Below are 115,343 nucleotides of genomic sequence, written 5' to 3' on the forward strand. Positions count from 1 at the left end.
TGTTTAACTGGCCGGGCCTGGGGCGTCTGCTGGTCGACTCCGTGGCGATGCGCGACTATCCGGTTATTCAGGCCGAAGTACTGCTGTTTTCTCTGGAGTTTATTCTGATCAATCTGTTTGTCGACATGCTCTATGCGGTGATTAACCCCGCTATTCGCTTCAAGGAGTCGCGATGAAAAACTGGCGACGTGAAGCGGCCCTGAAAACGATGCCGCTGATAGCGGAGAACCGGGTGCGTACGCCGTGGCGTGAGTTCTGGCGACGCTTCCGGCGTCAGCCGGTGGCGCTGCTGGCCGGGGTGTTTGTGCTGATACTGATTGTACTGGCGGTGATCGCCCCATGGATTGCGCCGTTCGACGCAGAGAACTACTTCGATTATGACCGGCTCAACGACGGTCCGTCGCTGATGCATTATTTTGGCGTCGATTCGCTGGGTCGCGACATCTTCAGCCGGGTGCTGGTCGGCACGCGTATTTCCCTGATTGCCGGCTTTTTCTCGGTGGTGATTGGCGCAGTGATTGGCACACTTTTCGGGCTGTTAGCCGGGTATTACGAGGGCTGGTGGGACCGTATCACCATGCGCATCTGTGATGTGCTGTTTGCCTTTCCCGGCATTCTGCTGGCGATTGCGGTGGTGGCGATTATGGGCAGCGGCATGAGCAACGTGATTGTGGCAGTCGCTATCTTCAGCATCCCGGCCTTTGCCCGTCTGGTACGCGGTAACACGCTGGTGCTGAAACATCAGACCTATATTGAGTCGGCACGCAGCATCGGCGCGTCTGACTGGACGATCCTGATGCGGCATATTCTGCCCGGCACGGTATCGCCGATTGTGGTCTATTTCACTATGCGGGTCGGCACCTCCATCATCACCGCCGCCAGTCTGTCGTTTCTCGGGCTGGGCGCGCAGCCGCCCACGCCGGAGTGGGGCGCCATGCTGAATGAGGCGCGGGCCGACATGGTGATTGCCCCGCACGTGGCGATTTTCCCCAGTCTGGCGATTTTCTTCACGGTTCTGGCATTTAATTTGCTCGGTGACGGGCTACGTGACGCACTTGATCCTAAACTAAAGAAATGAAACCTTTCGATTATGATCAGGACTTCAGCACGATCGACTTCCGCCAGCATCCCGAGCTTTATCAGGTCGGGCGAGGTGAGCAGGGTGTGCTGATGGTCGAGCCTTACAAAGGCGAAATTCTGCCGCACTGGCGTTTTCGCACCGTTCCCATTGCTGAAGAGTCGGCTGAAAAAATCATGGCGCTGTTTGAGGATTACCGGCGTCAGGACGATTTTGTCGGCATGGATATGGCGCGCAAATTTATCCAGATGGGGTACACCCGGGCGCGGCGTTACAGTAACCACAAAGGCGGCCGCAAATATGACGCGGACGGCAAGGAGCTGCCGCGCGGCGTCAATGAGGAAAAGGCCGCAGCGGCGGCTATCTTCAAAGCTTATTGGGACAAACTGCGTGAGGATGAGGATTATCTGCGCCGCAAAAAAGCGCATCAGCAGCAGTATGGTTAAGCCCTAAATCTCTTCCCCCGGCCACTTCCACCGTGGCTGCCATCATTGCCTGAACCCGCCCGGCTCGTTCTTCGGGCGTTATCCTGCTCCCCTTTGTCAGCCCTGAAAGGCCAGATGCAAATGAGAAATCTTTGGTTTCGGTCCAACTGCGACGTAAAGTAGTGAAAAAACGCGTAAAAGCCGGTCCACGACTCGGACAAAAAAAGCGGGTGAATCACACTCTGCCTTTTCCGGTAACGTCCCGTGCTGTAAAAAGAAATCGGATCCGAAAACGCTGGATGACGGATAAGCGAAACGCTGACGATGACAGCCGTTCAGCGCTGTCCGAAAAACGCGGGTTGATATTCACTTGTTTTCATTAATAATAAACCAGCAAACCTCACTGAGGGGGCTATGCCCCTCAGGTAATGAAATGGATAATGTGAGAGCTAAATAATGAAAGAGATCATCAACGGATTTCTGAATTTCCAGCAGAATGTGTTTCCTGAAAGGAAGGATCTTTTCAAAAGCCTGGCGTCAAATCAAAATCCGAAAGCGCTGTTCATCTCCTGTTCAGACAGCCGTCTGGTGCCGGAACTGGTGACGCAGCAGGAGCCAGGAGAGCTGTTCGTTATCCGCAATGCGGGCAACATCGTTCCCTCATTTGGCCCGGAGCCGGGTGGTGTCTCCGCCACGATCGAATATGCGGTGGTCGCGCTGGGCGTCTCAGACATCATCATCTGCGGTCACTCCAACTGCGGTGCCATGAACGCCATCGCGTCATGCGCCTGCATGGATACCATGCCTGCGGTTGAGCACTGGCTGCGCTATGCCGATGCGGCAAAAGCAGTGGTCGAGCAGCGTGAATATGACTCGCCAGAGAAGAAGCTGAACGAGATGGTCAAAGAGAACGTGATCGCTCAGCTGAACAACATGAAGACTCATCCGTCGGTCTCCGTTGCCCTGCGTAACGGCAAGCTGCGCCTGCACGGCTGGGTTTACGACATCGAAACCGGCACCATCATGGCGCTGACTCAGGGCGGTAAGCAGTTCATCACCCTGTCTGATAATCCTGATGCCAGTTTTGAGTAATGCCTTTCACCCGCTGCGTCATGCAGCGGGTATTTTCCGATCTTCCGCACAGATAACCCCTTAAAACGACGCTTATTTTCAGCATTTCCCCCGTGATTTATCTATGCTTGCTTAAACCTTCCTGACACAAGCGAGTTGATCATGCGTAAAACGTCCGTTGCTGCTCTGCTGGCAGTCTCCGCACTGTTGCTCAGTGGATGTACTTCTCATGTTGCAGACAAGCAGCACTATTCGGGTTTCCTGGCGGATTACAGCCAGCTGAAGCCCTCTGAATCGGCCAGCGGGGAACCGACCCTGCGCTGGATTTCTCCCGACTATAAGAGCAGCCAGTATCAGGATGTGCTCTATACACCGGTCGTGTTCTATCCGGCTGCACGGCCCACGGCTCGCGTCAGTCAGCAGACGCTGGATCAGATACGCAGTTACACCGATATTCAGTTGAAAGGGGCGATTGCCACCCGTCTGCCACTGGTTAATCAGGCTTCGCCACATACTCTTAAAGTGCGTGCCGCGATCACCGCCGTCTCGGCAGAGAACGAGGGCGTACAGTTTTACGAAGTGGTGCCGATTGCGGCAGTCGTCGCCAGTACGATGGCGGCATCAGGCCACCGAACTCAGAACAGTGAACTGTTCCTGGAAATCGAAGCCAGCGACGCCGTGACCGGCAAACCGTTGATCCGGGTTGTGCGAAAAGCCTTTGGCAAAACGGTCAGTAACAGCACGACGTCAATCACCTTTGATGACCTGAAGCCGGGTATCGATACGCTGGTTCGTGACACGGTGAGTTTCAACGCGCCATAACCTTTCGGGGCGGCACATCCTTGTCGCCCTGTTTAATCTTTTGTAAATCCTCAGGTTCACCACGCAGCGGATGACTACGCTTAAGGGCACGCTATCCCGTCAGGAGAACCTTATGTCTCGTTTTTCGACTGCTCTTGTACTCGGCGGCGCGCTGTTCTGCGCCTCGCCACTGTTTGCCGCTGACGTAAAGGTCGAGGTATTGCAGGATAAGTTACAACATCCATGGTCTGTTGCCTTCCTGCCCGACAACAAAACGCTGCTGATTACCGAGCGTAGCGGAGCGCTGCGCAGCTGGAGTCCGGAGAGTGGCCTGTCGCAGCCGATTCAGGGTGTGCCAAAGGTCTGGGCAGAGCGTCAGAGTGGTCTGCTGGACGTGGTGCTGGCACCCGATTTTGCGACCAGCCGTCGCGTCTGGCTCAGCTACACCGAGGCGAACAGCAGCGGCAAAGCAGGTGCCGTCGTGGGCGTCGGGACGCTGAGTCCGGATAACCGGCAACTCAGCGATTTCCGCGAGGTAGTCCGGCAGACGCCGATGCTCTCCAGCGGCAACAATATCGGCACCCGGCTGGCGTTTGATACGCAGGGCTACCTCTGGATCGCGTTCGGCGATAATTTTGTCAGCAGCGCCGCGCAGGATCTCGATAAGCTGCAGGGCAAACTGCTGCGGCTCAACGCCGATGGCAGCGTGCCGGACGATAATCCGTTTGTGAAAAAGCCCGGCGCGCGGCCAGAGATCTGGGCCTATGGTCTGCGTAATCCGCAGGGACTGGCGCTTAATCCCTGGACCGGCACGATATGGGAAAATGAACATGGCCCGCGCGGTGGCGATGAAGTGAATATCATGGCCCGGGGCAAGAACTACGGCTGGCCGTTGGCGACGTACGGCATTGACTACAGCGGCGATAAAGTGCCGGAATCAAAGGGCACCCATGCTGCAGGCACCGAACAGCCGCTTTATCACTGGAAGGATTCGCCGGCCATCAGCGGCATGGCGTTTTATAACAGCGCCCGTTTTCCGCAGTGGAAGAATTCGGTGTTTATCGGGGCACTGAAAGAGAAAAACCTGATCCGTCTGAGTCTCAATGGCGAAAAAGTGGTGGAAGAGCAGCGCCTGCTGGGCTATCAGAAGGCGCGAATCCGCGATGTGCGGCAGGGACCGGATGGCTGGCTCTATGTGCTGACCGATGAGGCCAATGGCAGGCTACTGAAAGTGGGATTAGCGCAGGACGCTGGCGCGTCCCGCGGCTAAGGAGCTGGCCTGGCAGACGATTTTATTTGTCAGTCTGGACCTGAGCCGTGCTCACAATCTTCACGTACTCCATGTATGCGCCGGTTGCTGCGCGCAGACCGTGTCCAGACTGCCCGAAATAATGATGCCTGCCGGGAAAGGCGCTGAGTCAGCGTGCCCAGTGGTAAACCTGCCAGCCGCGGTTTAGCGCTTCCTGGTGCAACTGTTCATCCGGGTTGATAACGTGGGCATGATCGGCCTGCTGGAGGAGCGGCAGGTCGTTCATGGAGTCGCTGTAAGCCCAGGTGCGGTCAAAGTTCTCCTCCTGCTGCAGCGCTTTCCAGTCACCCAGGCGGGTCACTTTACCCTCTTTGTAGGTCATGGTGCCGTAGGTGTTGCCGCTGTAGCGCTCATCCACGATCTCAACGCCAATCGCCAGCGCACCGCAGGCACCCAGCTTCTCGGCAATCGGCACCACCAGATGTTCGCCACTGGCGGAGATGATCATCACTCTGTCACCGCGTGTCCGGTGCCACTCAATGCGCTCGCGGGCGGCCGGATAAACGCGTGGCATGATGTCGCGATGAATGAAGCGGCGCACCCAACCTTCAACGGTCAGTGTTGCCATGCCTGCCAGCGGGGAGAGGGTTTTATTCATGTACTCTTCAATCGACAGCGTGCCGGCATAGTACTGGTTCATCAATGCCTGTTCCTGATCAATCAGTTCGCTGGGGGCGAATCCCTGTGATACCAGCCAGCGCAGCCACAGGCTGGTGCTGTCTTCACAAATCAGTGTTTCATCAAGATCAAAAAGGGCTAAGTCCATGGTCGGTCTCCTCGGCTGACTGGCTTTCAGGTTAGCCGATAATTGTGACGGGCTTAACTCTTCTGCGAAAAATCGGAATTTCACGCAGTTTTGAAAGTGACAGACGCGGGGAAAAGCGGCACGCGCGCGGCGCTTATGCCAGGGTTACTCTACTAAACTCTAAAAAACTTTACGATTCGACGGTTTTTTTCGCTGCCGGCAACGGTTAGCGTTTGAGTGAGAATTTTCTGCCCCTGGAATTTCGATTTAACAAGGACAATCCGGCCAAGCCCATGACAAACACTCGCTTCACATCTCGCCTGCGGCACCTCGTTGCCACCTCATTACTGATTATCGCCCCCATCAGTGCTTTTGCTGAGCAGGCTCCCGCTGCGCCCGGCATTGATGCTAAAGCGTGGATTCTGATCGACTACGCCAGCGGTAAAGTGTTAACCGAATCCAGTGCCGATCAGCGTCTCGATCCTGCCAGTCTGACCAAGATGATGACCAGCTACGTGGTCGGTCAGGCGATTAAAGCGGGCAAAATCAAACCGGATGACCTGGTCACCGTGGGACAGGATGCCTGGGCGACCGGCAATCCTAAGCTGCGTGGCTCTTCGCTGATGTTCCTCAAGCCGGGCGATCGGATACCGGTTCATGAGCTGAATAAAGGGATTGTGATCCAGTCCGGTAATGACGCCTGTATTGCGCTGGCGGACTATGTGGCGGGCAGTCAGGATTCGTTTATCGGCCTGATGAACAACTATGTGAAGGCGCTGGGACTGCAGAATACCCACTTTATGACGGTGCATGGTCTGGATGCAGAAGGGCAGTACAGTACCGCGCGTGATATGGCGCTGATTGCCCAGGCGCTGATCCGCGATGTGCCCGAAGAGTACGCACTGAATAAAGAGAAAGAGTTCACTTTTAATAAGATTCGCCAGATTAACCGCAACCGCCTGTTGTGGAGCACCAACCTTAAGGTGGATGGTGTCAAAACCGGTCACACCTCCGGCGCGGGCAATAACCTGGTGGCTTCCGCGACCGAAGGCGACATGCGTCTGATCTCGGTGGTGCTCGGCACCGCCAGCGACGCGATTCGTTTCCGCGAAAGTGAAAAGCTGCTGACGTGGGGCTTCCGTTTCTTTGAAACGGTAACGCCGATTAAAGCGGATGCGCCGTTTGCGCAGCAGCGGGTCTGGTTTGGTGACAAAAGTCAGGTGAATCTGGGCGTGGCGAAAGATGCCGCGCTGACCATCCCGAAAGGGCAGATGAAGAACCTGAAGGCGAGCTTTAAACTCACGACGCCACAACTCGAAGCACCGCTGAAGAAGAATCAGGTGGTCGGCACCATCGACTTCCAGTTAGACGGTAAGACGATTGAGCAGCGTCCGCTGGTGGTGCTGCAGGATGTGCCGGAAGGCGGCTTCTTCAGCCGGATGATTGATTTTGTGATGATGAAGTTCAACGGCTGGTTCGGGAAGTGGCTATCATAAGTGAGCAGGGACGCTGATGCGTCCCTGAGACAGTTGATTAGTGTGTTCCGTAAGCTGTAAGACAGAGCCTGCTCAGGGAACACGGTCAGATCGGAAAGACGCAAAAGCCGTCATCCCTGACATGCTCTGCCCGCGCCATCCATGGCGCGGGACGCTTTCCTCCTCTGCCCGTGTTCCCTTCGGGTTAAGCTTATCGATCGCTGTGAGATCCTGACTCAGGCTTATGAGCAGTCCCTTTCTTAATTCTGTGTCCAGCCCTTACGAATCGGTAAAGCAAATAGCGCCCGATAGAGCGGGTTGATCACCGCCAGCATCCGCTCGCCATAGAACTGCCACGCCAGATGCGACGCCAGACAACTCAACAGACCCACCAGGAACCCACCCAGCATATCCATTGGCCAGTGAACACCCAGGTAAACCCGCGACCAGGCGATGGCGCAACCCGCTACCATCAGCACCACACCCGACCAGAGGCGATGCCAGAAAATAAATGCCAGCGCAAAGGTGAATATTGTCGTGCCGTGATCGCTGGGATAAGAGTCATCAGCGGCATGATGCAGGAACTGATAACCGTAGCCAATAGCGAAAGGGCGGGGATGCGGCAGCAGATGACCCACACACCATGAGATCGCCAGCGCATAGATCAGCGCCATACCCGTTTTCAGTACCAGCACCCGCTGCGAAGAAACCTGATCGCGCGGTCCCCAGAGCCACATCGTGACGATTAACAGTGGCACTATGGCGATCAAATCTCTGGCAATAAAGGTCGCCAGCTGCAGCAACCAGGCGGGTGATGCCGGTGTGGCATTGATGGCAGTAAACAGTGCGTGGTTCAGCTCTTCCATATCGGGATAAATTCCTCAGCAGACAGGCCGGTCATCAGCTTCAGGCAACATCCGGTCACCCAGGCACGATAACAGCGGCAAATAAACGTTCAGCGACAGCGCGCCCGACCAATCAATCAGCACAATTTGCTAACTTAACAGAGCGCTATCCTGCTTTTTGCCGGGCAGTTCGTCTACGGAAAGGCTCTTAATCTCATAATGAGTTGCACAACTGTTTAAGTTTTATGACGGTTTGTGAGGTGATTTCAGAGTGGAAGCGCGGGATCGGGCGAAAAAAAGGCATAAAAAAACCCGCCGGGAAAAAGACCAGCGGGCTCCACAATTTGGGGATTTCAAAGAAAAGCAGTGGCACTTATTATGACTATCGCTTAACAATAAAGTTCTGGACGTCAGCAAAAAAATTTTATAGGGGCAGTATTGGCCAGATAATCACAATCAGCGTCCCCGCCAGCGTCAGTAACACGTTGGCGATCGCATAGGTCCCGGCATAGCCCAGCGCCGGAATATTACTGCGTGCCGTATCGCTGATGATCTCCATGGCCGGTGCGCAGGTTCGCGCGCCCATGATGGCTCCAAACAGCAGGGCGCGGTTCATCCGCAACACATAGGCACCAAACAGATAGCAGATGATCACCGGAATCAGGCTCACCAGCAGACCGCACAGCAGCATCAGCGCACCATCACTGCTCAGGCCGTGATTAATCCCGCTGCCGGCACTTAATCCTACGCCCGCCATAAACACCATCAGGCCAAATTCTTTCACCATGGTAAGCGCGCCCTGCGGAATATAACCAAAGGTCGGATGGTTGGCGCGCAGGAAACCGAGCATGATACCGGCGAACAGCAGACCCGCTGCGTTGCCAATACCAAAACTGAAATTGCTGAACTGAAACGTAATCAGACCAATCATCAGACCCACGATAAAGAACGCGCAGAAGGCCAGGAGATCGGTCATCTGACTGTGAATCGCGATAAAGCCGATGCGATCGGCCACGCTTTTCACCCGTCGCGCCTCGCCGCTGACCTGCAGCACATCACCTTTGTTGAGCATGATGCTGTCGTCGATCGGCATCTCAATCTGACTGCGTATCACCCGGTTCAGGAAGCAACCGTGATCGGTAAGGTTTAACTTGCTGAGGCGTTTGTTCACTGCGTTGTGGTTCTTCACCACGATCTCTTCGGTGACGATACGCATATCCAGCAGATCGCGGTCAAACACCTCTTTGCCGTTACGGAAACTGGGGTCGAGCCGGGCATGTGCATCGGGATAGCCCACGAGCGAAATATCATCACCGAGCTGCAGTACCGCATCCCCATCGGGACTGGCGAGAATACCGTTGCGGCGAATACGCTCAATGTAACAACCTGTCTGACGATAGATACCCAGCTCGCGCAGGTTTTTGCCGCCGCTCCACGCCACCAGTTCCGGGCCCACGCGATAGGCGCGGATCACCGGCAGGAAGACTTTACGCTGGCTGTCGGCATCCAGACCGCGTTCCCGCGCAATCTGTTGCGCACAGGTCGGCAGATCCTGATGTTGCAGACGGGGCAGGTAGCGTGCCCCGAAAATCAGACTGACCAGGCCGATCAGATAGGTCACGGCATAACCGAGGCTCAGCTGATCCTGCATCAATCCAAGCTGCTTTGGATCGCTGATGCTTTGCCGCAGGGTATCACCTGCGCCGACCAGCACCGGCGTTGAGGTCATCGACCCGGCCAGCATGCCGGCGGTGAGCCCAATATCCCAGCCAAAGAGTTTACCCAGCCCCAGTGCCAGCAACAGCGCGCTGACGACCATGACGATGGCGAGCATGAAATAGTTTTTGCCGTCGCGAAAGAAAATAGAAAAAAAGTTGGGACCCGCTTCAACACCAACACAAAAAATAAACAGCATAAAGCCCAGACTCAACGCATCGGTATTGATCGCGAAGTGCTGCTGCCCTAATAAGAGCGAAACCACTAATACGCCAATCGAATTTCCCAGCTGAACCGAGCCAAGACGCAACTTGCCCAGACAGAGGCCGAGCGCCAAAACGACAAATAATAACAAAATGTCATTTCCGCTTAACAATCCTGCGACGTTAATATTCACTGTTTAACTTCTTGTTTACGTGTAACCTATTGAAGAGTGGCCTGTTTTTCGCTATCGTGATCAGGCCGTTGAGGTTCTGTTGTATCAACACTGCAAATGGAACCGTTATCGCGGCGCTATTCTAATCACAAATATCTTATACAGCTATTAGCTGTTTTCATTCGTTGCCATAACGAACTGTTTCTTTTTATTTCCACCAGAACGCATCAGGGATATCAGCAGGTTATTGTCGGGGTTACTTTTAATCAGTGGGGTGGTATGCCGCAGCGTTCTTATCTCTGGACTACCCGCCTGTGCGGCGTGGTGTTGTACAGTCTGGTGTTTGTTTTTACCTGTCATTTCTGGCAGGTCGGTCCCGGCCCGCTTCGTGGTCAGCCCGAATTACTGCTCTTTATGTTACCTGGCATTGTGATGGCGTTGATGCAGGTGGAAAGCCCGTTAAAAAGCACGCTGCTGATGGGGCTCTGGGGAACGTTGCTGGCAGCACTGCTGCTCAATAACAGCCTGTTTATTCACAGCAGTGGACTGTTTGCCATCGCGTGGAGTCTCAGCGCGCTGTTCTGGGCTGGCTGCGGGGCGTTGCTGGTGCGGTTAATGCAGATTGTGATGGCGTCACTCAACTAACACGGTGCCCGATGGCTGACGTCAGCCAGAAAGCAAAAAGGCGAGATAGGAAAATCCTGTCTCGCCTTTTTCATTCCGGTTATCTGCGCTTACGCGACAAATCCCAGATTCTCTTTGGTCCAGGCCGCAAACTCGGTGTAACCACCGATATGTATTTCGTCCACGAAAATCTGCGGTACGGTGCTGACCGGTTTACCGGCGCTGGCTTCCAGGTCGGCTTTAGTAATGCCTTCTGCATTAATATCAACATACTGATAGCTAAAGTCATCGCGCTCCGCGGTCAGTTTGTCGGCCAGTTCATGGGCACGGACACAGTAGGGACAGCCCGGACGACCAAAAATAACAGCAATCATTGAGAACTCCTTGCAGCGACGATTATGTGATGTGTATCACATAATCAAACAGAGAATGGCAACCATCATGCCCGCTCGTATCGCTTAAGGAAAGCAGGATTTGCCTGTTAGTCTGATGCCCGCACGCTATTGCCGCCGTTCAGGAAGCGTCTGAAACAAGGGCTTTTTCACGACGGCAGCCCGTGTAACCCGCGCAATTTTTGGGTTGTTGACCATAATTGACGCTCAGTAAGCCGCAAAGGCAGGAGGATATGATGCAGAGTGTGGCCAGATTACCCCGGTTTATCGTGGTGCTGGAAGCGGCTGGCGGCCTGTTAATTCTGGGTGCGCTGCTGCTGATTAACCACTGGCTGCCGCTGCCAGATCAGGCGGATGCCAGAACGCTGGCTACCGTGCTGTTCATCGCTGGCGTGGTGCTGATGCTGCCTGCTGCCTGGCTATTGATGTGGCGCACCGCGAAAGCTATCGCGCCACAGCTGTTCAATCAGATTGATAAAAAAAGATAATGTTGCTGGAGACTTTATGACACCGACCATTGATTTACTGTGCAGCCACCGTTCAATCCGCGCCTTTACTGACCAGCCGGTCAGCGAAGCCCAGCGTGAAGCGATTATTAATGCGGCGCAATCGGCGTCCACATCCAGCTTTTTACAGTGCTCTTCTATTATCCGTATCACCGACAAAGCGCTGCGTGACAAGCTGGTGACGCTGACCGGCGGACAGACGTGGGTCGCAGATGCACCTGAGTTCTGGGTTTTCTGCGCGGACTTTAATCGCCACCTGCAGATTTGCCCGGATGCGCAGCTGGGCCGTGCTGAGCAGTTGCTGCTGGGCTGCGTCGACACCGCCCTGATGGGACAGAACGCGATGGTCGCGGCGGAATCGCTGGATCTGGGTGGCGTCTTTATCGGCGGGATCCGTAACAGCATTGCGGAAGTGACCGAACTGCTGGGCCTGCCGAAATTTGTGCTGCCGCTGTTTGGTTTCTGCCTGGGGCATCCGGAATCAAAGCCGGACGTCAAACCGCGTATGCCGCATGCGATGCTGGTGCATGAGAACCGCTATCAGCCACTGGATCCGGCAGTGCTGGCGGAATATGACAGCCGCACAGAACTCTACTATCAGCAGCGCGACAGCAACCAGCGCAGCGAAACCTGGAGCGAGCTGATCCAGCGGCTGATCATTAAAGAGACGCGTCCGTTTATGCTCGATTATCTGCATCAGCAGGGCTGGGCCACGCGTTAATTCACAAAGGGAGAGCTGCGATGAAGATAGCCATTCTGTCGCGCGATGAGACGCTCTACTCCAGCCGGCGATTGCGTGACGAGGCCGCCGCTCGCGGCCACGTGGTACAAATCATCGATCCGCTCTCCTGCTATATGAATATCAATCCCGCCTCACCGGCGGTTCACTACTGTGGTGAACCGCTGGGCCATTTCGATGCCGTTATCCCGCGCATCGGCAACGCCATTACCTTTTACGGCACGGCAGTGCTGCGACAGTTTGAGATGTGCGGCAGCTATCCCCTGAATGAGTCCGCCGCCATTACCCGCACCCGGGATAAATTGCGCTCGCTGCAGCTGCTGGCACGTGAAGGTATCGATATGCCGGTCACCGGCTTTGCCTCGTCGCCCGATGACACTGACGATTTGATCGCCATGGTCGGCGGCGCGCCGCTGGTGGTTAAGCTGGTGGAAGGGACGCAGGGCATTGGCGTGGTGCTGGCGGAAACGCGTCAGGCGGCAGAGAGCGTCATCGATGCCTTCCGCGGCCTGAATGCCCATATCCTGGTGCAGGAGTTCATTAAAGAAGCGCAGGGACGAGATATTCGCTGTCTGGTGATCGGCAATCAGGTAGTGGCAGCAATAGAGCGGGTAGCGAAAGAGGGCGATTTCCGCTCTAATCTGCATCGCGGCGGTAAAGCGTATCCGGTAGCGATCACGCCACAGGAGCGGCAGATCGCCGTAAAAGCAGCGGCCACGCTCGGGCTGGAAATCGCCGGTGTCGATATTCTGCGTGCCCATCGCGGTCCGCTGGTGATGGAAGTGAACGCCTCGCCCGGGCTGGAAGGCATTGAAACCAGCAGCGGCCTTAACATTGCCGCGCTGATGATTCAGCGGATTGAGCAGCAGGCCATCCCCGGGCTCCGTCCTAAAACCGCTGGCTGACACGCGCTTTTCAGCAGTTTTCATGGCATCGCCGCGCATTTTTCCGTAAGCTAAGTCGCCTGTTTATCACCCCACTGGGATTTTACGATGGATTCTCTTGTCGTTCCGGATATCGACCTGCTGCGTCGCTGGCTGGATCAGCAAAATATCACCTGGTTCGAATGCGATGCCTGTCAGGCACTTCATCTGCCGCACATGCAAAACTTCGATGGGGTGTTTGACGCCAAAATCGATCTGGTCGACAACGTCATTCTGTTTTCGGCGCTGGCTGAAGTGAAGCCGACGGCGCTGATTCCGCTGGTCGGCGATCTGTCGCAAATTAATGCCAGTTCACTGACGGTGAAAGCCTTTATCGACATTCAGGATGATAATCTGCCGAAGCTCATTGTCTGTCAGTCAATGACCACTACCGCCGGATTAACCTTTGGTCAGTTCTCACACTTTATGAAACAGAGTGAAGAGCAAATCTCCATGGTGATTCTGGAGGCCTTTGCCAATAATCTGCTGATTGTGGGTGAAGAAGAAGAGCATGTTCCGGTGACCAGCGTTCATTCTGTGCTTCACTAAGCCCGATAGGGTCGCCCACTAAGCCGTCCCTGAGACGGCTTTTTTATGCCCGCGATTTGCCGCCGCCTTTTTTTATTCTGCATTTTGCCCTTTACCGCCAGATATTTGTCGTGGTTTATGCCATGAAAGCCGAACCTCATAGCTCAGACATGCATAAAATATCGCTTTCAGGCGTTTTTTACGCTGGGGTCTGGTGAAGCCTGAGCGGGGGGGCTATGCTTGCGGGGCTATAACAGACGTGTAACTGCGTCCCAGCTATAGGATTTTGCTATTAAACTCCCGCTGAATAATGATTCATTGTGTCACTGACGTCTTGTACAGAACGCAATGCAGGGATCTCAGGTTTGCAGCGTTGAAATGACCCGCTCAGGAGGATGGAAAAATATGTTCAACTCACGTCAGAAATGGCTGTCAGCTGTGGTAGCTGCTGCGCTGATGGCCGCGTCGGCCAGCAGTATGGCGGAAGATAAAACGCTGCACGTCTACAACTGGTCCGATTATATTTCGCCAGATACTGTGCCGAACTTTGAAAAGCAGTCCGGCATTAAAGTGGTCTACGATGTGTTTGACTCCAACGAAGTGCTGGAAGGCAAACTGATGGCGGGCAGCACCGGCTACGATGTCGTAGTGCCATCTTCCAGCTTCCTGGCGCGTCAGCTGCAGTCCGGCGTATTCCAGCCACTGGATAAGAGCAAACTGCCGAACTATAAAAACCTCGATCCGGCGCTGATGGAAAAAGTGGCGCAGCACGATCCGGGTAATAAATATGCCATTCCTTATCTGTGGGGCACCACCGGTATCGGTTACAACATCGACAAGGTTAAAGCCGCACTGGGCGCCGATGCGCCGGTCAACAGCTGGGATCTGGTACTGAAGCCGGAAAATCTGGAGAAGCTAAAAAGCTGTGGCGTCTCCTTCCTGGATGCACCGGAAGAGATCTTCGCCACCGTGCTCAACTATCTGGGCAAAGATCCGAATACCTCGGATGCTAAAGAGTATTCCGGCGCAGCGACCGACCTGCTGCTGAAACTGCGTCCGAATATCCGCTACTTCCATTCGTCGCAGTACATCAACGATCTGGCTAACGGCAACATCTGCGTCGCTATCGGCTGGTCGGGCGATATTCTGCAGGCGAAAAACCGTGCCGATGCGGCGAAAAACGGCGTGCATCTGGGCTACAGCGTGCCGAAAGAGGGAGCTCTGGCCTTCTTCGATATGATGGCGATCCCGAAAGATGCCAAAAACCTCGACGGTGCCTACGCCTGGCTGAACTACATCATGGATCCGAAAGTGATCGCTGATGTCTCCAACAAAATGAACTACGCCAACGGCAACAAAGCGTCGCTGCCGCTGATCAATGCCGACGTCCGCAACAACCCGGGTATCTTCCCGACGCCAGAAGCGATGTCGAAATTGTTCGTGCTGAAAGTCCAGGATCCGAAACTGGATCGTGTGCGTACGCGCGCATGGACTAAAGTAAAAAGTGGTAAGTAGTTCGTCCCTAACGGATTGACCTGTCACGCATCAGCAACAGAGGCGCAACCCCGGCCTCTGTTGTGCCATTTTTAGCGGCGGATTTTGCCGCCATGTTCCGCCTGGCTCCGGAGAGAACCCTTTGTGAACGATGCCATTCCCCGCCCTCAACATAAAACCGCAAAGGCTTTAACGCCGCTGCTGGAAATTCGCAATCTGACCAAATCCTTTGACGGCCAGCACGCCGTGGATGATGTCAGTCTGACCATTTATAAAGGTGAAATCTTCGCTCTGCTGGGCGCATCGGGCTGTGGCAAATCCACGCTGCTGCGCATGCTGGCCGGTTTTGAACCCCCAACCAGCGGCCAGATTGTGCTGGATGGACAGGATCTGTCGCACGTTGCTCCCTATCAGCGTCCGATCAACATGATGTTCCAGTCTTACGCGCTGTTTCCGCACATGACGGTGGAGCAGAACATCGCCTTTGGTCTGAAGCAGGATCGGCTGCCGAAAGGGGAGATCACCAGTCGCGTCGCCGAAATGCTGGCGCTGGTGCATATGCAGGAGTTTGCGAAACGCAAACCGCATCAGCTTTCCGGTGGTCAGCGTCAGCGTGTGGCGCTGGCCCGCAGCCTGGCGAAACGGCCCAAACTGCTGCTCCTTGATGAGCCGATGGGCGCGCTGGACAAAAAACTGCGCGACAGGATGCAGCTGGAAGTGGTCGATATTCTGGAGCGTGTGGGCGCGACCTGCGTGATGGTAACGCACGACCAGGAAGAGGCGATGACCATGGCGGGCCGTATTGCGATTATGAATCGCGGTAAGTTCGTGCAGATTGGCGAGCCGGAGGAGATTTACGAGCATCCGACCAGCCGCTACAGCGCCGAATTTATCGGGTCGGTTAACGTCTTCGAAGGCTTACTGCGTGAACGTCAGGCAGATGGCCTGGTAATCGACAGCCCCGGCCTGATGCATCCGCTGAAAGTCGACTCCGATGTTTCGGTAGTGGATAACGTGCCGGTGCACGTCGCGCTGCGTCCGGAAAAAGTCATGCTGTGCGATGAGGTGCCGGCTGATGGCTGTAACTTTGCGGTGGGCGAAGTGGTTCACATCGCCTATCTCGGCGACCTCTCGATTTTCCATGTCCGTCTGCACAGCGGGCAGATGATCAGCGCACAGTTGCAAAACGCGCATCGCTACCGCAAAGGGTTGCCGACCTGGGGTGATGAAGTCCGCCTCTGCTGGGAAAGCGACAGCTGCGTGGTGTTGACGGTTTAAGGAGCGGCTATGAGCCAGATTTTCCAACGCGCTAAAGCGCCCGCCCGCCTGGTCGGTACGCCGCTGCAACGCTGGGCCACGCGGGTAAAAATGCAGCATGGCCGCAAGCTGGTGATCGCACTGCCTTATGTCTGGCTGGTGCTGTTATTCCTGCTGCCGTTTCTGACGGTGCTGAAGATCAGCTTCGCGGACATTGCGCGGGCGATCCCCCCTTACACCGAGCTGGTGAGCTGGGCCGACGACCAGTTCAGTATTGTGCTCAATTTCGGTAACTACCTGACGCTGACCGACGATCCGCTCTACATCGATGCCTATCTGCAGTCGCTGAAAGTGGCAGCGATCTCCACGGTAATCTGTCTGCTAATTGGCTATCCGCTTGCCTGGGCCGTGGCGCACAGCAAGCCGTCGATGCGCACCATTCTGCTGCTGCTGGTGATCCTGCCGTCGTGGACCTCGTTTCTGGTGCGCGTTTACGCCTGGATGGGCCTGCTGAACAACAACGGTATTCTGAACCGCTTCCTGCTGTGGCTGGGCGTGATCGATCATCCGCTGGTGATCCTCTACACCAACACCGCGGTCTATATCGGTATCGTCTACTGCTATCTGCCGTTTATGGTGCTGCCAATCTACACCGCGCTGACCCGTATCGACTACTCGCTGGTGGAAGCCTCACTGGATTTGGGGGCGCGTCCGCTGAAGACCTTTTTCAGCGTGATTGTGCCGCTGACCAAAGGCGGCATTATCGCCGGGTCGATGCTGGTGTTTATTCCGGCGGTGGGGGAGTACGTGATCCCTGAACTGCTGGGTGGCCCGGACAGCATCATGATCGGCCGTATCCTGTGGCAGGAGTTCTTCAATAACCGCGACTGGCCGGTGGCCTCCGCGCTGGCGGTGATTATTCTGCTGATCCTGATTCTGCCGATCATCTGGTTCCATAAGCATCAAAACCGTGAAATGGGAGAGAAGGTATGAATAATTTGCCAACCATCCGCTCGCCCTGGCGAACCGGCATTCTGGTCTGCTGCTTCCTGTTCCTCTATGCGCCGATGCTGCTGCTGGTGGTTTACTCCTTCAACAGCTCACCGCTGGTAACGGTGTGGGACAGCTTCTCATTCCACTGGTACAAAGTGCTGTTTGAGGACAGCGCGATGATTGATGCGGTGCTGCTGAGTCTGAGCATTGCCGGGCTGTCGGCCACCATGGCGGTGGTGCTGGGTACGCTGGCGGCGGTGATCATCGTGCGCTTTGGTCGCTTCCGCGGGCACAACGGTTTTGCTTTTATGCTGACGGCGCCGCTGGTGATGCCCGATGTGATCACCGGCCTGTCGCTGTTGCTGCTGTTTGTGGCCATGGGCAACGCTTTTGGCTGGCCGAGTGAGCGCGGTATGCTGACCATCTGGCTGGCGCACGTCACCTTCTGTACCGCCTATGTGGCGGTGGTGATCAACTCGCGTCTGCGTGAACTGGACCGCTCAATCGAAGAGGCAGCGATGGATTTAGGCGCGACGCCGCTGAAGGTCTTTTTCATCATTACCGTGCCGATGATTGCGCCGGCGATTGTGACTGGCTGGCTATTGGCATTTACCCTGTCACTCGACGATCTGGTGATCGCCAGCTTTGTGACCGGGCCTGGCGCTACCACGCTGCCGATGGCGATCTTCGCTACCGTACGCCGCGGCGTGAACCCGGAAATCAATGCGCTGGCTTCCCTGATCCTGTTTGTGGTTGGTTTAGTCGGTTTTATCGCCTGGCGATTTATGGCGCACGAAGAAAAACAGCGTTTAAGCGATATTCAGAAAGCTAAACGTGGCTGAAATACGTAACCTTTGCCACTATATGAACGGGCCGGTTTAACCGGCCCGTTTTTCGATCAGGTGGAGTCAGGGACTATGTCAGAAATCTTCAAAAGCAGTGCAACGCTTTCAGACGCACCGGTTCCGGTGACGGTCGCGGGCATTGCCATTATTGCGACCCGCTGCCTGAGCGTACTGATGCTGGCCAATGAGCTGGGTTACAGTGAAATCGCCAACTTTGTTCACCGCAGCGCCCAGTCCTGGGACTCGACGCTTATCTTTATCGCCAGTCAGCTGATCTTCCTGTTCGAACTGCGCTGCGCCTTTACCCTGATGCGCGGCAGTAACCGTGGCCGCTGGGGCTATGTAGCCACGCAGGGGGTTGTGCTGATCTATATGCTTTTTGCCTCGCTGGGCGGGATCTACCCCGAGATTTTCAGCATTGATGGCGATAATAACGCCCAGATTATCCACCATACGCTGTCGCAGAAAATCCCCGATCTGGTCGTGTTGATGCTGCTGTTTCTGCCTGCCAGCAGCCGCGCTTTTTTCAGAAAGCGGTGATACAATCGCGCTCCGCCCGACCCCATCGTTAAGGCTTTACCATGCACTGCGCGCTTTATGACGCTAACCGTTGCCGCTCCTGTCAGTGGCTGGAAAAACCCTATCCCATTCAGCTGAACGACAAACAGTCGCAGCTGGAACAGCTACTGGCTGAACAGCCGGTTGCGGACTGGTTACCGCCCGTCACGTCAGCGCAGCAGGCATTTCGTAACAAAGCCAAAATGGTGGTCAGCGGTAGTGTGGAGCGTCCGGTGCTGGGTCTTGTTCACCGTGATGGTGAACCTGTCGATCTCTGCAACTGCCCGCTCTATCCCGCCAGCTTCCAGCCGGTGTTTGCAGCGCTTAAGCCTTTTATCGCCCGTGCCGGGCTGACGCCCTACAACGTGGCGCGCAAACGCGGTGAACTCAAATTTCTGCTGATCACCGAGAGCCAGCAGGGCGGCGTGATGCTGCGTTTTGTCCTGCGCTCAACCGCCAAACTGGAACAGCTGCGCGCGGCATTGCCGTGGCTGCAGCAGCAGTTACCGCAGCTGGCGGTGATTTCGGCCAACATTCAGCCGGTGCACATGGCGATTCTGGAGGGCGAAGAGGAGATTGCGCTGACGCCCGATCAGTCGCTGGCAGAGAACTTCAATGGCGTGCCGCTGTGGATCCGCCCGCAGAGCTTCTTTCAGACCAACCCGCAGGTTGCCAGCGCGCTCTATGCCACTGCGCGCGACTGGGTGCGTGCGCTGCCGGTTAACGGCATGTGGGATCTCTTCTGCGGCGTAGGCGGTTTTGGCCTGAACTGCGCGACACCGGAAATGGAACTGACCGGCATCGAGATTAGCGCTGAGGCGATTAAATGCGCCCGACGCTCTGCTGAGATGCTGGGGCTGGAAAAAGTGCAGTTTGCGGCGCTGGATTCGACGGCGTTTGCCACCGGACGCGACGCAGTGCCGCAGCTGGTGCTGGTGAATCCGCCACGCCGTGGGATGGGTGAGGCGCTGTGTGACTATCTCAGCCAGATGGCCCCGGATTATCTGCTCTATTCAAGCTGTAATCCGCAGACCATGGCACAGGATATTGCCCGGCTGAATGACTATGAGGTTACAAAAGTGCAGCTGTTCGACATGTTCCCGCACACCGCGCATTTTGAAGTGCTGACGCTGTTAACCCGACGTCAGCACTAAGTCCGGAGCTTCAGCCGGTCATTACTCCGGGAACCATTTCTGATTGAGCTGCTGCCAGCTGCCGTTGGCTTTCAGTTCAGTCAGCGCCTGATTGAACCGATCGCGCAGCGCGGTATTGCCTTTACGTACCGCAATGCCGAGGCCGGTACCAAAGTAGTCTGCATCCGTGACATGTTCACCGACCGTCGCGAGATCCGGATTGGCCTTTAGCCACTGATTCACTACCGCGCTGTCGCCAAACACGCCATCCAGCCGGCCACTCTTCATATCCAGAATCGCATTCTGATAGCTGTCATACGCCACCACTTTCACTTCCGGATGCTTATCCTGCAGGTACTTCTGGTGGGTAGTGCCGTTTTCAACGCCGATGCGCTTTTCTTTCAAATCACCGAAGCTGCTGAACCGGCCTTTCGGTGCAATCACGATGGCAGAATTAGCGTAATAAGGCTGGGTAAAATCGACCTGCTTGCTGCGCTCGGTGGTGATATCCATACCGGAAATCACGGCGTCATAGCGGCGAAATTTCAGTGACGGGATCAGGCTGTCGAAGGCATTGTTAGTGAAGGTACACTCCGCTTTCATCTGCTGGCACAGCGCTTTAGCCAGATCGATATCAAATCCGACGAGGTTATTTTCCTTGTCCAGAGATTCAAAGGGCGGATAGGTTGCTGAAGCAGCGAAGCGAATCGTTTCCGCGGCCTGCGCGGTCACCGCCAGCGAAGCCAGCGCAGCAGCGATAATCCATTTTTTCATTTTATGATTCCTGTGATGTGGTCAGCCAGAGAAGGCGATACCCTGCCATAAAATGAATTTTTATGCAATTAGTGTGATTTTTCAGGCGAAAAGGGCGAGGGGGCTCGCCCGGTATTCAGTTACGTCGTTCAAAGGCCAGGGCGCGTTTTTCGATCAGGCGCATCATCAGCGTCAGCAAACCGTTAACGCAGAGATAAATCAGACCCGCCGCGGCATAGACCGTAATGTCATAGGTGCGACCATAGAGCAGCTGGCCGTGGCCCATGACTTCCATCAGGGTGATGGTGTAGGCCAGCGAGGTGCCTTTAAACACCAGCACCACTTCATTGGAGTAGGAGGAGAGGGCGCGTTTAAATGCATAAGGTAGCAGAATGCGCAGGGTGTCTTTGCGGCTCATTCCCAGTGCCGCGCACGACTGCCACTGTCCGGAAGGAATCGCCCGGACCGCACCGTAAAATAGCTGCGTGGTGTAAGCCGCACTGTTCAGCGATAGCGCCAGCATCGCGCACAGCCACGGCTGCGACAGTAAATGCCACAGCCAGGGAATCTGCTGGATCGAGGGGAACTGTCCCGGACCGTAGTAGATCAGGAAGATTTGCACCAGCAGCGGCGTACCGGTAAACAGCGTGATAAACCCTTTTACCAGCGGATTCAGTACCGGCGTCTTCAGCGACAGCACCACGGTGAAGAGCAGCGCGAGCAGCAGTGCTACCACCAGCGAGGCCGCCGTCAGCGTCAGGCTGGTGTGCAGCCCTTTCATGAGTTCGGGCAGATAGGCCAGCATTAGCTGTTCCCCCGTTCAAAGCGGGTGGTGCGCAGTTCGATGCGGCGTAACACCGCCTGGCTCAACAGCGTAATCACTAAGTAGATCGCGGCCGCCACCAGGAACCAGGTAAACGGCTCCTGCGTGCGGGTGGCGATACTTTTGGTTTGCAGCATCAGGTCGTTAACGCTGATTAGCGAAACCAGTGCGGTATCTTTCAGCAGTACCAGCCACTGATTACCCAGACCGGGCAGGGCATGACGCCACATCTGCGGCATGATCAGCCGGAGAAAAATGGCCGACTTTTTCATGCCCAGCGCCTGCCCCGACTCCCACTGACCGACCGGCACCGCTTTGAGTGCGCCGCGCAGCGTCTGTGAGGCGTAGGCGGCATAGAGCATCGCCAGCGCAATCACACCGCACAGGAACGGACTGACATCGAAGTTCTCAATCTGCATCTGAACCGGCAGCGTAAACAGCCCGAAGTTCAGCGTGAAACCGTCAGAGAGGGTGAGCAGCAGCTGTGAGGCGCCAAAATAGATAAACAGCACCACCAGAATTTCCGGCAGGCCACGGATCAGCGTCACCAGACCGGTGCCAATCCACGCCAGCGGTCTCAGGCGCAGTGACTCCCAGCCAGCGAATATCATCGCCAGCACCAGGCCTGCGATGAGAGCACAAACAGCAAGGCCGACGGTCATCCCGGCGGCGCTTGCGAGGGTCATCATTTCATTCATCAGAGATTACTGCTGGAACCATTTGCTGTAGATGGTTTTGTACGTGCCATCTGCTTTGATCTTATCCAGCGCGCCATTGAATTTAGTCTGCAGATCGGTGTTACCGGTGCGTACCGCAATGCCCAGGCCAGTACCAAAGTAGGCTTTATCCGTCACTTTGTCGCCGACGGCAGCCAGCGCAGCATTCTGCTTCAGCCACTCGTTAACCACGGCGGTGTCACCGAAGACAGCATCAATACGGCCGTTTTTCAGATCCAGCACCGCGTTCTGATAGCTGTCGTAAGGCACGATGGTGATGTCGCTATGTTTATCCGTCAGGTATTTCTGGTGAGTGGTGCCGTTCTGAACGCCAACCCGCTTGCCTTTCAGCGCTTCAACACTGGCAACTTTGCCTTTCTGAGCAACAAACAGCGCCGAGTTGTCGTAGTAAGGCTTGGTGAACAGGACCTGTTTCTCACGATCCGGCGTGATATCCATGCCCGCCATCACCGCATCAAAGCGACGGAACTTCAGGCTCGGGATCAGGCTGTCGAACGCCTGATTGGTGAAGGTGCAGGTCGCGTCGATCTCTTTACACAGCGCGTTAGCCAGATCGACATCAAAGCCCTGAATCTTGTTATCCGCATCCACAAACTCAAAAGGAGGATAAGAGGCTTCGGTCGCAAAACGAATCGTCTGTGCCGCGGTAGCACTCAGGCTAAAACCGGCAAGCAGTGCAGCAAGTACCATTTTTTTCATTTTTAGCATCCTGACTTAGTGCGAAAGATAGTGAGCAAACGCCTCGGTTTGCGGCTGTGTAAAGCGGCTGGCATCGCCCTGTTCCACAATGTGACCGTTCTCCATGTAAACAACGCGGCTGGCCGTTTTACGTGCCACCTCCACTTCATGGGTCACAATCACCTGGGTAATGCGGGTCTGCGCCAGTTCGCGAATGATACTGACAATCTGTGCGGTAATTTCAGGGTCCAGCGCGGCCGTCGGCTCATCGAACAGCAGCACCTGCGGCTCCATCATCAGCGCGCGGGCAATGGCCACACGCTGCTGCTGACCCCCGGATAGGTGCAGCGGAAAGCGATCGCTATAGGGCGTCAGGCGCAGCCGGTCAAGCAGCTTATCGGCACGGGAACGGGCGTCGCTTTTACTGAGGCCCAGAACCCGGCAGGGCGCTTCGATCAGATTCTGCAGCACGGTCAGATGTGGCCAGAGATTATATTGCTGAAACACCATGCCGACGTTCTGACGCAGTTCGCGAATCGCGGCATCAGACGGTTTCTGCGTGAAGTCGAACTGATTGCCGGCAATCTGCAACTGACCTGAACGTGGCTGCTCCAGCAGGTTAAGTACCCGCAGCAGCGAACTCTTGCCCGCACCGCTGGGCCCCAGCAGCACCAGAGTCTCGCCTTGCGGACACTCAAGGTTGATGTCAAACAGCGCCTGATGAGCACCGTAGAAGCAGTTTATTGCGTTTAGTTGAATACTCATGCGCCAGATTTGAATAGCTATTAGTGTCGCGGATTTTAACGTCACCAGAATAGTTATGCAATTAAGGTGGGTTAAAATTTGTAAAACAGCAGGTAAATAGCAAAAGCTTAGCACAATATCATGCGCTGTCTGCGGTCAGTGAAAGGCCTTGTGGCGGGCAGCGGCAATAAAAAAAGCGCAGTCACCTGCGGTGGCTGCGCTTTTCATAACCGTTGAACCTTAATTATTTTTTTGATTTTTCAAGCATCTGGCTCAGGCTGCCACCCTCGGCATGCGCAGGGTTCGCCATGTAGCGCACGTCATCAACGACCCAGCAGGTGCCCTGATGGATCATCAGCACTTCGTCCTGCCACTGCTTGCCGTCGCGGCTCAGATCGACCCGCAGCGGAATGTTGCGTGCATCACGGTTCGGAATGGTGGAGGCATCGGCGACGCTGGCAGCCGTCGGACCCTGTGACAGGCTGGAGAAGAGATCGCCATTGCGCCACTGTGAGCCGGCATTGCTGCCGCTGGCCGCCTGCAGGGAGTGATAAAGCGCATCACTAAGGTAAGGGCGATATTTTGCCAGCGTGTTGCTGTCGGGCAGACCCTGCACAGGCTGTTCGACGCGCAGGTCGTAAAACTTCTGGGCTACCTGGTCAGGACCGCCGTCAATGCAGGGGGCGGTTCGCGGGCCATTATCCTTAATGACTGGCTCAACGGTGGTACAGGCGCTGAGCAGCAGGGCCGCCGGGATCATTAGCGCAAACGCGTTGTTTCTCATCTCGATTTCCTTATGGTTCTCTGGCAAGGTGCCCTTTTTAGCATAGAGTATAGCCGTGCTTTTTAGTCGAAAGAGCCTTAGCCCGGTTTTCAACAAGGAGAATGCGATGAAATTTTCAACAACCCCAACGCTGGAAGGTCACAGCATCAGTGAATATTGCGGCGTGGTTACCGGAGAAGCGATTCTTGGGGCCAACATCTTCCGCGATTTTTTCGCGGGTATCCGTGATGTAGTCGGTGGCCGTTCCGGCGCGTATGAGAAAGAACTGCATAAAGCGCGGGAGATCGCGTTTGAAGAGCTGGAAGAGCAGGCAAAAGCGCTGGGTGCCAACGCGGTGGTCGGTATCGACATTGATTACGAAACGGTCGGCAAAGATGGCAGCATGCTGATGGTCAGCGTCAGCGGTACGGCGGTGATCATTCGTTGAAACGCGGGCTGTTGCTGATACTGGCACTGCTGCTGGCGGGCTGTCACTCCGGTATGGAGTCCCGTGACGGCTACTGGGCCGATCTGCGGCATCCGGCGCAGGGCGCACGACCACGGGTGAAGGTGATTGTGGTCCACTACACCGCCGAAGATTTTTCTTCGTCGCTGGCGACGCTCACCGATCGGGAAGTCAGCGCCCACTATCTGATTCCCCGCCAGCCGCCACAGCGCGCCGGTAAAGGCGTTATCTGGCAACTGGTGCCGGAGCAGCAGCTTGCCTGGCATGCCGGGCCCAGCTTCTGGCGTGGAGCCACCCGCATCAATGACACCTCGATTGGCATTGAGCTGGTGAACCGGGGTTATCGCCGGACGCTGACCGGTCTCGAATGGCAGCCCTTTACCGCCGCGCAGATCACTACGCTGGAGGCGCTGGTGCGGGATATTGCACAGCGTTATGGCATCCCACCAGAAAACATTGCCGGTCACAGTGATATCGCGCCGCAGCGTAAGCAGGATCCCGGCCCGCTGTTCCCGTGGCAGCAGCTGGCACAGCGGGGACTCGGTGCCTGGCCCGATGCCGGACGAGTGCAGTTTTATTTAGCGGGTCAGGATCCGTACGCGCGGGTGCCTGTACAGCCGCTTATGGAAAGTCTGCAACGCTATGGTTATGCAGTGACAGCGGGGATGAGTGCGCGTGAGCAGCAGAAGGTGATTGCTGCGTTTCAGATGCATTTCCGGCCTGCGGATTATCGCGGTCAGCCCGATGCCGAAACCGCCGCGATAGCTGCCGCGCTACTGGAGAAGTATGGCGCGGCGGAATAGCGGATTACTGTTGGAGAAACGCCTTCCAGTGGGCGACAACCTGCTCCAGCGCCGCACGGTCAGCATCCAGATGAGTGACCAGCCGGGTACGTGTTCCCACGCTGATTAACACGCCGCGTGCCTTCATCCACTCGCCTAAGGGTTTGACCTGGGCTTCCGGCACGGATACGAACAGCATGTTGGTCTGCTGATCGATGACGCTGACGCCCAGCTCATGCAGCTGCTGACCCAGCCAGGCGGCATTGTCATGATCTTCCTGCAGTCGCGCCACGTTGTGTTGTAACGCGTAGAGACCTGCCGCGGCCAGAATACCGGTCTGGCGCATACCGCCGCCGGTCATTTTACGCCAGCGACGGGCGCGCTCAATCAGCACCGTGTCGCCGCACAGCAGCGAACCGACGGGCGTGCCCAGACCTTTAGAGAGACAGATGGTGAGGGTGTCGCAGTAGCGGGCAATCGCCGCCAGCGTGGTCTTCTGTGCCACCACCGCGTTGAAAATGCGTGCGCCATCAATGTGCAGCGCCAGCTTGTGCTCGCGGGTAAAGGTCCAGGCCTGCTCCAGGTAATCCAGCGGCAGCACTTTTCCGTGATGGGTGTTCTCCAGACTCAGCAGGCGGGTGCGGGCAAAGTGAATATCATCCGGCTTAATGGCCGCTGCCACCACATCGAGCGGCAGGGTACCATCGTCGGCGGCCAGCACCGGCTGCGGCTGAATACTGCCCAGCACCGCTGCGCCGCCCGCTTCATATTTGTAGTTGTGCGCCTGCTGACCGACGATATATTCATCGCCGCGCTCGCAGTGGCTGAGCAACGCCACCAGGTTTGCCTGGGTGCCGGTCGGGAAAAACAGCGCTGCGGCTTTGCCGCTCAGGCGTGCGGCTTCCGCCTCCAGCGCATTCACGGTGGGATCGTCACGGTAGACGTCATCACCGGTTTCGGCTGACATCATCGCGCTTAACATGGCGGCGCTGGGCCGGGTCACGGTATCACTGCGTAAATCGATCACCTTATGCTCCTGAACGTGGCGGAAGACAAAAAAAAGGCGGGCATCGCGCCCGCCTGGATGGAACCTCTGTTTTACCGCAGCCAGTTGGTTTTCGCCAGTTCTACCACCTCATCCCCGCAACCGTTCATGATGGCGCGCAGCATGTAGAGGCTGAAGCCTTTGGCCTGCTCCATTTTGATCTGCGGCGGCATCGCCAGCTCCTCTTTGGCGGTAATGACATCCACCAGCACCGGGCCATCATGGGCAAACGCCTGCTCCAGCGCGCCATTCAGTTCCGACGCTTTTTCTACCCGGATGCCACGGATGCCGCAGGCCTGGGCGATAGCGGCAAAGTCAGGATTCTCCAGCTCGGTGCCGTCAGTGAGATAGCCACCGGCCTTCATCTCCATCGCCACGAAGCCCAGTACGCTGTTGTTAAAGATCACCAGTTTTACCGGCATTTTTAGCTGCGCCAGCGAGATAAAATCGCCCATCAGCATGCTGAAACCGCCGTCGCCGCACAGCGCGACGACCTGACGGTTGCGATCGATCGACTGCGCGCCCAGCGCCTGTGGCATCGCATTCGCCATCGAGCCATGGTTAAACGAACCGAGCAGGCGACGTTTGCCGTTCATCTTCAGGTAACGCGCCGCCCAGACGGTCGGGGTTCCGACATCGCAGGTAAAGATAGCGTCGTCGCTGGCGTAGTGGCTGATCTGCTGTGCCAGATATTGCGGGTGGATCGGCTGCTTATCGTTGGGCTGCGCCAGTTCGTCCAGACTTTTGCGCGCCTCGCCATAATGCTTAACCGCGCTATCCAGATGTTTGCGATCGCTTTTGGGCGTCAGTTGCGGCAGCAATGCCTGTAGCGTGCTTTTCACATCGCCGACATAAGCCTGATCGACGTGACAATGTGATCCCAGGCTGCCCGGATTGATATCGATCTGGATGATCTTAGCCTTTTCAGGATAGAAGGCGCGGTAGGGGAACTGGGTGCCGAGCAGTACCAGCGTCCCGGCATTCATCATGGCGTGGAAACCGGATGAGAAGCCAATCAGGCCGGTCATGCCGACATCATAAGGGTTGTCATACTCGATGTGTTCTTTACCGCGCAGCGCATGGACGATAGGCGCTTTCAGCGCTTCGGCCAGCGCGACCACTTCCTGATGCGCACCGGCGCAGCCACTGCCGCACAGCAGCGTAATATCGGTGGCGTCGTTCAGCGTCTGAGCCAGCCGCGCCAGTTCGGCGGGCTGCGGCAGGACCTGCGGCAACTGCGGCGGATACCACTCAGTGCTGGCGCTTTCCGGTGCCAGTTTCAGCGCCACGTCACCAGGCAGTACCACGACTGAGACGCCACGATTCAGAATCGCTTTACGCATGGCAATGCCCAGCACCTGGGGTAACTGCTCAGGATTCGAGACCAGCTCACAGTAGTGGCTGCATTCGCGGAACAGCTCCTGCGGATGGGTTTCCTGGAAATAGCCGCTGCCGATTTCGCTGGAGGGGATATGCGCCGCAATCGCCAGAACCGGGACGCGGTTGCGATGGCAGTCGAACAAACCGTTGATCAGATGTAAGTTGCCTGGCCCGCAGGAACCGGCGCAGACCGCCAGTTCGCCGCTGATATGGGCTTCCGCGCCCGCCGCAAAGGCAGCCACTTCTTCATGGCGCGTCGGCATCCATTCGATGGTGCCCATGCGATTAAGGCTGTCGCTCAGGCCATTAAGGGAGTCCCCGGTGACACCCCAGATGCGTTTGACGCCCGCGCTTTCCAGCGTTTTGGCGACCAGCGCCGCCACGGTTTGTTTCATGCTCTTCTCCTTTGTCGGCCCGTACTAAAGAGTGACGTGACCAGAACCGAAAAAAGAAGCGTAGACGACACGGCAGAAAAGCAGACGTGAAAAAATGCGCTGGCAGAGCTCAGCGCATCTCAGACAGGATTCAGGCAGAGAAGAGGGCGATCAGAATCGGGGCCAGCAGACTCATGACAAAGCCGTGCACAATGGCGGCCGGGACAATCTCATTGCCGCCCGCCCGCTGCAGTACCGGCAGGGTAAAGTCCATGGAGGTGGCTCCGCACAGGCCCAGTGCACTCGAACGATGACGGCCAATCAGTGCCGGGATCAGCATGATGGCCACCAGTTCACGCACCAGATCGTTGAAGAAGGCGGCGCTGCCGATGACCGGGCCAAAGGCTTCGGTCATCAGAATGCCGGAGAGGGAGTACCAGCCAAAGCCGCTGGCCAACGCCAGACCGGTCTTCAGAGGGATGCCCAGTACCAGCGCGGCAAGCATGCCGCCGATCAGCGCGCTGACCAGCACGACAACGGCCACCAGCATGCCACGACGGTTCAGGATGATTTGCCGCAGCGTCATGCCGCTGCCGCGCAGCTGAACGCCCACCAGAAACAGCAGGAAGATCAGCGCATATTCGCTTGCGGTTGAGGCGTGATGCAGCAGTGGCCACTGGGTCAGCCCAAGCAAAAAACCAAGGACAACGACGCCACACAGCTTCAGGGAGTCCAGCGCCATATGCAGTCGCGATGGCAGTTTCTCCTGCCGGTGCGCATGTTGCCAGGGGGCATACTTTTCCAGTCCGCGCAGTGCCAGCAGATTGCACAGCAGAATACAGAACGCCGCCACCAGTGCGGTGTAAAAAACCGCCAGCAGGTTGCTGCTCAGATTGTCGAGAAAGGCCAGACTGATGCCCATAAAGAAGAGGATCACGTAAACCATCCAGCCCAGCAGCTGATTTACCCGGCGCAGGGTGTCGGTTTTGCGGAAAGGTAGCAGCCAGCCGGCGATCAGCGGCAGCAGAATAATCAGAAGTCCGGAGTACATATCAATGCCATCCATGGGGGAAGAGGCAACACGCTAGCGAAAAAGCGTATCGGAGTAAACCCCATCGCAGCTTGACCGGTTCGCTGGCGGCAACCATGCTGTTTATAACCTGAGGACGGACGCCTATGATTCTGGAACATATCGATATTCGCGGTTTCCGCGGCATCAACAAACTCTCACTCTCTCTAACCCGCACCAATCTGCTGATTGGTGAGAATGCGTGGGGGAAATCCAGCCTGCTGGATGCCCTGAGCCTGCTGCTTTCGCCCCATGAACCAGCCTATGATTTTACCCAGGCTGATTTCCATTTCACGCCAGGCGATGTGACCGATCCTATGCGCCGTCTGTCAGTAGTATTTCATTTTCGCGATGACGGCAGCGACCCGGATGCGGTGCTCTCGGCCTTCTGGCAGCACGATGCTCAGGGTCAGCGTCGGCTTTATTACAGTGTTAGTGCCACCTGGCGTGACAGCGGCATCGAGACCCGACGCCGTTTCGTTGATGTGAACGCACAGCTGTTGCCTGAGCAGCACTGCGCGGCGGCCATTGATCTGCTGCTGAAACGCTATCCGGTGCTGCGATTGCGCGATGCGCGTTTCAGCAAACGGACGCGAAACAGTGCACCGGTGTCACTTCCGCATCCTGAGTTGCTGGCGGGGATGGAGACGCTGGCACGCGATCTGGAGCATCATCCCCAGCAGCTCAGTGATGAGGTGCTGCGACAGGGGCTGAAGACCATGCAGCAGCTAATGCAGCACTACTTTCTGGTGCAGTTGCCCGATGCGGGCAACGAACTCAGGTCACGGGATGCGCAGACACGCGACGGGGAAAAGGGATGGCGGGCGCTGGATCATCTCAATCAGCTGATTGCCGGAACCGACTCCCGCAGCCGTCAGCTGATCCTGCTGCAAATGTTTACCCTGCTGATTGAGGCGCGAGGCGATGTCCCGCTGGCCGCTGATGCCCGGCCGCTGCTGCTGATTGAAGATCCTGAAACCCGGCTGCATCCGATTATGTTGTCGGTAGCATGGAACCTGCTGAAGCTGCTGCCGTTGCAAAAAATCGCCACCACCAATTCCGCTGAGCTGCTGTCTCAGGTGCCTGTAGAGAACGTCTGTCGTCTGGTACGCGGCCCCTCGCGCGTGGCCGCCTGGCGTATTGGTCCGGAGGGATTGAGTGCCGAAGAGAGCCGACGCATCGGCTTCCATATTCGTGTCAACCGGCCTGCAGCGCTGTTTGCCCGCTGCTGGCTGCTGGTGGAGGGGGAAACCGAAGTCTGGATCATGAATGAGCTGGCACAGCAGTGCGGTTACAACTTCGCGGCTGAAGGGGTAAAAGTAATTGAGTTTGCTCAGTCGGGCTTAAAGCCGCTGCTGAAGTTTGCCCGCCGCATGGGCATCGCCTGGCATGTGCTGACAGACGGTGATCAGGCGGGTAACAAATATGCCAGCACCGCACGTACGCAGTTACAGCCCGGCGATCCTGAGCCGCGTTTTCTGACGCAGCTACCGGCGCTGGATATGGAGAATTTTCTCTATCACCAGGGTTTCCAGGATGTCTATCATCAGATGGCGCACCTGCCGTTAAACGTTCCGATGAGTTCCAGGCGTATTATTACTAAAGCGATTCACCAGAGCTCCAAGCCAGAACTGGCAATCGCAGTGGCGACGTCGGCGGCGGAACGCGGGCCGGAGGCCATCCCGCCGTTAATACGGCAGATGTTTGCCCGGGTGATTGGGCTGGCGCAGCGCCAGGCAGATTAAGTCTGCTTCGGAAAGAAAAATGCCAGCGGCACTGGCTGGCATTTTTGCGTCACTGTTCAGAGGTGGGGTAAGTATCACGCCACGGCCTGTATCTCAACCGGCACGATGAGGCTAGCGTGATTGCCTTTCGGACCTTCATGAACGTCGAACTGAACCTGCTGGCCTGCCTTTAGCGTGCGGTAGCCTTCCATCTGGATGGTGGAGTAGTGTGCAAAAATATCGTCGCCACCGCCAACCGGACAGATAAAGCCAAAGCCTTTGGAATTATTGAACCATTTAACTGTGCCCGTCTCCATGCTTTTACTTCCCTCGCAAGACATTTTATAAGTAGGTGAGGTCTTACAGGCTGTGAGTCGGATTTGATTAAAACTCAATCAGCGTGTGCAGGTAGAATGTAGAGAAAGCGCCGCTGGCGTCAAGCAAACCACCGGGCCAGGTGGGGAAAAAATCATCAAAATTTGAGGTAGTTAACGCTATTGCAAATTTTGTGATGCAGGTCGCGCAAGGGAATTTCTGAATAAATTTTCAGCAGCGACCAGGAGCTTGACAGGCATGTTAAACTCTCAACATGTAGCCATTAAAAGGCTCAAAGCAAAATCTCAACGGAACACTATGGCAAACACAAACGACTGGCTTAACTTTGAACATCTGGCCGAAGACAAAGTACGCGAAGGGTTAAAGCCGCCTTCTATGTATAAAGTCATTCTGAATAATGACGATTATACACCTATGGAATTTGTTATTGACGTCGTACAAAAGTTCTTTTCTTATGATGTTGAACGTGCAACGCAGCTGATGTTGAAAGTTCACTATCACGGCAAGGCGATCTGTGGTGTATTTACTGCAGAAGTCGCCGAAACAAAAGCGGCCCAGGTGAACAACTATGCGCGGGAAAACCATCATCCGTTGCTGTGTACGCTGGAAAAAGCCTGAACCCGTCTCCATATAGGAAACTGGTAAGGGCGATAATTGGGGGAGGTGCCTAATGCTCAATCAAGAACTGGAACTCAGTTTAAATATGGCTTTCGCCAGAGCGCGTGAGCACCGTCATGAGTTTATGACCGTCGAGCATCTGTTACTGGCGTTGCTCAGTAACCCGTCGGCCAGAGAGGCACTGGAAGCCTGTACGGTGGACATTGTGGCTCTGCGGCAGGAACTCGAAGCCTTCATCGAACAAACCACGCCGGTGCTGCCCGCCAGTGAAGAGGAGCGCGATACACAACCGACGCTCAGCTTCCAGCGCGTCCTGCAGCGTGCGGTTTTCCATGTCCAGTCATCCGGTCGCAGCGAAGTCACCGGGGCAAATGTGCTGGTCGCCATCTTCAGCGAGCAGGAGTCGCAAGCGGCCTATCTGTTACGCAAACATGAAGTCAGCCGCCTTGATGTGGTGAATTTCATCTCTCATGGTACGCGCAAAGACGAGCCGGGCCAGGCGCCAGGCGCTGAAAATCCGGTTAACGAAGAGCAAGCAGGCGGGGAGGAGCGTATGGAAAACTTCACCACCAATCTTAATCAGCTTGCTCGCGTCGGTGGTATTGATCCACTGATTGGTCGCGATAAAGAGCTGGAACGTACCATTCAGGTGCTGTGCCGTCGTCGTAAAAACAACCCGCTGCTGGTGGGTGAATCGGGTGTGGGTAAAACCGCCATTGCAGAAGGTCTCGCCTGGCGTATCGAGCAGGGCGATGTACCGGAAGTGATGAAAGACTGCACCATCTACTCGCTGGATATCGGTTCACTGCTGGCGGGCACTAAATACCGTGGTGACTTTGAAAAACGTTTCAAAGCGCTGCTGAAGCAGCTGGAACAGGACGAACACAGCATTCTGTTTATCGATGAGATCCATACCATCATCGGTGCGGGTGCCGCGTCCGGTGGCCAGGTTGATGCCGCTAACCTGATCAAGCCACTGCTTTCTTCGGGCAAGATTCGCGTGATGGGTTCCACCACGTATCAGGAATTCAGCAACATCTTCGAAAAAGATCGTGCTCTGGCGCGTCGTTTCCAGAAGATCGATATCACGGAGCCTTCTGTTGAAGAGACCGTGCAGATCCTGAATGGCCTGAAAACCAAGTACGAAGCGCATCACGATGTACGTTATACCGCTAAAGCGGTGCGTGCAGCCGTGGAACTGGCGGTGAAATATATCAACGATCGTCATCTGCCTGACAAGGCGATTGATGTGATTGATGAAGCGGGTGCGCGTGCGCGCCTGATGCCAGCCAGTAAGCGTAAGAAAACCATCAATGTCTCTGACATTGAAACTGTGGTGGCCCGTATTGCCCGTATCCCTGAGCAAAGCGTGTCGGCAACCGATCGCGATACACTGAGAAATCTGGGCGATCGCCTGAAGATGCTGGTGTTTGGTCAGGACAACGCCATTGAGGCGCTGACGGAAGCAATCAAAATGAGCCGCGCTGGTCTGGGTCAGGATCGTAAGCCGGTCGGGTCCTTCCTGTTTGCCGGACCAACCGGTGTTGGTAAAACGGAAGTCACCGTGCAGCTGGCGAAAGCCCTGGGCATTGAGCTGCTGCGCTTTGATATGTCTGAGTACATGGAGCGTCACACCGTCAGTCGTCTGATTGGTGCGCCTCCGGGTTACGTCGGATTTGATCAGGGTGGCCTGCTGACGGATGCGGTAATCAAGCATCCTCACGCGGTCGTGCTGCTGGATGAGATTGAGAAAGCGCACCCGGATGTCTTTAACCTGCTGCTGCAGGTGATGGATAACGGCATGCTGACCGACAACAACGGTCGTAAAGCAGACTTCCGTAACGTGGTGCTGGTGATGACCACTAACGCCGGTGTGCGTGAGACTGAACGTAAGTCGATTGGCCTGATTCATCAGGACAACAGTACCGATGCGATGGAGGAGATCAAAAAGATCTTTACGCCAGAGTTTCGTAACCGTCTCGACAACATCATCTGGTTCAGTCACCTGTCACCAGAGGTGATCCATCAGGTGGTCGACAAGTTTATTGTCGAGTTGCAGGCGCAGCTGGATGCGAAAGGCGTGTCGCTGGAAGTCAGTGATGAAGCGCGTGACTGGCTGGCTGAGAAGGGCTACGACAAAGCGATGGGCGCACGTCCGATGGCGCGCACCGTGCAGGACAGCCTGAAGAAACCGTTAGCTAATGAACTGCTGTTTGGTTCGCTGGTGGATGGCGGCTCAGTATCAGTCGCGCTGGATCGTGAGAAAGGTGAACTGACTTATCACTTCCTGAGTGCTGAAAAACGCAAAACCGAAGGCACTGTGCATTAATCACCTGCTACAGATGTGAAAAAGGCCGGATTAAAATCCGGCCTTTTTTTTTCGCTGCAATATGCAGAGCGATGAGATTACTGCAAATTAGCGACTACGGAAGACAATGCGGCCTTTGCTCAGGTCGTACGGGGTCAACTCAACGGTCACTTTGTCACCCGTCAGGATACGGATGTAGTTTTTGCGCATTTTACCGGAGATGTGAGCAGTGACCACGTGTCCGTTTTCAAGTTCTACGCGGAACATGGTGTTAGGTAACGTATCCAGTACGGTACCTTGCATTTCAATATTGTCTTCTTTGGCCATCGAATCCTCTGGGTGTACTACCTTTCAGTTGAACCGGCAAGATAATGCCCAATTCAACGATTTATGTAAAGAACCGTCGGCGATTTTGCCAACGCTTTGCCGGGGTGCACGTCAGTTGCGCGCATCCGGTAAAATTAGGGTGTTTAAGGTGACGTCTGCAGGGGATTAGCGGGCTAAGAATCTGAATCAACCGGTTACATGCGCACGATTGAAAACAGTTCCGAGAGTGCGTTGAGATTCCCAGCCTGGCAATTCCGGCTCGTTATTGCGAAGCGCGGACGACATACCAAACTCGACTATTATACCACTTATGCGCCTTTATGTGTGCAAAACATCTCTGCACGGCTAAAAAAGCGTTTGTGTCTGCCAGCAGCCATCGCTGACCGGCTGGTCAGCAAGGCGTTGTACATATTGCAGATAATCAGCGCGCGGGATCTCCTGCGCGCCCAGCGAGGCAGTATGGGGATTAAGTACCTGACAATCTACCAGTCGGCCCTGATGCCGGATGAAATGCTGACAAAAGACCCATAGTGCGGTTTTGGATGCATTCTGCTGACGACTGAACATCGACTCACCGCAGAAGATTTGCCCCATTGCCAGCCCATACATGCCACCCACCAGTTGATGTTCATCCCACACCTCGATGGAGTGCGCGTGGCCAAGTTCATACAGTCGCAACCAGGCACGCTTCATCTCAAAGGTAATCCAGGTGCCTTCCTCGCGACCGCTGGCGCAGCCCTCAAGCACCTCGGCAAAGGACTCGTTCATTGTCACCCGATAGGGTGAGCGATTGTGAAAACGCTTCATGCTACGGCTGAGATGAAACTGCTCTGGTAACAGAACGGCCCGGGGATCGGGCGACCACCAGAGAATGGGATCGCCGGGCGAAAACCACGGAAAAATACCGTGCTGGTAAGCATTAAGTAACCGGGCAGGGGAGAGATCGCCGCCCATGGCCAGCAGGCCATTTGGCTCACGCAGCGCCATCTCAGGCGGTGGAAAGAGCAGAGATTCCCGTGACAGTTGTACCAGTCTCATCGCGTTATGTTACTCATCGGCATTTCGCTAAGACTATAACGCAATACGCTGCCGGAAACGCCAGTAGCGCCCCGCTTTTGAGATTAATTCCGTATGACTGCCCTGTTCAACAATCGCGCCATTATCCATCACGCAGATACGATCCATGCGCTCCAGGCCACTCAGCCGGTGAGTAACCATGATCGTGGTTTTTCCGGCGGTCAGCCGTTGCAACAGGGCGAGAATATGTTGCTCGGTGGTCGCATCAAGCCCTTCGGTGGGCTCATCCAGCAGCCAGAGATCGCCGTCGTGCAGTAACGCGCGCGCCAGCGCCAGCCGGCGCAGTTCACCGCCGGAAAGCGGGCGACCCCCTTCGCCCATCCAGGCGTTTAATCCTTCCTGGTTCTCAAGCAGGCGCTGCAGGCCAACGTCGTTCAGTACGCGGCATAGCTGTTCATAAGTGGCATCGGGACGAGCCAGCAGCAGGTTATCGCGCAGGCTCTGACTGAAAAGATGAACCCGCTGCGTCACCACGCTGATACGCTGGCGCAACGCGGACTCTGACCAGGCGGTAATCGGCAGATCATTCAGGCTGATGACACCGTGCTGGCTCTCCCGGGCGCGGGTCAGCAGCGCCAGCAGCGTCGATTTTCCGCAGCCGGTCGGTCCCAGTAGCGCAATATGTTCACCCGCGGCGATCTGCAGGGTACAGCCATTGAGTACCTTATCCGGACGGTCGGGGTAGCTGAAGTCGAGCCGATCGATACTGACGTCGAGCGATCCTGATCGGGCGTCTGACTGTGCCGGAAAGGTGATAGCGGGTGACTGATCGATAATGTCATTGACCCGCTGCGCGGCAGTTGTCACCTGCGACATGGGCAGAAAAGCGCCTGCAACCGGTGCCAGCGCCTCAAAGGCGGCCAGGGCGCAGAACACCACCAGCGCAATCAGCGAGCCGGGTAACTGCTGTTCACTGATTGTCGCAGCACCAAGCCAGAGCAGCAGGGTTACGGTTACGCCACTGATCAGCAGCAGCAGGCTCTGGGCGGCGGCCTGTAAACGCTGTTGCTGGCTTTGTGCCTGCTGCCAGCGCTGTTCATCCTGGTCAAGTTGCTGACGCCAGCTCTGCGAGGCACCATATAACGTCAGTTCAGCCTGCGCCGCCAGCCACTGCATCAGCTGCTGACGCCAGCGGGCGCGTCCATGGGCAATTGCAACGCCTGCCGGTGAGCCCAGACGATAAAACAGCGACGGCATCAGAACCAGCGTACTCAGCATGATACCGCCGAGCGTCAGTGCCAGCGAAACATCAATAAAACTCATCCCAAGGGTAACGACCACTATCACCACAAATGCGCCGAGCAGCGGCGAAATGACGCGCAGATAGAGATGATCCAGCGTATCAACATCGGCGACAAAACGGTTGAGCAGGTCCGCCTGGCGGAACTGTGACAGCTGTCCCGGCGAAAGTGCCATCAGGCGGCTGAAGGTGTGGACGCGCAGATGCTGAAGCACCCTGAACGTCGCATCATGACTGACCAGACGTTCAGCATAGCGTGCGGCGGTACGGATGATCGCAGCACCACGGACGCCAGCCGCGGGCAGCATATAGTTGAAGGTATAGAGGCCCACTACGCCTGCTACTGACGATGCGGCGAGAAACCAGCCTGACAGGATCAGCAGGCCAATGCTGGCCAGCAGGGTAGCAATCGCCAGCACGATGCCCAGCGCAAGACGGAAAGGGTGGCGCAGCCAGAGACGAAGAAAAGGACGCAAGGCCGACATCAGCGGATCTCCTGTTGACGATGCTTCAGCATTTCGCTGAAGGCACCGGGCTGTTGCGATAGCTGCTGCCAGTTGCCCTGTTGCACCAGTTTACCCGCCTCCATTACCCAGAGGGTCTGCCAGCGACTCAGCGTATCAATCTGATGGGTAATCATCAGGGTGGTCTGGCAGGCAGCTGCCTGGTTCAGGGCCAGCATCACATGACGTTCGCTGAGTGCATCCAGGCTGGCTGCCGGTTCATCAAGCAGCAATAAATGTGAAGATTTATAGAGCGCGCGTGCGACCGCGACCCGCTGTGCCTGACCCACTGACAGCTGATTACCACCATCGCCGGGCTGAGTTTCAATACCCCTGGGCAGACGAGGCAGGAACTCGTTAATGCCACACGATTCCAGCAGCGTCGCAAAGCGCTCGCTATCCCAGACTGCATTCATCAGGATATTGTCGCGCAAGGTGGTGGCCGGTAACTGAGGATTCTGGCCTACCCAGCTAAGCTGCTGATGCCAGTCGCTCCGCCGTATATCACGCAGTTCGACGCCATTCGCTTTCAGCGAGCCCTGATAAGGCAGGAAGCCAAGCAGGGCGTTCATCAGTGCCGTTTTCCCGGCTCCGCTTTGACCGACCAGCGCAATTTGCTCGCCAGCGGCAATAGTGAAAGTGAGCGGGCCGCACAGCACCTGACCATCAGGCGCGCAGACCCGCAGATCATCGGCGACAAGCGCGATGGAACGGTCGGCTGTGAAAGGTAACTGACCCTCCTGCGGCGCGGCGTCAGGTGTCGCCTGCATAAATGTTTCAAGTGCATCGGCACCGCCGACCGCCTGGGCTTTGGCATGATAGAACGCGCCGAGATCGCGCAGTGGCTGGAAAAACTCCGGGGCGAGGATCAGTACCAGGAACCCGGCAAACAGCGTCACGCCGTGGCCATAATCACCGAAATGTAATTCGCCCAGATAGGAGAAGCCAAAATAGACGGCTACCACAGCAATGGCTAACGAGGCAAAAAACTCCAGCACGGCGGAGGAGAGAAACGCTAAACGCAGCACGTCCATGGTGCGCTGGCGAAAATCAGTGGTGGCGTCGGCAACCGCCTGCTGCTCTGCTTCACCACGATGAAACAGCCGCAGCGTTTCTCTGCCGCGCAGACGGTCGAGAAAGTTACCGCTCAGGCGGGCCAGCACCAGGAAGTTGCGGCGATTGGCCTCGGCCGCACCCATGCCGACCAGCGCCATAAACAGCGGAATCAACGGCGCAGTGGCAAACAGGATCAGACCTGCGGTCCAGTTCAGCGGAAAAACAGTCAGCAGAATGCAGCAGGGGATCAGCACCGCCAGCGTCATCTGCGGCAGGTAGCGGGCGTAGTACTCCTGCATCTCTTCGATCTGCTCCAGCAGCAGGGTTGCCCAGCTCCCGGCTGGTTTTCCCTGAATCCACGCCGGGCCCAGATCAGATAATCGATCTAAGACCTGCTGACGTAAAGCCTGACGGATAGCCTGCCCCGCCCGAAAACCGGTCAGTTCGCGGGCATAGTTGATCAGGGCGCGCAGTGCGAAGCAGAGCAGTAACAGCAGGATGCTGACCGTCAGGGTTTCACGCGGCTGCTGGTCAATGATCAGCGCCTGCAGCAGCGAGGCCAGTAAACCCGACTGGGCAATGATCAGCAGGGCACTTACCATGCCCAGCAGCGTGTTGAGCCGCAACCAGCGACCGGCGAAACGACGTTGCTGACGAAGCCAGCGGGTAAGATGCTGCTGCCGCGATTTGTCCATGCGAGACCATGCTAAATGTCGGTGACAGGGGAAAATGGAAAGACATTTCCATCTCTTCAGGCGCCAGAATCTAGCATGAGAGCTATAAAAAAGGCGACGGAAAAACCGTCGCCTGGAACATTTGAGATCAGAGGGTTAACAACTTACCGATCGTTTTTAACCAACCCGTCAAGAAAACGCTCAGCGTCTAACGCGGCCATGCAGCCGGTGCCTGCCGAGGTGATCGCCTGACGATAGATATGGTCCATCACATCGCCTGCCGCAAAGACGCCTGGGATGCTGGTCTGAGTGGCGTTGCCGTGCAGACCCGACTGAACTTTGATGTAACCGTTCTCAAGCGCCAGCTGACCTTCGAAGATAGCCGTATTCGGACTGTGTCCGATAGCAACAAACAGACCCGCGACTTCCAGCGCTTCTGTTTCATCACTGTTCTGGGTAGAACGCAGTGTCAGACCGGTCACACCCATCTGATCGCCTGTGACTTCTTCCAGCGTACGATGGGTGTGCAGCACGATATTGCCATTGCGCACTTTTTCCATCAGCCGGTCGATCAGGATCTTCTCTGCGCGGAAGCTGTCACGACGGTGAATCAGATGCACTTCAGCCGCGATGTTCGCCAGATAGAGCGCCTCTTCAACGGCCGTGTTACCCCCGCCAATCACTGCGACTTTCTGGTTGCGATAGAAGAAACCGTCACAGGTTGCACAGGCAGAGACACCTTTGCCCTTGAACGCCTCTTCAGACGGCAGACCCAGGTAACGAGCTGACGCACCGGTGGCGATGATCAGGGCATCTGCCGTGTATACGCCGCTGTCGCCAGTGAGGGTGAACGGACGGTTCTGCAGATCAACGGTGTGGATGTGATCGAAAATGATCTCAGTATTAAATTTTTCGGCATGCTCGTGCATGCGCTCCATCAGCGATGGACCTGTCAGATCGTGCGGGTCGCCCGGCCAGTTCTCCACTTCAGTGGTAGTGGTCAGCTGTCCGCCTTTTTCCAGACCGGTGATCAGCACCGGGTTCAGGTTGGCGCGTGCAGCATAAACGGCTGCGGTATAACCCGCTGGGCCGGAGCCCAGAATGAGTAACTTACTGTGTTTGGCCGTACTCATGCGTTCCTCAGTTTCATTCGGCTGACATAGCCTGCGATTGTAGGGAATATCCGGCGACAATAACAAGACTTAGCCAATTTTGTTAACGATAGCTGCAAGTGGCGTAGACGATGAGCGGCGGTTTTGCCTGGTCAATGCGCCAGAATGGGGCAAAAATCGGCTTTAAAGGGTGCAAAAGTGGAAAAATACTCATTTAAAAACAGATACCCAGCGGTCTGTCTGGCATCTTGTCCTGAATTTGGTGATTTTACTTTGACAATCGCCTGCGCTTTTGCGAAAACATTATCAGAAGCGAATAACATTTATCGGAACAAAACAGGTTTTCGTCGCCTGTTTTGCGTGTAACGCCGAATAAAAGCAGCCTGATATGGATAATGACGCATGATGTGGACAGACAACATGCGTCATATCGATAGGTGTCAGATCACAGGCTCTGTTAGCTCACTTCAGAAATGCCCCGAACATTGAGCGTTTTCAGGGCGTGGCAGGTAAAGGGAAGGAATTAAGAGAGACAATAATAATGGTAGACAATAAGAAACGCCCCGGGAAAGACCTCGATAGAATTGACAGGAACATTCTGAATGAACTTCAGAAAGATGGTCGCATTTCAAACGTAGAGCTTTCCAAACGCGTAGGCTTATCGCCTACGCCATGTCTTGAGCGTGTACGCCGTCTCGAACGCCAGGGATTTATTCTTGGTTACACTGCGCAGTTAAACCCGCACTATCTGGATGCCTCTCTGCTGGTATTCGTTGAGATTACTCTGAATCGTGGTGCGCCGGATGTGTTTGAGCAATTTAACGCCGCTGTGCAAAAACTTGAGGAAACTCAAGAGTGTCACCTCGTTTCCGGCGATTTCGACTACCTGCTGAAAACGCGCGTACCTGATATGTCTGCCTACCGTAAGCTGCTGGGCGAAACCCTGTTGCGCCTGCCGGGCGTAAACGACACGCGAACTTATGTGGTGATGGAAGAGGTCAAACAGAGCAATCGACTGGTGATCAAAACTCGCTGATGCGGGGCAGGTGCAAAACCTGTGAGATTTCGGTACACTCCTGTGCATTCATACAGGATCAGCGTCGGGCTTGCCCGACGCTGTTGCTTCTTACTTTACAGGCACCTGGAGAGTCCTCTTGAGCCAGGAATATACAGAAGATAAAGACGTTTCGTTACAATCGCTGAGCAGTGGACGTCGTCTGCTGGAAGCGTTGCTCATTCTGGTGGCGCTGTTTGCCATTTACCTGATGGTTTCACTGGTCAGTTTTAACCCTTCCGATCCGAGCTGGTCGCAAACGGCCTGGCATGAACCTATCCATAATATCGGCGGCAGCGTCGGTGCCTGGCTGGCTGACACCTTACTCTTCATCTTTGGTGTGATGGCGTACGCCATTCCGCCCGTCATTCTGGGTTTGTGCTGGATTGCTTTCCGTCAGCGCGACAGCCAGGACTATTTTGACTACTTTGCCGTCGGGTTACGCTTAATTGGCGTTCTTGCGCTGGTGGTAACGACCTGTGGTATGGCAGCGCTGAACGCTGATGATATCTGGTACTTCGCTTCAGGCGGCGTGATTGGTAGCCTGGTCAGTAATGCTATTGCCCCCTGGTTCAGTCCGGCTGGCGGCACGCTGATGCTGCTCTGCGTCTGGGCGGCGGGGATAACCCTGTATACCGGCTGGTCCTGGCTCACCATTGCAGAAAGAATTGGTGGTGTCGTCATGGGCGTCCTGACGTTTGCCAGCAACCGCTCACGTCACGATGAACCCTGGCAGGAAGAGGATGACGAACGCGACGCGCAAGATTATGCGGATGTCCCTGCATTGCATGCCGCCGATCAGGATGATGACGTGCTGCTGTCTGCGCCGCGTGCTGTCGATCAGGAAGATGATGTGCTGCTTGCCGCGCCACGCGCTGCCGCTCAGCCTGTGCCGACACAGCCGGATCCGCTACTGGCGAAAGCGGCAGCCGCAACCAGTGCGGCGGTAGCCGCCACTGCGGAAGCTGCAGAGGTGACCATTGCTCCCGCAGCGCCGGTTACCGCGGCACCTGCTGCAGCGGCCTTTACTGCATCGGCACCTGCCGCGTCAGCAGCAATACCTGCATCGTCGACGGCACAACCTGCTCCAGCATCTGCACAGAACATCCCTGCATCTTATGGTGCAACGACGGCTCCGGCGCAGAGTGCTTCTGCAGCCGCAGCTTCACCACCGCTTTACCACTTTGAAATGCCAGACGAAGCTCCGGCTGCGCCATCGTTCAATGCTTACGACGATGACGAACCTAAAATGGGTAACTGGCGTGACACATCAGCGATCCCTGCGGCCGCAACAGCCGCCGCTGCCGGAACGGCGGCCACACGTACTGCGCCTGTTTTCGACTTAGCCCCTGAAACCAATCTGAATCCTCAGGTTAAGCAGGGTATCGGACCGGCGCTACCGCGTCCTAATCCGGTAAAACTGCCTACGCGTCGTGAGCTGGCTTCTTATGGCATTAAGTTACCTTCTCAGCGCATGGCTGAAGAGAAAGCCAAAGCGGAAGAGAGCGAAACGGCATCGGCTACGTCGGTTTCCACTGCACCTGATGCTGAAGAGGCATTGCAGCAGGCTGAACTGCGTCAGGCCTTCCAGTCTGAACAACAGCAGCGTTACGGCACCAGCTGGCAGCAGGACGAAGAAGAGGAGCAGGATGCGCAGCAGCAGGATGCACTGGCGCGTCAGTTCGCCGAGCAGCAACAGCAGCGCTATGAACCTGAAGTGAGAAAAGAGCCGGTATTGAATATTGATACTGCCTCCGCGTTCGATTTTTCACCGATGAAAGATCTGGTGGATGACGGCCCGTCTGAACCGCTGTTTACCATTGCTGCGACGCCGGAGCCGGAAGCGCCTGCGGTTTCACACGAACCGTGGCAGCAGGTGAGTGAGGTCTCAAGTCCTCAGGCACCGGCTCAGGTACCTGCACCTGCCCGTTTTGCACCGGCAGAACCTGCCTATAGTGCCCCAGTGACGCCTGCGGCTCCCGCAGAACCTGCCTATCATGCACCAGCGGCACCTCAGGCCCCGGCTTATTCTGCGCCAGCTTACGGTACGCCAGCAGATCCTGAAGCGGGTTATGCCGCGCCGTCTGCGCCTGTGTATGCTGCACCAACGGCGCCTCACGCCCCGGCTTATTCTGCGCCGTCTTATGGGACGCCAGCCGTTGAGCCGGTTCAGCCAGTTGAAGAAGCGAAACCTTCACTGCATGACAGCCTGATCCATCCGTTCCTGATGCGCCACGAGCAGCCGCTGGAGAAACCGTCCACGCCACTGCCTTCGCTGGATCTGCTGACGGCGCCTCCTGAAGAGGAAGAGCCGGTTGATATGTTCTCGCTGGAGCAGACTGCCCGTCTGGTGGAGTCACGCTTAGGCGATTACCGCGTTAAAGCCGAAGTGGTTGGCATCTCACCTGGCCCGGTTATCACCCGTTTCGAGCTTGACCTGGCGCCGGGTGTAAAAGCAGCACGTATCTCTAACCTGTCGCGCGACCTGGCACGATCACTCTCGACTGTCGCGGTTCGCGTGGTGGAAGTGATCCCTGGCAAACCTTATGTGGGCCTGGAACTGCCAAACAAACATCGTCAGACCGTTTATCTGCGTGAAGTCCTGGATTGCCCTAAATTCCGCGACAACCCGTCGCCACTGGCCGTCGTGCTGGGTAAAGACATTGCCGGTCAGCCGGTCGTGGCCGATCTGGCGAAAATGCCGCACTTACTTGTTGCCGGTACTACCGGTTCCGGTAAGTCCGTGGGCGTGAACGCTATGATCATCAGCATGCTCTACAAGGCGACACCAGAAGAAGTTCGCTTCATTATGATCGACCCGAAAATGCTGGAGCTGTCGGTCTATGAAGGCATTCCGCACCTGCTGACCGAAGTGGTCACCGACATGAAGGACGCCGCGAATGCGCTGCGCTGGAGCGTCGGCGAAATGGAGCGTCGCTATAAGCTGATGTCGGCGCTGGGCGTGCGTAACCTGGCGGGTTACAACGAGAAAGTGGAGCAGGCCGAAGCGATGGGCCGTCCGATTCCTGATCCGTTCTGGAAACCGGGCGACAGCATGGATATGACCCCGCCGGTTCTGGAGAAACTGCCGTATATCGTGGTAATGGTCGATGAGTTTGCTGACCTGATCATGGCAGTGGGTAAAAAGGTTGAAGAGCTGATTGCGCGCCTGGCACAGAAAGCCCGTGCTGCGGGTATCCATCTGGTGCTGGCAACACAGCGTCCATCCGTAGATGTGATTACTGGCCTGATCAAAGCGAACATCCCGACACGTATCGCCTTTACCGTTTCGAGCAAGATAGACTCCCGTACCATTCTCGATCAGGGCGGCGCGGAATCCCTGCTGGGTATGGGTGACATGCTTTACATGCCGCCAAACTCCTCACTGCCGGTTCGTGTTCACGGTGCCTTTGTGCGTGACCAGGAAGTACATGCGGTGGTTCAGGACTGGAAAGCACGTGGTCGTCCGCAATATATCGACAGTATTACGGCAGGCGAAGAGAGCGAAAGTGCCGGTGGCATCGATAGCGATGAAGAACTTGATCCGCTGTTCGATCAGGCAGTCGGCTTTGTGGTCGATAAGCGCCGAGCCTCGATTTCAGGCGTTCAGCGTCAGTTCCGCATCGGCTATAACCGCGCGGCACGTATCATTGAGCAGATGGAAGCGCAGGGCATCGTCTCTGCACCAGGACACAATGGTAACCGTGAAGTGCTGTCGCCACCGCCTCACGATATGTAGCGGTTAAATGTTTTGAAACACTACTTGATGAGCCAGTTCCGACTGGCTCATTGTTTTTACGCGGTTAACCCCCATATCTGGATCAGCTTTCGGCTTTTTCCTCTGTTCTGATGACGGAACGGCGACCAGGCTTAATGCAGTTATCGATGGGAACGTTTAAATAAGGAATTGAAGCAGATGAAATTACGCGTAATCGCTCTGGGCCTGTTGGCCACCTTTTCTTCAGCCAGCGTTCTGGCTGATGCTTCCAGTGATCTGCAACAGCGCCTGAACAAGGTCAGCAGCTTCCACGCCAGCTTCACGCAAAAAGTGACCGACAGCAGCGGTGCCAATGTGCAGGATGGTGAAGGCGAATTGTGGGTTAAACGTCCCAGCCTGTTTAACTGGCACATGACCGCGCCGGATGAAAGCATCATCATCTCTGACGGCAAATCGCTGTGGTTCTACAATCCATTTGTTGAGCAGGCGACCGTTAGCCTGCTGCAGAATGCGACCAGCAATACGCCGTTTATGCTGATTGCCCGCAACCAGTCGAATGACTGGAAGCAGTACAACATTAAACAGCAGGGTGACAATTTCGAGCTGACACCGAAAAACAGCGATGGCAACCTGAAACAGTTCACCATTCAGGTGACCTCCAGCGGCACCATTAACCGCTTCAGCGCTATCGAACAGGATGGCCAGCGCAGTGATTACCAGCTGAAAAGTCAGCAGAATGGTGCTATCAGCCCGGATAAATTCACGTTCACACCGCCTAAAGGCGTGACGGTGGACGACCAACGTCAGTGAGGTCACGGTGAGTAACCTGTCCCTGGATTTTTCCACCGAAAATTTCAAACCTCTGGCCGCGCGTATGCGGCCAGAAACATTGAAACAGTACATTGGTCAGCAACATCTGCTGGGTGCGGGCAAACCGCTGCCGCGCGCGATTGAAGCAGGGCACCTGCACTCGATGATCCTGTGGGGACCACCCGGGACCGGCAAGACGACACTCGCTGAAATTATTGCGCATTATGGTAACGCCGATGTGGAGCGTATCTCAGCAGTCACTTCGGGTGTGAAAGAGATTCGTGAGGCGATTGAGCGTGCCCGCCAGAATAAACATGCCGGGCGACGCACCATCCTGTTTGTGGATGAGGTCCATCGGTTCAACAAGAGCCAGCAGGATGCTTTTCTGCCGCATATCGAAGATGGCACGATTACCTTTATTGGTGCGACCACCGAAAACCCCTCTTTTGAACTCAACTCCGCATTGCTGTCACGCGCCCGCGTTTACCTGCTGAAATCACTGACGACCGAGGATATTGAGAAGGTGCTGGATCAGGCGATGCAGGATAAAGCGCGTGGGTATGGCGACAGTGACATCGTGCTGCCGGATAATACACGCAGGATGATCGCTGAACTGGTTAATGGCGATGCACGCCGGGCGCTGAACACGCTGGAAATGATGGCGGATATGGCTGAAATCACCGCCTCGGGTCAGCGTGAACTGACGCCGCAGTTGCTCAACGAAGTCTCGGGTGAACGATCCGCGCGTTTTGACAACAAAGGCGACCGCTTTTACGATTTGATTTCAGCTCTGCACAAATCCGTGCGCGGCTCGGCACCCGATGCGGCGCTTTACTGGTATGCACGCATTATTACCGCGGGTGGCGACCCGCTCTATGTCGCACGCCGGTTGCTGGCTATCGCCTCAGAAGATGTCGGCAATGCCGACCCACGCGGCATGCAGGTGGCGATTGCGGCGTGGGATTGCTTTACGCGCGTCGGGCCGGCAGAAGGGGAGCGTGCCATCGCTCAGGCCATTGTTTATCTCGCGTGCGCGCCTAAAAGTAATGCAGTCTACAACGCGTTTAAAGCCGCCATGCGTGATGCGCGCGACCATCCCGATTACGATGTACCTGAGCATCTGCGTAATGCGCCGACTAAGCTGATGAAAGAGATGGGCCTGGGCAAAGAGTATCGTTATGCCCATAACGAAACCAACGCCTATGCCGCCGGTGAAGTCTATTTTCCACAGGAACTGGCCAGCGCACGCTATTACACCCCAACCCAGCGTGGGCTTGAGGGTAAGATTGGTGAAAAGCTAAGCTGGCTCGCTGAGCAGGATCAAAATAGCCCGACAAAACGCTACCGCTGAAACAGACGTTACGGTAATGTGGGCAATGTTTTCAACGCATTCCGCGGGAATGCGTCCCTTCTTTCAACCAACTTTTTATACACAGGATAAGCATGCTCGATCCCAATCTGCTGCGTAACGAGCCAGACGCAGTCGCAGAAAAACTGGCACGCCGGGGATACAAACTGGATGTGGAAACGCTGCGTTCGCTTGAAGAGCGTCGCAAAGTACTGCAGGTGGAAACTGAAAATCTGCAGGCAGAGCGTAACTCCCGATCCAAATCCATCGGTCAGGCCAAAGCACGTGGGGAAGACATCGAGCCGCTGCGTCAGGAAGTGAACGCGCTGGGCGAACGCCTGGATGCCGCAAAAGCAGAACTGGATGAACTGCAGAATCAAATCCGTGACTTTGCGCTGGCGCTGCCGAACATTCCGGCAGATGAAGTGCCGCTGGGCAAAGATGACAGCGAAAACCAGGAAGTGAGCCGCTGGGGTACCCCGCGCGAGTTCAGCTTCCAGGTTAAAGATCACGTTGAGCTGGGTGAAGCGGCGAAAGGCCTGGATTTTGCGGCTGCCGTGAAACTGACCGGTTCACGCTTTGTGGTCATGCAGGGGCAGATTGCCCGCCTGCACCGTGCACTGAGTCAGTTTATGATTGACCTGCACACTGAGCAGCATGGCTACCTTGAAACCTACGTGCCTTACCTGGTTAATCACGAAACGCTTTATGGCACCGGTCAGCTGCCTAAGTTCGGCGAGGACCTGTTCCACACTCGCCCGCTGGAAGAGCAATCGGATAGCAGTAACTATGCGTTGATTCCTACTGCGGAAGTGCCGCTGACCAACCTGATGCGCGATGAGATCGTGGAAGAGGATAGCCTGCCGGTTAAACTGACCGCGCATACGCCATGCTTTCGTTCTGAAGCGGGTTCTTACGGTCGTGACACGCGCGGCCTGATCCGTATGCACCAGTTCGACAAAGTTGAAATGGTGCAGATTGTCACTCCGGAACAGTCAATGGATGCGCTGGAAGAGCTGACTGGTCATGCGGAAAAAGTGCTGCAGCTGCTGAATCTGCCGTATCGTAAGGTTTTACTCTGTACTGGCGATATGGGCTTTGGATCGACCAAAACCTACGATCTGGAAGTCTGGCTGCCAGCGCAGAATACCTATCGTGAAATTTCATCCTGTTCCAACATGGGTGATTTCCAGGCGCGTCGTATGCAGGCGCGTTACCGCAACAAACAGGAAAAGAAACCGCGTCTGGTTCATACCCTGAATGGTTCAGGACTGGCCGTAGGCCGCACTCTGGTCGCGGTGCTGGAAAACTATCAGCAGGAAGATGGCCGCATCACCGTGCCTGAAGTTTTACGTCCCTACATGAATGGCGTCGATGTCATCGGCTAAGCGATTCACCATTCTTAAACCCGGCCATGGCCGGGTTTTTTTATGCGTAGTTTTTGAAAAAAGGATTTACTAAGACCGAATTTAATCACAAATAAACGTTATCGATATCAGGTGCGTCGGAACGCTTAAAAATCTAATTTTTCATAGAGATAGCGCTCAGCAATATGCCGCATAACACAATTGTAACCCACTGAAGATTAGTAAATTAAATTGTCCCGCAGCAAAATGTGCTGCTATCAAATTCAGCCCATTGACTTTAAAAAAGCCAGTGGCAAACTGCGCGCAATTTACTTCATTTTGCTCTGGTTTCTATCCCCTATGTCAACCTGGTCACGCCCCGTGATATTGCTGCTTTGCGGCCTGATGTTAATGACTGTCGCCATTGCCGTGCTGAATACGCTTGTTCCACTGTGGCTGACGCATGACTTACTGACAACCTGGCAGGTGGGCATCGTAAGTTCCTCTTATTACACCGGCAATCTGGCAGGTACATTACTGGCTGGCTGGTTAATCAGACATTACGGGTTTAATCGCAGTTATTATCTGGCAACCGGGCTCTTTGCCGTGGCAACGATTTGCCTGGTAACGATGGAAGGTTTCTGGGCGTGGAGTTCGCTTCGTTTTGTCGCGGGGGTAGGCTGTGCGCTGATGTGGGTCGTGGTTGAAAGCGCACTTCTCTGTAGCGGAACCGTCCGAAATCGTGGACAGCTACTGGCTGCCTATATGATCGTTTATTATCTTGGCACTGTAACCGGTCAGTTACTGGTCAGCACCCTCTCTACAGAATTACTGAGCGTAGTACCCTGGGTCACTTCACTGGTGTTCTGTGCGGTACTGCCTCTGGTCTTTACACGAGTATCAGCCACCGGTGAAGCGGCTGAAGCGGCACCGGCTCGCATCTGGCCGATGCTTCGTCGTCGCAGTTCACGTCTCGGCATCAATGGCTGCATTATCTCCGGTATCGTTTTAGGTTCGCTTTATGGCCTGATGCCGCTTTACCTGTCGCATCAGGGAATGAGTGATGCCAATGTCGGCTACTGGATGGCGTTACTGGTCAGCGCCGGTATTGTCGGGCAGTGGCCAGTTGGTCGGCTGGCCGATCGTTTCGGCCGCTTGCTGGTGCTGCGGGTGCAGGTCTTTGTCGTTATCCTGGGTGCGATGGCGATGCTAACCAATGCCGCAATGGCACCAGCACTGTTTGTTCTGGGTCTGGCAGGCTTCACACTCTATCCGGTGGCCATGTCCTGGGCTTGTGAGACGGTTGCACATCATGAACTGGTTGCGATGAATCAGGCGCTGCTGATGAGTTATACCGTTGGCAGTCTGGCTGGACCGGCAATGACCTCCGTTCTGATGCAGAATTATTCTGACCGGCTGCTGTTTGTGATGATCGCTGCAGTAGCGCTGATCTATCTGCTGATGCTGCTGCGTAAAGCGGACCAGCAGGCGACGCCAGTGGCACATGCCTGATCGCTGAACAGTAAAAAGGGAGCGTTAAGCTCCCTTTTTTGTGACCGATTCTCTAGTACATCACTTCGTGGCCGTAGCTGGCGAGAATATTCTTAACGCGTTCCATCGTCTCTTTCGCCGGTGGTTTCACCCCATCCAGCTTGTACTCTTCACCCATCGCAATCCATTTATGCTTACCCAGTTCGTGATAGGGCAGCAATTCAATCTTCTCAACGTTCTCCATGTCACGTGTGAATTCACCCAGCCGATGCGCGGTGTCATCATCGTCGGAGTAACCGGGTACGACGACAAAACGGATCCAGGTCCGCTTGCCTTTTTTCTGCAGGTAGCGGGCAAAATCCAGGGTACGGTGATTTGATACCCCCACCAGAATCTGATGCACATCGTCATTCATCTGTTTGAGATCGAGCATCACTAAGTCAGTCACGTCGAGCAGTTCGTCGATTACCGGATCGTAGCGGCGTACGAAGCCATTGGTGTCGAGACAGGTATGGATGCCTTCGGCCTTGCAGGCGCGGAACCAGTCACGCACAAATTCAGCCTGAAGAATCGCTTCACCGCCAGACGCAGTAACACCGCCGCCAGAGGCATTCATAAAGTGGCGATAGGAGAGCACATCCGCCATCAGCGCCTCGACGCTGATCTCTTTGCCGCCGTGAGTATCCCAGGTGTCACGGTTGTGACAATAGAGACAGCGCATCAGGCAGCCCTGGAAGAAGGTGATGAAGCGGATGCCTGGACCGTCGACGGTCCCGCAGGATTCAAATGAGTGGATACGACCGTTAACTGACATTGCGATGTTTCTCCAGTGAGTCTGCCGGGACAGACGGCGCAATCTCTGTTGCGCTCAGGGCAGGAAATCGATTCTGGTGGGAACCTTGATGAAGATGTCCATCAGAACAGACTTTTAAGGAAAAGGCTCCGCGAGGAGCCTTTTTATCGGGTTTAGCCGTGATTACAGTGACTGTGTGAAGGTACGGGTAATCACATCCTGCTGCTGCTCTTTAGTCAGTGAGTTAAAGCGTACAGCGTAACCAGAAACGCGAATCGTCAACTGCGGATATTTCTCTGGATGCTCCATCGCGTCCAGCAGCATTTCACGGTTCATAACGTTGACGTTAAGGTGCTGGCCGCCTTCGATGCTGGCTTCGTGGTGGAAGTAACCATCCATCAGACCGGCAAGGTTGGTTTTGCGCACATTATCATCTTTGCCCAGCGCGTTTGGCACGATTGAGAAGGTATAGGAGATACCATCTTTCGCGTAGGCAAACGGCAGTTTAGCGACAGAAGTCAGTGAAGCCACCGCACCTTTCTGGTCACGACCATGCATCGGATTAGCACCAGGTCCAAACGGTGCGCCAGCGCGACGTCCATCCGGCGTGTTACCGGTTTTCTTACCATACACCACGTTCGAGGTGATGGTCAGAACAGACTGCGTCGGTACGGCATTACGATAGGTAGTCAGCTGCTGAATTTTCTTCATGAAGCGTTCAACCAGATCGCAGGCCAGATCATCAACGCGAGCGTCGTTGTTACCGAACTGAGGATATTCACCTTCAATATCGAAGTCGATCGCCAGACCATCTTCGTCACGAATCGGTTTCACTTTGGCGTATTTAATTGCAGAAAGTGAATCCGCAGCAACAGAGAGACCGGCGATACCACAGGCCATGGTGCGATAGACATCCCGGTCATGCAGAGCCATCAGTGCCGCTTCATAGCTGTACTTATCATGCATGTAGTGGATGATGTTCAGCGAAGTCACATACTGTTTTGCCAGCCAGTCCATGAAGTGATCCATACGCTCCATGACGGTGTCGAAATCCAGCACGTCGTCGCTGATTTTGTCGCCTTTCGGTCCGACCTGCATTTTCAGTTTTTCATCCACGCCGCCGTTGATTGCGTAAAGCAGCGTTTTCGCCAGGTTGGCACGTGCGCCAAAGAACTGCATTTGTTTGCCGACAATCATCGGACTCACGCAGCAGGCGATGGCGTAGTCATCATTGTTGAAATCAGGACGCATCAGGTCATCGTTCTCATACTGCAAAGATGAAGTATCAATAGAGACTTTAGCGGCGTATTTTTTGAAATTAATGGGCAGTTTTTCTGACCACAGAATGGTCATGTTTGGCTCAGGTGAAGGACCCATGGTGTAGAGGGTATTCAGGAAGCGGAAGGTGCTTTTTGATACCAGTGTGCGACCATCAACGCCCATACCTGCCAGTGATTCGGTTGCCCAGATTGGGTCACCAGAGAACAGCTCATCATATTCCGGGGTACGCAGGAAGCGAACCATGCGCAGTTTCATGACCAGATGGTCAATCAGTTCCTGAGCCTGTTCTTCCGTCAGCTTACCGGCTTTAAGGTCACGCTCAATGTAAACATCCAGGAAGGTTGAGACGCGGCCAAACGACATGGCAGCACCGTTTTGTGATTTAACGGCAGCCAGATAACCATAGTAAGTCCACTGCACAGCTTCCATTGCGTTGGTAGCCGGGCCGGAAATGTCATGACCATACTTTGCGGCCATCTCTTTAATCTGAGCCAGCGCATGATGCTGATCGGAGATCTCTTCACGCAGACGAATGGTTGCTTCGAGATTCACACCGTTCTCTAAATCTTCCTGCAGTGATGCGAACTGAGCGAATTTATCCGCCATCAGGAAATCGATGCCGTATAACGCCACACGACGATAGTCACCGATAATACGGCCACGGCCATAAGCATCAGGAAGACCGGTCAGAATACCTGATTTGCGGCAGCGCAGAATGTCCGGGGTATAAACATCGAATACACCCTGGTTGTGTGTTTTGCGGTATTCAGTGAAGATTTTTTTCAGAGAAGGGTCGAGTTCACGGCCATACACTTTGCATGAACCTTCGACCATTTTGATGCCGCCATAAGGAATGATGGCGCGTTTTAATGGCGCTTCAGTCTGCAGCCCAACAATTTTTTCCAGAGACTTATTAATGTAGCCCGCGTCGTGCGAGGTAATCGTGGAGGCGAGATCGGTGTCGAAGTCGACTGGCGCGTGGGTGCGGTTCTCAATTTTGATGCCTTCCAGCACGCTTTCCCACAGTTTGGTGGTCGCTTCAGTGGCGCCCGCCAGGAATGACTCATCACCTTCATAGGGGGTGTAGTTTTTCTGAATGAAGTCGCGCACATTGACGCTGTTCTGCCATTCGCCTTCAGCAAATCCTTCCCATGCTGAAGCCAGTTTTGCATTAAGTTCGGTCATAATATACCTGCCTTATATGAAGAGACTTTACGGTCGGGCACAGTCAACGTCCTGTGCCGTCAAAAATGCGTTTAATGTACCTGGTCACCTTTGCGGAGATAGATAACCCAGTAAGTCAGCCCAACCAGAACGCCACCGCCGATGATGTTACCGATCGTTACGGGAATCAGATTGTGGAGAATAAAGTTACTGACGGTCAGCGCGTGAAACTGTGCAGCCGTAGTGCCAGCAGCCTGCCAGAACTCAGGTGTTGCGAAGTCGCGGATAGTAATGGCATAGGGAATGAGAAACATGTTGGCGATGCTGTGTTCGAAACCGCTGGCGACAAACATCCCAACAGGCAGAATCATCACGACCAGCTTATCGGTCAGGCTGCGACCGGAATAGCTCATCCAGACGGCGAGGCAGACGAGCAGATTAGCTAATGTACCCAGACAGACTGCTTCTATGAAGGTGTGATGCATTTTGTGATCGGCGGTTTCCAGGACATTTAAGCCCCAGGCACCATTTGCAACCATATGCTGTCCGGCAAACCACATCAGGGCGACAAAGAAGAGTGCACCTGCCAGGTTACCGGCGTAGACGTTAAACCAGTTGCGGGCCAGCTGACCCCAGCTGATGCGACCACTGGCTTTAGCCACGACGATTAATACCGTCGAGGTAAAAAGGTCGGCGCCACACACCACGACCAGCATCAAACCGAGTGAGAAACAGATACCGCCAATTAGTTTGGCTATGCCATAGGGCATCGCGCCGCTGCCGGTAGTCGCTGTAATATAAAAAACGAATGCGATTGAGATGAATACGCCAGCGTTTATTGCCAGAAAGAAGGTCGTAAAGGGATGTTTGGTTGCTTTATAGATACCGGCCTCTTCGGCCACTTTCGCCATTGCGGCTGGTAATAAAAGATTAAAAGGGTTGTCAGTTTTCACACTAACTTACTCCTGAAGTTGTCTGAAAAAATACTAACAAAGGAGTATAGGTCAGCAATTGATGTGGATCATGTTTGCCGAAATGGTCGCCATCATCTCGCATGGAAATGAAAAAATAATCGCGTAAATTATTGAAAGTGTAAGTTTAAATTAATTTTAAAAATACAAATATATTTTAACGTGATGCGGTTGCTCGCACTTTTAATTCAGTCTATGTTACGAATTAATATCTTATATGTTAAGTGAAATGATGCAATGTGGCGGAAGGTATTTTTATTACAGCTAATGTTTCATTGAGATAGAGGGAAATTATGGCACCAGATAAATCCAGTGCCATGTTGAGCTATCTGTTTCCAGCTACAGGCGTTATGCCTTACGCTTTTTTCCAGTAATGACGTTTAGCGGCCTGCAGTTTTTCGTAGGCAGCAAGCAGGGATTGATGGGCCGGGAATGCCTGCAACTCTTCATCCACAGCCTGAAGCCCGTTAAACGGATTCTCACCACTAATAGCAGCGGAAGCCGCTTCCATTGCGTTCTCACCATACATACGCAGGAAGGCGTGATGATACTGCAGCGGATCGCGCTCATCTTCCATTGCCAGTAATAGCAGGGTCTGCAGGCAGCGATAGTAATTAGCCCGCTCTGGCGTAAAGATTGAGCTGTTAAACTCCATTGTCCACTCGGTCCAGATCAATGCCTGATCCAGATCGCCGCCCGCCAGCGCCAGCATCGCTTTTAATTCGCCAATACGCAGCGTGTACCAGCCGTTGTCTTTACCGGTTGCCAGGCCCAGCAGCTCGCGAACGCGGGTGAAGTCGTCAAAACCTTCATCATCCAGCTGTCCAATCAGATCCAGATACTCTTCCGGATTCCAGTTGCTGTCAGGCAGGGCAAGCAGGGTTTCACGCATGCCAGCACCCATGCTGTTATTTGCCAGGAACAGATCTTCCGCCGGGTAGATATCAGACATGCCAGGTACGATGATGCGGCAGGCATAGACGCCCAGGTGCTCGTAGTCAGCGATATAGACCTCCTGATCTTCTGAAGCGAAGATCGCCATCAGCGTAGCAAATTCCTGCTCGGTGCTGCCTGCGAAAGACCAGTCGACAAAGGGATAATCTGCCGTCTCTTTAAACAGATCCCAGGAGATCAGACCGCTTGAATCGATGAAGTGTGTTTCAAGGTTGGCATGTTCAGCCACTTCTTCGTCATCAAAGGTTGGTGGTGTAAACACATCCAGATCTTTGAGGCTGCGACCCTGCAGCAACTCAGTAACGGTACGCTCCAGCGCCACACCGAAATCAGGGTGCGCACCAAAGGAAGCAAAACAGGTGCCATTGGTCGGGTTAAACAGCACCACACAGATAACCGGATATTTGCCGCCCAGCGAAGCGTCATAGGCGAAAATCGGGAAGCCTTCCGCTTCAAGGCGCGCAATCGCCTCAATGACGTCAGGATAACGCTGCATCACCGCATCAGGAATCGCTGGCAGGCTGATTGCTTCAGCAATAATGCGATTTTTAATGTAGCGCTCAAACACTTCTGACAACCCCTGAACACGCGCTTCATTCGCGGTGTTGCCCGCCGACATGCCATTTGAGACATAGAGGTTGCCGATGATGTTCATCGGGATATAGACAGTTTGCTGATCAGACTGGCGGGTAAAGGGCAGAGCGCAGATACCACGCTCAGCATTGCCGGACTGCAAATCAATCAGGCCGGAAGCCGTCAGAGCATTGTCGGCATCGTAAAACGCATGCAGGCGCGCATCAAGAATGCCTTCAGGTAAGGAATCATTCTCTGGTAACGCAAACCATTTTTCATTGGGATAGTGAACAAAATCACCGTTAGCGATCTTTTTCCCCAGCCAGAAGTCAGCAAAAAAATAGTTAGTAGAGAGACGCTCAAAATACTCGCCCAGCGCAGAGGCCAGTGCCGCTTTTTTACTGGCGCCTTTACCATTGGTAAAGCAGAGCGGGCAATCGCGGTCGCGGATGTGCACAGACCAGACATGGGGAACAGGATTAAGCCAGGAGGCTTCTTCAATATTAAAGCCAAGATCCTGCAGCTTGATCTGGAAACGCGCGATGGAGTCTTCCAGTGCGGCATCTTTGCCCGGGATAAATGTTTGCGTCATAGTGCCGCTCTCTCTGTTGTCATAGGGTGCGTAAAGCGCGCCATGATACGGATTTTGCTAACTGACCGCTATCAGGGCGGGACATTTTTACCGGCTTAGTTTACCGGCATAGTTTTCATTGCCGCGGCACTCAGGCCAAAGGCGGATTGGTGGGGCTGGATAGAGCCTCACAAAATTCCGTTCAGATTTGCATTGGTAACATAACCTCCGGCGAGCCGGATTCAGAAAATGTGACCGCACCCTGATTTATGATTGCAGCTATCAGAATGCAGTGATAAAACCGGATGGTTATTCATAACCGTTCGATATGACAGTGGTGAGGGGAAATGACGCAAGTTTACAATTTTAGCTCTGGCCCGGCGATGCTACCGGTTGAAGTCCTTCGTCGTGCAGAACAGGAGCTGACGAACTGGCGCGGTCTGGGTACCTCTGTAATGGAGATCAGTCACCGCAGTAAAGAGTTTATTCAGGTGGCTGAGGAAGCGGAGCAGGACTTCCGTGATCTGCTAAAAATACCGGCTAATTACAAAGTTTTATTCTGTCATGGCGGCGCGCGTGCTCAGTTCGCTGCTGTACCGGGTAATCTGCTCGGGCAAGCGACCAGCGCCGACTATGTCGATGGCGGCTACTGGGCACACAGTGCAATTAAGGAAGCGGAAAAGTATTGCTCCCCTCGCACGCTGGATGTGAAAACCACCCGCGATGGTAAACGTGCCATTCTGCCGATGAGCGAATGGCAGGTGAGTGAATCGTCTGCTTACCTGCATTTCTGCCCGAATGAAACTATTGATGGCATCGCCATTGATGAACAGCCCGATTTCGGCAGTAAAACGGTTGTCGCTGACTTCTCATCTACCATTCTGTCACGTCCGATCGATGTGAGCCGCTATGGCGTGATTTATGCAGGCGCGCAAAAAAATGTCGGCCCGGCCGGATTAACGCTGGTTGTCCTTCGCGAAGATCTGCTGGGTCAGGCGCACGCCTCTGTACCTTCAATTCTTGATTACAAAGTGCTGGCCGATAATGATTCGATGTTTAATACTCCGCCAACATTTGCGTGGTATCTCTCAGGCTTAGTGTTTAAATGGCTGAAAGAGAAGGGTGGCGTAGCCGAAATTGATCGTATCAATCAGGCAAAATCTGACCTGCTTTATGGCGTTATCGATCACAGTGGCTTCTACCGTAACGATGTGGCTAAAGAAAACCGCTCACGCATGAATATTCCTTTCCAGCTGGCGGATGCGTCGCTCGATGCGCTGTTCCTGGAAGAGTCATTTAAGGCAGGATTGCATGCGCTCAAAGGCCATCGTGTAGTAGGCGGTATGCGCGCCTCTATTTATAATGCGATGCCGCTGGAAGGTGTGAAGGCGCTGACCGATTTCATGGTCGACTTTGAACGCCGTCACGGCTGATTACTAAGATATCAGCATTGATGCTGATGCCAGACCTCGCCATATGGCGAGGTCTCTGTATTTTTTGAGGATTTTGTTTCACATGCAGGACTCCCTGACTCTCCAACCGATCGCGCGCGTTGATGGCACCGTAAATCTGCCCGGTTCAAAAAGCGTTTCCAATCGCGCATTGCTGCTGGCTGCGCTGGCTAAAGGCACCACCCGTCTGACTAACCTGCTCGACAGCGATGATGTAAAGCACATGCTGAATGCGCTGACTGCGCTGGGCGTAAACTATACGCTTTCCGGCGATCGCACCGTGTGTGAAGTGACGGGAAATGCCGGGCCGCTGCACGCATCTCAACCGCTGTCGCTGTTTCTGGGCAATGCCGGAACCGCAATGCGTCCTCTGGCCGCGGCACTTTGTCTGGGTGAGCACGATATCGAACTGACTGGCGAACCCCGCATGAAAGAGCGTCCCATCGGCCATCTGGTTGACGCGCTTCGTCAGGGTGGCGCAATCATTGATTACCTGGAAAATGAAAACTATCCGCCGCTGCGTTTACGCGGAGGTTTCATTGGGGGTGACGTCAGCGTGGATGGCAGCGTATCCAGTCAGTTCCTGACTGCACTGCTGATGACCACGCCGCTGGCACAGCAGGACACCTGCATTACCATCAAAGGTGATTTGGTTTCCAAACCTTATATCGATATCACTCTGAATCTGATGCAGTGCTTTGGCGTCGACGTTGAGAATCAGAACTATCAGCGCTTCCTGATCAAGGGCCAGCAACAGTATCAGTCACCGGGCGATTACCTGGTTGAGGGCGATGCCTCTTCCGCCTCCTATTTCCTGGCTGCTGCTGCCATAAAAGGCGGGACGGTTCGCGTCACCGGTATCGGGCGCCAGAGTGTGCAGGGCGACATCCGTTTCGCTGACGTGCTGGAAAGGATGGGCGCTGTGATTGAGTGGGGCGACGATTATATTGCCTGCACGGCCGGAAAACTGCAGGCTATCGATATGGATATGAATCATATCCCTGATGCTGCAATGACCATTGCGACCACCGCGCTGTTTGCAGAGGGCACTACCCAGTTACGTAATATTTATAACTGGCGGGTAAAAGAGACCGATCGACTGAGCGCAATGGCCACGGAATTACGTAAAGTTGGGGCGGAAGTCGAAGAAGGTCATGATTTCATCCGTATTACACCGCCAGCATCGCTGATTCATGCTGATATTGGCACCTACAATGACCACCGCATGGCGATGTGTTTTTCTCTGGTTGCACTTTCTGATACGCCGGTAACCATTCTTGATCCTGGCTGTACAGCGAAAACCTTCCCGGACTATTTTGTTCAACTGGCTAAAATCAGCCAGCACGCCTGATATTGCCTTTCCGGTGCGGTTCCGCACCGGATCTCTCCCTGATTTAATCTGGCTGCAACCGCACCGATATCCTCTGAATTGACTAACATTTCGAACCCCGTCAGTGCGAAAGGGTAACCAAGCCTTGCTATGCAGCGTATAATGCTAAGCATTAAGGGTGGCCTGAAGGTCATAATGCACGCAGCAACAGGAGGGAATAATGACAGTAACTGCCCCGGTCATAACTATTGATGGGCCAAGTGGAGCGGGGAAGGGAACCCTGTGCAAAGCGATGGCAGAATCGCTGCAGTGGCATCTGCTGGATTCCGGTGCTATTTACCGCGTGCTGGCGTTAGCCGCATTGCATCATCAGGTGGACATTGAATCTGAAGAGGCGCTGGTGCCGATTGCTGCGCATCTTGATGTGCGCTTTTTGTCACAAAACGGTGAAATGCAGGTCATACTTGAAGGTGAAGATGTGACCGGTGAAATCCGCACTCAGGAGGTCAGCAATACCGCATCACGTGTCGCTGCGTTTCCACGGGTGCGCGAAGCGTTATTGCGCCGCCAGCGCGGTTTCCGCGAGATGCCGGGCCTGATTGCTGATGGCCGTGATATGGGCACCGTGGTTTTCCCGGATGCGCCAGTAAAGATTTTCCTTGATGCCAGCCCGGAAGAGCGTGCTCAGCGACGTATGCTACAGTTGCAGGGAAATGGCTTTAATGTTAACTTTGACCGCCTTTTAGCCGAGATAAAAGAACGCGACGACCGCGATCGTAACCGCGCAATTGCGCCTTTAGTGGCTGCTGCCGATGCACTGGTTCTGGACTCTACAGAGATGTCTATCGACCAGGTCATTGAAAAAGCGCTACACTATGCCCGCGAGAAGCTGGGCATCCCGGCTTAACTGAATTTATCACCCTGTACCACGGATCCGGTGCCGGGCATGTGAAACAACCCCATCCGACATGAAGTCAGATGGACGTTAAATTGAAGAATCCTGAAGATTATCAATATGACTGAATCTTTTGCTCAACTATTTGAAGAATCCTTAAAAACAATCGAAACCCGCCCGGGTTCTATCGTTCGTGGCATCGTCGTTTCTATCGACAAAGATGTCGTTCTGGTTGATGCGGGTCTGAAATCTGAATCTGCAATTCCTGCAGAGCAGTTCAAGAACGCAGCCGGCGAACTGGAAATCCAGGTTGGCGACGAAGTTGATGTTGCTCTGGATGCAGTGGAAGACGGCTTCGGTGAAACCCTGCTGTCCCGTGAGAAAGCTAAGCGCCATGAAGCATGGATCACGCTGGAGAAAGCTTACGAAGACGCTGAAACTGTTACCGGTGTTATCAACGGCAAAGTTAAAGGCGGCTTCACAGTTGAGCTCAACGGTATCCGTGCGTTCCTGCCAGGTTCACTGGTAGATGTGCGTCCGGTGCGCGATACGCTGCATCTGGAAGGCAAAGAGCTTGAGTTCAAAGTCATCAAGCTGGATCAGAAACGCAACAACGTCGTGGTTTCACGTCGTGCGGTTATCGAATCCGAAAACAGCGCAGAGCGCGATCAGCTGCTGGAAAACCTGCAGGAAGGCATGGAAGTTAAAGGTATCGTTAAGAACCTCACTGACTACGGTGCATTCGTTGATCTGGGCGGCGTTGATGGCCTGCTGCACATCACTGATATGGCATGGAAACGCGTTAAGCATCCAAGCGAAATCGTTAACGTTGGCGACGAAATCACCGTTAAGGTGCTGAAGTTCGACCGCGAGCGTACCCGTGTTTCTCTGGGTCTGAAGCAGCTGGGCGAAGATCCATGGGTTGCTATCGCTAAACGCTATCCGGAAGGCACCCGCCTGACCGGTCGTGTTACCAACCTGACTGATTACGGCTGCTTCGTGGAAATCGAAGAAGGCGTTGAAGGTCTGGTACACGTGTCTGAAATGGACTGGACTAACAAAAACATCCATCCGTCTAAAGTTGTTAACGTAGGCGATGTTGTTGAAGTTATGGTTCTGGACATTGACGAAGAGCGTCGTCGTATCTCCCTGGGTCTGAAGCAGTGTAAATCTAACCCATGGCAGCTGTTCGCTGAGACGCACAACAAAGGCGATCGTGTTGAAGGTAAAATCAAGTCAATCACTGACTTCGGTATCTTCATCGGCCTGGACGGCGGCATCGACGGTCTGGTTCACCTGTCTGACATCTCCTGGAACGCGACTGGCGAAGAAGCCGTTCGTGAGTACAAAAAAGGCGACGAAATCGCTGCCGTTGTACTGCAGGTTGATGCAGAGCGCGAGCGTATCTCTCTGGGCGTTAAACAGCTGGCAGAAGATCCGTTCAACAACTACATCACTCTGAACAAGAAAGGTGCCATCGTCACCGGTAAAGTGACTGCAGTTGATGCTAAAGGTGCTACAGTTGAATTAGCAGACGGCGTTGAGGGTTACCTGCGCGCTTCTGAAGCTTCACTGGACCGCATCGAAGATGCAACTCTGGTTCTGAACGTTGGCGACGACGTTGAAGCTAAGTTCACCGGCGTTGATCGTAAAAACCGTGTCGTAAGCCTGTCTGTCCGTGCGAAAGACCAGGCTGATGAGAAAGAAGCTATCAATACTGTTAACACCAAACAGGAAGAAAGCAATTTCTCTAGCGCTATGGCTGAAGCGTTCAAAGCGGCTAAAGGCGAGTAATCGACCTGAAGCACCGGGTGGGCAACCACCCGGTTTCGGTAAAAGCTGTCATACATTCCCATAGGGATAAACCGGAGGTTACATGACCAAGTCAGAACTGATCGAAAGACTGGCGGGACAGCATACTCATATACCGGCGAAAGTCGTTGAGGATGCAGTAAAAGAGATGCTTGAGCACATGGCCACTACGCTGGCACAGGGCGAACGCATCGAAATCCGGGGATTCGGCAGCTTTTCTTTGCACTATCGCGCTCCGCGTACTGGACGTAACCCGAAAACGGGTGACAAAGTGGATCTGGAAGGTAAATACGTTCCCCACTTTAAGCCAGGCAAAGAGCTGCGCGATCGCGCAAATATCTACGGCTAAGCCGATACCGAACCAGATAAACGACATCTCCGGATGTCGTTTTTTTTGCCTGTTATTCAGATTCAGAACTGACATCCGGAATGCTGTGCCCAACACTGCAATCCGTTATTCTTTTTGCGAGACCGCCCGCGTCTGACTGATCCTCTCCTGTAACTTTCACCTGATTTGCCCAGAATAATCGTACTGAAATAATGGACACGATTATGCTGACATGGACCGTTCTGGCGCGACTGGCGATCGTTGCAACGTTACCGCTACTGCTGATGGCCCGACTGCCTTCCGGTGAGGCGATAGTGGCCCTGCTCTTTGTGGGCGTGGCTCTGCAACATTGTCCTTATCAGCCCGCTCGTCTGACGGGTATTACTCTGTTGTTTCTGGCATGGGCCTGTCACGATGCCCGCGTGATGGTGGAGGATATTGAACGGCTCTCCGCACGTCCCGCCACCTTCACTCTTCAGATTAATGAATTGCGACAAGAGCGAAAACAAATCCGGGTTCGTCTGCTGGAAGAGGAGGGCAGGATGATATTTCCGCCCCGCTTTGCCTGGCTCTATTTCGATGCTGACCCAACGATTTACTGCCCTGGACAACGCTGGACGATGCAGCTGCGCTTACGACCGGTTCATGCCCGCCTGAATGAAGGCGACTTCGATGCCCAGCGTTTTGCACTCGCGAATAATACGCCGCTCCAGGGGCGGATCCTTAAACAGGATGCTGTCAGCGATCGCTGTGATGGCCGCTGGCGATTTATTGTATGGCACCGTGACAGAACCCGCGAAATGCCTTTTCGAGGCACGCTGGAGGCACTGACATTTGGCATCAGAGATGAGATGAGCCAGCAGACACGTCAGCTACTGCGAGATACCGGCACGGCGCACCTGATGGCGATATCGGGCATGCATATTGCCCTGGCCGCCAGCACCGGCTGGATGATGGCGCGTGGGGTGCAATTTATCCTGCCAGCCCGCTTTATCGGCTATCTTTTTCCCCTCATCGTGAGCTGGCTATTTGCTGCAGTGTATACGTGGCTCTCCGGGGCTCAGCCGCCCGCAGCCCGTTCACTGCTGGCCCTGACGCTGTGGGCAATAACCCGGTTTGCGGGTGTTCAGCTGAACAGCTGGCAGATCTGGACGTTCTGTATTGCGTTGCTGCTGGTGACGGATCCGCTGACGGTGCTCTCTGACAGCTTCTGGCTTTCGGTACTGGCTGTCGGCATGCTGCTGGTCTGGTATCACTGGTTCCCGCTGCCTGCGCGGTTCCGTCATCAACGGCGCTGGATTCCGTTACAACTGCTGCACTTGCAGGCGGGCATGATGATTTTGATGGTGCCGTTGCAGGTGGCGATATTCAACGGGATCAGCCTGACCGCGCTGGTGGCCAATGTTGTCGCAATCCCGGTCGTCTCATTTATTACTATGCCCCTTGTAACACTTGCCATGTTGCTTCCGGTGGCGCAGGTATCGGGCTTCTTTTGGGGTGCGGCCGATCTCTCTTTACGCGCACTGTTTTATTGCCTGACGTTGCTGCCGCCGGGCTGGTGGCCGCTGAATGGCACAGTCTGGTTTACGGTCATGGTATGGGGTGGCCTGATTCTCTGGCGTGCGCAGTTCTTCTTCTCCCTGCCATTAAGCAGCTGCGCGTTAGCGCTGACGATGATACTGAGTCGCCAGCCAGAACCTGAGCAGGGCTGGCGCATCGATATGCTGGATATTGGGCATGGCCTGAGCATAGTGCTCACTCAGGGTAACGAAGCGGTGATGTATGACACAGGACCACGCTGGCAGAACGATAATGCGGGGAGCCGGGTGATCATTCCCTGGCTGGAGCGCAGACAGTTACGTTTAAAACAGGTCATCCTCAGTCATAACCATCTGGATCACACTGGTGGGCTGCAGGCGATTACGCAACGCTGGCCCGCGGCCGAAGTGAGAAGCGCGCTGGCGGATAAAACGCACTTACCCTGTGTACGTGGCACGCAGTGGCGCTGGCGAAAGCTCCATTTCCGGGTTGTCTGGCCGCTGACGAACCCTTTAGCCGGTGGGAACAACGACTCCTGTGTCATCATCGTCGATGACGGTCAGGTCCGGCTACTGTTAACCGGTGATATTGAAGCTAAAGCGGAACGTCAGCTGGTGGCGCTGGAAAAGCAGGGGCTGAAGGCTGATATCCTGCAGGTACCGCATCACGGAAGCCGTACTTCGTCGACCTCCCTGCTGCTGCGCAAAACAGAAGGACACACCGCGATTGCCTCTCTGGCACGCTACAATGCATGGCGCATGCCCGCGAAAAATGTGCTGGAAAACTACCGAACGGCTGGATTTCAGTGGCTGGATACGGGCCAGTCAGGACAAATCAGTATCAGGATAGAGCAGGGCAGAGTGCAGGTTCTCACCCTGCGGGAACAATTAATGCCCCGTTGGTATCATCAGTGGTTTGGCGTCAAACGCGAATCCAGGTAGAATGGCCGGCTATTTCCAACAGCGTGAATAAATAATGCATCAAGATAAAGATCTCTCTACGTGGCAGACGTTTCGCCGACTCTGGCCGATGATCGCGCCTAACAAAGCGGGATTAATCGTGGCCTCTGTTGCCCTGATTATTAATGCTGCGGGCGACGCCTTAATGCTCTCCCTGTTGAAACCATTACTGGATGATGGCTTTGGTAAAGCTGACAGGTCAGTAATGCTTTGGATGCCATTAGTCGTTATTGGCCTGATGCTGGTTCGCGGAGTCACCAGTTATATCTCCAGCTACTGCATCTCCTGGGTCTCTGGCAATGTCGTGATGAATATCCGTCGTCGCCTGTTCAGCCATATGATGGGCATGCCGGTTTCATTTTTTGACCAGCAGTCAACCGGTACCCTGCTGTCGCGCATTACCTACGATTCGGAGCAGGTTGCTTCTTCATCTTCGGGCGCACTGGTCACTGTCGTGCGTGAAGGTGCCTCGATTATTGGCCTGTTCATCATGATGTTCTACTACAGCTGGCAGCTGTCGTTAATCCTGATTGTCCTGGCACCTGTCGTCTCATTTGCCATCCGTACCGTATCTAAGCGCTTCCGCTCGATCAGCAAAAGTATGCAGAACACCATGGGGCAGGTGACAACCAGCGCCGAACAGATGCTGAAGGGGCACAAAGAAGTGCTGATCTTTGGCGGTCAGGAAATTGAGTCGGAGCGCTTTTCCCGCGTCAGTAACCGTATGCGCCAGCAGGGTATGAAACTGGTCTCAGCCTCTTCCATTTCTGATCCGATTATTCAGCTGATCGCGTCGCTGGCACTGGCTTTTGTCCTTTATGCTGCCAGCTTCCCAAGCGTAATGGATACGCTGACAGCCGGTACGATCACCGTCGTCTTCTCCTCGATGATTGCCCTGATGCGTCCGCTCAAGTCTCTGACCAACGTCAATGCCCAGTTCCAGCGTGGCATGGCGGCCTGTCAGACGCTGTTCTCTATTCTGGATAGCGAGCAGGAAGTGGACAATGGCACGCGCGAAATCACCCGTGCGAAAGGGGATATCGAATTCCGGGATGTAACCTTTACCTATCCAGGTCGTGAAATTCCGGCACTGCGTAATATCAATCTGTCGCTGCCGGCAGGAAAAACGGTTGCGCTGGTGGGCCGTTCAGGTTCCGGTAAGTCTACGATGGCGAGCCTGCTGACCCGCTTTTACGACATTCAACAGGGTGAAATCCTGCTGGATGGTCATGATCTGCGTGAGTACAGCCTGCGTGCTTTGCGTAATCAGGTGGCGCTGGTGTCGCAGAATGTGCATCTTTTCAACGACACCATTGCTAATAACATCGCCTATGCTCGCAGTGAGCAATATAGCCGTGCAGAGATTGAGCAGGCGGCCACCATGGCGCACGCCATGGACTTTATCAATAAAATGGATAAAGGCCTGGATACGGTGATTGGCGAGAACGGCGTGCTGCTATCTGGCGGCCAGCGTCAGCGTATCGCCATTGCCCGTGCGTTGCTGCGAGATTGTCCGATTCTAATCCTGGATGAAGCGACCTCTGCGCTGGATACCGAATCAGAACGCGCCATTCAGTCTGCACTGGATGAGTTGCAGAAGAACCGTACCTCGCTGGTAATTGCGCACCGCCTCTCTACCATTGAGAAAGCCGATGAAATCGTGGTGATCGAAGATGGTCAGATTGTTGAACGCGGAACGCATCAGGTGCTGTTAGCAGAACGTGGCGCCTATGCACAACTGCATAAGATGCAATTCGGCCAATGATTGAACGTATCTGGAGTGGTCGCTCCCCGTTATGGATTCTGTTATGGCCATTCAGCCTGCTGTATGGTGCGATCACGGCCCTGATACGTTTCAGTTACAGGCGCGGCTGGCGTAAAAGCTGGCGTGCGCCTCTGCCGGTCGTGGTGGTGGGTAATCTCACTGCCGGTGGCAATGGAAAGACGCCGGTCGTGATCTGGCTGGTTGAGGCATTGCAGCAACGTGGCCTGCGCGCTGGCGTCGTCTCCAGAGGATATGGCGGCAAGGCGGATCACTATCCCTTGCTGGTCTCGGCGCAGACCCCCACACAACAGGCCGGTGATGAACCAGTACTGATCGCCCAGCGCACCGGAGCGCCGGTTGCGGTTGCGCCCAAACGGCGACAGGCGATTGAGGCGTTACTGAAGCAGGGGCCGCTGGATGTGATTATCACTGACGACGGCCTGCAACATTATGCGCTGCAGCGCGATCGCGAGATCGTGGTGGTGGATGGTGTTCGTCGCTTTGGCAATGGCTGGTGGTTGCCTGCCGGTCCGATGCGTGAACGTGCCGATCGTCTCCACCAGGTCGATGCCGTCATCATTAATGGCGGTGAGGCCCTGGGTGACGAGATTGCGATGCAACTTCAGCCCGGACTCGCCACCAATCTGCTGACCGGGGAAACCCGCGCACCTGAGCAACTGGGTGCCGTGGTTGCCATGGCCGGTATTGGCCATCCTCCGCGTTTTTTCACCACGCTTAAACAGCAGGGCATAACGCCAGTCGCAGAGATCGCCTTTGCTGACCATCATGCCTACAGTGAGGATGAGCTGACACGATTATTACAGCCGGGTCAGCAGCTACTGATGACTGAAAAGGACGCAGTGAAATGCCGTCACTTTGCCCAGCCTGACTGGTGGTATCTGCCGGTTGATGCCCATTTATCCGGTAAAGCCGTAACGCCGTTACTGGACGACATTGAACAATGCTGCCGTCGCCCGCTCTGATACCTGCACCCATTCAGGTGAAGCCTGATAAGGAAGAGGATGAACACCCCGCATTCACTTTCGTTACAGCAAGCACGTCACCTTCATCTCGCCGCGCAGGGCCTGCTGCGCCCTCCGGCAAAACGCGCTGTTTATCAGGATCTGATTAACTGCATCTCCCGCATGTCACTGCTACAAATCGATACCATCCATGTGGTGGCCCGCAGTCCATATCTGGTGCTGTTCAGTCGCCTGGGAAACTACCCTCAGGCATGGCTGGAACAGGCGCTTGCCCAGGGCGATCTCTTTGAGTACTGGGCGCACGAAGCCTGCTTTATTCCCCGCGCCGATTACAGACTGCTTCGTCATCGCATGCTGTCGCCTGAACGCCTTGGCTGGAAATACAACGCGCAGTGGGTTGCTGACCACCAGCAGGCGATTACCGAATTACTGCAGCTGATTCAGGAAAACGGTCCGGTGCGCGCCGCCGATTTCACCCATGCCGATGATCCAAAGTCGGGATGGTGGGCATGGAAACCACACAAACGCCATCTGGAAAATCTCTTCAGCGCCGGTGAGCTGATGGTCGCGGAACGCCGTAACTTTCAGCGCGTCTACGATCTGCGCAGTCGCGTCATGCCCGACTGGCAGGATGCGGTGCATGGCATCAGCGAAGCAGAGGCCACCCGACAGATGCTGATGAACAGCGCCCGTAGCTTAGGGATTTTCCGCGCGGCCTGGCTGCCGGACTACTATCGCCTTAAACGGGCACCCCTGAACGATTTTATCTCTGATGCCCAGGCTGCGGGCGATCTGGTCGCCGTCAATACAGAGGGGCTGGGTGAGATGTGGCTGCATCGTGACTACTTACCGTTGCTGGAGACGCCGCTGCAGGCAACGCACAGCGCGCTGCTGTCACCGTTTGATCCGGTGGTCTGGGATCGCAAACGTGCGCTGGAGCTGTTCAGCTTTGACTATCGTATCGAGTGTTACACCCCCGAGGAGAAGCGCAGGTTTGGCTATTTCGTTTTGCCCATCCTTCATCGTGGGCAGATAAAAGGGCGGCTCGATGCCCGCATGCTGCGTCAGGCCAAACAGCTGGAGATTAAAAAACTCTGGCTGGAAGAAACGACCCGCGTCACGGCGCGCTTTGTGGTGGATATCCGGCGTGCGATTGAACGCTTCGCAGCCTGGCAGGGAGCAGAAAGCGTCTCAATTCTGCAGGTACCTGATGCACTCAAAGACCACTGGCCAGCCCGGTGGCAGCTGAATTAATCAATTTTGCGGCAGCCGCTGCGGGAAGGTGTTTTACCCCATCCCGCCTGCGCCGCGCTATGGTATGCTTGATGCCTTAAGCATTCGGTTCCTGATGGAGGACATATGGATCATCGTTTACTCGAAATCGTTGCCTGCCCGGTGTGCAATGGCAAACTTTACTTCAACAATGCGCAGCAGGAGCTGATCTGCAAGCCTGATGGCCTGGCTTTCCCGGTTCGTGACGGTATTCCGGTGCTGCTGGAAACCGAAGCCCGCACGCTGTCAGTGGAAGAGATTCATCCATGAGTTTCACTGCCATCATTCCTGCGCGCTATGCGTCAACCCGCTTACCCGGCAAGCCGCTGCTCGATATTCACGGTAAACCGATGGTCGTGCATGTGATGGAACGCGCCCGTGAATCGGGTGCCAGCCGGGTCATTGTTGCCACCGATCATCCTGACGTAGCCAGCGCAGTGGAAGCAGCAGGCGGTGAAGTCTGCATGACGCGCGCCGATCACCAGTCCGGCACGGAGCGGCTGGCGGAAGTGATCGAAAAATATCAGTTTGCTGATGACGAAATCATCGTCAACGTGCAGGGTGATGAGCCGATGATCCCGGCAGAGATTGTGCGTCAGGTGGCGACTAATCTGGCGGGCTCAGCGGCCGGGATGGCAACGCTGGCGGTGCCAATCACCGATGTGGAAGAAGCCTTCAATCCGAACGCGGTGAAGGTGGTCATGGATACGAATGGCTATGCGCTCTATTTCTCACGGGCCACCATTCCCTGGGATCGTGAACGCTATGCTGCCTCACGCGAACAGATTGGCGATACGCTTCTGCGACATATTGGCATCTATGCCTATCGCGCCGGTTTTATTCGCCGCTATGTTGCCTGGGCGCCTTGTCCTCTTGAACAGATTGAGCTGCTCGAGCAACTGCGTGTCTTATGGTACGGCGAAAAAATTCATGTCGCCGTAGCAAAAACCATTCCCAGCGTGGGTGTGGATACGCCAGACGATTTGCAACGCGTCCGCGCTGCCATGCAGGCCTGATACACGGGGAGCCAGTCTCCCCGTTTCAGCGCAACGTTATTGATCCGCCGCTAAACTTATCTCCAGTACTTCCTTCAGGATATTGTGATACTCATCTGAGGAGGATGCCGCATGGAACAGCTTAAATCGGAACTCACGCTGGCGCTGGGTGAAACCATCAGCCGTCTCGAATTAATCAGTGAACATCCGCCCACCCGACTCTATGCCCTGTACGATCGGCAGGGGCACCCCATGCCGATGGTGGCAAAATATTTTCGTCATCAGGGGCGGGCAGCGCTGGAAGCCAGAAAGCTGGCATTACTGGGGCAGGCCGGATTCATCCCTGTGCCAGCGGTCTATGGTCTGGTGCTGAGCCAGCAGCCTCCGGTGCATGAAATGCTTCTGATGGCGCGACTGAATGGCGTGACGGCGGAGGCGCCTGCGCGGGATGCTCAGCGCTGGCAACAGTTTTGCGAGCAGGCAGTCGAGGGGCTGCTGGCCTGGCACCGGCTCGACAGCCACGGCCTGGTCGGAACGGTAGACAGCACCCAGCAGAATCACTGGCCGGCCTGGTATGCACAACGGGTTGAAGTATTGTGGTCGACCCTGAGCTATCTGCGCCCACCTGCCTTCACGCTGGAAGATCGTCAGATTCTGTTCCGCTGCCGGTCGCGTCTGGCACATCTTTTTCGCGACTTCGATGATCCCTGTGTGATGGTTCACGGCAACGTGCGGCTGCAGAGCATGCTGAAAAACAGCCGTAGCGACCAGTTAGTCGCGATGACACAGCCGGGCACGATTCTCTGGGCGCCCCGTGAATATGACCTGATCCATCTGGATACCTCACCCGCCGAGACAGCGCTGCTGCACGACTACCTGCAACGGGCACCTGTCTCTGAGGGCTTTGTCTGGCGCCGATGGGTTTATCAACTGTGGGACTGCATCGAGCATCTTGTGCAGACCGGCACGTTTAATCGTCCGCGTTTTGACCATGCCTGCACGCAACTACTCCCCTGGCTCGGCTGAGCCAGGTTCCTCACCTTTAAGCCGCTGCAGTAACGTGCCCAGCGTCTCATACACTGCCCGTTCGCTGTGACTCAGCCAGATTGATGACGGTATCGCCCGTTCCCAGCCATTCAGCGGCGAGGTAATCGCCAGCTGATTAGCAGGCGCAGCAATCGGCTTCAGACCGACCGCATGGAAAAAGCGTATCGCCCGCGGCATATGATTCGCTGAGGTGACCAGCAGCATCGGGCGATCGCCGACTACCGTTTTGACCGCCTGCGCTTCATCCGCAGTATCACGAGGCTGGTCCAGAATCTGAATATGTTCGCGCGGTACGCCCAGACTTTCTGCCACCTGAGCGGCTACCCAGGCGCTGCTCTTCGGATTGGTGCCACCGGCAGCACCGGTAAAAATCAGCGTCGACTGTGGATTGCGCTGCCATTGACGAATACCTTCTGCCACGCGTGGCAGACTGTTATTCAGCAGGTTCGAGCTGGGTGCCCAGGTTGGATTAAAGGTATAGCCTCCACCCAGCACCACAATGTAGTCCACCTTCTCTGCGCCGTTCCAGGTCGGATAACGGTTATCCAGCGGCAAAAGCAGCCGATCGGCCAGCGGTTGCAGGCTCAGCAGCAGCAGTAACAGCCAGCTGACGGAGATCACGGTTTTGCCGCTTTTTTGCCAGTCAGTAAACCAAAGCAGTAAAATGCCCAGCGCCATCAGCAAAAGCAGAAACGGCAAGGGTAAAAGTAGCCCGCCAATCACTTTTTTCAGGGTAAATAACATCGAAAACGCGTCCTGTTGTCCGAAAATAGAGCACCCGGAAGGGAAGATGGGGATGAAAGGTTCATTCTTCTGGTGCCTGTGACAAAATAGCACAAGTCTCACCGCAGCATACCGGAGCGCATGCCATGCAGGATCGTAACTTTGACGATCTCGCGGATAAATTTTCGCAAAATATTTACGGCACCACCAAAGGGAAGATACGCCAGGCCATCCTCCGGGATGAGCTGGAGAAGATAGTACCCGGGCTGTCGCCCCATCCGCTGTCAGTACTGGATGCCGGCGGCGGTGTCGGCCAGGTCTCCAGCGGACTTGCTGCCCAGGGCCATCAGGTTCTGCTGTGCGACCTCTCTGCTGAGATGCTGCGTCGGGCCGCCGAAAATGCAGCGGCGCAAGGTGTGAGCCACAACATGCAATTCAGACAAATTAGCGCCCAGCAGGTGGGCGAACATTTGGATAAGCCGGTGGATCTGGTATTGTTCCACGCTGTGCTTGAGTGGGTCGCTGAACCGGAGAAGGTGCTCAAAGCGCTGTTCGATCTGCTGCGTCCGGGGGGCGTCATGTCGCTGATGTTTTACAATCTGCACGGCCTGACATTGCGCACCTTAACGCTGGGTAACTTCGGCTATCTGCGCACCAACCTGACTAAACGCAAAAAGCGAACCCTGTCGCCTGACTATCCGCGCGACCCCGAGCAGGTCTATCGCTGGCTGGAGGCGTGTGGCTTTGTGATTGAGCAGCGTGCCGGGATCCGGGTATTCAGTGACTACATGAAACCGCCGAAGGGCGAGCCAAAAAGCGACGACGAAATTATTGAGATGGAGCGGCGTTATTGCCGTCAGGAACCCTTTTTAAGCTTAGGGCGCTACATCCATGTGACCGCGCGTAAACCGGGGCAGAAGGACGAATTATGAGTGAATTTTCCCAGACGGTACCTGAACTGGTATCCTGGGCGCGCAAAAATGACTTTTCCCTTGCGCTGCCAGTGGAACGTCTGGCCTTTTTGCTGGCTATCGCCACCCTCAACGGTGAGCGGATGGATGGCGAAATGAGCGAAGGCGATCTGATTGACGCTTTCCGCCATGTCAGTAAAGCTTTTGAACAAACCCATGAAACCGTGTTGGTTCGTGCCAACAACGCCATCAACGACATGGTGCGTCAGCGCCTGCTCAACCGCTTTACCAGTGAACTCACCGAAGGCAATGCTATCTATCGCCTGACGCCGCTGGCGATCGGCATCACCGACTACTACATCCGTCAGCGTGAGTTTTCAACGCTGCGTCTGTCGATGCAGCTGTCGATTGTGGCCAGCGAGCTCAAGCGGGCAGCCGATGCCGCGCAGGAAAACGGCGATGAGTTTCACTGGCATCGCAATGTTTTCGCGCCGCTGAAATATTCGGTGGCGGAGATCTTCGACAGCATCGATATGACCCAGCGTCTTATGGATGAACAGCAGCAGGCGGTGAAAAACGATATCGCTGAACTGCTGAATAAAGACTGGCGCGCGGCGATCTCCAGCTGTGAAATGCTGCTCTCTGAAACCTCCGGGACGCTGCGTGAACTGCAGGATACGCTGGAAGCGGCGGGCGACAAACTTCAGGAAAACCTGCTGCGTATTCAGGATGCCACGCTGGACAGCCCGGACCTGGGCTTCGTCGATAAGCTGGTTTTTGACCTGCAAAGCAAGCTCGACCGTATTACCAGCTGGGGCCAGCAGGCGATTGACCTGTGGATCGGCTATGACCGCCACGTCCATAAATTTATTCGTACCGCCATCGACATGGATAAAAACCGCGTCTTTGCCCAGCGTCTGCGGGTATCGGTACAGAATTACTTCGACGCGCCCTGGGCGCTAACCTATGCCAATGCCGACCGCCTGTATGACATGCGCGATGAGGCGCTGACGCTGCGGAATGACGAAGTGATGGGCGAACTGCCGCCAGAGATGGAATACGAAGAGATTAACGAAATTCGCGAACAGCTGGCAGCGATGATTGAAGAAGCGCTGCAGGTCTACAAATCGCAACAAAAACCGCTCAACCTCGCGTCAGTGATGCGTGACTACCTGGCCCAGTATCCACGCGCTCGCCATTTCGACCTGGCGCGCATTGTGGTGGACCAGGCGGTACGCCTTGGCGTAGCGGAAGCTGATTTAGCCGGTTTGCCTGTGGAATGGCAAGCCATCAATGATTACGGAGCCAAGGTGCAGGCACATGTCATCGACAAATATTGAACAAGTGATGCCGGTTAAGCTGGCACAGGCACTGGCCAACCCGATTTTTCCCGCGCTGGACAGCCAGTTACGCGCCGGACGCCATATCGGAATTGAAGAGCTGGATAACCACGCTTTTCTGATGGACTACCAGTCATTTCTCGAAGAGTTTTACACCCGCTATAACGTTGAGTTAATTCGTGCGCCGGAAGGTTTTTTCTATCTGCGTCCGCGTTCGACCACGCTGATTCCGCGTTCCGTACTCTCTGAGCTGGACATGATGGTCGGGAAGATTCTCTGCTACCTCTATCTCAGCCCGGAACGCCTGGCGAATGAGGGGATCTTCACCCAGCAGGAGCTCTATGACGAGCTGCTCTCGCTGGCCGACGAGAACCGTCTGCTGAAGCTGGTTAACCAGCGTTCAACCGGTTCAGACCTGGATCGCACCAAACTGCAGGAGAAAGTGCGCGCCTCTCTGAGCCGCCTGCGCCGTCTTGGCATGGTGTGGTTTTTCGGCAACGACAGCAGCAAATTCCGTATCACGGAATCGGTGTTCCGCTTTGGTGCCGACGTGCGCGGCGGTGATGATGCCCGTGAAGCGCAGCTTCGCCTGATTCGTGATGGCGAGGCCATGCTACTGGAAAATGCGACTGCACCGATCGACACCGATGAAAGTGAAGGGCAGGAAGGCGACGCGAGTGAGAACGCAGAGGAAGAACAGGCATGATTGAGCGCGGAAAGTTTCGTTCGCTTACGCTGATCAACTGGAACGGCTTTTTTGCCCGTACCTTTGATCTTGATGAATTAGTGACCACGCTATCAGGCGGTAACGGCGCGGGTAAGTCCACCACCATGGCGGCCTTTGTCACCGCACTGATCCCCGATTTAACGCTGCTGCACTTCCGTAACACTACCGAAGCGGGCGCGACGTCGGGATCCCGTGACAAAGGTCTGCACGGTAAACTGCGGGCGGGTGTCTGCTACGCCATGCTGGATGTGGTGAACTCACGCCATCAGCGTGTGGTAGTCGGTGTGCGTCTGCAGCAGGTCGCCGGACGCGATAAAAAGGTCGATATCAAACCGTTCAGTATCCACGGTCTGCCCACCGATACCAACCCGACCGATATGCTGACGGAAGTACTTAACAGCCGTCAGGCACGCGTCTTACCGCTGAATGAGGTAAAAGAGCGGGTTGAGGCACAGGAAGGCGTGCAGTTCCGCGCTTATAACTCGGTGACGGATTATCACGCCATGCTGTTTGATCTGGGCGTGGTGCCGCGTCGTCTGCGCTCTGCCAGCGATCGAAGCAAGTTCTATCGTCTGATCGAAGCCTCGCTCTATGGCGGTATCTCCAGTGCCATCACCCGATCGCTGCGTGATTACCTGCTGCCTGAAAACAGCGGCGTGCGTAAAGCGTTCCAGGATATGGAAGCTGCGCTGCGGGAGAACCGCATGACGCTGGAGGCGATCCGCGTTACCCAGTCTGACCGCGACCTCTTTAAGCATCTCATCTCCGAGGCGACCAGCTACGTGTCGGCTGACTACATGCGTCACGCCAACGAGCGCCGTGGACATCTCGACAGCGCATTACAGCTGCGCAATGAGCTGTTCAGCAGCCGTAAGCAACTCGCCACTGAGCAGTATCGTCACGTGGAGATGGCGCGCGAGCTGTCAGAGCACAGTGGCGCAGAGAACGATCTCGAAGTCGATTATCAGGCTGCCAGCGATCACCTGAATCTGGTGCAGACGGCGATGCGGCAGCAGGAGAAGATTGAGCGCTACGACGCCGATATCGAAGATCTGACGCTGCGTCTGGAAGAGCAGACCGAAGTGGTTGCCGAAGCGCGCGAAATTCAGGAAGAGAATGAAGCGCGTGCCGAAGCGGCTGAACTGGAAGTGGATGAGCTGAAAAGTCAGCTGGCCGATTTCCAGCAGGCACTCGACGTGCAGCAAACGCGCGCCATCCAGTATCAGCAGGCCCTGCAGGCGCTGGAACGCGCCCGTACGCTCTGCCAGTTGCCCGATCTGACCATCGATAACGCTGCAGAATGGCAGGAGAGTTTCCAGGCGAAAGAGGAGGAGGCGACAGAACGCCTGCTGCGCCTGGAGCAGAAGCTGAGCGTGGCCGAAGCCGCGCACAGTCAGTTTGAACAGGCGCTGGCGCTGGTGACCAGCATTGCTGGTGACGTGACCCGTCAGGATGCGTGGCAAACCGGCCGCGAACTGCTGCGTGATGCCAGCAATCAGCGTCATCACGCCGACCAGCTCTCGTCGCTGCGTCTGCGTCTCAATGAGCTGGAACAGCGTCTGCGCGAGCAGCATGAGGCGGAGCGTCTGCTGGCCGAGTTCTGCAAGCGTCAGGGGCAGCAGTACGAAGCCGATGCGCTGGCGGGCCTGCAGCAGGAGCTTGAAGCGCAGATCGAACAGCTGAACAGCAGCGTCTCGGACGCCGGTGAGCAGCGCATGATGATGCGTCAGGAGCTGGAACAGCTGCGCGAACGCATCACCAGCCTGACTGCCCGTGCGCCACACTGGCTGGCGGCGCAGGAGATCCTGACCCAGCTCAGTGAACAGACCGGCCAGGCGCTGAACAGCAGCCAGGACGTCACCGAATTTATGCAGCAACTGCTGGAGCGCGAGCGTGAAACCACCGTCGAGCGCGACGAAGTGGCGGCACGCAAACGTGATATCGAGCAGCAGATTGAGCGGCTCAGTCAGCCGGGCGGGGCGGAAGATGCGCGCCTGACTCAGCTGGCCGAACGCTTTGGCGGCGTATTACTGTCTGAGATTTATGATGATGTGACCCTGGATGATGCGCCGTACTTTTCGGCGCTCTATGGTCCGTCACGTCATGCAATCGTGGTGCCGGATCTCTCCCGCGTGCGTGAGATGCTGGATGGTCTGGAGGAGTGCCCGGAAGATCTCTACCTGATCGAGGGTGACCCGCAGTCATTCGATGACAGTGTCTTCAGCGTTGATGAGCTGCAGAATGCCGTCGTGGTGAAAGTGGCAGAGCGTCAGTGGCGCTACTCCCGCTTCCCGAAAATCCCGCTGTTTGGCCGCGCAGCGCGCGAAAATCAGCTGGAGCTGCTGCACCTTGAGCGCGACAAACTGGCTGAGCGTTACGCCACATTGTCGTTCGACGTGCAGAAAACGCAGCGTCTGCATCAGTCATTCAGTCGCTTTATCGGCACACATCTGGCCGTGGCCTTTGATGCCGACCCGGAAGCGCAGATCCGTCAGCTGGGCGCGCGCCGGGGTGAGCTTGAGCGGGCACTGAATCAGCATGAGAGCAATAATCAGCAGCAGCGTCAGCAGTATGAGCTGGCGAAAGAGGGCGTGTCGCAGTTAAACCGACTGCTGCCACGCGTCAACCTGCTGCTGGACGATACGTTGGGCGATCGCTGCGAAGAGATCCGTGAGCAGGTCGATGCGGCACAGGACGCGGCGCGCTTCCTGCATCAGCATGGCGCGAAGCTGGCGAAACTGGAACCGATCATCGCGGTATTGCAGAGCGATCCTGAACAGCACGAGCAGTTACAGGCAGATTATCAGCAGGCGCAGCAGCAGCAGCGCAACGCACGTCAGCAGGCCTTTGCGCTGACAGAAGTGGTGCAGCGTCGCGCTCACTTCAGCTACGACGACTCGGCCAGCATGCTCAACGGCAACAATGACCTCAGCGATAAGCTGCGTCAGCGTCTTGAGCAGGCTGAAGGTGAACGCAGTCGCAGCCGCGATCGCCTGCGTGAACATCAGGCGCAGCTGACGCAATACTCACAGGTGCTGGCTTCACTGAAAAGTGCTTACGACGCCAAGCGCGACATGCTCAAAGAGCTGCAGCAGGAGATGCAGGACATTGGCGTCACTGCTGACAGTAGCGCAGAAGAACGCGCGCGCGTTCGCCGCGATGAGCTCTACACGGCACTGAGCCACAACCGCGCCCGCCGCAATCAGCTGGAGAAACAGCTCACCTTCTGTGAAGCGGAGATGGATAACCTGCAGAAGCGCCTGCGTCAGCTGGAGCGTCAGTATCATCAGGTGCGTGAGCAGGTGGTCAGCGCGAAAGCGGGCTGGTGTACCGTCCTGCGTCTGGTGAAAGAGAATGGCGTTGAGCGTCGCCTGCATCGTCGCGAACTGGCTTACCTGAGCGGTGATGAGCTGCGCTCGATGTCGGATAAAGCGCTGGGTGCATTGCGTCTGGCGGTGGCGGACAACGAACATCTGCGCGACGTACTGCGGCTGTCGGAAGATCCAAAACGTCCTGAACGTAAGATTCAGTTCTTTATTGCGGTCTATCAGCATCTGCGCGAGCGTATTCGTCAGGATATTATTCGTACCGACGATCCGGTCGAAGCGATTGAGCAGATGGAAATCGAACTGAACCGTCTGACTGAAGAGCTGACCGCGCGTGAGCAGATGCTGGCGATCAGTTCACGCAGTGCGGCGAATATTATCCGCAAAACGATCCAGCGTGAACAGAACCGCATTCGCCAGCTCAACCAGGGGCTGCAGACCGTCAGCTTTGGTCAGGTACGCAGCGTGCGGCTCAACGTGAACGTGCGTGAAACCCACGCTATGCTGCTGGATACGCTGTCAGAAGAGCATGAGCAGCATCAGGATCTGTTCAACAGCAACCGCCTGACCTTCTCGGAGGCGCTGGCGAAACTCTACCAGCGTCTTAACCCGCATATCGACATGGGTCAGCGGACGCCGCAAACCATCGGTGAGGAGCTGCTCGACTACCGCAACTATCTGGAGATGGAAGTGGAAGTTAACCGGGGCTCCGATGGCTGGCTGCGTGCAGAAAGCGGTGCGCTCTCAACGGGTGAGGCGATCGGTACCGGTATGTCCATTCTGGTAATGGTGGTGCAGAGCTGGGAAGAGGAGTCCCGTCGTCTGCGCGGCAAAGATATTTCGCCATGCCGACTGCTGTTCCTTGATGAAGCGGCCCGTCTGGATGCCCGCTCCATCGCCACACTGTTTGAACTCTGTGAGCGACTGGAGATGCAGCTGGTGATTGCGGCACCGGAGAACATCAGCCCGGAGAAAGGCACGACCTACAAACTGGTGCGTAAGGTGTTCAATAACACTGAGCATGTGCATGTGGTTGGCCTGCGTGGTTTTGCTGCCGATCCTTCACCAGTGCGTGCGGGAAGCGAAGCGGATGCGCTACCCGATTTAACCGCTGAAAAATCGCAGGCGGAAACGTAGTCAAAAACTGAACCATTCGTTAATCTGATAACGGCATTTGTCGCATGAGGCAAATGCCGTTTTTGTTTGTATACTCACACTATGAGTCACGGCGCGATCGCAGCGGATACAGGGAACGCTGCGAAGTTGAAAAACAAGGGGGCAGGGATGTTGCGGTTAAAAAAATTAAATCATCATCGCGTTGTATCATTGTTAGCGCTGGCGCTAACCGCTGTTCCATTTACGCTACCGCAGGCCGCTGTCATCGCCGCTTTGCCTGGAACAACGCAGGCGGCCATCTCCGTATCCGAAAGTCAGCAACGCATCCGGCAGGCTTTTTCCAGTGCCGATCAGCCTTTCTATCTGGGGCCGCTGGCGACACTTTATGCCTCCCGTCATATGCAGCCGCTCTGGCAGGATGCTCAGGCGGTGCAGAAATTTCAGCAGCAGCTGGCTGAGGTGGCACTTTCAGGCGTTCAGCCGCAGTTCACGCGCTGGATTGAGCGTCTGACGAATCCGGCTATTACCGGCTTTGCCCGCGATGTCGCGCTCTCTGATGCGATGCTGGGCTATCTGCAGTTTGTTTCAAATGTGCCGACGCAGGGTGAAACCTGGCTCTACAGCAACGTTCCCTACAGGCTGACCCAGCCGTCAGTCGCGGTGGTGAATCAGTGGCAAAACGCAGTCAATGCGGGTTCGGCTGACACGTTTATTTCCTCATTACAGCCGCAGCATCCACAGTATCAGCCTATGCACGCCGCGCTGAAAGCGTTGCTCAGCGATAAGCAGCCCTGGCCGCAATTAAAAAGCAGTGAAACCCTGCGTCCCGGCCAGGTCAGTGATGATGTTCCTGCCCTGCGTGAAATTCTGCAGCGCAGCGGCATGTTAACGGCACAGGTTAACGCGCCCGCACCGGATGACGATGCGGTGCCTGTCGCGCCGGTACCGGTGAGCCACAGCGATCAGCCGGTCGCGGTGAGTCCTTCCGCCGCGCCAGTGGGCGAACTGGCCGCGCCGCCGCTGCAATCACCGGGCAATGTGCAGAGTCAGACGCTGGAAGGGAATACCGCCAATGTCTATGACGAGACGCTGGTTGCAGGAGTGAAGCGTTTCCAGCAGTGGCAGGGGCTGGATGGGGATGGGGCTATCGGTACCAGAACGCGGCAGTGGCTTAACGTCTCTCCGCAGATGCGCGCTTCGCTGCTGGCGCTGAATATTCAGCGCCTTCGCCTGCTGCCGGACGATATGCACAATGGCATCATGGTGAACATCGCCAACTACTCGCTCATCTATTACAACAACGGCAACAAGATTCTCTCATCGCGTGTCATCGTCGGTCGTCCCGATCGTAAAACGCCACTCATGCGCAGTGCGCTGAATAACGTCGTGCTCAACCCGCCGTGGAATGTGCCGACAACGCTGGTGCGTAAAGACATCATTCCGAAGGTGAAGCAGGATCCAACCTATCTTTACAAGCATGGGTATACCCTGCTGTCGGGCTGGAGTGCAGATGCTGAAGTGATTGATCCCAGCATGATTGACTGGCGCATGGTCTCTGCGGCGTCGTTTCCCTATCGGATGATTCAGGCTCCGGGCGTGGCGAATGCGCTGGGCCGGTATAAATTTAATATGCCGAGTTCAGATGCAATCTACCTGCATGACACGCCAAACCATAACCTGTTCCAGCGTGATATCCGTGCGCTCAGTTCAGGCTGTGTGCGGGTGAACAAAGCGTCTGAACTGGCAGGGTTATTGCTGCAGGATGCGGGCTGGAATGACTCCCGAATTTCCAGCACGCTGAAAGAGGGTGACACCCGCTATGTGCCGATTCGCCACCGCATTCCGGTCAATCTCTATTACCTGACGGCGTGGGTCGCTGATGATGGCAAACCGCAGTTCCGCACAGATATTTACAATTATGATGACACCGCCCGTTCGGGCAGTCAGGCCCTGAGTCGGGCCGGGCAATTACTGCTCTAGTAATTGATTTTAAATCGTTCCCCGCAAATCCTCATTAAAGAAAAATCTTATCAAATGGCGATCCCATAAGGGATCGCCTCGCAAACTCATGGCAGATGGGTTGACGCTTCTCCGGGAGAAAGTTATGGTTCGGCCTGTGCGCTTTTTGCACATTTCTATGGCTTCACTCTCAGGTAAACCGTTACATGTCTACTATTGATTCTTTTCGTCGCAAACTACTGCTGTGCGGTAGTGCCGCCGCCGGACTGGCATTATTGCCAGCTTCTGCAAGGGCCTCGCTTTCAACGTCTCGCCCGCGTGTATTGATGCTTAATAATCTTCACACCGGTGAAACCCTTAAAACTGAGTTTTTTAATGGTAAGAGTTACGACAAGGATGAGCTGTCACGATTAAATCATTTTTTCCGTGACTATCGCGCCAACAAAGTGAAAAGCATCGATCCACATCTGTTTGACCAGATTTTTCGCCTGCAGGCGCTGCTGGGCATGCGTAAACCGATCCAGCTGGTTTCCGGCTATCGTTCACTGGCAACCAACAATATGTTACGTGAGAGTGGTCCGGGAGTAGCAAAGCACAGCTATCACACCAAAGGCCAGGCGATGGATTTTCATATTGAAGGGGTTTCGCTGGCGAATGTACGCAAAGCGGCGTTATCTCTGCGTGCGGGTGGTGTAGGATATTATCCCCGCAGTAACTTTGTACATATTGATACCGGTCCGATCAGGCACTGGTAATGACACCGGCAACGCTGCGTGAGCCGGTCATGGAGCGTTATGAATTACCACATTATTCCTGTTACCGCTTTTGCCCAGAACTGCTCAGTTATCTGGTGCGACACGACTCGCGAAGCCGCACTGGTCGACCCAGGCGGCGATGCCGAACTGATCAAACAAACGCTGGAACAGCTAAAACTTAAACCTGCTCAGATTCTGCTGACACATGGACACCTAGATCATGTCGGGGCCGCTGTTGAACTGGCGGCGTTTTATCAGATTCCGATTGTCGGACCGCAAAAGCGCGATGCCTTCTGGCTGGAAGCGCTGCCGACTCAGAGCCGGATGTTCGGACTTGACGAGTGCGCACCGTTTACTCCCGATCGCTGGCTGGAAGAGGGGGAGAGCGTGCAGGTCGGGCTGACCACGCTGGACGTTCTGCACTGTCCGGGACATTCACCCGGCCATGTCGTGTTCTTTGACCGTCCGGGACGATTGCTGATTTCAGGCGACGTGATTTTTAATGGTGGTGTTGGGCGTACTGACTTCCCGCAGGGCGATCATCAGCAGCTCATTGATGCTATCCGCACAAAATTACTGCCGCTTGGCGATGATGTGACTTTTCTTCCCGGTCACGGCCCGATTTCAACATTGGGGCATGAACGCATCAGTAATCCTTTCCTGCAGTAAACAATCCGTAATTTTTACTGCAATAAAAAATGGGCCGTCAGGCCCATTTTTGTTTGGTCATCTGCGTTACAGCACGGCGACAATCGCTTCGCACAGCGCCGACATGTTGTCTGGCGTCATGCCCGCCACATTCACGCGGCCTGAGTTAACGGCATAGACACCGAACTCTTCACGCAGGCGAATCACCTGGTCTTTAGTCAAGCCACTGAACGAGAACATACCGTTCTGCCTGATGATAAAGCTGAAGTCACGCTGTGCGCCTTTTTCCGCCAGGGTGTTCACAAACAGCTGGCGCATGCGCTGAATGCGCTGACGCATATCCGACAGCTCCTGCTCCCAGATCGTGCGCAGCGTGTCGTTACCGAGAATGGTTGCGACAACGGCAGCACCATGCGCCGGTGGATTGGAGTAGTTGGCACGAATGGTGTACTTCACCTGGCTGAACGCCTTATCGGCCACGCTGGCTTCTGCCGCCACCAGGGTAATGGCTCCGACGCGTTCGTTATACAGACCGAAGTTCTTGGAGTAAGAACTGGCGACGATCAACTCCTGATGCGAGGCGGCAAAAATACGCAGGCCCTCGGCATCCTCATCCAGACCACGGGCAAAGCCCTGGTAGGCGAAATCGAACAACGGTAACCAGCCATTAGTCTGTGACAGCTGCGCCAGCTGCTGCCACTGCTCCGCCGTTGGGTCGATACCGGTCGGGTTATGGCAGCAACCATGGAACAGTACCACGTCGCCAGGCTGAACCTGCTGCAGCGAGGCCAGCATACCCTCGAAATCGAGCGTATGGTTTGCTGCGTCATAGTAATGATATTCACAAACTTCAAGACCGGCAGCATTGAACACGTTGTTGTGATTCGGCCAGCTCGGATTGCTGATCCAGACCCGCTTTACGGAGGTCTGCGTGGCGAGGAAATCTGCTGCTACACGTAACGCACCTGTGCCACCTGGTGTCTGAGCCGTGCGGGCGCGGCCTGCGGTGATCAGCGGGCTTTGGTTGCCGAACAGCAGGGCCTGTGTGCAGCGGGCAAAATCCGCCAGACCATCAATGCTGAGATAGTTTTTTGTGGTTTCGTTTTCCAGCAGGTATTGCTCAGCTTTTTTAACACTGGTCAGTACCGGGGTCTTGCCGGTTTCGTCTTTGTAGACGCCGATGCCCAGATTGATTTTTTCAGGGCGGTCATCGGCACGAAACAGATCGGCCAGCCCGAGAATAGGATCGGCGGGTGCAGCAGAGATCGATTCAAACATGTGTCAGGTCCATTAGCGTGAACTTTAGCAAGAGGGCTATCAGGTTAGCGTCCGGCCAGGCAAATGCCAACCGTTTGCGAGACAAAATCGACTATTTTGCGGTGTTGATTTCGCTATCAGGAGAAGCTGAGGTTAACGCTGAGCAGAAGGGGGAGAGAAACGCGGATGAGGAAAATAAAAGGCATAAAAAAACGGGGCCGTAGCCCCGTTTTTCAACATGCTTAAAGCAGGATTAGAACTGGTAAACCAGGCCTACGCCAACCACGTCATCTGAGTTGATGCCCAGTGGGTTGTTATCATCCAGCTGGTTGATTTTGTAATCAACATAGGTAGACATGTTTTTGTTGAAGTAATAAGTCGCGCCAACGTCGATGTATTTAACCAGGTCAGCATCGCCCACGCCTTCGATATCTTTGCCTTTAGACTGTACATAAGCAATAGATGGGCGCAGACCGAAGTCGAATTGATACTGTGCAACCAGTTCAATGTTCTGAGCTTTGTTTGCGAACGCTGTAAAGTCACCTGAGTTGATAGGTGTAGAGTTACGGGTCTCACCATACATCGCAGCTAAATAAACATTGTTGGCATCATATTTCAGAGCAGTTGCCCAGTTTTCTGCACGTTTACCTTCGCCAACACCAGTACCTACGTTGGTATCAGTATCTGTGTTACGGACAGTACCTGCAGACTGCGCATTAGTACGGTCGCTGCTGCTATAAGCTGCTGCGAAGCCTACACCGATCGGAGAAACATAAGTGGTTGAAACACCGTAGCCATCACCGTTAGCACGACGAATGTCTGCACGGTCGTTTTTGCCCTGGTACTGAGCAGCGAAGTCCCAGCCATCAACCAGGCCGAAGAAGTTGGTGTTGCGGTAGGTCAGCAGGCCGGTGCTACGACCGTTCATGAAGTTATCAGAATATCCTGAGTCGCCACCGAACTCTGGCAGCATATCGGTCCAGCCGATTGCATCGTAAACCACACCGTAGTTACGGCCGTAGTCGATTGAGCCGGCATCGCCGAATTTCAGACCGGCGAAGCCCAGACGGGTTTTGTTACCGTCTTGTGCGTCAGAACCTTCAGAGTTATTGGCCTGAATGTTATATTCCCACTGGCCATACCCGGTCAGTTGGTCATTGATCTGGGTCTCGCCTTTGAAGCCGAAGCGAACGTAAGACTGATCACCGTCGTTCTCTGAATCATCAGAGAAGTAATGCAGGCCAACAGCTTTACCGTACAGGTCCAGTTTGTTGCCGTCTTTATTATAGATTTCTGCAGCATTTGCTGCGCCGGCGGCTAACAGAGCAGGGATAACCACTGCAAGAATATTGCGCTTCATCATTATTCATTACCCTCATTGGAGTTATTTGTACACCTGCCACTGCCGTCAGGAAATCTTTACAGAACCCTGAGCGAAGTTTGGTGTCTTCCTGTGTCTGCACGCATCTTTCCATCCAACCCGCCGTAATTCTAGCGCTTAAATGCTACTAAACTCGTAATCTGGTTTCTAAAGGAAAATATGTATTACAAAATGTAAAAAATACGGAACTTTGTGAGAGAACTCAAAATTTACAAAAATAAAAAAAGGCCGGCAGTGCCGACCTCTTTATATATATGAATTTCTTATATTTAATGCTGAATTTTAGAAACTTGCATTGCGTGGCGTGCGTGGGAAGGGGATGACGTCCCTGACATTCTGCACGCCAGTCACATAGGCGATTAAACGTTCAAAGCCCAGTCCGAAGCCAGAATGTGGCACGGTACCGTAGCGACGCAGGTCACGATACCACCAGTAATCTTCTTTGTTCAGACCCATCTCTTCCAGACGTGCATCCAGCACATCGAGACGCTCTTCACGCTGTGAACCGCCAATGATTTCACCAATGCCAGGCGCCAGAACGTCCATCGCCGCCACGGTTTTGCCATCCTCGTTCAGGCGCATATAGAACGCTTTAATGTCTTTCGGATAGTTTTTCACCACGACTGGCGCTTTGAAGTGCTGCTCTGCCAGGTAGCGCTCGTGTTCAGAAGAGAGATCGATACCCCAGGAAACCGGGTTCTCAAAGGTCTGACCGCAGTTCATCAGGATTTCAACCGCATCGGTATAGTCTACCTGGGCAAAATCGGTGGTGATGAAACGCTGCAGGCGCTCAACCGCGTCTTTATCCACGCGCTCAGCGAAGAACGCCATGTCATCGGCGCGCTCTTCCAGCACCGCGTTGAACACATACTTCAGCATCGCTTCTGCCAGTGCAGCCGCATCATCCAGTGACGCAAACGCAATTTCCGGCTCCAGCATCCAGAATTCAGCCAGATGGCGGCTGGTATTGGAGTTCTCTGCGCGGAACGTCGGGCCGAAGGTGTAGATCTTCGACAGGGCGCTGGCGTAGGTTTCGCCGTTCAGCTGACCGGAAACGGTCAGGAAGGCCTCTTTACCAAAGAAATCTTCGCTGAAGTCGACTTTGCCCTGATCGTTACGCGGCAGGTTTTCCATATCCAGCGTTGAGACACGGAACATCTCGCCAGCACCTTCGGTATCCGAGGCGGTGATCAGCGGAGTAGAAACCCAGAAATAGCCATTTTCATGAAAGAAGCGATGCAGCGCCTGCGCCAGAGTATGGCGAACGCGGGCGACCGCGCCAATCAGGTTAGTACGCGGACGCAGGTGAGCGACTTCGCGCAGATACTCGATGCTGTGGCGTTTTGCCGCCATCGGGTAGCTGTCCGGATCTTCCACCCAGCCGACGACTTCCAGGCTGGTCGCCTGAATTTCAAACGCCTGGCCCTGACCTGGCGATGCCACCACTTTACCGGTAACGATAACGGAACAGCCGGTGGTCAAACGCAGCACTTCATCCTGATAATTATTCAGAGAATTATTGACGACAGCCTGAACGGGATTAAAGCAGGAGCCGTCATAGACAGCGATGAAGGAAAGACCGGCTTTGGAATCTCTTCGGGTACGCACCCAACCACGTACGGTGACTTCACTGTCAACCGCGACGCGACCGTGCAGTACGTCCGCTACAGGCACTACGCTCATAAATATCTCTCTATATAGAAGAAGTGAGTTAAAAGTTGCCCCATCCGGGGTTTTGCTATGTTACTTGTGAGTCTTCAGGAAACAAGCAAAATTCAGGGGGAAAGCGGATTTATTACAGCAGAGGCGGGGCGCATCAACGCCCCGATAAGAAGAGGTTTAACTCGCTTTTTTCACCAGCGGCAGATCAAAGGCTTTACGCAGGGCTCTGACAAAGGCTTTATCCTGGCAGATGGTTTTGCCCGGGCTGTCTGAAAGTTTCGCTACCGGCTTGCCGTTGCACTGCACCAGCTTGATAACGATGTTCAGAGGCGTCACGCCCGGAATATCACAGGTGAGACGCGTACCGATGCCGAACACCACATTCGTGCGCTGGCCAAAGTGGCGATAAAGCGCCAGTGCTTTGTCGAGATTTAAGTTGTCAGAAAAGACCAGGTGTTTACTTTGCGGATCGATACCCAGTTTCTGATAATGAGCCAGCGCTTTCTCGCCCCATTCAACCGGATCGCCGGAGTCGTGACGCAGTCCCTGATAGCGGCGGGCAAACACCGGACCGAAATCGCGCAGAAACGCATCCATGGCGATGCAGTCGGTCAGTGCGATACCCAGTTGATCGTCATACTCGTCCAGCCACGCCTGCAGCGCAGCACGCTGACTGTTAGCGAGAACCGGGCTAATCTGCTGGAAGGCCTGGAACCACTCATGCGCCTGCGTGCCGACCGGCGTCAGTGACAGACGGCGCGCCAGATCATAGTTACTGGTACCAATCAGCCACGGGAAATCCTGTTTCAGCGTGGAGACAATCGACTGCTGCACATCCTGCGAATAGCGGCGGCGGGTGCCGAAATCCATCAGGCGGAAGCGCGACATATCGAGGTCAGCCACCTGCGTCTTAAAGTCGCCCAGTTTCTGGTGCAAATGGTCGATCGCCTGCTGAGTGGTGACCTGCGGCGTGCGATGACGATGCACAATCTCACTGATCAGCGCCAGTAGCGGCACCTCCCATAGGATCACCTCCCGCCACGGTCCCTGGATACGAAGTTCCAGTTTGCCATGATGATTGCGCACCTCAACCTGCTCCGGGTTATAGCGGAACTGGCGCAACCAGCTGAGGTAATCCTGCTGGAAAAAGGGAAGGCGGGATAACCAGGTCGCTTCTTCATCAGTCAGCGCCAGGTGTTGCATGTCAGTAATCGCTTCACGAATTTCGTCAGCGTAGAGACCCAGCAGTTCGTCGCCGCGGCAGCGAAACTCCGCCGCCACCGTTACGTCATGATAGCGGTGGAAAACGGCCTGCTGCATATGGAGCTTATAGGCGTCCGTATCCAGCAGGGAGGTCAGTATCGGGGAAGCATGTCCTGTCATGGCGCGTTTCAGCATCCTGTTCGGTGGCGCAGTGCCCGGTGTTGTACACAGTCATAAAGACGCAAAAGTATAATTCACTATCTGAAGCCAATCACAGCATATTTCAGTCGGGCGGGTCGAGGCCAATCTGTGCCATTGTTAACAAAGTGTAGCCATTTCACCCTTCAGATGCATTGTGCGTGGCAAGCTTGTAGTAACAAGCTTAGACTTTGCCGGTAAACTTATAACAACGACGCGAGACGCAATATGACGCAACAGCCCCAAATCAAGTATCGCCACGACTACCGTGCGCCCGATTACACCATCACCGATATCGATTTAACTTTTGAACTGGATGCGTCGACGACCCGTGTAACGGCCATCAGCCAGGTTAAACGCGTGGGCGACAGCCAGGCTGAGCTGCGACTCGACGGCGAAGCGTTAACGCTGATTGCACTGGAAGTCGACGGGCAACCCTGGACGGCCTTCTGTGAAGAAGAGGGCGCACTGGTTATCAGCCAGCTGCCGGACAGCTTCACCCTGAAAATCATCAATGTGATTCATCCGGATCAGAACACCGCGCTGGAAGGGCTGTACAAATCGGGTGAGGCGCTCTGCACCCAATGTGAGGCTGAAGGCTTCCGTCATATTACCTGGTATCTTGATCGCCCGGATGTACTGGCGCGCTTTACCACCACCATTTATGCCGACGGTGAACGCTACCCGTATCTGCTCTCCAACGGAAACCGGATTGACAGCGGCCGGGATGAGCAGGGCCGCAGCTGGGTGAAGTGGGAAGATCCGTTCCCGAAACCCTGCTACCTGTTTGCGCTGGTGGCGGGCGATTTTGACGTGCTGCGCGACAGCTTCACCACCCGTTCAGGGCGTGATGTGGCGCTGGAGATCTTCGTTGACCGCGGCAATCTCGATCGCGCCGACTGGGCGATGACCTCGCTGAAAAACAGCATGAAGTGGGATGAAGAGCGTTTCGGCCTGGAGTATGACCTCGACATCTTTATGATCGTAGCCGTGGATTTCTTCAACATGGGGGCGATGGAGAACAAAGGTCTTAACGTCTTCAACGCCAAATATGTGCTGGCGAAAGCGGAAACGGCGACCGACAAAGATTACCTCGGCATTGAGGCGGTTATCGGTCACGAATATTTCCACAACTGGACCGGTAACCGCGTGACCTGCCGCGACTGGTTCCAGCTCAGCCTGAAAGAGGGACTGACGGTGTTCCGCGATCAGGAGTTCAGCTCCGATCTGGGTTCACGTGCGGTGAACCGCATCGATAACGTCCGTATCGTGCGCGGCGCGCAGTTCGCCGAAGATGCCAGCCCGATGGCACATCCGATCCGTCCGGATCAGGTTATCGAGATGAACAATTTCTACACCCTGACGGTGTATGAAAAAGGGTCAGAAGTCATCCGCATGATGCACACCCTGCTGGGTGAAGAGAATTTCCAGAAGGGCATGAAGCTCTATTTTGACCGTCACGACGGCAGCGCCGCCACCTGTGATGACTTTGTTCAGGCGATGGAAGATGCCTCAAATGTCGATTTGTCGCAGTTCCGCCGCTGGTACAGCCAGTCCGGTACGCCGGTACTGACGGTGCGCGACGATTACAATCCGGAACTTGAGCAGTACACGCTGCATGTCACGCAGCACACCCCAGTGACTGCCGACCAGAAAGAGAAGCTGCCGCTGCATATCCCGCTGGATATTGAGCTGTATGACGGTGAAGGCAAGGTGATCCCGCTGCAGAATAACGGCCATCCGGTGCATCATGTGCTGAATGTCACCGAAGAGTTCCAGACCTTTATTTTCGATAATGTCTACTTCCAGCCGGTGCCGTCGCTGCTGCGTGAATTCTCCGCCCCGGTGAAGCTCGATTATAAATGGAGTGATGCTCAGCTCACCTTCCTGATGCGTCATGCACGCAACGACTTCTCCCGCTGGGATGCGGCTCAGAGCCTGCTGGCGACTTATATTCGCCTGAACGTTGCCCGCTATCAGCAGGGCCAGCATCTGTCGCTGCCGCTGCATGTTGCCGATGCTTTCCGCGCGGTGCTGCTTGATACCGACTGTGACCCGGCCCTGACTGCGCTGATCCTGACGCTGCCGTCAGAAAATGAGATTGCCGAGCTGTTTGACACTATCGATCCGCAGGCGATTGCGCTGGTGCGTGACGCCCTGCAACGCACACTGGCACGCGAACTGGCCGATGAGTTCTTTGCGATCTACAACGCCAATCAGCAGCCTGAATACCGTGTGGAGCATGACGCGATTGGTCAGCGCAGCCTGAAAAATGTCTGCCTGACCTATCTTGCCTTCAGTGATGCACAGCTGGCGGACAAACTGGTGCAGACGCAGTATCACCAGGCAACCAACATGACCGATGCGCTGGCGGCGCTTTCCGCTGCTGTGGCGGCTCAGTTACCGTGCCGCGACGCGCTGCTGGCGGCTTACGATGAGCGCTGGCATCAGGATGGTCTGGTGATGGACAAATGGTTTGTGCTGCAGGCAACCAGTCCGGCTGCCAACGTGATGCGCAACGTGCGTCAGCTGCTGAATCATCGCTCCTTCACTATGAGCAATCCAAACCGCGTTCGCTCGCTGGTGGGGGCCTTTGCCTCGGCTAACCCGGCCGCGTTCCATGCTAAAGATGGCAGTGGCTACAAGTTCCTGGTGGAGATGCTCATTGATCTGAACACGCGCAATCCGCAGGTTGCGGCACGAATGGTGGAGCCTCTGATTCGTCTGAAACGATATGACGAAGGCCGTCAGGCGATGATGCGTCAGGCGCTGGAGCAGCTGCTGGAGCTGGATAAACTCTCTGGCGACCTCTACGAAAAAATTACCCGGGCACTGAACGCCTGATACTAAAAAAGGGAGCGTCTGAGACGCTCCCTTTTTCAGCGCTGCTGCGCGTAACGTACCGGCTGCGGTCGTTCCGTACGCTGCATTACCCGATCCAGCACCTCCGCTTCCAGCTCGGCCAGCCGCGCCGATCCCCGACGCCGTGGTCGTGGCAGATCCACCAGCAGATCCAGACCGATCTCACCCTCTTCGATCAACAACACGCGATCCGCCATCACGACCGCTTCACTGACATCATGCGTGACCAGCAGAACGGTAAAGTGATGCTGCTGCCACAGTGACTCAATCAATCCCTGCATTTCAATGCGGGTCAGGGCATCCAGCGCCCCCAGTGGTTCATCCAGCAGCAGTAAGCCGGGCCGATGAATCAGCGCTCTGGCCAGCGCCACACGCTGTTTCTGCCCGCCAGAAAGTGCAGCTGGCCACTCATTGGCGCGATCGGCCAGTCCCACCGCCGTCAGGGCATCCATCGCCGCACTGCGCCATTCACGACCGCGCAGGCCCAGCCCGACGTTATCAATGACTTTTTTCCACGGCAGCAGTCGCGCATCCTGAAACATCAGGCGGGTATCGTCGCGCGCCGACTGCAGCGGCGCATTGCCTGCCAGCAGTTCACCGCTGGAGCTTTGTTCCAGTCCGGCCAGCAGGCGCAACAGAGTGCTTTTGCCGCAGCCGCTGCGACCCACTACCGCCACAAACTGACCCGAAGGAATATGCAGGTCGATCTTATTGAGAATGGTACGACTGCCATACTGTTTGCTGACGCCGTTAACGCCAACCGGCGTGCCGGTGTTAAGGCGGGCTGGTGAGAGAGTCTGGCTCATGCGTTCTCCTCCTTCAGTTGGTAAGCGGGGTGCCAGCGCAGCCAGACGCGTTCCAGTAACAACGCGGCGACATCCGCCAGTTTGCCGAGCAGGGCATAAAGAATGATGGCGACCACCACCACATCGGTCTGCAGGAATTCACGCGCGTTCATTGCCAGATAGCCGATGCCCGCGTTGGCGGAGATGGTTTCAGCAACAATCAGCGTCAGCCACATCAGACCGAGCGCAAAACGCACGCCGACCATAATATTTGGCAGTGCGCCGGGCAGGATCACCTGGATAAACAGGCTCCAGCCGGAGAGGCCATAGCTGCGCGCCATCTCAACCAGCCCGCGATCGATATTGCGGATGCCGTGATAGGTATTCAGATAGATCGGGAACAGCGTGCCCAGCGCCACCAGAAAGATTTTGGCGGACTCGTCGATTCCGAACCAGAGGATTACCAGCGGGATCAGCGCCAGATGTGGCACATTGCGCAGCATCTGCACCGACGTATCCAGCAGGCGTTCACCGGTTTTGGAGGTGCCGGTGATCAGCCCAAGTATCAGGCCGATAGAACCGCCAATGCTAAAACCTATCAGCGCCCGCCAGCTGCTTATCGCCAGATGCTGCCAGAGTTCACCACTGGCAGTCAGCTGCCAGAAGGTGGTCACAATTTTCTCCGGCGCGGGCAGAATACGGTTCGATAACCAGCCGGTTTGCGAAGCAATCTGCCACACCACAACAAGCAGCGTCGGCAATAGCCACGGCACCAGCGTATCAGCAAGGCGTTTTCGGGTTCTGGCCATCATGCTCTCCTCAGCCCCGGGCGACTTTTTTCTCAGGGGTAAAATCGTTGGCTACCGCTTCACCATGCGCCTGAACCACGCGCGGCTGAGGCACCAATGGCACCTGCAGATCAAGATGCGGGAACAGCAGTTCGCCAACACGATAAGCCTCTTCCAGATGCGGATAACCCGACAGAATAAAGGTCTCGATGCCCAGCGCTTCATACTCTTTGATGCGTGCGGCCACGGTCGGGCCATCGCCGACCAGCGCGGTTCCGGCTCCACTGCGTACCAGACCCACACCTGCCCACAGATTCGGGCTGATTTCGAGTTTGTCGCGGCGACCACCGTGCAGCGCGGCCATCCGGCGCTGACCCACAGAATCGGCCCGCTGGAACGCGGCCTGTGCTTTCGCGATAGTGGCGTCATCCACATTGGCAATCAGCCGGTCGGCGGCCTGCCAGGCTTCTTCATTGGTTTCGCGCACAATCACATGCAGACGGATACCAAACCGCACCGTACGTCCCTGCGCGGCCGCTTTCGCGCGCACCTGTTCAATCTTTTCCCGAACCTGAGCAGGGGGTTCGCCCCAGGTGAGGTAAACATCGACCTGTTCGGCCGCCAGTTCCTGAGCCGGTTCAGAAGAGCCACCAAACCAGAGCGGTGGGCGAGGCTGCTGCACCGGCTTAAACATCAGGCGTGCGCCGCGAACCTTCACATGCTTGCCTTCGTAGTCGACGGTTTCACCTTCCAGTACCCGACGCCAGACGCGGGTGAACTCGGCAGATTCTGCGTAACGCTCACGGTGATCCAGGAACACGCCATCGCCCGCCAGCTCTTCCGGATCGCCGCCGGTCACCAGATTGAACAGCGCGCGGCCGTTGGATAGGCGATCCAGGGTAGCAGCCTGACGCGCCGCCTGAGTCGGTGAAATCACGCCAGGACGCAGCGCCACCAGGAAACGCAGGCGCTGCGTCACCGGGATCAGCGAAGCGGCAACCAGCCAGGCATCTTCACAGGAGCGGCCGGTTGGGATCAGGACCCCGCCAAAGCCGAGACGGTCAGCGGCCTGCGCCACCTGTTGTAAATAGGCGTGATCAACCGGGCGCGCGCCTTCGGCGGTACCAAGATAGTGGCCGTCGCCATGCGTCGGCAGGAACCAGAAAATGGATACGCTCATTGTTGCTCCTTACTGCGTTACGGTATGCGGTTGCCAGATGCGATCCTGGATCGTCACTTTGACTGGCAACAGATGATTGGCATAAAACAGGTCAGCAGTACGCTGCTGTGCGGCTGCGGTTTCAGCACTGACCGGCGAAATCCGGGTGGGTGGACGATGGCTGAGATAGCTGGCAATAACCGGTTCAGGCAGGCCCATTGCCTGCGCCAGAAGCGTGGTGCTCTGCTGAGGCTGGCTGATAGTCAGCGCGTCGGCACTGCTGAAGGTGTCGAGCACCTGCTGGATAAACGCGCCGTGGGCTTCGGCATAGCTGCGCGTCGCCAGATAGAAGGACCCGGTCAGGTTCAGTGAGCTGCCATCAATCAGCAGGCGCGAATTACCCTGCAGCAGTACCGAAGAGTAGTAGGGATCCCAGATTGCCCAGGCATCCACGTCACCCTGCTGGAAGGCGGCACGCGCATCGGCTGGCGTCAGATAGACGGGTGTAATGTCTTTAAATGTAAGGCCCGCCTGCTGTAAGGCGCGCAGCAGTAAATTGTGTGAGCTGGAACCTTTCTGGAAAGCGACTTTTTTGCCTTTCAGATCGGCAACCTGTTTCAGAGCGCTGTTTTTCGGCACCAGAATCACTTCTGATTTCGGTTTTGGCGGCTCCGAACCGACATAGAGCAGATCGGCGCCTGCGGCCTGGGCAAATAGCGGCGGAAGATCACCGGTACTGCCGAGGTCAATGCTGTTGATGTTCAGCGCTTCCAGCATTTGCGGGCCAGCCGGGAACTCGATCCACTTAATGTGAGTATGGGGAAAACGCTTCTCCAGCAACTGATGTGACTTCGCCAGCACCATGCTGACTGAACCTTTCTGATAGCCGATGCGAATCTCAGCCGGATCCGATTCAGCGGCCTGAACCTGAAGGCCAGCCAGTAACAGTCCTGCCACCAGCCACTTTCCTAATCTCTGCTTCATCGATTGCTTCCTTATACTGCCTGCGCAACGGGATGGTGATGACGGGTCAGCGCCAGCCAGAACGCGGAGACGGCTTCATCAAGACGCTCTGCCAGTGAATCTTCCAGTACAGGCTGACGATCGTAATGCGTGACCTGGCTGTCTTCGGCGTAGACCCCATGCAGAATTTCCTGTGCTTTTAAGGCGTTGAGAACCGGCTTCAGCGCATAGTCCAGCGCCAGCATATGCCCGACACTGCCGCCGCTGGCGAGTGGCAACACAACTTTGTGCTCCAGTGCGCGCTCAGGCAGCAGGTCGAGCAGAGTCTTCAGCGCACCCGAAAAGGACGCTTTATAAATCGGTGTCGCCACAATCAGGCCATCAGCCGATGCCAGATCGTCACGCAGGGCCAGCAGCGCGGGCGCATCAAAGCGCGCATTAATCAGATCGTCAGGCTGAAAGTTGTGAATATTCCAGGGAATGACTTCAATGCCACGTGCCTCCAGCTTGTGCTGACACAGCGTCAGTAATGAGGTTGAGCGGGAGGGAAATCGTGGGCTACCTGCCAGCGTAATAACTCGCATCATCACTCCTTATAACTAAAAGTTATTGATTATCAAAAGTTGAGAACTTATGCCTTCATACTGTCAGAGCAGGGGAGTGGGCTTAAATGATTTATCCGGCAAAGCAAGGGTAAAAACTGCAAATAGACGTACCGGTGGCAGATAATGAAAACATCGCTTCCGATAATTCTTAAAATAAAGGCGAGCAGCAAAACCATTCATTAAGAGCAGTGATGCAAGAGGGTTAAAACAGGACGCGTGGCGGAAAAAATTATCTTTCTTCTGATTGCTTAACCATTCTGCTTGTGGCTGAAACCGTGTTGAAGCGCAGCGGCAGCCCGTAACCGGAAGGGAAACCAGCCTGACATCGGCCTGCTTCAGTGGTGTTCCGGCATGATATTAGGATTAATTGCAGAGCGTAAACTGTAATAAAAATGAAGGAATGCTGAAGTTATTCACGATTTCAGATGTTCGCTTACATATTCCTGATTCTGGTTACGCCTGCCAGATGGGGGTAATTTAAATCGTTCCTCAACGGTTTTAACATTACAGCGGGCTATAGATGCACTTTTTTTAACAGTGATAATCCGGTGAAGCGTTAAGATAATTTTTACGACTGGTCTTTTTTCGCCTGACCGGTTTAAGATAATCAGGCTAAATGAAAGCTACCATAATATTAGCGCCTTACTCTTTTTGACGTTTCGCCTCTGATCAATCCCTGCATCTGGCAGGTGAATCGTATTCTTTTTTCTAACAGCAGAGAATTGCCTATGTCTGACACGCTATTATCAGTGGTTATTCCAACTTACAATGTTGAAAAATATATTGTGGAGTGCGTCGATTCACTATTACGTCAGGTTAAATCGCCCAATGAAATAATCATTGTGAATGATGGCTCAACCGATGGAACATTAGCCTTACTTGAACAGAATTATTCTCATCTTTCCCAGGTGAAAATAATTACCACTGAAAATGGTGGGGCAGGTCATGCACGGGATGTCGGTATTGATCAGGCGCAGGGCCAGTTTCTTTTTTTCTGCGATCCGGACGACGTCGTGGCGGATGGGTTGGTCGCTGAACTGGGCATGGTAGCGGAAAAGCATCCTGAAACGGACCTGTTCTGTTTTAAATCGTGCGTCTATCGCGACGGCCAGATTGATATCACCTCGCCAAAAGTCAGACACGAACTCTTTGGTCAGCAAAAACCGCAGGAGGTCTTATTGGGCCTGCTGCGTAACGGCAGCTATACCTCGGCGGCCTGGAGCTATGTCATCAGCAAACGCGTTATTGAACAGCATAAATTACGTTTTGTTAAACGCGTTCATGAAGACCACAATTTCACGCTCTCCTGCTTTATGAAAAGTCAGCAGGCTTGGGTGAGTCATCAGGTTTATTATAAACAGCGTATTCGCAACGGCTCCCTGACGAACAGTACCAAAAGTAATGAGTTTTTCTATCAGCGTTATGATGCCTTTATGCACGCCTACAATACGCTAACCAGTTCGCTGATTAAGTCAGCGTGGCGCGATACGCTTGAAAAAGCGTATTTAGTTCACTCGTTTCGTTTGATGATCTATTTATCACTCTATAACCGTACGCCTGTGCCGGAATATGTGCTTAACGCGATTCGCTTTATGGGTCGCAATGTGAAAACAGAAAACTTTAAAGAGTGGCTATTGTTTAATCGCCCTGAACTGTTTATTGCACTTCAGCATTACAAGGTCAAAAAAGAGCTGAAAAACGCCGCCTGATTCTGAAAAGCAGCCTGATTCTGAAAAATGTGAAGCGATATTGTTTATGCCTTAGCGAAATGAGAAGGTGAGACATGCAATGTGTATAAGGTTGTTGCGTCATGGCAAAAGTACTCGATAAAAGTCTGGTTATTAATATTTTCTCGCTGCTGGCCTACCGCGGCGCATCGTTCCTGTTTCCACTGGCCACGCTGCCCTATCTTGCCCGCGTTCTGGGTGTAGAGCAGATGGGTACGCTGGCGCTGGCCATCGCCTGCGTGCTCTATTGCAGCACCATCTCTGACTGGGGATTCAACGTCTTTACCACCAAAGACATTGCTCACCATCGTGATGACAAGGAACGCGTCAGCCAGCTCTTCTGGTCAACTTTTAACGCCAAGCTGATGCTGCTGGTGGTGACCAGTGGCACGTTACTGACGGCGACCTGGTTTAATCCTGCCTGGCATCCGCTGTTCTTTATCATCCTGGCGAACTGCACCACGCTGATAGGCTCGCTGTTTTCATTCGGCTGGCTGATGCAGGGCTTTGAGAAGCTGGGTAAAACGGCGATGATCGCCACCTTCGGTAACTTCTGTGCGATTCCGCTGACCTTTTTGCTGGTGAAATCCCCGCAGGATACCTGGCTGGCGGCGCTGATCCCTGGCACTGTCTCCATCATCAGCGCAGCGATTACGCTGAAGTTTGTGCTGGAGATGAAAGTCATTGGTCGTTACCGCTTTGAACCGCGCGAGATCAAACAGCGCATCACCGACAGCATGGATGTGTTTATTGCTATCGCGGGTGCCAATCTGTTTAACAGCGTCAACGTGGTAATCCTGGCCTCCTTTACCTCTACCTATATGGTCGGGATCTACAACGGGGCGGATCGTCTGCGTAAAGCGGCTAATTCAGTACCCGAGCAGATCGGCAGTGCTTTCTTCCCGCGCGTCAGCCACCTTTTTGGTCGGGATAAACGTGCCGCCATTGCGGCGACGCGCAAAAGCCTGCTGCTGTCGTTTTCCCTGAGTCTGTCGATTGTCATCTTTACCTGGTTCTTTGCTGACCTGGTGGTCTCTATTTTACTGGGTAAAGACTTTATTCCGTCGGCGGATGTGCTGCGCGTCTTCGTGCTCTGTTTCCTGTTCGGTAACATTGCCTATCCGGCTGGATTACAGATTCTGATCCCGCACGGTCTGGCCCGCCAGCGTATGTGGGTGATGATGGCTGCTGGCGTGATAAACGTGCCGCTATGCTGTTTCCTGGCATGGAAGTTTGGCGCAATCGGTGCCGCATGGTCGATGGTGGGAGCTGAAGCGTTTGTCTGTCTCGGTATCTTTGGCATCATGCAGCGTCACGGCATCCTGCGGGAGTATCTGTTTCCTTCCGAGGTGAAAAACCAGCCCGTAAACGATTCCGCCGTTTAAGATCAAAGCATTTTCATATAGTTTTCTGCATCCCCGCCGTTCGATTTACTTTTGCGCCAGAGCACTTTACCATTCTGGCGCACATTTTCCCGTGCACCGACTTTCACGATTGCTTCCGTCCTTCAGGAGAGTGCATGTTTTATCCTATCGTCCGACCGGCGCTGTTTAAACTCGACCCCGAACGCGCACACGAACTCACCTTTCAGCAACTGCGTTTTATGAACGGCACGCCGCTGGAGCTGTTTTATCGCCAGAATCTGCCGTCGCGTCCGGTCACCTGCATGGGACTGACCTTTAAAAATGCCCTGGGCCTGGCTGCGGGTCTGGATAAGAACGCAGAGTGCGTTAATGCGTTTGCGGCGATGGGCTTTGGTTTTGTTGAAGTCGGCACCGTCACGCCGCGTGCCCAGGCAGGTAATGACAAGCCACGGATGTTTCGTCTGGTGGAAGCGGGCGGCATTATCAACCGGATGGGATTTAATAATCTCGGTGTTGACCACCTGGTTGAGAATGTAAAAAAAGCGCGTTTTAACGGCGTGCTCGGGATCAATATCGGTAAAAATAAAGATACGCCGGTTGAGCAGGGCAAAGAAGATTATCTGATTTGCATGGAAAAGGTCTATGCCCATGCCGGTTATATCGCCATCAATATTTCCTCACCCAACACGCCAGGTTTGCGTTCACTGCAATATGGTGAAGCGCTGGATGATTTGCTCTCCTCTATCAAACAGAAACAAAAAGAGCTGGAAAAGCGTCATCTGAAATATGTTCCGCTGGCCGTAAAAATTGCGCCCGATCTCTCTGAAGAGGAGTTAATTCAGGTTGCGGACAGTTTGATTCGTCATCAGATTGATGGCGTCATTGCCAGTAATACTACGCTCGATCGTTCGCTGGTAAGTGGTCTTAAGCATGCTGAAGAAGCGGGTGGATTGAGTGGACGGCCAGTGCAGTCGCGCAGTACGGCGGTGATCCAGCGCCTCTCTCAGGAGCTGCAGGGGCGTCTTCCCATTATCGGCGTTGGCGGCATCGATTCTCTGACCGCTGCGCGTGAAAAAATCGCCGCAGGTGCAACGCTGGTTCAGATTTATTCAGGCTTTATTTATCAGGGGCCAGGATTAATTAAAGATATCGTTACGCATCTCTAAGACAATTCTCACAATCATTGGCCGGGGGGTTTATTTATCCCCTCGGCTCGTTTATATTTTGTCCTGTTGCATGCTTTTTCAGCTTTTCCTTATGTTTCTTTTTTCGCTGAATTCTGCGCGATTTTTGGCGTAGCGGTAAATACAGGGCACACGATGAAAATTAAACCCGATGATAACTGGCGCTGGTATTTTGATAGCAGCCACGACCGAATGATGCTCGACCTGGCTGACGGGATGCTTTTCCGTTCCCGCTTTTCCCGCAAAATGCTCACGCCGGACGCGTTCACTGAATCGGGTTTCTGTGTCGATGATGCCGCTTTGTATTACACCTTTGAAGAGACCTGTCGTCAGTGCAAACTTAGTGGCAGCCATCGTGCTGAGCTGGTGCTGAATGCGCTGGTCGCCGCGCGCTTCCTCAAACCCCTGATGCCGAAAAGCTGGCATTTCACCTCGCATGCCCCGGCAATGCAGCCCCGTCCCGGTGAAATGGTACAGGTTACGCTGGCCGAAGAGGGGACGCTGGCACGTCTGCTGGTGGTTGAGAGTGGTAATAATGCGGCGCTTTGCCTGCTGGCGCAGCCAGGTTTAACCCTGGCCGGTAAAAATATGGTGCTCGGCGATGCCATTAAGGTGATGAACGACCGCCTGCAGCCCTGGTACCAGGATGTCGCGCACTACGCCCGCGCGGTCTGATTACTTCACTTCTATATCACCTGCCGGAATACAGCTGCAGCTTAAGAGGGTGCCGTCCTGACGCAGGGCACTCTGTTTAAGCGCTTTTACTTCACCGGCTACCAGACTCAGCTTGCAGCTACCACACAGACCTGCCCGACAGGAGTAAGGAATGCGAAAGCCCTGCATCTCCAGCTGATCCAGTAATATCTGCTGATTATCCCCGGTAAAGGTCTTGCCCTGAAAGGTGATGGTCACGGCATCCTGTGCCTGTTGCTGTGGTTTCAGCGTTTCGACCACTTCGCCGGCACCATAGCTGCGCGGCGCATGACGTTTAAGGACGATCATTTCATCACCCGCACGCACCACGCCACTGTTACGCGCCACTAAGTTCAGACCGAAATCGATATCTCCACTGCCATCCTGAGCAGTGCGGAACGTCTGTAGCGTCGCCAGCGGATGACCGGTGGGATGCTTGAGTCCGGTCTCGGTGCTGACCGTGGTTAGCACACAGCGACTGCATGGCTTGGGAGCCTCAAAAATGACGTCGCCGATCTGAATCTCTGCCCAGCTATCCTCATCCCAAGCGGCCGCGCCGCTGACGATCAGGTTCGGGCGAAACTGTTCGGCACGGACGCTGGCCGGGCAGCGCTGTTGCAGATCGTGCAGCGACGCGTTGTTGATCAGTAAAAACGGAAAGCCATCGGCAAAGCTCAGCGGAATATGATCAAACTTTTTGACCCGGCGAGTCGGTTGCGGCCCGACCCAGCGCAGCTGAACGTCGCGCGGGAAGAACTGGCTCAGCCACTGATTAATCGACTGGGGGGCAATACGCGCAGTAAAGTGGTTGCCCCAGACTTCGGTGGGATGATCCTGCTCACTAAAATCGCTGAAGCGGATCAGGGACTGGCTGCTATCCGGCGCGGCCAGCAGCAGGCCATCCGGCAGGATCGCGGGCGTAAAGCGCACCATCTCCGGGTGCTGACGTGCAGTAATAAAGGTGCCATCGGGTTCGGTCACCATAAACAGCCGATCAAATGCCAGTCCGCTGTCAGTGACCAGCGCATGTGACAACGCTAATCCCCGCATTGACTTCACAGGATGAATAAATAAGCGGGAAAGCGTGATCATGGTGTTCTCCTTGAACCCGACGCGCGACACAAAAGAAGCTAACTTTATGACATAGGTCTCCGATTCGCTATAATGCGCGACAATTTTCTCAAGAGTTAAAAAGTGACGATATGAATTCTCTGTTTGCCAGCACGGCGCGTGGGCTCGAAGAGCTGTTAAAAAGTGAGCTGGACGCGCTGGGCGCGCAGGATTTGCAAGTGGTGCAGGGAGGCGTTCACTACGAAGCCGACGATCGCGCCATGTACCAAAGCCTGATGTGGAGTCGTTTAGCATCACGCATCCTGTTGCCGCTGGGAGAGTTTGGCGTCTACAGCGATCTCGATCTCTATCTGGGTGTACAGAGCGTGGACTGGCCGTCGATGTTCGGCAGCGACAAAACGTTCGTCGTGCATTTCAGCGGCACCAACGATTCGATTCGTAACAGCCAGTTCGGCGCGCTGAAAGTCAAAGATGCCATCGTGGACAGCTTTACCCGTCAGAATCTTGAACGGCCAAATGTCGATCGTGAGCAGGCAGATATCCGTGTTAACGTCTGGCTGAATGACGATCGCGCCAGCATTGCGCTGGATCTCAGCGGCACCTCACTGCATCAGCGCGGCTATCGCCAGCAGACCGGTCAGGCTCCGTTAAAAGAGACCCTGGCGGCGGCAATTGTGCTGCGTTCTGGCTGGGAGCCGACTACGCCGCTGATCGACCCGATGTGTGGTTCGGGCACGCTGCTGATTGAAGCGGCGCTGATCGCCTGCGATCGGGCACCTGGCCTGCTGCGTAAACACTGGGGCTTTACTGCCTGGAACAAGTTTGATGCTGCGCTGTGGCAGGACGTTAAAACCGAGGCACAGAACCGTGCCCGCGCGGGTACGGCGGCGACTCAGGCGCGCTTTTTTGGTTATGACAACAATGGCCGGGTGCTGGAGTGGGCGCAGGCGAATGCCCGTCGTGCTGGCGTCTTTGAACTCTTTACGTTTGCGCAACAGGACCTGCTGCAACTGACCAATCCGCTCGATCCGGCGGTTCACGGCACAGTGCTGAGTAACCCGCCATACGGTGAACGTCTGGAGAGCGAACCGGCGCTGATTGCGCTGCACAGCCAGCTCGGACGTCTGATGAAGCAGCATTTTGGTGGCTGGAACCTGTCGCTTTTCAGCGCCTCGCCTGAACTGCTGAGCTGCCTGCAACTACGTGCCGATCGCCAGTTCAAAGCGAAGAACGGTCCGCTGGATTGCGTGCAGAAAAACTATCAGCTGGCGGTTAACAGCCATGAAAGCGCGGGACAGATTGCGGAAGATTACGCAAACCGTCTGCGTAAAAATGTGAAGAAGCTGGAGAAGTGGGCGCGTCAGGAAGGCATTGAATGCTACCGCATTTATGATGCCGATCTGCCAGACTACAACGTTGCTGTCGATCGCTATGGTGACTGGGTCATTATTCAGGAATACGCGCCACCGAAAACCATCGATCCGAATAAAGCGCGTCAGCGCCTGTTCGATGTTATCAGCGCGACACTGAGCGTACTGCAGCTGCCTGCTGACCGTCTGATTATGAAAACGCGTGAGCGCCAGAAAGGCAAAGCGCAGTATCAGAAGCTCAGCGAGAAGGGCGACTATTTCGAAGTTAAAGAATTTAATGCGCGTTTCTGGGTGAACCTGACCGACTATCTCGACACCGGCCTGTTCCTCGATCACCGCATTGCCCGTAAAATGCTCGGTCAGATGAGTCAGGGCAAAGATTTCCTGAACCTGTTTGCCTATACCGGCACCGCCAGTGTGCATGCCGGTCTGGGGGGGGCGCGTTCAACCACCACGGTAGATATGTCGCGTACCTATCTGGAGTGGGCGGAGCGCAACCTGCGTCTTAACGGACTGACCGGGCGTCAGCACCGCCTGATGCAGGCGGACTGCCTGAGCTGGCTGAATGAGAGTGATGAGAATTTTGACCTGATCTTTATCGATCCGCCAACCTTCTCCAACTCAAAACGTATGGAAGAGAGCTTCGACGTTCAGCGCGATCATATGATGCTGATGCGTAACCTGAAACGCCTTCTGCGTCGCGGCGGCACCATCATGTTCTCCAATAACAAACGTGGTTTCAAAATGGACATGGATGGTCTGAAAGCACTGGGCCTGCAGGCGCAGGATATTACCCAGAAAACGCAGTCGCAGGACTTCGCGCGTAACCGTCAGATTCACAACTGCTGGCTGATCACTCATGCCGGTAAGGAATAAGATTACATGTCATTAATCAGTATCCACGGCGCTTATCTCTCCTTCAGCGATGCGCCGCTGTTAGACAATACCGAGCTGCACATCGAAGAGAACGAACGCGTCTGTCTGGTGGGCCGTAACGGAGCGGGTAAATCCACGCTGATGAAAATCATCAATGGCGAACAGCCACTGGATGATGGCCGCATCATTTATGAAACTGACTTGGTGGTGGCGCGTCTGCAGCAGGATCCCCCGCGCAATATTACCGGTTCGGTCTACGACTTCGTGGCTGAGGGCGTTGAAGAGCAGGCTGAGCATCTGAAAGCCTATCACGCCATTTCCCATGTGGTGATGGAAGATCCCAGCGATAAAAACCTCAATGAGATGGCGCGACTGCAAAGCATTCTTGACCATCAGAACCTGTGGCAGCTGGAGAGCCGCATCCATGACGTGCTGGAGCAGATTGGTCTGCAGCCCGATACCGAGCTGTCGTCGCTCTCTGGCGGCTGGCTGCGTAAGGCGGCGCTGGGCCGTGCGCTGGTGAGCAACCCGCGTGTGCTGATGCTGGATGAGCCAACCAACCACCTCGATATCGAAACGATCGACTGGCTGGAAACCTTCCTGAAAAACTTCAGCGGCAGCATCGTCTTTATTTCGCATGACCGTTCGTTTATCCGCAACATGGCGACGCGTATTGTCGATCTTGACCGTGGCAAGCTGGTCTCCTGGCCGGGCAACTACGATCTCTATCTGGAAGGCAAAGAAGAAGCGCTGCGCGTTGAAGAGATGCAGAACGCCGAATTCGACCGCAAGCTGGCGCAGGAAGAGGTGTGGATCCGTCAGGGCATCAAAGCCCGTCGTACCCGTAACGAAGGTCGTGTGCGCGCGCTGAAAGCGCTGCGTCGCGAACACTCAGAACGTCGTGAAGTCATGGGCAAAGCCAACATGCAGGTGGGCGAAGCGTCCCGTTCCGGCAAGATTGTGTTCGAGCTGGAAAATGTTGACTACGCGGTGGGCGGCAAAACGCTGGTGAAGGATTTCTCAACCCAGGTTCAGCGAGGCGATAAAATTGCGCTGATCGGGCCGAACGGTTGCGGTAAAACGACCTTACTGCGCCTGATGCTGCAGCAGCTGAAAGCCGATCACGGCCGCGTACATTCCGGCACCAAGCTGGAAGTCGCTTACTTTGACCAGCATCGCGCTGAACTGGATCCGGATCGCACCGTGATGGACAACCTGGCTGAAGGCAAGCAGGAGGTGCTGGTCAACGGCAAACCGCGCCACGTGCTGGGCTATCTGCAGGACTTCCTGTTCCATCCAAAACGTGCGATGACGCCGGTGCGTGCGCTTTCCGGTGGGGAACGTAACCGTCTGCTGCTGGCGCGTCTGTTCCTGCGTCCCAGCAACCTGATGATTCTGGATGAACCAACCAACGACCTCGACGTCGAAACGCTGGAACTGCTGGAAGAGCTGATTGATGGTTATCAGGGCACTGTGTTACTGGTGAGCCACGATCGTCAGTTCGTCGACAATACGGTCACCGAGTGCTGGATTTTTGAAGGCAACGGCGAAATCGGTACCTTTGTGGGCGGTTATCACGATGCGCAGCAGCAGCGCGCCGCTTACCGGCAGCACAGGTCTGCTTCACCGGCTAAAGCGACAGCGAATAGCGCGAAGCCAGCCGCCGATAAGAGTGAAGCGAAGCGTAACGTGAATAAGCTCAGCTACAATCTGGCGCGTGAGCTGGAACAGCTGCCGCAAAAACTGGAGCAGCTGGAAGCGCGCATCGGTGAACTGCAGGCGAAGATGAGTCACCCGGACTTCTTCAGTCAGTCACACGATCAGACGCAACCGGTGCTGGATAATCTGGCGCAGGCTGAGCAGGAGCTGGAAACCGCTTTTGCGCGCTGGGAAGAGCTTGAGTCACTGAAAAACGGCGCGTAGGGCAGGGCTAACGGATGTGTTCAGCAGTGAAAAGTAACGCGTGGATGCTCTGTCCACAATGCGATTTAATGATTAAGCTGCCGGACATTCCCGTTGGCAGCCGTGCGTCATGCCCGCGCTGCCACACCTCTCTGACGGCTAACTGGCACGAGCCGCGTAAACGGCCGACGGGCTATGCGCTGGCGGCGCTGTTTATGCTGCTGCTGGCAAATTTGTTTCCTTTTGTCTCCATGAAAGTGGCGGGGTTGACCAGCCAGATTACGCTGTCGCAGATCCCCCAGGTCATGGTGACGGAAGATTACAGCAGCCTGGCGACACTGTTTCTGCTGTTTGTGCAGGCGGTTCCGGCCTTCTGCATGGTCACCATTATTCTGCTGGTCAATCCGGTCCCTCTGCCCGTCCGCCTCAAAACTGGTCTGGCGCGTATCCTGTTTCAGTTGCGTAACTGGGGCATGGCAGAAATTTTTATGGCAGGCGTTTTGGTCAGCTTCGTCAAGCTGATGGCCTATGGTGATATCGGACTGGAAACCAGCTTCTGGCCGTGGGTGCTGTTCTGCTTGCTGCAGCTGCGCGCCTTTCAGTGCGTTGACCGCCGGGACTTGTGGGACAGTCTTTCCCCGCGACCCGCCATCCCTCATCCACCTGAAGTGGGCATCAGTGGTTTAGAGCAGGGCCTGCGTTCCTGCCCCTGCTGTACCGCCATTCTGCCGGAAGCTGAGCACACCTGTCCGCGCTGCGGCGTCACCGCCCAGGCGCGACGTAAGCACAGCCTGCAATGGACGCTGGCGCTGCTGTTCACCTCAATACTGCTTTATATCCCGGCTAACCTGTTGCCGATCATGGTGACGGAAACCCTTGGCACGGCTTATCCCTCTAATATCATGGCGGGAGTCATTGTGCTGTGGGGCGATGGTTCCTATCCGGTGGCGCTGGTGATCTTTATCGCCAGTATCATGGTGCCGACGCTGAAGATGCTGGCAATCGGCTGGCTCTGCTGGGATGCCAGCGGACGCGGGCGGCGTGACAGTCATAAGATGCATAAAATTTATGAAGTGGTCGAATTTGTTGGCCGCTGGTCAATGATCGACGTGTTTGTGATTGCCGTGCTCTCTGCGCTGGTGCGTATGGGGCAATTAATGAATGTTTATCCCGCGTGGGGGGCAGTATTGTTTGCGATGGTGGTGATTATTACCATGATCGCTGCCATGACCTTTGACCCGCGATTAACCTGGGATCGTGTACGCGAAAACAATATGAAGGAGTCGCGCCTTGACGGAAACTAACCACGGCCATGCAAAGGTGGAACAGATTAAGCGCTGGTCGCCGGTCTGGATTGTCCCCATCGTTACGCTGTTAATTGGCGGATGGATCCTCTTTTATCACTTCAGCCATCAGGGGCCGGAAGTCACTTTAATTACCGAAAATGCCGAAGGCATTGTTGCCGGTAAAACCACGATTAAAAGTCGCAGCGTCGATGTTGGCGTGGTGGAGAGCGCGGTGTTAAGCGACGATCTTCACCATGTGGAAATCAAAGCGCGTCTGAATGCGGGCATGGAAAAACTGCTGCACAGCGACAGCGTTTTCTGGGTAGTGAAACCGCAGGTGGGACGTGAAGGGATCAGCGGACTCGGCACGCTGCTGTCAGGTGCGTATATCGAACTGCAGCCTGGCACCAAAAAGCAGCCACCCGAGCAATTTAAGCTGCTGGATGCGCCGCCGTTAGCGCCACCGGATGCCAAAGGTATTCGTATCGTACTGGACAGCAAAAAGGCAGGCCAGCTTAATCCGGGTGATCCGGTGCTGTTCCGTGGCTACCGTGTCGGTACGGTTGAGACCAGCGTATTTGATACTGACAAACGTATGATGACCTATCAGCTGTTTGTCGCTGCACCCTACGATCGCCTGATTACCACCAACGTACGTTTCTGGAAGGACAGCGGCATCGCCGTGGATATGTCCGCCTCAGGGATGCGGGTGGAAATGGGATCGCTTACCACGCTATTCAGCGGCGGTGTCAGTTTTGACGTGCCGGATGGCTGGGAGCTGGGCGAGCCCGCGCAGAACAAGTCTGACTACCATCTGTTTGACGATCAGCGCAGCATTCAGGACTCGCTCTACACCAACCATATCGACTACGTGATGTTCTTCTCTGACTCGATTCGCGGTCTGCAAGCAGGTGCGCCGGTTGAGTTCCGTGGCATTCGTCTGGGTACCGTCTCGGAAGCGCCACTGATGAAAGCGGGCCTGGATCAGGCGCTGAATAATGATTACCGCGTGCCGGTGCTAATCCGCATTGAGCCGGATCGCTTTATCAGCCGACTGGGTGAGAACTTCGATCTGGAGCAGCATCTGCAGGATGGTAAAAAACGTGGTCTGCGCGCCACGCTGAAAACCGGCAACCTGTTGTCGGGCGCGCTCTATGTCGACCTCGACTTCTATGACAATGCGCCAGCCTACAAAGGCCCGCAGAAAGTTTCTGGCTATGAAGTGATCCCAACGGTCAGCGGCGGCCTGAGCCAGATTCAGCAGAAGCTGATGGCGGCGCTGGATAAGATTAACAGCCTGCCGCTGAACGGTATGGTCAATGAAGCGACGGGTACGCTGAAAGAGAGCCAGAAAACGATGCGTGATCTGCAGCGCACAATCGACAACATCAACAAAGTCACCGCCAGCCCGGCCATGAAAACGCTGCCGGAAGATCTGCAGCAGACCTTGCGCGAGCTGAACCGCAGCATGAAGGGCCTGCAGCCAGGTTCGCCTGCCTACAGCAAGCTGGTCGGCGATATGCAGCGTCTGGATCAAGTGTTGCGTGAACTCCAGCCAGTGTTGAGAACGCTAAACACCAAGAGCAATGCGCTGGTATTTGAGGCGAAACCGGGACAGGATCCCCAGCCGAAGAGGGCGAAACAGTGAAAAAAGGATTGATACTTTGTGCCGCGCTGGTGTTGAGTGCGTGCAGCAGCAGCGTTGACAATACCTGGTATCAGCTGCCCTCCGGGGCGGCGTCCATGCAGGTCACCAGCAGTCAGCTGAATGAAGCGCAGCCGATGTTATGGGTGCAGCAGGTGACGGTGCCGGACTATCTGGCAGGTAATGGACTGGTTTACCAGACCAGCGATGTCAAATATGTTATCGCCGCGAATAATCTTTGGGCCAGCCCGCTTGATCAGCAGTTACAGCAAACGCTGATTACTAATCTGAGCAAGGCGCTGCCTGGCCGATTAGTGGCGGGATCACCATTAGGCGCACAGCACGACACGCTGAATGTAACCATTACAGGCTTCCAGGGACGCTACGATGGCAAAGCGATTGTCAGTGGTGAATGGACGCTGGAACATCAGGGTCGTCTGACCAAACAGGCGTTTAACCTCGTGCTGCCGCAGACTGAAGATGGCTACGATGCAATGGTCAGAACGCTGGCGGCGGGCTGGCAGCAGACCGCACAGAAGATTGCTAATAGTGTGGTTGCGTTAAATTAAGATTGATGTGAATAAATAAGCTAAGCCCCTGAACGATTGTCGTGCTTTATCGACATTGTTCAGGGGCTTTTTTATTATCTTATTCAGAAAGATAGTGCTGGCGTATGCATCACAAAACGTCCTTAATTTTACCGATTAAGGTCACATTTATGACACTGGCATGAAGATTGGGCATTGATCTTTGGGTGCGCAGGAGGTAGAACATAAGGGTGGTTGAACATTAATTCACCACTTTTCTTTCCACCAGATTCCACAGACCTTACATGAGGGACACGGAGTATGAAGAGACAGAAACGAGACCGCCTCGAACGCGCCCATTCACGTGGTTATCAGGCAGGCATTACTGGACGCTCAAAAGAGATGTGTCCGTATCAGTTGATTGACGCTAAGTCTCACTGGTTGGGAGGTTGGCGACAAGCCATGGAGGACAGGTCGGTAGCTGCATAACCGGATGTCACTGAAAAGGGAATATAACCTCCGCCATGCGCGGAGGTTTTTGTTTCCGGGGGAAACGCTTAGAAAGCGGCGGTATCTTTAAACAGGCCGACTTTCAGATCGCTGGCGGTATAGATCAGATTACCATCAACCAGCACTTCACCATCTGCCACGCCCATCACCAGTTTGCGATTAATGACGCGTTTGAAATGAATGCGGTAAGTGACTTTCTTCGCTTCTGGCAGGACCTGTCCGGTGAATTTCACTTCACCCACGCCCAGCGCACGACCTTTACCTTCGCCGCCCAGCCAGCCCAGATAGAAACCGACCAGCTGCCACATGGCATCCAGGCCCAGACAACCCGGCATCACCGGATCGCCAATAAAGTGACAGCCGAAGAACCAGAGATCAGGATTGATATCCAGCTCCGCTTCAACAAAGCCTTTATCATATTTGCCGCCGTCTTCGGTCATTTTGACCACGCGGTCCATCATCAGCATGTTGCCAGATGGAAGCGGCGGACCATTTTCGCCAAACAGTTCACCACGACCTGACAGAATCAGATCTTCTTTGGTATAGGATTCGCGTTTATCTACCATGTTTTCAATAAGCCTTGTTTTAGTGAATCACGAATATTAGCGAACAGTTGTACGCTGAGCAAATCGGATTAACGGTGGTTGAACCAGTTAAGCCAGCGGAGCGCCCAGGGACGTTGCGGCACGTCCGGCTGGTTAAACAGGCTAATGCGTTCCTGGATGGTATTCAGCAGGCAGTCGCCCTGACCATCTTCAGTACTCCAGATTTTACCAGTCAGGAGCGGCAGCGCTTCATCAGCACGGTCGATCGCCCAGATATGGAAGCGACCCTGTTCAACCGCTGTCACAACGGCCTGGTTAAGACTGAGATGACGCACGTTGCAGGAAGGAATAATCACACCCTGCTGACCCGTCAACTCACGCTGATGACAGATATCAAAGAAGCCTTCGATCTTCTCATTCAGTCCGCCAACCGGTTGTACGTTGCCAAATTGATCGACTGAGCCAGTCACGGCGATTTGCTGATTGATCGGCTGATTCGCCAGTGCGCTGATTAAGGCACAGAGTTCAGCCAGCGAAGCGCTATCACCGTCGACCTCGGAATAAGATTGCTCAAAGACCATCGAAGCTGAGAAGGGCAGTTGCTGATCGAGCTCCAGCTCGGCGATCAGAAATGCCTGCATGATCATCATGCCTTTAGCATGAATGTTGCCGCCCAGCTCCGCTTTGCGCTCAATATCCATGAACTCGCCATCGCCGGGATGAACCACGCAGGTAATACGAGAGGGATCGCCCCAGGCGCGGGGGTGGCCAGGATATTCCACTACCGACAGGCCGTTAATCTGACCGACCACTTCGCCTTCGGTTTCAATCAGAATCTGTCGCAGCAGGATCTCATCACGCATCCGTTCATTTAGATAATTCTCGCGCCACAAGCGCGCTTCAAGCGCATCACGCAGCGCTTCGGCATCAAGTGCATCGCCCATCAGGGCCGACTCGCGCATCTGACGCTGCAGCCAGCGCGGGCAGAGTGGCAGCGTATCCTGATCGCCGCTGTAACGGACGCCTTCTTTAATCAGCTCTGGCCAGAAGTCCGCTTCCGGCAGGGACAGGCCCGCCTGTTGCGCCAGTTCAGCACTCCAGCGACACCAGGCCAGCATGTCATCTTCATCCAGAACCTGAATGTTCTCTTCAAATTCAGTATAGATGGCCATTTCATGCGCTTCAGGGTCGAGTTCCTGAAAATCCGCCAGCGCTTCCCGGTCGCCACACAGGACCAGGTTAAGATTGAGTGGCAACGGAGGAATCGAGACAGGCAGCGGCCGGCGTTCATCCTGAGATGTCCACTCAACATAGCCTTGCTCAATACACTTTTTCAGGCGCAGCCAGAGAATCGGCTGCGTCAGCAGGCTACGCAGTGACAGTACCAGCGTGCCGCCATTGGCGCGATGGATAAGCCCTGGCTCGAGCTGGATGCGATCTTTATACTGGCGCACGCAGCCAAATAACTGCTCCATCTCAATCCACTCAGCAAAGTGAATACCACCCTGACTGGTGAATGGGCGTTGCGGATCGGAAGGAGGCTGAAGCGTGACGTTGTCAGCCATGATATGGTAATCACCGCCAGACAGAGTGGTACTGTCAGTCATGACCCGCTGCGCGGCCTGAACGATAAAGGTCAGATAATCGCGATTCTCCTGGCTTCGAACCAGCAGTAACGGGAATCCTTGCGTCTGGTGATGTAAATGCGCCAGCGCATTCAGCAACCGGGGCTGTACCGTTGCCAGAGCATCAGTTTCTTCATCAGCAATTCGGGAGAAAACGGATTGGTATTGTGCGCTATCCGGCTGTAAGGTCTGCCACGTAAGTTGAGTGCTGGTCAAAATAATCGCATTTGTCTGTTTTAAGAAAAGCGAGATTATACAGGATTCACCCTTGTTAAGCACTGCAGACTTCCTGCTGAAGATGTGATGATGGCAGCATGTTTTTCGTTGCTGCATCCGGGAAAAAAGCTGTTATTCTTAGCCCGTTACGTGATCACGATGAGATTCTGATGAAATACCAGCAACTCGAAAATCTTGAATGTGGATGGAAGTGGAAATACCTGGTGAAAAAACATCGGGAAGGTGAACTGATCACGCGTCACCTTGAGTTAAGCGCGGCGCAGGCGGCAGTGGATAAACTGCTGGCGATGGAAAACAATCCGGTGACGGTGAATGAATGGATTGCTGAACATATTCATTCCGATCTTGATAACCGACTGAAGCAGACCATCCGTGCCCGGCGGAAACGCCATTTCAATGCTGAACATCAGCACACCCGTAAAAAATCGATAGACCTGGAGTATCTGGTCTGGCAGCGGCTGGCAGGCCTGGCTCAGCGGCGCGGCTGCACGCTTTCAGAAACGATTGTTCAGCTGATAGAAGATGCGGAACGCAAAGAGAAATATGCTACTCAGATGTCGAGTCTGAAGCAGGATTTGCAGGCAATTCTGGGTAAATCGGGTTCAGAGAGCGAGTAAGCGAGCAGGGGATTTCAGAGTGTGTGCGCTGACGGAACGATTACTGGCATAAAAAAAACCCCGCCTTAGCGGGGTTTTTTATGACGTGTGAACTTAAGCCTGTGGCTGAGTTACAACGTCTTTGATGCCTTTAACATCGATTTCTACACGACGGTCCGGAGACAGGCAATCGATCAGGGCATTACGGCCTTTCACGCTGTCACAGGTGTTGCCGGTAACTGGGTTAGATTTACCCATGCCACGTGCAGAGATCTTGTTAGAAGGGATACCTTTAGATACCAGGTAATCTACGACTGACTGAGCACGTTTCTCAGACAGTTTCTGGTTGTACTGCTCTGAACCGATGCGATCGGTGAAGCCCAGTACGACAACGGAACCATCTTTAGGATCCATTGAGCTCAGCTGGCTGTACAGCTGATCCAGAGCCTGCTGGCCTTCTGGCTTCAGGGTAGATTTGTTGAAGGTGAACAGAACGTCAGACTTCAGAGTGAAACGCTTGGTTTCAACAACTGGAGCTGGTGCTGGAGCCGGAGCTGGAGCCGGAGCAGCGACGTCATCCTGACCGAAGCGGTATGAAACGCCTACGCTCAGCATGCCATTGTCTGGACGGGTACCAACGGTCTGTGCATCACCGATGTTGTTAACCCACTGGTAATCCAGACGGGTAGCCCAGTTTTTGGTCAGTGCATATTCAACACCAACTGCAGCCAGCGGAGATACGCCGGTGTCGTGGTCGCTGATGCGGCCAGTCGTTGGGTTAGTCTGCGTTGCATCTGCACGCCATACCATGCCGCCCAGACGAGTATACACGTCCAGATCGTCATAGATTGGGTAGCTCAGTTTAGCAGCCAGCTGAACGCCTTGTGCTTTAAATGCGCCGTTAGTCACAGTACCTTTGTTAGGCATGCGGCCCAGCCAGTCATAGCCCAGCTCGAAGCCCAAGTATGGGTTTGCCTGATAACCAACGAACGCACCTGCACCCAGCTGGCTTTCATGAGTTGGACCGTTGTTGTTCTCGTAACCGTTACCGTAGTAACCAGTGTCGTGATACTGAGACCAGCCCAGTTTAGCACCGGTGTACCAGGTGTCATCTTTCGGAGCGGCCTGCGCTACGGTAGCGAAGCCAGCCAGTGCCACTGCAATTGCGATAGCTGTCTTTTTCATTTTGCGCCTCGTTATCATCCAAATAGGCAATGAGCAAAAAGGTTGCTCTTGGTTTAAATCCTTCGCCGGGTCAAAACGCTCGCTTATGACTCTACCGCAAAAAACGGAGGTTATTGAGCACCCTGGCGAGATAAAGTCTACAACGAGATTGGAAACTTACAAGTATGATGTGAGGCGCTTCTGTAAAAAAACAGCGATTTATACACAATTTCTAACAATTAGCCTGGTAGTATTGTCGCAGCAAAAAGCCTTAAAAACCTGCTAAACCATTGTCACAGCTCGAACTAACAGAATCAGTGGTTTAGCGACGACAGATAAGAAAAATAGCTTGGGAAACTTCTGATTTTTACTTAATGAAACAAATCCGACTGAATTTTTATCGCACTTTGCGGTCTGAGAGGCGCTTCCGATGTCCCGCTTGCCCGCAAAATCAAACCCAGCGCCTCACCCTCTGCCGCCGCATTTTCAAGTTGACGGCGCTCATCTTCGTCAAGGTCATAAGGAATCCATGCCAGAACGACACTGTAATTTCCTGTGCGTAGTGCCTTGACCATCGCCTCCACCGCATTCAGACGTTCAGAATCGGCGATATGCATACTTTTATCCAGCGGTAATCCCGACTCCTGCATCCAGGTGCGATTCAGTTTATGTGCCGGTGTTAGCCACAACTGCCAGCGTGATTGCTGACTCAGCTGCTGTAATAATGGCAACAACAGCATCTGCATCATACCGGGCTGCTCACTGCAGCGTAACTCAGTAATTCCACCGCCCTGAGAGGCCGGAACGGAAGAGGACGCGTAATGATGAGCATAGCGTGCATTATCAGGATGTTGGGTTCGCATAAGTTAATCACCAGCAGTTTACTGTATGAATATACAGTACTGTCATCCTGGATAAAGATCAACCCAAATTTCTGAAAACGCCTCGCAAAAACGCGACAAGATTAGTTGAAGCACTATTTATTCATTGAACCAGCTGACACTTTTTTCTATCTTCTAATTGCCTGATACCCAAGGCAATTTAAGAAATATTTCTGACATGGAGGTGGTGCAATGAAAAAGGTGAACCCAGTCGTAGAGCGCTCCAGAACGCGTCTGGCCCCGTTAGGGCCGATAGAGTCCCGCACCCAGTTTGGGGGGTACGCTCTGGCTGTCGAAAGTGTGGTTTTTGCCTTAATTAATAAAGACGAACTCTATCTGCGGGCCAGTGAACCCCTGCGCGAGTACATTGCCGATCGCCCGCTGCAACCCTTAATTTTTCGCAAGCGGGGAAAACTGGTCAGCCTCAATTACTTTCGGGTTGATGAGACATTATGGCGCGATTCTGACCATCTGCTGGCGCTCTCTGCCGCCTCTTTAGAGACGGCGCAGCTGGAGCTGCAGGACAGGCAAGCCTCTCCAAGGCTGAAAGATTTGCCTAATCTCAGCGTGCGCTTGGAAATGATGCTCTTTGAAGCGGGCGTGATGAGCGTCAATCATCTCTATCAGATAGGGGCCAAACAGTGCTGGCTGAAGCTAAAAGCGATCAACCAGCACGTGGGGTTTCAGACATTACTGGCACTGCAGGGGGCTATTATGGGCCACCATGCGGCTGCGCTGCCGCAGGCAACCCGGGCGGAGCTGAATGCATGGTTCCAGCGCACGCTTTTATCAAACCCGGACCTCAGAAGCAGTGACAGCTAGTCACTAATAAGCGTGCGGCGCAGGCGAGCCACATCGGGCATTAATGCCACCAGCAGACCGAGTTGCTGGAGCACCAGC

General features: G+C 54.9%; 101 protein-coding genes (2 of these 101 running past the window's edge). 62 read left to right on the top strand and 39 right to left on the bottom strand.

The features are described from left to right. The 6 genes from gsiC to IBT54_RS03065 form a co-directional block, all read left to right on the top strand. Positions 1–176 carry the end of a glutathione ABC transporter permease GsiC gene (gene gsiC, locus IBT54_RS03040; protein ID WP_201251555.1) on the top strand. 754 nt of this gene lie to the left of the window's left edge, so the window shows 176 of its 930 coding nt (coding positions 755–930); its start codon lies beyond the left edge, outside the window; the stop codon is at positions 174–176. Next, the gene (gene gsiD / locus IBT54_RS03045) at positions 173–1,078 is read left to right on the top strand and encodes a glutathione ABC transporter permease GsiD (RefSeq protein WP_013357266.1); all 906 of its coding nucleotides are present in this window, start codon (positions 173–175) and stop codon (positions 1,076–1,078) included. The genes gsiC and gsiD overlap by 4 nt, the downstream gene beginning before the upstream one ends. Continuing rightward, positions 1,075–1,524, top strand: a complete 450-nt coding sequence (locus IBT54_RS03050; RefSeq protein WP_013357267.1) for a DUF4385 domain-containing protein — start codon at positions 1,075–1,077, stop codon at positions 1,522–1,524. Before gsiD ends, IBT54_RS03050 begins: the two co-directional genes overlap by 4 nt. A gap of 435 nt (positions 1,525–1,959) precedes the next feature. After that, positions 1,960–2,595, top strand: a complete 636-nt coding sequence (locus IBT54_RS03055) for a carbonic anhydrase (RefSeq protein WP_013357268.1) — start codon at positions 1,960–1,962, stop codon at positions 2,593–2,595. Between the two features lie 141 nt (positions 2,596–2,736). Continuing rightward, a complete protein-coding gene (locus IBT54_RS03060) occupies positions 2,737–3,396 on the top strand; it encodes a DUF3313 domain-containing protein (protein ID WP_201251556.1) in 660 nt (219 codons plus the stop codon). Between the two features lie 112 nt (positions 3,397–3,508). After that, positions 3,509–4,645, top strand: coding sequence for a PQQ-dependent sugar dehydrogenase (locus IBT54_RS03065; protein WP_201251557.1), 1,137 nt, complete (start codon positions 3,509–3,511; stop codon positions 4,643–4,645). 148 nt (positions 4,646–4,793) lie between these two features. On the opposite strand, the gene IBT54_RS03070 is transcribed toward IBT54_RS03065, so the two are convergent. Continuing rightward, a complete protein-coding gene (locus IBT54_RS03070) occupies positions 4,794–5,450 on the bottom strand; it encodes an HAD family phosphatase (protein ID WP_110331606.1) in 657 nt (218 codons plus the stop codon). A gap of 272 nt (positions 5,451–5,722) precedes the next feature. Between IBT54_RS03070 and IBT54_RS03075 the strand changes: the two genes are divergently transcribed. Beyond that, positions 5,723–6,925 (top strand): serine hydrolase, encoded by a 1,203-nt coding sequence (locus tag IBT54_RS03075; protein WP_072013075.1) that lies wholly within the window; start codon positions 5,723–5,725, stop codon positions 6,923–6,925. A 239-nt stretch (positions 6,926–7,164) separates the two neighbouring features. On the opposite strand, the gene ybjG is transcribed toward IBT54_RS03075, so the two are convergent. Together ybjG and IBT54_RS03085 are read right to left on the bottom strand one after the other, a co-directional pair. Next, positions 7,165–7,770: an undecaprenyl-diphosphate phosphatase gene (gene ybjG, locus IBT54_RS03080; protein ID WP_107319462.1), complete on the bottom strand. Its 606-nt coding sequence runs from the start codon at positions 7,768–7,770 to the stop codon at positions 7,165–7,167. 403 nt (positions 7,771–8,173) lie between these two features. Continuing rightward, a complete protein-coding gene (locus IBT54_RS03085) occupies positions 8,174–9,862 on the bottom strand; it encodes an aspartate:alanine antiporter (protein WP_013357276.1) in 1,689 nt (562 codons plus the stop codon). A 258-nt stretch (positions 9,863–10,120) separates the two neighbouring features. On the opposite strand from IBT54_RS03085, the gene ybjM reads away from it, so the two are divergent. Beyond that, positions 10,121–10,486 (top strand): inner membrane protein YbjM, encoded by a 366-nt coding sequence (gene ybjM, locus IBT54_RS03090; RefSeq protein WP_033782470.1) that lies wholly within the window; start codon positions 10,121–10,123, stop codon positions 10,484–10,486. A gap of 89 nt (positions 10,487–10,575) precedes the next feature. On the opposite strand, the gene IBT54_RS03095 is transcribed toward ybjM, so the two are convergent. Then, on the bottom strand, positions 10,576–10,839 hold the full coding sequence (locus IBT54_RS03095) for a GrxA family glutaredoxin (protein ID WP_201251558.1): 264 nt from the start codon (positions 10,837–10,839) through the stop codon (positions 10,576–10,578). Positions 10,840–11,093: 254 nt separating this feature from the next. On the opposite strand from IBT54_RS03095, the gene IBT54_RS03100 reads away from it, so the two are divergent. The 10 genes from IBT54_RS03100 to rlmC all read left to right on the top strand — a co-directional run bounded on the left by IBT54_RS03100 (position 11,094) and on the right by rlmC (position 19,854). Further along, positions 11,094–11,345 carry a DUF1418 family protein gene (locus IBT54_RS03100; protein ID WP_013357278.1) on the top strand — a complete coding sequence of 84 codons (252 nt, stop codon included), beginning with the start codon at positions 11,094–11,096 and terminating at the stop codon, positions 11,343–11,345. A 16-nt stretch (positions 11,346–11,361) separates the two neighbouring features. Then, on the top strand, positions 11,362–12,084 hold the full coding sequence (gene nfsA / locus IBT54_RS03105; RefSeq protein WP_013357279.1) for an oxygen-insensitive NADPH nitroreductase: 723 nt from the start codon (positions 11,362–11,364) through the stop codon (positions 12,082–12,084). Between the two features lie 20 nt (positions 12,085–12,104). Next, positions 12,105–13,007 carry a 30S ribosomal protein S6--L-glutamate ligase gene (rimK, locus tag IBT54_RS03110; RefSeq protein WP_013357280.1) on the top strand — a complete coding sequence of 301 codons (903 nt, stop codon included), beginning with the start codon at positions 12,105–12,107 and terminating at the stop codon, positions 13,005–13,007. An 87-nt stretch (positions 13,008–13,094) separates the two neighbouring features. Then, positions 13,095–13,574 (top strand): YbjN domain-containing protein, encoded by a 480-nt coding sequence (locus IBT54_RS03115; protein WP_003849273.1) that lies wholly within the window; start codon positions 13,095–13,097, stop codon positions 13,572–13,574. A 384-nt stretch (positions 13,575–13,958) separates the two neighbouring features. After that, entirely contained in the window at positions 13,959–15,068 is a 1,110-nt protein-coding gene (potF, locus tag IBT54_RS03120; RefSeq protein WP_010669743.1) for a spermidine/putrescine ABC transporter substrate-binding protein PotF, read from the top strand. 123 nt (positions 15,069–15,191) lie between these two features. Continuing rightward, on the top strand, positions 15,192–16,325 hold the full coding sequence (potG, locus tag IBT54_RS03125; protein ID WP_013357281.1) for a putrescine ABC transporter ATP-binding subunit PotG: 1,134 nt from the start codon (positions 15,192–15,194) through the stop codon (positions 16,323–16,325). Between the two features lie 9 nt (positions 16,326–16,334). Further along, positions 16,335–17,297, top strand: coding sequence for a putrescine ABC transporter permease PotH (gene potH / locus IBT54_RS03130; RefSeq protein WP_110331608.1), 963 nt, complete (start codon positions 16,335–16,337; stop codon positions 17,295–17,297). Beyond that, positions 17,294–18,139, top strand: a complete 846-nt coding sequence (potI, locus tag IBT54_RS03135; RefSeq protein ID WP_201251559.1) for a putrescine ABC transporter permease PotI — start codon at positions 17,294–17,296, stop codon at positions 18,137–18,139. The genes potH and potI overlap by 4 nt, the downstream gene beginning before the upstream one ends. A 75-nt stretch (positions 18,140–18,214) precedes the next feature. Further along, positions 18,215–18,682 carry a YbjO family protein gene (locus IBT54_RS03140; RefSeq protein ID WP_195857179.1) on the top strand — a complete coding sequence of 156 codons (468 nt, stop codon included), beginning with the start codon at positions 18,215–18,217 and terminating at the stop codon, positions 18,680–18,682. A 41-nt stretch (positions 18,683–18,723) separates the two neighbouring features. Then, complete coding sequence (gene rlmC / locus IBT54_RS03145; RefSeq protein WP_201251560.1) at positions 18,724–19,854, top strand: 23S rRNA (uracil(747)-C(5))-methyltransferase RlmC; 1,131 nt, start codon at positions 18,724–18,726, stop codon at positions 19,852–19,854. A gap of 21 nt (positions 19,855–19,875) precedes the next feature. Here rlmC and IBT54_RS03150 read toward each other — a convergent pair whose 3' ends face one another. From IBT54_RS03150 to IBT54_RS03175, 6 genes are all read right to left on the bottom strand, one after another. After that, positions 19,876–20,607, bottom strand: coding sequence for an arginine ABC transporter substrate-binding protein (locus tag IBT54_RS03150; protein WP_013357285.1), 732 nt, complete (start codon positions 20,605–20,607; stop codon positions 19,876–19,878). Between the two features lie 115 nt (positions 20,608–20,722). Further along, positions 20,723–21,391 carry an arginine ABC transporter permease ArtM gene (artM, locus tag IBT54_RS03155; RefSeq protein ID WP_013357286.1) on the bottom strand — a complete coding sequence of 223 codons (669 nt, stop codon included), beginning with the start codon at positions 21,389–21,391 and terminating at the stop codon, positions 20,723–20,725. Beyond that, positions 21,391–22,107, bottom strand: a complete 717-nt coding sequence (gene artQ, locus IBT54_RS03160; protein WP_107319466.1) for an arginine ABC transporter permease ArtQ — start codon at positions 22,105–22,107, stop codon at positions 21,391–21,393. The genes artM and artQ overlap by 1 nt, the downstream gene beginning before the upstream one ends. 6 nt (positions 22,108–22,113) lie before the next feature. Then, positions 22,114–22,845 carry an arginine ABC transporter substrate-binding protein gene (artJ, locus tag IBT54_RS03165; protein ID WP_033732083.1) on the bottom strand — a complete coding sequence of 244 codons (732 nt, stop codon included), beginning with the start codon at positions 22,843–22,845 and terminating at the stop codon, positions 22,114–22,116. A 15-nt stretch (positions 22,846–22,860) separates the two neighbouring features. Further along, positions 22,861–23,589 (bottom strand): arginine ABC transporter ATP-binding protein ArtP, encoded by a 729-nt coding sequence (gene artP / locus IBT54_RS03170; RefSeq protein ID WP_201251561.1) that lies wholly within the window; start codon positions 23,587–23,589, stop codon positions 22,861–22,863. A 223-nt stretch (positions 23,590–23,812) separates the two neighbouring features. Continuing rightward, positions 23,813–24,352, bottom strand: coding sequence for a lipoprotein (locus IBT54_RS03175; RefSeq protein WP_013357291.1), 540 nt, complete (start codon positions 24,350–24,352; stop codon positions 23,813–23,815). 106 nt (positions 24,353–24,458) lie between these two features. Here IBT54_RS03175 and IBT54_RS03180 point away from each other — a divergent pair, with 106 nt between their 5' ends. Continuing rightward, on the top strand, positions 24,459–24,779 hold the full coding sequence (locus IBT54_RS03180) for a heavy metal-binding domain-containing protein (RefSeq protein WP_201251562.1): 321 nt from the start codon (positions 24,459–24,461) through the stop codon (positions 24,777–24,779). Further along, on the top strand, positions 24,776–25,600 hold the full coding sequence (locus IBT54_RS03185) for an N-acetylmuramoyl-L-alanine amidase (RefSeq protein WP_147788464.1): 825 nt from the start codon (positions 24,776–24,778) through the stop codon (positions 25,598–25,600). Before IBT54_RS03180 ends, IBT54_RS03185 begins: the two co-directional genes overlap by 4 nt. Positions 25,601–25,604: 4 nt before the next feature. Here IBT54_RS03185 and ltaE read toward each other — a convergent pair whose 3' ends face one another. From ltaE to IBT54_RS03200, 3 genes are all read right to left on the bottom strand, one after another. Further along, the gene (gene ltaE, locus IBT54_RS03190; protein ID WP_095707457.1) at positions 25,605–26,606 is read right to left on the bottom strand and encodes a low-specificity L-threonine aldolase; all 1,002 of its coding nucleotides are present in this window, start codon (positions 26,604–26,606) and stop codon (positions 25,605–25,607) included. 71 nt (positions 26,607–26,677) lie between these two features. Then, entirely contained in the window at positions 26,678–28,399 is a 1,722-nt protein-coding gene (poxB, locus tag IBT54_RS03195; protein WP_201251563.1) for a ubiquinone-dependent pyruvate dehydrogenase, read from the bottom strand. 130 nt (positions 28,400–28,529) lie between these two features. Next, positions 28,530–29,429 (bottom strand): lysine exporter LysO family protein, encoded by a 900-nt coding sequence (locus IBT54_RS03200; RefSeq protein ID WP_201251564.1) that lies wholly within the window; start codon positions 29,427–29,429, stop codon positions 28,530–28,532. Between the two features lie 125 nt (positions 29,430–29,554). On the opposite strand from IBT54_RS03200, the gene IBT54_RS03205 reads away from it, so the two are divergent. Continuing rightward, positions 29,555–31,192, top strand: coding sequence for an ATP-dependent endonuclease (locus tag IBT54_RS03205; RefSeq protein WP_201251565.1), 1,638 nt, complete (start codon positions 29,555–29,557; stop codon positions 31,190–31,192). A gap of 74 nt (positions 31,193–31,266) precedes the next feature. On the opposite strand, the gene cspD is transcribed toward IBT54_RS03205, so the two are convergent. Next, a complete protein-coding gene (gene cspD, locus IBT54_RS03210; protein WP_013357297.1) occupies positions 31,267–31,488 on the bottom strand; it encodes a cold shock-like protein CspD in 222 nt (73 codons plus the stop codon). A 316-nt stretch (positions 31,489–31,804) separates the two neighbouring features. On the opposite strand from cspD, the gene clpS reads away from it, so the two are divergent. Further along, positions 31,805–32,125 (top strand): ATP-dependent Clp protease adapter ClpS, encoded by a 321-nt coding sequence (clpS, locus tag IBT54_RS03215; protein WP_003849318.1) that lies wholly within the window; start codon positions 31,805–31,807, stop codon positions 32,123–32,125. Between the two features lie 52 nt (positions 32,126–32,177). Continuing rightward, positions 32,178–34,454, top strand: coding sequence for an ATP-dependent Clp protease ATP-binding subunit ClpA (gene clpA, locus IBT54_RS03220; protein WP_033732099.1), 2,277 nt, complete (start codon positions 32,178–32,180; stop codon positions 34,452–34,454). A gap of 87 nt (positions 34,455–34,541) precedes the next feature. Here the strand turns inward: clpA and infA are convergent, their stop codons facing one another. The 5 genes from infA to trxB form a co-directional block, all read right to left on the bottom strand. Beyond that, a complete protein-coding gene (infA, locus tag IBT54_RS03225; protein WP_002211347.1) occupies positions 34,542–34,760 on the bottom strand; it encodes a translation initiation factor IF-1 in 219 nt (72 codons plus the stop codon). A gap of 345 nt (positions 34,761–35,105) precedes the next feature. After that, the gene (aat, locus tag IBT54_RS03230; RefSeq protein ID WP_110331618.1) at positions 35,106–35,798 is read right to left on the bottom strand and encodes a leucyl/phenylalanyl-tRNA--protein transferase; all 693 of its coding nucleotides are present in this window, start codon (positions 35,796–35,798) and stop codon (positions 35,106–35,108) included. Positions 35,799–35,831: 33 nt separating this feature from the next. Next, positions 35,832–37,562 carry a cysteine/glutathione ABC transporter ATP-binding protein/permease CydC gene (gene cydC / locus IBT54_RS03235; RefSeq protein ID WP_201251566.1) on the bottom strand — a complete coding sequence of 577 codons (1,731 nt, stop codon included), beginning with the start codon at positions 37,560–37,562 and terminating at the stop codon, positions 35,832–35,834. After that, on the bottom strand, positions 37,562–39,331 hold the full coding sequence (cydD, locus tag IBT54_RS03240) for a cysteine/glutathione ABC transporter permease/ATP-binding protein CydD (protein ID WP_201251567.1): 1,770 nt from the start codon (positions 39,329–39,331) through the stop codon (positions 37,562–37,564). The genes cydC and cydD overlap by 1 nt, the downstream gene beginning before the upstream one ends. A 143-nt stretch (positions 39,332–39,474) precedes the next feature. Next, positions 39,475–40,443, bottom strand: coding sequence for a thioredoxin-disulfide reductase (gene trxB / locus IBT54_RS03245; RefSeq protein WP_013357303.1), 969 nt, complete (start codon positions 40,441–40,443; stop codon positions 39,475–39,477). A gap of 144 nt (positions 40,444–40,587) precedes the next feature. Here trxB and IBT54_RS03250 point away from each other — a divergent pair, with 144 nt between their 5' ends. From IBT54_RS03250 to IBT54_RS03280, 7 genes are all read left to right on the top strand, one after another. Beyond that, the gene (locus IBT54_RS03250) at positions 40,588–40,788 is read left to right on the top strand and encodes a hypothetical protein (protein WP_135909529.1); all 201 of its coding nucleotides are present in this window, start codon (positions 40,588–40,590) and stop codon (positions 40,786–40,788) included. Positions 40,789–40,963: 175 nt separating this feature from the next. Continuing rightward, positions 40,964–41,458: a leucine-responsive transcriptional regulator Lrp gene (gene lrp / locus IBT54_RS03255; RefSeq protein ID WP_006118610.1), complete on the top strand. Its 495-nt coding sequence runs from the start codon at positions 40,964–40,966 to the stop codon at positions 41,456–41,458. Between the two features lie 118 nt (positions 41,459–41,576). Beyond that, positions 41,577–45,215, top strand: a complete 3,639-nt coding sequence (locus IBT54_RS03260; RefSeq protein ID WP_201251568.1) for a DNA translocase FtsK 4TM domain-containing protein — start codon at positions 41,577–41,579, stop codon at positions 45,213–45,215. Between the two features lie 177 nt (positions 45,216–45,392). Further along, positions 45,393–46,004: an outer membrane lipoprotein chaperone LolA gene (gene lolA / locus IBT54_RS03265; RefSeq protein WP_003849334.1), complete on the top strand. Its 612-nt coding sequence runs from the start codon at positions 45,393–45,395 to the stop codon at positions 46,002–46,004. A 7-nt stretch (positions 46,005–46,011) separates the two neighbouring features. Beyond that, positions 46,012–47,355, top strand: a complete 1,344-nt coding sequence (locus IBT54_RS03270) for a replication-associated recombination protein A (protein WP_201251569.1) — start codon at positions 46,012–46,014, stop codon at positions 47,353–47,355. 92 nt (positions 47,356–47,447) lie between these two features. Next, positions 47,448–48,740, top strand: a complete 1,293-nt coding sequence (gene serS, locus IBT54_RS03275; protein WP_013357307.1) for a serine--tRNA ligase — start codon at positions 47,448–47,450, stop codon at positions 48,738–48,740. 318 nt (positions 48,741–49,058) lie between these two features. Continuing rightward, a complete protein-coding gene (locus IBT54_RS03280) occupies positions 49,059–50,210 on the top strand; it encodes an MFS transporter (RefSeq protein ID WP_041457190.1) in 1,152 nt (383 codons plus the stop codon). Between the two features lie 52 nt (positions 50,211–50,262). Here the strand turns inward: IBT54_RS03280 and pflA are convergent, their stop codons facing one another. The 4 genes from pflA to ycaO form a co-directional block, all read right to left on the bottom strand. Further along, the gene (pflA, locus tag IBT54_RS03285; protein WP_033732109.1) at positions 50,263–51,003 is read right to left on the bottom strand and encodes a pyruvate formate lyase 1-activating protein; all 741 of its coding nucleotides are present in this window, start codon (positions 51,001–51,003) and stop codon (positions 50,263–50,265) included. A 162-nt stretch (positions 51,004–51,165) separates the two neighbouring features. Continuing rightward, positions 51,166–53,448 (bottom strand): formate C-acetyltransferase, encoded by a 2,283-nt coding sequence (gene pflB / locus IBT54_RS03290; RefSeq protein ID WP_013357310.1) that lies wholly within the window; start codon positions 53,446–53,448, stop codon positions 51,166–51,168. Between the two features lie 71 nt (positions 53,449–53,519). Then, positions 53,520–54,380: a formate transporter FocA gene (gene focA / locus IBT54_RS03295; protein WP_033782513.1), complete on the bottom strand. Its 861-nt coding sequence runs from the start codon at positions 54,378–54,380 to the stop codon at positions 53,520–53,522. Between the two features lie 373 nt (positions 54,381–54,753). Next, the gene (gene ycaO, locus IBT54_RS03300; RefSeq protein ID WP_201251570.1) at positions 54,754–56,517 is read right to left on the bottom strand and encodes a 30S ribosomal protein S12 methylthiotransferase accessory factor YcaO; all 1,764 of its coding nucleotides are present in this window, start codon (positions 56,515–56,517) and stop codon (positions 54,754–54,756) included. Between the two features lie 326 nt (positions 56,518–56,843). Between ycaO and serC the strand changes: the two genes are divergently transcribed. The 12 genes from serC (at position 56,844) to IBT54_RS03360 (ending at position 70,851) form a co-directional block, all read left to right on the top strand. Continuing rightward, complete coding sequence (gene serC / locus IBT54_RS03305; RefSeq protein ID WP_201251571.1) at positions 56,844–57,929, top strand: 3-phosphoserine/phosphohydroxythreonine transaminase; 1,086 nt, start codon at positions 56,844–56,846, stop codon at positions 57,927–57,929. Positions 57,930–58,011: 82 nt separating this feature from the next. Beyond that, entirely contained in the window at positions 58,012–59,298 is a 1,287-nt protein-coding gene (gene aroA / locus IBT54_RS03310) for a 3-phosphoshikimate 1-carboxyvinyltransferase (RefSeq protein ID WP_201251572.1), read from the top strand. 199 nt (positions 59,299–59,497) lie between these two features. Beyond that, positions 59,498–60,184 carry a (d)CMP kinase gene (cmk, locus tag IBT54_RS03315; RefSeq protein WP_013357315.1) on the top strand — a complete coding sequence of 229 codons (687 nt, stop codon included), beginning with the start codon at positions 59,498–59,500 and terminating at the stop codon, positions 60,182–60,184. Between the two features lie 108 nt (positions 60,185–60,292). After that, positions 60,293–61,966: a 30S ribosomal protein S1 gene (gene rpsA, locus IBT54_RS03320; protein ID WP_013357316.1), complete on the top strand. Its 1,674-nt coding sequence runs from the start codon at positions 60,293–60,295 to the stop codon at positions 61,964–61,966. Positions 61,967–62,048: 82 nt separating this feature from the next. Next, positions 62,049–62,333: an integration host factor subunit beta gene (gene ihfB, locus IBT54_RS03325; protein WP_003849360.1), complete on the top strand. Its 285-nt coding sequence runs from the start codon at positions 62,049–62,051 to the stop codon at positions 62,331–62,333. Positions 62,334–62,536: 203 nt separating this feature from the next. Further along, positions 62,537–64,792 (top strand): DNA internalization-related competence protein ComEC/Rec2, encoded by a 2,256-nt coding sequence (locus IBT54_RS03330; protein ID WP_201251573.1) that lies wholly within the window; start codon positions 62,537–62,539, stop codon positions 64,790–64,792. A 34-nt stretch (positions 64,793–64,826) separates the two neighbouring features. Further along, positions 64,827–66,575, top strand: coding sequence for a lipid A ABC transporter ATP-binding protein/permease MsbA (gene msbA, locus IBT54_RS03335; protein WP_013357318.1), 1,749 nt, complete (start codon positions 64,827–64,829; stop codon positions 66,573–66,575). Further along, positions 66,572–67,558 carry a tetraacyldisaccharide 4'-kinase gene (lpxK, locus tag IBT54_RS03340; protein ID WP_195857166.1) on the top strand — a complete coding sequence of 329 codons (987 nt, stop codon included), beginning with the start codon at positions 66,572–66,574 and terminating at the stop codon, positions 67,556–67,558. Before msbA ends, lpxK begins: the two co-directional genes overlap by 4 nt. A 39-nt stretch (positions 67,559–67,597) precedes the next feature. Next, the gene (locus IBT54_RS03345; protein WP_201251574.1) at positions 67,598–68,812 is read left to right on the top strand and encodes a winged helix-turn-helix domain-containing protein; all 1,215 of its coding nucleotides are present in this window, start codon (positions 67,598–67,600) and stop codon (positions 68,810–68,812) included. Between the two features lie 105 nt (positions 68,813–68,917). Beyond that, on the top strand, positions 68,918–69,100 hold the full coding sequence (locus tag IBT54_RS03350) for a Trm112 family protein (RefSeq protein ID WP_003849374.1): 183 nt from the start codon (positions 68,918–68,920) through the stop codon (positions 69,098–69,100). Then, complete coding sequence (gene kdsB / locus IBT54_RS03355; RefSeq protein WP_110331632.1) at positions 69,097–69,846, top strand: 3-deoxy-manno-octulosonate cytidylyltransferase; 750 nt, start codon at positions 69,097–69,099, stop codon at positions 69,844–69,846. The genes IBT54_RS03350 and kdsB overlap by 4 nt, the downstream gene beginning before the upstream one ends. A 111-nt stretch (positions 69,847–69,957) precedes the next feature. Continuing rightward, a complete protein-coding gene (locus tag IBT54_RS03360; RefSeq protein WP_013357322.1) occupies positions 69,958–70,851 on the top strand; it encodes a phosphotransferase in 894 nt (297 codons plus the stop codon). On the opposite strand, the gene elyC is transcribed toward IBT54_RS03360, so the two are convergent. Next, on the bottom strand, positions 70,831–71,616 hold the full coding sequence (gene elyC, locus IBT54_RS03365; RefSeq protein ID WP_147788447.1) for an envelope biogenesis factor ElyC: 786 nt from the start codon (positions 71,614–71,616) through the stop codon (positions 70,831–70,833). The two genes, IBT54_RS03360 and elyC, sit on opposite strands and share 21 nt — an antisense overlap. A 125-nt stretch (positions 71,617–71,741) precedes the next feature. Here elyC and cmoM point away from each other — a divergent pair, with 125 nt between their 5' ends. The 7 genes from cmoM to IBT54_RS03400 all read left to right on the top strand — a co-directional run bounded on the left by cmoM (position 71,742) and on the right by IBT54_RS03400 (position 82,398). Then, positions 71,742–72,527 (top strand): tRNA uridine 5-oxyacetic acid(34) methyltransferase CmoM, encoded by a 786-nt coding sequence (gene cmoM, locus IBT54_RS03370; protein ID WP_013357324.1) that lies wholly within the window; start codon positions 71,742–71,744, stop codon positions 72,525–72,527. Next, positions 72,524–73,846, top strand: a complete 1,323-nt coding sequence (gene mukF / locus IBT54_RS03375) for a chromosome partition protein MukF (RefSeq protein WP_013357325.1) — start codon at positions 72,524–72,526, stop codon at positions 73,844–73,846. Before cmoM ends, mukF begins: the two co-directional genes overlap by 4 nt. Then, the gene (gene mukE, locus IBT54_RS03380) at positions 73,827–74,552 is read left to right on the top strand and encodes a chromosome partition protein MukE (RefSeq protein WP_013357326.1); all 726 of its coding nucleotides are present in this window, start codon (positions 73,827–73,829) and stop codon (positions 74,550–74,552) included. The genes mukF and mukE overlap by 20 nt, the downstream gene beginning before the upstream one ends. Continuing rightward, positions 74,549–79,036, top strand: coding sequence for a chromosome partition protein MukB (mukB, locus tag IBT54_RS03385; protein ID WP_201251575.1), 4,488 nt, complete (start codon positions 74,549–74,551; stop codon positions 79,034–79,036). The genes mukE and mukB overlap by 4 nt, the downstream gene beginning before the upstream one ends. Before the next feature lie 147 nt (positions 79,037–79,183). Then, positions 79,184–80,995: a L,D-transpeptidase gene (gene ldtD / locus IBT54_RS03390; protein WP_201251576.1), complete on the top strand. Its 1,812-nt coding sequence runs from the start codon at positions 79,184–79,186 to the stop codon at positions 80,993–80,995. Positions 80,996–81,180: 185 nt separating this feature from the next. Then, a complete protein-coding gene (locus IBT54_RS03395) occupies positions 81,181–81,729 on the top strand; it encodes a YcbK family protein (protein ID WP_010254972.1) in 549 nt (182 codons plus the stop codon). A 39-nt stretch (positions 81,730–81,768) separates the two neighbouring features. Further along, on the top strand, positions 81,769–82,398 hold the full coding sequence (locus IBT54_RS03400; RefSeq protein ID WP_013357330.1) for an MBL fold metallo-hydrolase: 630 nt from the start codon (positions 81,769–81,771) through the stop codon (positions 82,396–82,398). Positions 82,399–82,464: 66 nt separating this feature from the next. Here the strand turns inward: IBT54_RS03400 and IBT54_RS03405 are convergent, their stop codons facing one another. The 4 genes from IBT54_RS03405 to pncB all read right to left on the bottom strand — a co-directional run bounded on the left by IBT54_RS03405 (position 82,465) and on the right by pncB (position 88,060). Further along, positions 82,465–83,655, bottom strand: a complete 1,191-nt coding sequence (locus IBT54_RS03405) for an amino acid aminotransferase (RefSeq protein WP_095707436.1) — start codon at positions 83,653–83,655, stop codon at positions 82,465–82,467. 232 nt (positions 83,656–83,887) lie between these two features. Continuing rightward, positions 83,888–84,997: a porin OmpF gene (gene ompF, locus IBT54_RS03410; protein WP_013357332.1), complete on the bottom strand. Its 1,110-nt coding sequence runs from the start codon at positions 84,995–84,997 to the stop codon at positions 83,888–83,890. A 300-nt stretch (positions 84,998–85,297) separates the two neighbouring features. Then, positions 85,298–86,698, bottom strand: coding sequence for an asparagine--tRNA ligase (gene asnS / locus IBT54_RS03415; RefSeq protein WP_013357333.1), 1,401 nt, complete (start codon positions 86,696–86,698; stop codon positions 85,298–85,300). A gap of 156 nt (positions 86,699–86,854) precedes the next feature. After that, complete coding sequence (gene pncB, locus IBT54_RS03420) at positions 86,855–88,060, bottom strand: nicotinate phosphoribosyltransferase (RefSeq protein WP_095707434.1); 1,206 nt, start codon at positions 88,058–88,060, stop codon at positions 86,855–86,857. 246 nt (positions 88,061–88,306) lie between these two features. Here pncB and pepN point away from each other — a divergent pair, with 246 nt between their 5' ends. Beyond that, on the top strand, positions 88,307–90,922 hold the full coding sequence (gene pepN, locus IBT54_RS03425) for an aminopeptidase N (protein ID WP_201251577.1): 2,616 nt from the start codon (positions 88,307–88,309) through the stop codon (positions 90,920–90,922). A 35-nt stretch (positions 90,923–90,957) separates the two neighbouring features. Here the strand turns inward: pepN and ssuB are convergent, their stop codons facing one another. Genes ssuB through ssuE form a run of 5 tightly spaced genes read right to left on the bottom strand, consistent with a single transcriptional unit; the run spans position 90,958 to position 95,219 of the window. After that, positions 90,958–91,746, bottom strand: a complete 789-nt coding sequence (ssuB, locus tag IBT54_RS03430; protein ID WP_013357336.1) for an aliphatic sulfonates ABC transporter ATP-binding protein — start codon at positions 91,744–91,746, stop codon at positions 90,958–90,960. Further along, on the bottom strand, positions 91,743–92,534 hold the full coding sequence (ssuC, locus tag IBT54_RS03435) for an aliphatic sulfonate ABC transporter permease SsuC (RefSeq protein ID WP_013357337.1): 792 nt from the start codon (positions 92,532–92,534) through the stop codon (positions 91,743–91,745). The genes ssuB and ssuC overlap by 4 nt, the downstream gene beginning before the upstream one ends. A 10-nt stretch (positions 92,535–92,544) precedes the next feature. Beyond that, positions 92,545–93,693: an FMNH2-dependent alkanesulfonate monooxygenase gene (gene ssuD / locus IBT54_RS03440; protein WP_013357338.1), complete on the bottom strand. Its 1,149-nt coding sequence runs from the start codon at positions 93,691–93,693 to the stop codon at positions 92,545–92,547. A 9-nt stretch (positions 93,694–93,702) separates the two neighbouring features. Then, a complete protein-coding gene (locus IBT54_RS03445) occupies positions 93,703–94,656 on the bottom strand; it encodes a sulfonate ABC transporter substrate-binding protein (protein WP_095707432.1) in 954 nt (317 codons plus the stop codon). Positions 94,657–94,667: 11 nt separating this feature from the next. Continuing rightward, complete coding sequence (gene ssuE, locus IBT54_RS03450) at positions 94,668–95,219, bottom strand: NADPH-dependent FMN reductase (protein WP_013357340.1); 552 nt, start codon at positions 95,217–95,219, stop codon at positions 94,668–94,670. A 749-nt stretch (positions 95,220–95,968) separates the two neighbouring features. Between ssuE and IBT54_RS03455 the strand changes: the two genes are divergently transcribed. From IBT54_RS03455 to IBT54_RS03470, 4 genes are all read left to right on the top strand, one after another. Further along, positions 95,969–96,949, top strand: coding sequence for a glycosyltransferase family 2 protein (locus IBT54_RS03455; RefSeq protein ID WP_013357341.1), 981 nt, complete (start codon positions 95,969–95,971; stop codon positions 96,947–96,949). A 101-nt stretch (positions 96,950–97,050) separates the two neighbouring features. After that, positions 97,051–98,352, top strand: a complete 1,302-nt coding sequence (locus IBT54_RS03460; protein WP_013357342.1) for a flippase — start codon at positions 97,051–97,053, stop codon at positions 98,350–98,352. A gap of 134 nt (positions 98,353–98,486) precedes the next feature. After that, positions 98,487–99,497, top strand: coding sequence for a quinone-dependent dihydroorotate dehydrogenase (gene pyrD, locus IBT54_RS03465; protein ID WP_201251578.1), 1,011 nt, complete (start codon positions 98,487–98,489; stop codon positions 99,495–99,497). A gap of 153 nt (positions 99,498–99,650) precedes the next feature. Next, positions 99,651–100,190, top strand: a complete 540-nt coding sequence (locus IBT54_RS03470; protein WP_013357345.1) for a cell division protein ZapC — start codon at positions 99,651–99,653, stop codon at positions 100,188–100,190. On the opposite strand, the gene IBT54_RS03475 is transcribed toward IBT54_RS03470, so the two are convergent. Further along, entirely contained in the window at positions 100,191–101,300 is a 1,110-nt protein-coding gene (locus IBT54_RS03475; RefSeq protein WP_201251579.1) for a YcbX family protein, read from the bottom strand. A gap of 110 nt (positions 101,301–101,410) precedes the next feature. Between IBT54_RS03475 and rlmKL the strand changes: the two genes are divergently transcribed. The 6 genes from rlmKL to rmf all read left to right on the top strand — a co-directional run bounded on the left by rlmKL (position 101,411) and on the right by rmf (position 109,374). Continuing rightward, positions 101,411–103,525 carry a bifunctional 23S rRNA (guanine(2069)-N(7))-methyltransferase RlmK/23S rRNA (guanine(2445)-N(2))-methyltransferase RlmL gene (gene rlmKL / locus IBT54_RS03480; RefSeq protein WP_033782537.1) on the top strand — a complete coding sequence of 705 codons (2,115 nt, stop codon included), beginning with the start codon at positions 101,411–101,413 and terminating at the stop codon, positions 103,523–103,525. 6 nt (positions 103,526–103,531) lie between these two features. After that, positions 103,532–105,448, top strand: coding sequence for an ABC transporter ATP-binding protein (locus IBT54_RS03485; protein WP_201251580.1), 1,917 nt, complete (start codon positions 103,532–103,534; stop codon positions 105,446–105,448). Positions 105,449–105,462: 14 nt separating this feature from the next. Continuing rightward, positions 105,463–106,731, top strand: coding sequence for a membrane integrity-associated transporter subunit PqiA (gene pqiA / locus IBT54_RS03490; protein WP_013357349.1), 1,269 nt, complete (start codon positions 105,463–105,465; stop codon positions 106,729–106,731). Then, the gene (pqiB, locus tag IBT54_RS03495) at positions 106,718–108,361 is read left to right on the top strand and encodes an intermembrane transport protein PqiB (RefSeq protein ID WP_095707426.1); all 1,644 of its coding nucleotides are present in this window, start codon (positions 106,718–106,720) and stop codon (positions 108,359–108,361) included. The genes pqiA and pqiB overlap by 14 nt, the downstream gene beginning before the upstream one ends. Then, positions 108,358–108,927, top strand: a complete 570-nt coding sequence (gene pqiC, locus IBT54_RS03500; RefSeq protein WP_013357351.1) for a membrane integrity-associated transporter subunit PqiC — start codon at positions 108,358–108,360, stop codon at positions 108,925–108,927. The genes pqiB and pqiC overlap by 4 nt, the downstream gene beginning before the upstream one ends. Before the next feature lie 279 nt (positions 108,928–109,206). After that, positions 109,207–109,374: a ribosome modulation factor gene (gene rmf / locus IBT54_RS03505; RefSeq protein WP_008925875.1), complete on the top strand. Its 168-nt coding sequence runs from the start codon at positions 109,207–109,209 to the stop codon at positions 109,372–109,374. 68 nt (positions 109,375–109,442) lie between these two features. On the opposite strand, the gene fabA is transcribed toward rmf, so the two are convergent. Beyond that, a complete protein-coding gene (gene fabA / locus IBT54_RS03510; protein ID WP_008925876.1) occupies positions 109,443–109,961 on the bottom strand; it encodes a bifunctional 3-hydroxydecanoyl-ACP dehydratase/trans-2-decenoyl-ACP isomerase in 519 nt (172 codons plus the stop codon). Positions 109,962–110,029: 68 nt separating this feature from the next. Beyond that, positions 110,030–111,898, bottom strand: coding sequence for a Lon protease family protein (locus tag IBT54_RS03515; protein WP_201251581.1), 1,869 nt, complete (start codon positions 111,896–111,898; stop codon positions 110,030–110,032). A gap of 53 nt (positions 111,899–111,951) precedes the next feature. On the opposite strand from IBT54_RS03515, the gene matP reads away from it, so the two are divergent. Further along, the gene (gene matP, locus IBT54_RS03520) at positions 111,952–112,419 is read left to right on the top strand and encodes a macrodomain Ter protein MatP (protein WP_143813132.1); all 468 of its coding nucleotides are present in this window, start codon (positions 111,952–111,954) and stop codon (positions 112,417–112,419) included. 93 nt (positions 112,420–112,512) lie between these two features. On the opposite strand, the gene ompA is transcribed toward matP, so the two are convergent. Together ompA and sulA are read right to left on the bottom strand one after the other, a co-directional pair. After that, positions 112,513–113,583 carry a porin OmpA gene (ompA, locus tag IBT54_RS03525; protein WP_013357354.1) on the bottom strand — a complete coding sequence of 357 codons (1,071 nt, stop codon included), beginning with the start codon at positions 113,581–113,583 and terminating at the stop codon, positions 112,513–112,515. A 350-nt stretch (positions 113,584–113,933) separates the two neighbouring features. Continuing rightward, a complete protein-coding gene (gene sulA, locus IBT54_RS03530; RefSeq protein WP_013357355.1) occupies positions 113,934–114,425 on the bottom strand; it encodes an SOS-induced cell division inhibitor SulA in 492 nt (163 codons plus the stop codon). Positions 114,426–114,635: 210 nt separating this feature from the next. Between sulA and IBT54_RS03535 the strand changes: the two genes are divergently transcribed. Next, the gene (locus IBT54_RS03535; protein WP_147788431.1) at positions 114,636–115,265 is read left to right on the top strand and encodes a TfoX/Sxy family DNA transformation protein; all 630 of its coding nucleotides are present in this window, start codon (positions 114,636–114,638) and stop codon (positions 115,263–115,265) included. Here IBT54_RS03535 and yccS read toward each other — a convergent pair. Then, positions 115,262–115,343, bottom strand: the end of a protein-coding gene (yccS, locus tag IBT54_RS03540; RefSeq protein WP_201251722.1) for a YccS family putative transporter. Its footprint extends 2,078 nt past the window's final position; 82 of the gene's 2,160 nt are visible here — the last part of the coding sequence; the start codon falls outside the window, past its right edge; the stop codon is at positions 115,262–115,264. The two genes, IBT54_RS03535 and yccS, sit on opposite strands and share 4 nt — an antisense overlap.

The sequence above is a fragment of the Pantoea sp. S62 genome (genome assembly GCF_016658625.1).
Lineage (GTDB): Bacteria > Pseudomonadota > Gammaproteobacteria > Enterobacterales > Enterobacteriaceae > Pantoea > Pantoea vagans.

What these genes read in the sequence shown, in the direction of transcription:
- pflA (WP_033732109.1), bottom strand. Translation starts at nt 51,003, where the DNA reads ATGTCAGTTAACGGTCGTATCCACTCATTTGAATCCTGCGGGACCGTC.
- asnS (WP_013357333.1), bottom strand. Translation starts at nt 86,698, where the DNA reads ATGAGCGTAGTGCCTGTAGCGGACGTACTGCACGGTCGCGTCGCGGTT.
- IBT54_RS03250 (WP_135909529.1), top strand. Translation starts at nt 40,588, where the DNA reads ATGGGGCAAAAATCGGCTTTAAAGGGTGCAAAAGTGGAAAAATACTCA.
- IBT54_RS03515 (WP_201251581.1), bottom strand. Translation starts at nt 111,898, where the DNA reads ATGCAGCAACGAAAAACATGCTGCCATCATCACATCTTCAGCAGGAAG.
- IBT54_RS03150 (WP_013357285.1), bottom strand. Translation starts at nt 20,607, where the DNA reads ATGAAAAAATGGATTATCGCTGCTGCGCTGGCTTCGCTGGCGGTGACC.
- IBT54_RS03075 (WP_072013075.1), top strand. Translation starts at nt 5,723, where the DNA reads ATGACAAACACTCGCTTCACATCTCGCCTGCGGCACCTCGTTGCCACC.
- lrp (WP_006118610.1), top strand. Translation starts at nt 40,964, where the DNA reads ATGGTAGACAATAAGAAACGCCCCGGGAAAGACCTCGATAGAATTGAC.
- potH (WP_110331608.1), top strand. Translation starts at nt 16,335, where the DNA reads ATGAGCCAGATTTTCCAACGCGCTAAAGCGCCCGCCCGCCTGGTCGGT.
- IBT54_RS03175 (WP_013357291.1), bottom strand. Translation starts at nt 24,352, where the DNA reads ATGAGAAACAACGCGTTTGCGCTAATGATCCCGGCGGCCCTGCTGCTC.
- aroA (WP_201251572.1), top strand. Translation starts at nt 58,012, where the DNA reads ATGCAGGACTCCCTGACTCTCCAACCGATCGCGCGCGTTGATGGCACC.
- IBT54_RS03055 (WP_013357268.1), top strand. Translation starts at nt 1,960, where the DNA reads ATGAAAGAGATCATCAACGGATTTCTGAATTTCCAGCAGAATGTGTTT.
- cydD (WP_201251567.1), bottom strand. Translation starts at nt 39,331, where the DNA reads ATGGACAAATCGCGGCAGCAGCATCTTACCCGCTGGCTTCGTCAGCAA.
- clpA (WP_033732099.1), top strand. Translation starts at nt 32,178, where the DNA reads ATGCTCAATCAAGAACTGGAACTCAGTTTAAATATGGCTTTCGCCAGA.
- rpsA (WP_013357316.1), top strand. Translation starts at nt 60,293, where the DNA reads ATGACTGAATCTTTTGCTCAACTATTTGAAGAATCCTTAAAAACAATC.
- IBT54_RS03460 (WP_013357342.1), top strand. Translation starts at nt 97,051, where the DNA reads ATGGCAAAAGTACTCGATAAAAGTCTGGTTATTAATATTTTCTCGCTG.
- IBT54_RS03475 (WP_201251579.1), bottom strand. Translation starts at nt 101,300, where the DNA reads ATGATCACGCTTTCCCGCTTATTTATTCATCCTGTGAAGTCAATGCGG.
- IBT54_RS03395 (WP_010254972.1), top strand. Translation starts at nt 81,181, where the DNA reads ATGTCTACTATTGATTCTTTTCGTCGCAAACTACTGCTGTGCGGTAGT.
- ssuB (WP_013357336.1), bottom strand. Translation starts at nt 91,746, where the DNA reads ATGAGCCAGACTCTCTCACCAGCCCGCCTTAACACCGGCACGCCGGTT.
- ybjG (WP_107319462.1), bottom strand. Translation starts at nt 7,770, where the DNA reads ATGGAAGAGCTGAACCACGCACTGTTTACTGCCATCAATGCCACACCG.
- artP (WP_201251561.1), bottom strand. Translation starts at nt 23,589, where the DNA reads ATGAGTATTCAACTAAACGCAATAAACTGCTTCTACGGTGCTCATCAG.
- ssuD (WP_013357338.1), bottom strand. Translation starts at nt 93,693, where the DNA reads ATGAGCGTATCCATTTTCTGGTTCCTGCCGACGCATGGCGACGGCCAC.
- IBT54_RS03535 (WP_147788431.1), top strand. Translation starts at nt 114,636, where the DNA reads ATGAAAAAGGTGAACCCAGTCGTAGAGCGCTCCAGAACGCGTCTGGCC.
- serC (WP_201251571.1), top strand. Translation starts at nt 56,844, where the DNA reads ATGACGCAAGTTTACAATTTTAGCTCTGGCCCGGCGATGCTACCGGTT.
- rmf (WP_008925875.1), top strand. Translation starts at nt 109,207, where the DNA reads ATGAAGAGACAGAAACGAGACCGCCTCGAACGCGCCCATTCACGTGGT.
- ompA (WP_013357354.1), bottom strand. Translation starts at nt 113,583, where the DNA reads ATGAAAAAGACAGCTATCGCAATTGCAGTGGCACTGGCTGGCTTCGCT.
- IBT54_RS03140 (WP_195857179.1), top strand. Translation starts at nt 18,215, where the DNA reads ATGTCAGAAATCTTCAAAAGCAGTGCAACGCTTTCAGACGCACCGGTT.
- artM (WP_013357286.1), bottom strand. Translation starts at nt 21,391, where the DNA reads ATGCTGGCCTATCTGCCCGAACTCATGAAAGGGCTGCACACCAGCCTG.
- cmoM (WP_013357324.1), top strand. Translation starts at nt 71,742, where the DNA reads ATGCAGGATCGTAACTTTGACGATCTCGCGGATAAATTTTCGCAAAAT.
- potF (WP_010669743.1), top strand. Translation starts at nt 13,959, where the DNA reads ATGTTCAACTCACGTCAGAAATGGCTGTCAGCTGTGGTAGCTGCTGCG.
- ybjM (WP_033782470.1), top strand. Translation starts at nt 10,121, where the DNA reads ATGCCGCAGCGTTCTTATCTCTGGACTACCCGCCTGTGCGGCGTGGTG.
- cmk (WP_013357315.1), top strand. Translation starts at nt 59,498, where the DNA reads ATGACAGTAACTGCCCCGGTCATAACTATTGATGGGCCAAGTGGAGCG.
- IBT54_RS03485 (WP_201251580.1), top strand. Translation starts at nt 103,532, where the DNA reads ATGTCATTAATCAGTATCCACGGCGCTTATCTCTCCTTCAGCGATGCG.
- IBT54_RS03330 (WP_201251573.1), top strand. Translation starts at nt 62,537, where the DNA reads ATGCTGACATGGACCGTTCTGGCGCGACTGGCGATCGTTGCAACGTTA.
- artJ (WP_033732083.1), bottom strand. Translation starts at nt 22,845, where the DNA reads ATGAAAAAAATGGTACTTGCTGCACTGCTTGCCGGTTTTAGCCTGAGT.
- ompF (WP_013357332.1), bottom strand. Translation starts at nt 84,997, where the DNA reads ATGATGAAGCGCAATATTCTTGCAGTGGTTATCCCTGCTCTGTTAGCC.
- sulA (WP_013357355.1), bottom strand. Translation starts at nt 114,425, where the DNA reads ATGCGAACCCAACATCCTGATAATGCACGCTATGCTCATCATTACGCG.
- mukB (WP_201251575.1), top strand. Translation starts at nt 74,549, where the DNA reads ATGATTGAGCGCGGAAAGTTTCGTTCGCTTACGCTGATCAACTGGAAC.
- potI (WP_201251559.1), top strand. Translation starts at nt 17,294, where the DNA reads ATGAATAATTTGCCAACCATCCGCTCGCCCTGGCGAACCGGCATTCTG.
- mukE (WP_013357326.1), top strand. Translation starts at nt 73,827, where the DNA reads ATGTCATCGACAAATATTGAACAAGTGATGCCGGTTAAGCTGGCACAG.
- msbA (WP_013357318.1), top strand. Translation starts at nt 64,827, where the DNA reads ATGCATCAAGATAAAGATCTCTCTACGTGGCAGACGTTTCGCCGACTC.
- ssuC (WP_013357337.1), bottom strand. Translation starts at nt 92,534, where the DNA reads ATGGCCAGAACCCGAAAACGCCTTGCTGATACGCTGGTGCCGTGGCTA.
- pncB (WP_095707434.1), bottom strand. Translation starts at nt 88,060, where the DNA reads ATGACAGGACATGCTTCCCCGATACTGACCTCCCTGCTGGATACGGAC.
- IBT54_RS03095 (WP_201251558.1), bottom strand. Translation starts at nt 10,839, where the DNA reads ATGATTGCTGTTATTTTTGGTCGTCCGGGCTGTCCCTACTGTGTCCGT.
- ycaO (WP_201251570.1), bottom strand. Translation starts at nt 56,517, where the DNA reads ATGACGCAAACATTTATCCCGGGCAAAGATGCCGCACTGGAAGACTCC.
- IBT54_RS03115 (WP_003849273.1), top strand. Translation starts at nt 13,095, where the DNA reads ATGGATTCTCTTGTCGTTCCGGATATCGACCTGCTGCGTCGCTGGCTG.
- poxB (WP_201251563.1), bottom strand. Translation starts at nt 28,399, where the DNA reads ATGAAACAAACCGTGGCGGCGCTGGTCGCCAAAACGCTGGAAAGCGCG.
- ssuE (WP_013357340.1), bottom strand. Translation starts at nt 95,219, where the DNA reads ATGCGAGTTATTACGCTGGCAGGTAGCCCACGATTTCCCTCCCGCTCA.
- IBT54_RS03455 (WP_013357341.1), top strand. Translation starts at nt 95,969, where the DNA reads ATGTCTGACACGCTATTATCAGTGGTTATTCCAACTTACAATGTTGAA.
- IBT54_RS03470 (WP_013357345.1), top strand. Translation starts at nt 99,651, where the DNA reads ATGAAAATTAAACCCGATGATAACTGGCGCTGGTATTTTGATAGCAGC.
- IBT54_RS03405 (WP_095707436.1), bottom strand. Translation starts at nt 83,655, where the DNA reads ATGTTTGAATCGATCTCTGCTGCACCCGCCGATCCTATTCTCGGGCTG.
- IBT54_RS03100 (WP_013357278.1), top strand. Translation starts at nt 11,094, where the DNA reads ATGCAGAGTGTGGCCAGATTACCCCGGTTTATCGTGGTGCTGGAAGCG.
- lolA (WP_003849334.1), top strand. Translation starts at nt 45,393, where the DNA reads ATGAAATTACGCGTAATCGCTCTGGGCCTGTTGGCCACCTTTTCTTCA.
- lpxK (WP_195857166.1), top strand. Translation starts at nt 66,572, where the DNA reads ATGATTGAACGTATCTGGAGTGGTCGCTCCCCGTTATGGATTCTGTTA.
- pqiA (WP_013357349.1), top strand. Translation starts at nt 105,463, where the DNA reads ATGTGTTCAGCAGTGAAAAGTAACGCGTGGATGCTCTGTCCACAATGC.
- IBT54_RS03050 (WP_013357267.1), top strand. Translation starts at nt 1,075, where the DNA reads ATGAAACCTTTCGATTATGATCAGGACTTCAGCACGATCGACTTCCGC.
- cspD (WP_013357297.1), bottom strand. Translation starts at nt 31,488, where the DNA reads ATGGAGACGGGCACAGTTAAATGGTTCAATAATTCCAAAGGCTTTGGC.
- pyrD (WP_201251578.1), top strand. Translation starts at nt 98,487, where the DNA reads ATGTTTTATCCTATCGTCCGACCGGCGCTGTTTAAACTCGACCCCGAA.
- pflB (WP_013357310.1), bottom strand. Translation starts at nt 53,448, where the DNA reads ATGACCGAACTTAATGCAAAACTGGCTTCAGCATGGGAAGGATTTGCT.
- IBT54_RS03345 (WP_201251574.1), top strand. Translation starts at nt 67,598, where the DNA reads ATGAACACCCCGCATTCACTTTCGTTACAGCAAGCACGTCACCTTCAT.
- rimK (WP_013357280.1), top strand. Translation starts at nt 12,105, where the DNA reads ATGAAGATAGCCATTCTGTCGCGCGATGAGACGCTCTACTCCAGCCGG.
- IBT54_RS03200 (WP_201251564.1), bottom strand. Translation starts at nt 29,429, where the DNA reads ATGTACTCCGGACTTCTGATTATTCTGCTGCCGCTGATCGCCGGCTGG.
- matP (WP_143813132.1), top strand. Translation starts at nt 111,952, where the DNA reads ATGAAATACCAGCAACTCGAAAATCTTGAATGTGGATGGAAGTGGAAA.
- clpS (WP_003849318.1), top strand. Translation starts at nt 31,805, where the DNA reads ATGGCAAACACAAACGACTGGCTTAACTTTGAACATCTGGCCGAAGAC.
- IBT54_RS03180 (WP_201251562.1), top strand. Translation starts at nt 24,459, where the DNA reads ATGAAATTTTCAACAACCCCAACGCTGGAAGGTCACAGCATCAGTGAA.
- nfsA (WP_013357279.1), top strand. Translation starts at nt 11,362, where the DNA reads ATGACACCGACCATTGATTTACTGTGCAGCCACCGTTCAATCCGCGCC.
- IBT54_RS03065 (WP_201251557.1), top strand. Translation starts at nt 3,509, where the DNA reads ATGTCTCGTTTTTCGACTGCTCTTGTACTCGGCGGCGCGCTGTTCTGC.
- aat (WP_110331618.1), bottom strand. Translation starts at nt 35,798, where the DNA reads ATGAGACTGGTACAACTGTCACGGGAATCTCTGCTCTTTCCACCGCCT.
- kdsB (WP_110331632.1), top strand. Translation starts at nt 69,097, where the DNA reads ATGAGTTTCACTGCCATCATTCCTGCGCGCTATGCGTCAACCCGCTTA.
- artQ (WP_107319466.1), bottom strand. Translation starts at nt 22,107, where the DNA reads ATGAATGAAATGATGACCCTCGCAAGCGCCGCCGGGATGACCGTCGGC.
- fabA (WP_008925876.1), bottom strand. Translation starts at nt 109,961, where the DNA reads ATGGTAGATAAACGCGAATCCTATACCAAAGAAGATCTGATTCTGTCA.
- rlmKL (WP_033782537.1), top strand. Translation starts at nt 101,411, where the DNA reads ATGAATTCTCTGTTTGCCAGCACGGCGCGTGGGCTCGAAGAGCTGTTA.
- pepN (WP_201251577.1), top strand. Translation starts at nt 88,307, where the DNA reads ATGACGCAACAGCCCCAAATCAAGTATCGCCACGACTACCGTGCGCCC.
- IBT54_RS03445 (WP_095707432.1), bottom strand. Translation starts at nt 94,656, where the DNA reads ATGAAGCAGAGATTAGGAAAGTGGCTGGTGGCAGGACTGTTACTGGCT.
- IBT54_RS03360 (WP_013357322.1), top strand. Translation starts at nt 69,958, where the DNA reads ATGGAACAGCTTAAATCGGAACTCACGCTGGCGCTGGGTGAAACCATC.
- IBT54_RS03070 (WP_110331606.1), bottom strand. Translation starts at nt 5,450, where the DNA reads ATGGACTTAGCCCTTTTTGATCTTGATGAAACACTGATTTGTGAAGAC.
- IBT54_RS03060 (WP_201251556.1), top strand. Translation starts at nt 2,737, where the DNA reads ATGCGTAAAACGTCCGTTGCTGCTCTGCTGGCAGTCTCCGCACTGTTG.
- IBT54_RS03280 (WP_041457190.1), top strand. Translation starts at nt 49,059, where the DNA reads ATGTCAACCTGGTCACGCCCCGTGATATTGCTGCTTTGCGGCCTGATG.
- trxB (WP_013357303.1), bottom strand. Translation starts at nt 40,443, where the DNA reads ATGAGTACGGCCAAACACAGTAAGTTACTCATTCTGGGCTCCGGCCCA.
- elyC (WP_147788447.1), bottom strand. Translation starts at nt 71,616, where the DNA reads ATGTTATTTACCCTGAAAAAAGTGATTGGCGGGCTACTTTTACCCTTG.
- mukF (WP_013357325.1), top strand. Translation starts at nt 72,524, where the DNA reads ATGAGTGAATTTTCCCAGACGGTACCTGAACTGGTATCCTGGGCGCGC.
- infA (WP_002211347.1), bottom strand. Translation starts at nt 34,760, where the DNA reads ATGGCCAAAGAAGACAATATTGAAATGCAAGGTACCGTACTGGATACG.
- cydC (WP_201251566.1), bottom strand. Translation starts at nt 37,562, where the DNA reads ATGTCGGCCTTGCGTCCTTTTCTTCGTCTCTGGCTGCGCCACCCTTTC.
- ldtD (WP_201251576.1), top strand. Translation starts at nt 79,184, where the DNA reads ATGTTGCGGTTAAAAAAATTAAATCATCATCGCGTTGTATCATTGTTA.
- IBT54_RS03400 (WP_013357330.1), top strand. Translation starts at nt 81,769, where the DNA reads ATGAATTACCACATTATTCCTGTTACCGCTTTTGCCCAGAACTGCTCA.
- IBT54_RS03350 (WP_003849374.1), top strand. Translation starts at nt 68,918, where the DNA reads ATGGATCATCGTTTACTCGAAATCGTTGCCTGCCCGGTGTGCAATGGC.
- rlmC (WP_201251560.1), top strand. Translation starts at nt 18,724, where the DNA reads ATGCACTGCGCGCTTTATGACGCTAACCGTTGCCGCTCCTGTCAGTGG.
- gsiD (WP_013357266.1), top strand. Translation starts at nt 173, where the DNA reads ATGAAAAACTGGCGACGTGAAGCGGCCCTGAAAACGATGCCGCTGATA.
- serS (WP_013357307.1), top strand. Translation starts at nt 47,448, where the DNA reads ATGCTCGATCCCAATCTGCTGCGTAACGAGCCAGACGCAGTCGCAGAA.
- IBT54_RS03205 (WP_201251565.1), top strand. Translation starts at nt 29,555, where the DNA reads ATGATTCTGGAACATATCGATATTCGCGGTTTCCGCGGCATCAACAAA.
- ihfB (WP_003849360.1), top strand. Translation starts at nt 62,049, where the DNA reads ATGACCAAGTCAGAACTGATCGAAAGACTGGCGGGACAGCATACTCAT.